Below are 111,253 nucleotides of genomic sequence, written 5' to 3' on the forward strand. Positions count from 1 at the left end.
CTATCTGAACCTGCGGGAGGCGCGGCTCAAGGACGTCCTCTTCGAGAACTGCGTCCTGACGGAACCGGACTTCGGGTCGGCGCGGCTGGAGCGGGTGGAGTTCACCGGGTGCACGCTGCGCGGGGCTGACTTCAGCGGAGTGCGGATGAAGGACGTCGATCTGCGCACGGTGGCCGAACTGCACATCGCCCGCGGGGTGGAGCGGCTGGCGGGGGCGGTCATCAGCCCGGCCCAACTGCTGTCGCTCGCACCGGCGTTCGCCGCGCAGATCGGGGTGCGGGTGGAGGTGCCGGGCGAGTAGCGCGGAGGGGCTGCTTCCGGGGCACCGCCATGCCCTCGCTCCCGTCCCGCGCCGCGCCCTTCTCCTTCGCTCCTCACCTCTGCCGGGGCTCTCCGGTCCTCCGGCTCTCCGGCTACACCCGGGGGAAGCGCCCCTGTAGGTCCCAGATCACCGGATTGTCCGCAAGGCCCTCGTGCATGTCCCCCAGATCCGCGATCAGGTCATGCAGGAAGTCCCGCGCCTCCCGCCGCAGCACCGTGTGCCCGAACGTCAGCGGGTCCTCCTCCGCCGGCATCCAGTCGGCGGCGACATCGACCCAGCCGAACCGCCGCTCGAAGAGCATCCGGTCCGTCGACTCGGTGAAGTCCAGCTCGGCGTGTTGCGGACGGGAGGCGCGGTTGCCGCGCGGGTCCCGGTCGATCTGCTCGACGATGTCGCAGAGCGCCCACGCGAAGTCGAGCACCGGAACCCATCCCCAGGCTGTGGATACCTCGCGGTCCGCCTTGGTGTCGGCGAGGTAGACGTCACCGCAGAAGAGGTCGTGCCGCAGCGAGCGGACGTCCGCGCGGCGGTAGTCGGTCTGCGGGGGATCCGGGAAGCGGCGGGAGAGGGAGTAGCCGATGTCGAGCACGGGTCGATGGTGTCACGGACGGCGGTGTCACCGGCGGCGGTGTCCTGGCGCGCACCTGGCGCGCACCTGGCGCGCACCTGGGGCGCCGCCCGGCGTGCGCCGGGACGCTCCCTACGGTGCGGCCTTGCATGCGCCGGGACGCTCCCTACGGTGCGGCCCTGCGTGTACCGGGAGGCTCCCTACGGTGCGGCCCTGCGTGTACCGGGACGCTCCCTACGGTGCGGCCCTGCGTGCACCGGAATGCTCCCCGCGGCGCGTGGCTACGGCCCGGGGCGCCCGGTGAGCCGTCGCCACGCCTCGCTCATAAGATCGGGACGTGGACCAGCGCCGACGCCGTACAGCCGTACCCGCAGCGGTGGGGGCAGCCCTGCTGCTCCTCTCGGCGTGCGGCGGGGGTGTGCAGGGGCAGCCGGGCGGCGACCGGCTGCACCATCCCGACCCGTACTTTCCCCGGCTCGGCAACGGCGGGTACGACGTCAGCCACTACAGCCTGACCCTCGCGTACGACCCCGACTCGGGCCGGCTCACGGGCACCGCCGACATCACCGCCCGCGCCACCCAGGACCTGTCCGCGTTCAACCTGGACTTCACCGGGATGACCGTGCGGGGCGCGACCGTCGACGGCCGTTACGCCCCCGCCAACCGCGCGGGCACCGAACTGACCATCCGCCCGCACCACGACCTCGCGCGGGGCGAGACCTTCCGTACCGTCGTCCGCTACGCGGGCACGCCCAGGACGATCACCGACCCGGACGCGTCCGAGGAGGGCTGGCTGCCGGACGACATGGACGGCGCGCTCGCCCTCGGGGAGCCGACCGGCTCGATGGCGTGGTTCCCCGGGAACGACCACCCGTCCGACAAGGCGACGTACGACATCGCGGTGACCGTCCCGGCCGGGCTCCAGGCCGTCTCCAACGGCCGGCTGACCTCGCAGCGGACCAGCGGGGGCCGCACCACCTTCCACTGGCACGGCGACCGGCCGATGGCGAGCTATCTCGCGATGCTGGCGATCGGCCGGTACCGGACCCACTCCTTCAAGGCGCCGTCCGGGCTGCCGGTCTTCACGGCGGTCGCCCCGTCGGAGGTGAAGAGCAGCGCGTCCGTGGTGGCCAGGATCCCCGAGATCATCGCCTGGGAGAGCAAACAGTTCGGCCCGTACCCCTTCGACTCGACGGGCGCGGTCATCGCCCCCGTCGGGGCCGCGGGCTACTCGCTGGAGACGCAGACCAGACCGGTGCTCCCCGGTGACCAGGCGAGCCTGTCGACGCTGGTCCACGAGCTGTCCCACCAGTGGTTCGGCGACGCGGTGACCCCCGCGTCCTGGCGCGACATGTGGCTGAACGAGGGGTTCGCGACGTACGCGACCTGGCTGTGGGACGCGGACCACGGCGGCGAGAGCATCAAGGACCACTTCAACGACGCCTACGACTCCGAGGGCAACTGGGAATTCGCGCCGGCCGACCCGCCGGGCCCGAAGCAGATCTCGGCCTCGCCGGTCTACGGGCGGGGGGCGATGGTGCTCCAGATGATCCGCAGGACGGTCGGCGACGACGCGTTCTCCGCCCTGGTACGGGGCTGGGTGCGGGACCACCTGTACTCCAACGCCACCACGGCGGACTTCACGCGGTACGCGGAGAAGAAGACCGGCAAGGACCTGAGCGCGGTCTGGAAGAACTGGCTGTACGGGAAGGGGAAGGGCAAGCCGGCGAACCCGTACACGTCGTAGGTGCTGTCCGGCCGCCCCGTACACGTCACGTCGTAGGTGCTGTCCGGCCGCCCCGTACACGTCACGCCGTAGGTGCTGTCCGGCCGCTGCCCGCGTCACAGCTGCCGGGCCGCGGCCACCGCCTCGCGCATCCCACGGGCCGACCGGATCCGCTGCACCGCCAGCAGTTCGACCGCGCGGCCCAGCCACTCGGCGTCGGCGAACCGGCGCGCCTCGCCCTCGCGGGCGGTCTGGCGCAGCAACTCCTGGAACCACGACAGGTGAGTGAGGTTGTACCAGCGGGGGTGCCGGTCGAAGGTGGCCATCCAGTCCTCGTACGGGTGCCGCAGCGTCAGGTGCAGATAGCCACGGCCACGGTGCTTCCAAGGGCCCGGCAGGCCGCCGAGCAGGCCCCGTGGGGTGTACGAACCCATCGAGGGGTACCTGGCGCCCAGCGAGAAGCCGCACAGCATGACCCGGGACCAGGGGATCAGCTGTTCCTCGATCCGCTTCGAGCGCCCCGCGTGCTGGTACAGCCCGTCAGCGCGGAACTCCAGCCAGGCGCCGCCGGGCCGCTGTGAATCGCCCACGGCCCAGCGGCCGTTGACCCGTTCCAGCGGCCCGAGAGACGCGTTTATGTCGCTCATCCGCCTATTGGAGCACGGCTGTTGGAGCACGACTGTTGGATCACGGCTGTGGGAGCACGGCGATGTCGAGTTCCCGCAGGCGTGCGGGGTCGGCGATCACGTCGTACGCGGTGATCATGTCGTCCACGACGGTGAAGGTCAGCGCCAGCAGCAATCGGCCGCGCGGGGCCAGGACGGCTCCCACGGTGCCGTTGACCAGGGCCAGTTCGGCGAATTGTGACCGGCCGGCGAGGGCGGCTGTCCCCTCGGCCACGGCCCGCGCGCCACGGACTTCGGCAGTCCCGCCCGGTGGCACGGCCGCGGGGTCGGCGCGGCGCACCACGTCGGGGGCGAGCACCGCGCGGATCGCGGTGAGGTCACCGGCGCGCGCGGCGGCGAGGAACGCCGAGACGACCTGCCGGTTCCCGGCGAGTTCGGACGCGGGGACCAGCGGGGTGCCCCGCACCTTGTGGCGGGCCCGGCTGGCCAGCTTCTTCGTGGCGACAGGTGTGCGCTCCACCATGGGGGCGATCCGGTCGAACGGTACGGCGAACATGTCGTGCAGCACGAACGCGATCCGCTCGGCGGGACTCAGCGTGTCCAGCACCACGAGCAGCGCCCGGCTCACCGAGTCGGCCAGCAACGCCTCGTCCTCCGGGGGGCTCCACCGCCCCGGATCCGACAGCTCGTCGAGTACGTGCTGCTCGGCCAGGTCCTCCCGGCGCGAGGAGCGGGAACGCAGCATGTCGAGACAGATACGGGTCACCACCGTCCGGAGCCAGCCGGCCAGGTTGTCCACATCGCCGGCGCAGGTCCGGTGCAGCCGGAGCCATGCCTCCTGCACGGCGTCGTCCGCCTCGTCCAGCGAGCCGAGCATCCGGTAGGCCACCGCACGGAGCATGCCGCGATGCGTCTCGAAGAGGCCCGCCGCCTCCGGCTCATCGGGCCTCTCCACTGGTCCGCCTGGTCCGCCTGGCTCGCCTGGTCCGCTTGGTTCGTGTGGCTCTCGCTCGTCCACCGGTCACCTTCCGCCGTTCCGTTCCGTCACCCCTCTGACGAACGCGACACGGCTGAGGTGACAGCCGGCGCGACAGCGGAGAGGCACAAGTGACAGGAGAACCGATGACTTCCTTGCTGCATCTGGATTCCAGCGCCAATCGTTCCGCCGAGTCGGTCAGCAGACAACTGACCGCCTCGTTCGCGGACACCTGGCGGGCCGTGTACGGCTCGGCCGGATATCGGTACCGGGACCTGGCCGCCGACCCGGTGCCTCCGCTGGGCACCGCCTACTGCTCCCTCGGCCGGCGCGTGGAGCAGCACGGCCTCCGCCCACCGGCCGGGGTGGAGTCGTTGATCACGAGCACGGCCGAGAAGCGGGAGTGGGAGCTGACCCACCCGCTGATCACCGAAGTGCTGGCGGCCGACACCGTTCTGATCGGCGCTCCGATGTACAACTTCTCGGTGTCCGCCGCACTGAAGGCATGGATCGACCGGGTGGGGTTCCCCACGGCGTTCACCGATCCGGCCACCGGGGACAGCCTGCTGCGGGCGACCCGGGTCGTGGTGGTCAGTGCCCGGGGTGGGGCCTACGGTCCGGGCACGCCGCGCGAGGCGTGTGACTTCCAGACGCCTTATCTGCGCGCGTATTTCGGCGGGCTCGGCGTGACGGAGATGCATGTCGTCAGCGCTGAGATGACCGTGGCCGGATTCGTCCCGCACCTGGCTCGCTTCCGGCCACTGGCGGCGAGCTCACTGGACGCGGCACGGGCCGAAGTGACCGCGCTGGCCTCCGCACCTGCTGAGTCGGGGAGCCGCGCGATGCCGTAGTCGCAGGGGCCTGTAGCTGTAGTCGCCGGGGTGCGAGCACGTGGTGGTGCGAGCACGTGGCGGTGCGAGCGGGTGGCGGTGCCGGGGTGGTGCCCGAACGGTCCGGGCCCCCGGCAGCCGCCGGGTGCCCGGACCGTGGTGTCACCCGGGTGTCAGACCGTGACGCCGAAGTCCTGGGCGATGCCGACCAGGCCCGATGCGTAGCCCTGGCCGACCGCGCGGAACTTCCACTCCGCGCCGTTGCGGTAGAGCTCGCCGAAGACCATGGCGGTCTCGGTGGCGGCGTCCTCGCTCAGGTCGTAGCGGGCGATCTCCGCCTCGCCGGCCTGGTTGATGATGCGGATGAAGGCGTTGCGCACCTGGCCGAAGTTCTGCGAGCGGTTCTCCGCGTCGTAGATCGAGACCGGGAAGACGATCTTCTCGATGTCGGCGGGCAGACCGGCCAGGTTGACCTTGATCTGCTCGTCGTCGCCCTCGCCCTGACCCGTGACGTTGTCACCGGTGTGCACGATGGTCTGGTCCGGCGTCGCCTTGTTGTTGAAGAAGACGAAGTGGCCGTCGGAGTAGACCTTGCCCTCGGTGTTCACCGCGATGGCCGAGGCGTCGAGGTCGAAGTCGGTGCCGGTGGTCGTACGGACGTCCCAGCCGAGGCCCACCGTGACGGCGGTCAGGCCCGGGGCCTCCTTGGTGAGGGAGACGTTGCCGCCCTTGGACAGGCTTACAGCCATGGGGATGTCCCTTTCCGTTCTGTGCCGGGCTTCGTGTGGTCACGACGCTACCGTTACCCGCCATAACGTCGGCAGGGGACCGAGAGGTTCCAACTCTCTTCGCCCTCTTTACTTTCTTTACCCGGGGCGCGGTCATCTGTGGCGGACCGGCCACGAAAAACGGGTGACGCGCCGGTCGGGACCAGCGACCATGGACACATGTCCGGTCCCTACGTCGTCCGTGGTGCGGTCTCCCTGCCGGAGGCCGAACTCATGTGGCGCTTCTCGCGCTCGTCAGGACCCGGTGGCCAGCACGTCAACACCAGTGACACGCAGGTGGAGCTCCGCTTCGACCTCGCGAACACGGAGGCGCTGCCACCGGTCTGGAAGGAGCGCGCCCTGGAGCGGCTTGCCTCGCGGCTGGTCGGCGGGGTGGTCACCGTACGGGCGTCGGAGCACCGGTCGCAGTGGCGCAACCGGGAGATGGCGGCGGTGCGGCTCGCGTCGCTGCTCGCGGAGGCCACGGCGCCGCCGCCGAAGCCCCGGCGGGCCACGAAGATTCCCCGCGGGATCAACGAGCGGCGGCTGCGGAACAAGAAGCAGCGCAGCGACACCAAGCGGGGGCGCACCGGGCGCGGCTGGGACTGACCGGCTGCGGACCGATCCGTGCGGTGCGGGATCCAGCGGGACCCCGGCCCGCGTCTCCAGGGACTCAGCCCAGCCGAAAGGCCCCGGCTCAGCCGAAAGGCTCCGACTCAGCCGAAAGGCCCCGGCCCAGCCGAAAGGCCGCAGCCCCCGCCCTTCAGTCCCCGACCCTCAGCCCCCGACCTTCAGTCCCCGACCCTCAGCCCCCGACCTTCAGCCCCCGCCCCCTCAGTCCAGCCGCCGGTACCGCCCCCGGAAGTACGCCAGCGGGCTGCCCTCCGTGTTCGGCAGGTCCGCCGTCAGGACGCGGCCGATCACCAGAGTGTGGTCCCCCGCCTCCACCCGCTGCTCCGTCACGCACTCCAGCGTCGCCAGCGCGCCCCCGACCAGCGGCGCCCCCGACGCCTCGCCGCGCGTGAACGGGACGTCGGCGAACAGCAGGTCGTCGCTGATGCGGCCCTTCATCGCGAACCGGCCCGCGATCTGCCGCTGACTCTCCGCCAGGAGCGAGGCCGCCCAGTACGGCTGCTCCGCCAGCAGGTCGTCCATCCGGGAGCCGTTCCGTACGCTCACCATCGCCAGCGGCGGATCGAGTGACACCGACATGAAAGCGGTCGCCGTCATCCCGACATCGGCCCCTCGCGGGCCGCCGTCCGCGTCATGGGCCGTCACCAGCACCACGCCTGCGGTCAGCCGGGACATGGCGGCGCGGAAGTCGTCGTTGCTCACCCCCTCAGGATGGGGGATGGGCTCGGAGCGCGGGGTGGGGATCGTCTGGAACACATCAGGAACGCTAACTTCGGCCCCCGTACGCCCGCATCGGGCCACAGGACCAGACGAGTCCTAGGACCGGTACCGCGAGGGGCGCGGCTGACCCGTCCTGACCCGTTACTTCTCATTCAACCCTTCGCACCCTGTTGTGACTTGAGTCACGACCAGCATAAATTGTTGACCCTGCGTACCTGGTGGGCAGCTCGCTGTGATTCAGTGGCGGGGACACTGCACCAAGAGCGCCGACACAGAACCCTGGAGTTGCTGCCGAGGTCTCGGGGAGAGCGAACGATGGAGAGCGAGTCGGAGCCGTACGTCCGTCTTGCGACCCTGCGGCAGTTGCACCAAGCGGTAGCCAATCTCAACCAGGCCCGCAGCCTGGCGGACACCCTTCAGACCGTGGCGGACGGCATCGTCGCCGGTCTCGGCTATGAGATGGCCTGCGTCAATCTGGTGCGCCCGGACGGCGACCTCATGGTCGCGGCCCTCGCGGGGGACGACTCCGCCGCCGCCCTGATGACCGGCCGGGTCGGCTCCCGTACGTCCTGGGAGCGCAGGCTCTCGATGGGCGTGGGCTGGGGCGACCTCAGGTTCATCCCGTACACCGAGGGCTGGGTCCTCGACGAGGACGATGTGCCGCAGGTCCACAACGACGGCCCCGAGCCGCGCTTCGAGGACGAGTGGCACCCCTCCGACCGGCTCTTCGCGCCGATGTACGCGACCGACGCGTCCGGCGGCGAGCTGATCGGCGTCATATCCGTCGACCGCCCGCGCAACGGCAGGCACCCCGGGGCCTGGGGTCAGGAAGCGCTCCAGATGTACGCGTTCCAGGCCGCCATCGCGATCACCAACGCCCGGCTGCGCGCCAACATGCAGCGCGCCCTGGTCCGTCTGGAGCGCGAGCAGCAGGCCCTGCGTGCCAGCGAGGAGTCCTTCCGGCAGGCCTTCGAGTACGCGCCGAGCGGGATGGCCATCGCCGAGATGGGCGGCGACCAGCACGGCCGGCTGCTCCGTACCAATGACGCGCTCTGCCGGCTGCTCGGGCGGCCCGCTTCCGCGATGCGGCGCTACTCCTTCGCCGACCTGGTCCACCCCGAGGACGTCGGCACCCTGCTCCGGACGTCCGCCGAGGGCGGCCGCGCCGAGCTGCGGCTGCGGCGCCGCGACACCTCGTACGTCTGGGTCTCGCTCCGCAACTCCGTCGTGGCCGACACCACCGACGGCCCCCGTTTCCTGCTCACCCACGTCGAGGACGTCGAGGAGCGCAAGCGCCATGAGATCGCGCTCGCGCACCGTGCGTCGCACGACTCGCTGACCGGGCTGCCCAACAGCGCGGAGCTGCGTGCCCGCCTCAGCTCCCGGCTCTGCGACTGGCCCGACGCGGTGGGGGAGACGGCCATCGAGGCGCTCGACGCGGCGTACGAGCAGGGCCCGGCGGGGACGGGCCGGCACTACGCGGCCAACCCGCTCGCCTTCGGAGGCGGACCGGGCAGCGGCCTCTACGAGCACGTCCACACGGCCGCCCCGTCGAGCGAGACGGGCGACGGGACCGGGCCGGGGCCCGAGGCCGACGACGGCACGAAGGGCCTCGCGGTGCTCTTCTGCGACCTCGACGGCTTCAAGTCGATCAATGACCGCTTCGGCCACCACACCGGGGACGCGGTCCTCATCGAGGTGGCGCGCAGGCTCACGTCGGGCGTGCGCGACGGCGACACGGTCGCCAGGCTCGGCGGCGACGAGTTCGTCGTCCTGGCGGACGGCCTCGGCTCGGCGGACGCCGCCGACCTGGCCGTACGGCTGCGCAACGCGATCATTCCGCCCATCCGGGTGGACGGCAGGGCGGTCCGCGTCGGGGCCAGTTTCGGCATCGGCTGGGCCAGCTGCGGCATGACCGTCGAAGAGGTGCTGCGCTCGGCCGACCAGCGGATGTACGTGGAGAAACGCTCCAGGTCGAAGCTGCACAGACGGGCGGGGTAGGCGGTACCGCCGGGCGGCTGTGCCGGGGCGGGGCCGGGGTCTCCGGTATGCGTACTGGCCGGACTGTTCATCCGTACGGGGTAGGCTCGCCCGGGTCAGCGATGTGTGAGGAGTGCAAGGGATGACGGCCGGCAACAACGGCACGAGCACGCCCGAGGACGACGATCCGTTCGGCTATCTGTACGAGGACGGCCGCGCAGCAGGTGCCGTTCCCCCGCCCGGTGGCGGCGGATACGGCTACCCGGGTCCGACGTCCGGCGGGCAGCCCGGGGTGCCCCGGACGTCGTACAACCATGTGCGGACGGTCGGCGAGCGCCAGTACGGGCAGCAGGCACCTCAGCAGCAGTACGGCCAGCAGCCCCAGTACGCCCAGCAGCAGGCGTACGGCCAGCCGACCGCGCAGTACGCGGCGCCGGAGACGTACCCCGGCGGCCCTCCCGTCCAGCAGCCCCCGCGCCAGCCCGGCAACGGCGGCAACGGCGGCCCGAACCACAAGGGCCTGCTGATCGGCGCGGTCGCGGTGGTCGCGGTCGTCGTCATCGGCATCGGTGTGGCGCTGGCGACCAGCGGCGGCGACAGCTCGAAGGACAAGAACGCCGGCTCGGACAACGCGGGCGGCGGCCAGACCTCCGCGGAGACGACCAAGCCCAGCCACGCCGCGTCGACGCCCCCGAAGGCCGACCTGCCGAAGCAGGACGCGGCGACGCTGCAACTCGGCGGTGCGGCGACGACGGCCACGGACGTGCCGGGTGCCAAGGGCTCCGGCGGTTCGTACGTCGTGCTCAACCAGCCGGGCGACTCGGCGACCTGGACGGTCAAGGCACCGTCCGCCGGTTCCTACCGGCTGTCGATCAACTACGGAGTGCCGGGCAAGGACGCCAAGACCTCGCTCACGGTGAACGACGCGGCGAAGCCCACGGTGATCAACATGAAGAACTACGCCAACGCTCCGGACGGTGACGCCTCGAAGGGGTGGACCAACACCTGGAACTTGGTGAACCTCAAGAAGGGGCCCAACACGATCAAGATCTCCTGTGAGACCGGTGATCAGTGTGGGGTCAACCTGGACCAGGTCATCCTGCAGACCCAGGACGGGAAGTCCTCCTGACGACTCCCCGTCGGCAAGGGTGACGACATGGCCCGGCTAGATGGCACGGCCCGGCTGGACAGACACGGCCCGGCTCAGGCCGGAGGCGTGTGCTCAGTGACGAGGACCTGCGGAAGCAGGTCCTCGTACGCTTCCCGGTCGAACTCGCCCGCCGCGGGCGCCAGCACCGTGGCCGCCGAGAGCGCCACCGCCCTGGCCAGCCGGTCCGGCCACGGGAGTCCTTCCACCAGGCCCGACAGCAGTCCGGCCACCGCCGAGTCGCCCGCGCCCGTCGGGTTGCCCTCGAAGCGGGCCGGGGGCAGGGCCTGCCAGGTGCCCTCGGGGGACGCGGCCAGCATCCCTTCCGCGCCCAGTGAGGCGACCACCGCGTGCGCGCCCCTGCGGCGGGCGTCGCGGGTGGCGCGCTGCGGCTCGCGGGAGCCGGTCAGCTGGGCCAGTTCGTCGGCGTTCGGCTTGACCAGGTCGGGGCGGGCGGCGATGCCCCGGCGCAGCGGTTCGCCGCTGGTGTCCAGGAGGACCGGGACGCCCGCGCCGCGGGCCTGCTTCACCAGCTGGGCGTAGGCGCCGACCGGGACGCCCGGCGGCAGGCTGCCGCAGAGGGCCACCGCGTCGGCGTCGGCCAGCAGCTTCCCGTACGCGGTGAGGAAGGCGTCCCACTCGTCTGCCGAGATGGCCGGACCCGGTTCGTTCAGCTGGGTGGTGTCGCCCGACGCGGCGTCGACCACGGCGATCGTGCGCCGGGTGGTCCCGGCGACCGGGACGAGCGCGTCGGTGGGCGGTAGCCCGGCGAGCAGTCCGCGGAGCACCTCGCCGGTCGTCCCGCCGGCGAAGCCGGTGACGACCGTCTCATGGCCGAGTGCCGAGAGCACCCGGGCCACGTTCAGGCCCTTGCCGCCCGCACGCTCGGTGACCGAATCGACTCGGTGACTGGCGTGCGGGATCAGCGCGGGGATGTGGTAGGTGATGTCCAGGGCGGTGTTCAGGGTGACGGTCAGCAGCACTTGATTGATCATGCCAAACAGAGAGCGGCACGCCCAGCCCTTGACCTGCCACTTCCTGTCATTTCTGCAAGATTCTGCTCAGATCTGCTCAGTTCTGCTTCGGTTCGATCACCCAGGCGCCCTTGCGCATCACACCGGCCAGCCCGAAGTCCGCGTCCAGGACGACCAGGTCCGCGTCCTTGCCGGGCTCCAGCGAGCCGATCCGGTCGTACAGGCCGAGCAGCCGCGCCGGGTTGGCCGAGAGGGACCGTACGACGTCGTCCACCGGCAGCTTGTCGATGGTCACCGCACGCCGGAAGGCCGTGTCCAGGGTGAGGGTGGAGCCCGCGATCGAGCCGCCGTCGACCAGCCGGGCGACGCCCTTCTTGACCTCGACCTCCAGCGGGCCGAGCAGATACACGCCGTCGCCGAAACCGGCGGCGTCCATCGCGTCGGTGACGAAGGCGACGCGCGCGGAGCCCGCCGAGCGGTACGCCAGCTCCAGCGCGGCCGGGTGCAGATGCGTGCCGTCGTTGATCAGCTCGACGGTGACCCGCTCGTCCTCCAGGAGGGCGGCGATGGGCCCGGGGTCGCGGTGGCCGAACGGCGGCATCGCGTTGAAGAGGTGGGTGGCGACGCTCGCGCCCGCCTCGATGGCCTCGACCGCCTGCTCGTACGTGGCGTCGGTGTGGCCGATGGCCGCGATGACGCCGTTCTCGGCGAGGAGGCGTACGGAGTCGATGCCGCCCTTCATCTCGGTGGCCAGGGTGAACATCTTCGCCGTACCGCGCGCCGCGTCCATCAGCTTGCGGACGTCGGACGGGTCGGGGTCGCGCAGCAGCGACGGGCTGTGCGCGCCCTTGCGGCACGGGGAGATGAACGGGCCCTCGAAGTGGATGCCGGCCAGGTCGCCCTGCTCGACCAGTTCGGAGAGGACCGCGGCCCGCCCGGCGAGGAAGTCCATCTCGCCGGTGACGGTCGAAGCGACCATCGTCGTCGTGCCGTGCCGCCGGTGGGTGGCGATGCCCCTGAGCACCTCATCGGGGGTGCCGGAGGTGAAGGACGCCCCGCCGCCGCCGTGCACATGCATGTCGACGAACCCGGGGACCACCCAGTGCCCCGCGAGGTCGATGACCGCCGCGCCCTCGGGAGCGCTCCCGGCGATGCGCGAGCCCTCCACGATGACCCGGCCGCCCTCGACGGTCCCGGTGGGCAGCACCACGTGGGCTCCGGCGAGGACTGTGCTTGCTTCGCTTCCGGCCATCAGGCGGATACCTCCGTGGAGAGTAGATCCCAGGCGAGCAGCCCTGCGCCCAGGCATCCAGCGGTGTCCCCGAGGGCCGCCGGGACGATGTGGGGCAGCTTCTGGAACGTCACGCGTTCCTCCACCGCTGCCTTCAGTGGTACGAACAAGGTTTCCCCGGCCTCGGCGAGCCCGCCACCGATGATCAGCGTGCGCGGGTCGAGCAGGGTGAGCGCGGTGACCAGACCGTCGGCGAGTGCGTCCACCGCGGTCTGCCAGACGGCGACCGCCCGCGGGTCGCCGGACTCGACGGCCTTGGCGCAGTCGGCGGCGTCTGCTTCCGGGTCGCCGGACGCCTCGGCCCAGGCCAGCGAAACGGCGGAGGCGGAGGCGTACCGCTCCAGGCAGCCGCGCTGTCCGCAGCCGCAGTCGACGCCGCCCGGCCGTACGACGATGTGGCCGATCTCCCCGGCGTATCCGTGGGCGCCCGCCTCGATGGACCCCTCGATGCCGATGGCGCCCGCGATACCGGTGCCGAGCGGCATGAAGAGGAAGCGGTCGGCGCCCTTGCCCGCCCCGATCCGGCCCTCGGCGAGCCCGCCCGTGCGGACGTCGTGGCCGAGCGCCACCGGGACTCCGTGCAGCCGGGCGCTGAGCAGTTTCCGCATCGGGACGTCACGCCAGCCGAGGTTGGAGGCGTAGACGGCGATGCCGTTCTCGGCGTCGATGATGCCGGGGACGGCCACGCCCGCGGCTGACGCGGTCCGGCCGAAGTGCTCCTCGCCGTACGCGCGCAGCTCGGCGGCGAAGTCGAGGATCGACGCGACGACGGCCTCGGGGCCGCGCTCCCGGCCGGTGGCCCTGCGCGCCTCGTGGAGCAGGGTGCCGTCCGCTCCGACCAGGGCGGCTTTCATGCCGGTGCCGCCCACGTCGAGGGCGATGACGTGGTTTTCGGCCGGGAGACCGGGGGTGGTTCCCCGGGAGAATGCAGTCACCCGGACAGTGTGGCTCGGATAACCGAAAAAGGTCTAGTCCACTCTGTTGGATTGTTGCGCATCCATACAAAGTCCGGGCAAAGATCCGGGCAAAGAACCGGCGCGACGCCGCCCCGTAACGCCTGATGCCCCTGCGACCCGTGTTGCCGAAGCGAGACCGCAAGGCTGTGGACCAGTAGATGGCCGTACGGGAAAATCGCAGCCACGTGCGACGGTACGGCACGGGGGACCGGCTGGAACATAGTGCAACAAGAGGGTGGGAAAAGACTGTGCAGCGGCGCTTCTTGGGGCTTACTGCGGCGGTTGCCGCGCTCGGTATGACGGCAGTGCTCTCCGGTTGCGGAGCGGACAGCGGATCGGGGGACGTCACCCTGAAGGTCGTCGCCGCCAACTACGACCCGAACGACGGGCCCAGCAACCAGCAGTACTGGGACAAGCTCGCCGCGGCCTTCGAGGCGAAGAACCCGCACATCAAGGTCGACGTCTCCGTCTACTCCTGGAAGGTCATCGACGCGAAGGTCGCCGAGATGGTCAAGTCGGGGCACGCCCCCGACATAGCCCAGCTGGACTCGTACGCCGACTACGCCGATCAGGGCAAGCTGTACAGCGCGGACGACCTGCTCTCCATTGAGGTCCAGTCCAACTTCCTCACCTCGCTCTCGGACGCGGGCGAGCAGGACCGGGTGCAGTACGGGATGCCGTTCGTCGCCTCGACCCGGCTGCTCTTCTACAACGAGAAGATGTTCTCGGACGCCGGCCTCAAGGCACCGAAGACCTGGGCCCAGCTCAAGTCCGACGCGGAGGTCCTCAAGGCACGGGGCGTGAAGTATCCGTACGCCCTTCCGCTGGGCACCGAGGAGGCTCAGGTCGAGGCGACCCAGTGGCTGCTGAGCGGCGACGGCGGCCTCACCGACGGCGTCGGTACGTACACGATCGACTCGGCCCAGAACGTCAAGACCTTCGACTGGCTGAAGAACGACCTGGTCGGCGCCAAGCTGACCGGACCCGTCGCCCCGGCCGAGTTCGACCGCAGGCAGGCGTACGCGGCCTTCACCCAGGGCCAGGTCGGCATGCTCAACGGCCATCCGCAGCTGGTGCAGCAGGCGGAGAAGAAGGGCATCAAGGTCGGCATGGTCCCGATGCCGGGCATCAGCGGTCCGACCAAGTCGGACATGGGCGTGGCCGACTGGATCATGGGCTTCAAGCAGAGCGGCCACCGCGCCCAGATCGGGGCGTTCCTGGACGACGTCTTCAGCGACAAGAACGTCCTGGACCTCACCCGCCAGTACAACCTGCTGCCCACCACCACATCGGCGTCCGGCACGCTCGCCGACGACCCGCGCCACAAGTCCCTCAAGACCTTCCTGAACGAGCTGCCCGACTCGCAGCTGGCACCGGTCGGCAAGACGTCCTGGTCGGAGGTGAGCGACGACATGAAGAAGGAGATCGGCAAGGCCGTGCAGCCGGGCGGCAACCCGGCGAGCGTCCTCAACCAGATCCAGAGCGAGGCGGCAGCGGCACAGAACGCGGAGTAGCGGAGCAGCTGAGCAGAGCCCGGCCGGTCCGGTACTGGAGTGGCCCGGTCGGCGGGCTCCCCAGTACGTTGGCTCATATGACTGGCGACGACGCGCACGGCCCCGCGCTCCCCGAGCGCGACCGCGCCGTACTCGCGCTGGAGCGCCGCTCCTGGCCGGGCGCCGGCGCCAAGGAGCGGGCCATCAGGGAGCAGCTCGGCATCTCACCGGTCCGCTACTACCAGCTCCTCAACGCCCTGCTGGACGACCAGGCCGCGCTGGCCCACGACCCGGTGACGGTCAACCGCCTGCGCCGGGTCCGGGCGGCCCGCCGCGAGCGCCGCTGAATCACAGAGCCTCGCCGCTGACCGCCGCTGACCGGCTGATCCAAACGAAAGGCCACAGCCCCGGTACCCCGCTAGGGTCGCCCCATGGGCAGCTCACCGAACACCCTGCCGACCCCCGCCACCGCCGCCGGCCGTGACGGCCTCGCCGCTTTGCTGGCCGGACCCCGGAAAGCCGTCGTGGCCCTCGACTTCGACGGCACGCTCGCCGACATCGTCCCCGACCCGGAACAGGCCCGCGCCCACCCGGACGCCGTCCCCGCACTCGTCGCGCTCGCGCCGGAGGTCGCCTCCGTCGCGGTCGTCACCGGGCGCCCGGCCGAATTGGCCGTGCGGTACGGGGGGTTCGCCGGCGTCCCCGGTCTGGAGCACCTGGTCGTGCTCGGCCACTACGGCGCGGAGCGCTGGGACGCGGCCACCGGTACGGTCGACGCCCCCGCCCCGCACCCCGGTGTCGCGGCGGCCCGCGCCGAACTCCCCGGACTGCTCGACACGGAGGGCGCCGGACGCGGCACCTGGATCGAGGAGAAGGGCGGCCGGGCCGTGGCGGTCCACACCCGCCGCGCCGCCGACCCCGAAGCCGCCTTCGAGGCCCTGCGCGCCCCGCTGGCCCGGCTCGCCGCACAGCACGGCCTGATCGTGGAGCCCGGCCGGCTGGTCCTTGAGCTGCGCCCGCCGGGCGTCGACAAGGGCGTGGCGCTGACCGCGTACGTACGCGAGACGGGCGCCGCGGCCGTCCTCTACGCCGGGGACGACCTCGGGGACCTGCCCGCCTACGACGCCGTGGACGAGCTCCGCACACAGGGCGTGTTCGGGCTGCTGGTGTGCAGCGGCGGCGACGAGGTGCCCGAACTGGCCGCGCGGGCCGACCTGGTGGTGCCGGGACCCGGCGCGGTGGCCGGCCTGCTCGCGGCCCTCGCCCGCGCCATCACGGCGTAAGCCCTGGCAGTCCTGTCACCGTGTCCCGGCGGCCGGGTCCAGGGCGTTCAGCTGGTCCAGGAACCACTGCTGCGGCGGCAGCGCGGTCGCCGCGGCGGCCAGCCGCTTGCTGCGCTCGGCCCGTTCGCCGTCCGGCAGGGTGAGTGCCTCGTGCAGCGCGGCGGCTGTGGCGCTCACGTCGTACGGGTTCACGGTGATCGCGTCGCGCCCCAGCTCCTCGTACGCCCCGGCCTCCCGCGAGAGCACCAGCGCGCACCCGTGGTCGGACACCACCGGGACCTCCTTGGCGACCAGGTTCATGCCGTCGCGGATCGGGTTGACCAGGGCGACGTCGGCGAGGCGGTAGGCGCCGAGCGAGCGGGCGAAGTCGTCCTTGAGGTAGAGCGCGACCGGGGTCCAGTCCGCCGTCCCGTAACGGGAGTTGATCTCCTCGGCGACGCGTTCCACCTCGGCCATGTAGTCGCGGTAGACCGCGAGGTCCTGCCGCGAGGGGTACGCGAACGCCATGTGCACCACCCGGCCGTGCCACTCGGGACGGGTGTCGAGCAGCTCCCGGTAGGCGAGCAGCCCGCGCACGATGTTCTTGGACAGCTCGGTCCTGTCCACCCGGACGATCGTCTTCCGGCGGCCGTCGGGCCCCTCGCCCGTGCCGCCGCCGATCCGCTCGCGCAGCGCCGCCATCCGCTCTTCCACATCGGGCCGGTGGGACCGCGTCCGCAGGAAGTCCGCGTCGGCGCCGAGGCCGTGCACCGCGATCTCTGTATCTCCGGTGCCGCCGAGGACCGCGGTGCAGCAGGCGACGAAGGCGTCGGCCCAGCGCCGGGTCAGGAATCCGGCCCGGTCGGCGCCCAGGATGCCGCGCAGCAGCTCCGCGCCGATGTCGTCGGGCAGCAGCCGGAAGTACTCGGGGGGCGCCCACGGGGTGTGCGAGAAGTGCGCGATCCGCAGGTCGGGGCGGAGTTCGCGCAGCATCCCCGGCACCAGGCACAGGTGGTAGTCCTGCACCAGCACGGCGGCGCCTTCGGCGGCCTCGGCGGCCAGCGCGTCGGCGAAGGCCCGGTTGTACGTACGGAACGAGTCCCACTGGCGCCGGAACTCCGCGTCGAAGACCGGCTCCAGCGGGGTCCCGTAGAGCATGTGGTGGATGAACCACAGCACGGAGTTGGCGATGCCGTTGTAGGCGTCGGCGTGCACCTCGGGGTCGATGTCGAGCATCCGTACGCCGTCCTCGGCGATCCCGCGCCGCACGGCGGCCCGGTCGCCGTCACCGAGTGCGGCGCAGACCCAGAGCGATTCGGCGTTCCCCTCGATGGCGGAGAGCCCCGAGACGAGACCGCCACCGCCCCGCTTCGACGTGAGTTCACCGTCGTCGCGGAGGGTGTACGAGACGGGGCCCCGGTTGGAGGCGACGAGGACGCGGGCGGCGTGCGGAGAGGCCATGACGCGAACCTAGCCCGTGCCGCAAACACTCAAACGTGCCGCACCGGCGGGGCCGCGGGGGGACGCGGCTCCGCCGGTGCGGCGCTGACGGCCGCAGGGGATACGGCCGTCAGCGGGCGCGGCGCGGGCCCGCAGGGGGGTGCGGACCTCAGCGCGGCGCGGGATCAGTGCTGGACGGGGGCGCTGTCCGTCGCCGGGGCGAGGTCGTCCTCGGGAACGGAGATCACCCAGTGCGTGGCCTGCCGGGGCCGGAGATACAGCGCCCAGTAGAGCGCCGCGGCGGCGACGATGACACCGGTGATGACCAGGCTCTTGACGCTCTGCTGGTACAGCACCCAGGCCAGGACGACGATCAGCAGGGCGGGGATCGCCGGCCACAGCGGCATACGCCAGGCCAGCCGGTGCTTGTGCTCACCGCGGCGCGAGACCAGGGCGCCCAGGGCGACGAAGACGTACATCGCGGCCACCGCGACACCGGTGACATCGCTCAGCGTGTCCAGATTGACGAAGCACAGCACCGCTCCGGGGACGCCGACGGCCAGCGTCGCCGCCCAGGGGGAGTTGTAGCGCTTGCCGATGTGGGAGAGGACGCGGTTGGCGGCGGTCGGCCAGGCCGCGTCACGTGCCGAGGAGTAGACGACGCGGGAGTTCTGGATCACCATCACGATCGCCGCGTTGATGATCGCCAGCGCGATGCAGAGGCTGACGAAGGTGCCGACGCCGGAGTTGCTCCAGGTCTGCACCATGCCCGCGACGTTTCCGGCGGCGAGCGTCTTGAGGGACGGGGCGCCGAGCGTGATCGCGACGACCGGGATCAGGACGACGGCCGCGCCGATCCCGAGCGTCCACAGCACGGTGCGGGAGACGTTGCGGCGCGGGTTGTCCATCTCCTCGGCCAGATACACGGCGGTCGAGAAGCCCTGGAGGATGAAGAGCGCGGTGGCGAGCCCGGTCACGATCAGACCGGCGGTGACGGCCGAACTCTGGCCGTGCCCTGCGTCCATCACCGGGTGGATGAGGACCGAGGCGGACCGGCTGGTGTGGGTGAAGCCGAGGAAGGCGACGACCGCGCAGGCCACGACTTCCAGGACCAGGAAGATGCCGGTGATCCAGGCGTTGGCGCGCAGGTCGAGCAGGCCCATCGCGGTGGCGAGGAGCATCACACCCGCCGCCGTGTACTGCGGGTTCAGATGCACGATCGGCGCCAGATAGTCGGCGGTGCCCAGCGCGATGATGGGCGGCACGATCATGACGACGATCAGTGAGAGGACGAAAACCAGCCAGCCGGCGAGCCGCCCCATGAGGGTGCCGACCATGGCGTACTCGCCACCGGAGCTCGGTATGAGCGTGCCCAGCTCCGAGTAGGTGAACGCGACACCGATACAGAGCAGGCCCGCGATGGCGATGGTGAGGGCCGTTCCGGTGCCCAGGGTGGCGAACGAGTCCGGCACGATCACGAAGAGCGACGATGCCGGGGTCAGACAGGAGAGCGTCAGCAGCGTCCCTCCCACCACACCGATGGACCGGGTGAGCGTGGGGGCTTCCCCTGCCTTCGCGGCACGGGTGTCGGCTTCCGGCTTCCCTGGGGGCGCGGCAACGTTCGTGTCGGGCGTAGGGGTCATCCGTTGTCCCATCGGTGCTGGCGGCATGAGGCTGGCGGCATGAGGGGCAGGCACCTTCGATGAAGTTCAATGAAGTTCGATGAAGAGTGCCGCACATGCGGGGCGGACCGCGACGACGTCCACGCCGCTCCGGTGACCGAATACAACTCCCGACGACGATTCCCGTCAAGGGTTCGTTAATGCGTCACCGCAACGAAATCCGTTGTTTGTTTACGGCATCGCAGTGCTCATTACTGCTCTGAGTGCGGTGGCTGCACGGATATCGCGGCTCGATGGAAGGTTCGGATTCTCGTGCCAACGATGGCCAAAACCTTTCCATGGACAGCCGTCGGTCACGGGTCACGGGTCACGGGTCACGAGTCACGCGGCAGCGGTCAGGCCGCCCGGCGGGCCGTGTACTCCCCGACGCTCCGCATCGGGGGCCGCTCCTCGGTGTCCACCGCGTACGTCCGCGGCACGAACCCCTCCACCCCCCGCTCGAACTGCGTCAGCGCCGGCCGCACCAGTTGCCCCCGCGACAGCCGTAGCTGCGCCGTGCGGTAGATCGCCGCCGCCATCCGTCCCAGCGCGAGCCCGTCCTGGTGGCGGTGTTTGCGCGAGCCCACGTCGACCTGCGCCAGCGCGTCGAGCCCCACCGTGTGGAGCGCGTCGACCAGCAGGCCCAGCTCCACTCCGTAACCGACCGGGAAGGGCAGCTGTTCGAGCAGCGAGCGCCGTACCGCGTACTCGCCGCCCAGCGGCTGGACGAAACCGGCCAGCTGCGGCCAGTGCAGGTTCAGCAGCGGCCGCGCCACCAGCTCGGTCACCCGACCGCCCTGACCTGCGGCCTCGCCGAGCGGCCGGTCGTACATGGCCTTCACGAACTGCACATCGGGCTCGGTCAGCAGTGGCCCGACGATTCCCGACACGAAGTCCGCCGAGAACTCCCGCAGGTCCGCGTCCACGAAGCAGACGATGTCGCCGCCGGTCACCAGGAGCGAACGCCACAGCACCTCGCCCTTGCCGGGCACGGCCGGAATCCGCGGCAGGATCTCGTCCCGGTGCACCACCCGCGCGCCCGCGGCAGCGGCGGCCCCGGCCGTACGGTCGGTGGAGCCGGAGTCGATGACCACCAGCTCGTCCACGAGCGGCACCGGCAGGGCGTCCATCAGCTCCCGCCTGATGGTCGCGACGATCGCCCCGACCGTCGCCTCCTCGTTGAGCGCGGGCAGGACGACACTCACCTTCGTGCCGCGTTTGGCGGCAATCAGCCGGTCCAGCGGACGGTCGGCTGCCGACCAGGAACGCCTGGCCAGCCAGCGGTCCACCTCTTCCAGCACGGCGCGTCTCCTTGACTGTGAGCCATCTCGCGGTTCGGACGACTATCTCAACTGTCACTGCCTTCGGTTACAGTCTTGAACAACGCAAATGGCCACGGGATGCCGGGGTCAGCACGTGCGGACAAACACGCCGGGCCTCAAGGCCCGCGTCATAAGCGCTCATCCAGAGGGACTGAGGGAACGGCCCGTAGAAGTCCCGGCAACCCTCCCGCCGACCGCGAGGTCATGGTGGGGAAGGTGCCAATTCCGTCTTGCGGCGAAGTACGTCGCGAGGAAGATGAGGAGAGGACCTCGCCACCATGGCTGTGCAGACCGTCACCAGCACCAATGACTCCACCGGGGCCGTCGATCTCGGCCCCGCCGCCGCACTCTCGTGCCGCGAGTGCGGAGAGCGTTTCCCGCTCGGCCCCCTCTTCGCCTGCGCGTCCTGTTTCGGGCCGCTCGAAGTGGCGTACGACCTGCCGAGCGGCTCCCCCGACGAGCTGAAGAAGCGCATCGAGGCCGGCCCGAACAACATCTGGCGCTACGCCCCGCTGCTGCCCGTCCCCGCCGGTGTGGCCGACCAGCCCAACCTGAACCCGGGCTTCACCAAGCTGGTCAAGGCCGACAACCTCGCCCGTGAGCTGGGTGTCACCGGCGCTCTGCACATCAAGGACGACTCCGGCAATCCGACGCACTCCTTCAAGGACCGTGTCGTCGCCATCGCCGTCGAGGCCGCCCGCGCCTTCGGCTTCACCACGCTCTCCTGCTCCTCCACGGGGAACCTGGCCGGTGCCGTCGGCGCCGCCGCAGCCCGCGCCGGCTTCCGCTCCTGCGTGTTCATCCCGCACGACCTGGAGCAGGGCAAGGTCGTGATGGCCGCGGTCTACGGCGGCGAACTGGTCGGCATCGAGGGCAACTACGACGACGTCAACCGCTTCTGCTCCGAGCTCATCGGCGACCCGATCGGTGAGGGCTGGGGCTTCGTCAACGTCAACCTCCGCCCGTACTACGGCGAGGGCTCCAAGACCCTGGCGTACGAGATCTGTGAGCAGCTCGGCTGGCAGCTGCCCGACCAGATCGTCATCCCGATCGCATCGGGCTCCCAGCTCACGAAGATCGACAAGGGTCTCCAGGAGCTGATCAAGCTCGGCCTCGTCGAGGACAAGCCGTACAAGATCTTCGGCGCGCAGGCCGAGGGCTGCTCGCCGGTCTCCACCGCGTTCAAGGCCGGCCACGACGTCGTACGGCCGCAGAAGCCGGACACGATCGCCAAGTCGCTGGCCATCGGCAACCCGGCGGACGGCCCGTACGTCCTGGACATCGCCCGCCGCACCGGCGGCGCCGTGGAGGACGTCAACGACGCGCAGATCGTCGACGCGATCAAGCTGCTGGCCCGTACCGAGGGCATCTTCGCGGAGACCGCGGGCGGCGTGACCGTCGGCGTGACGAAGAAGCTCATCGAGGCCGGTCTGCTCGACCCGTCGCTCACCACCGTCGTACTGAACACGGGTGACGGCCTCAAGACCCTGGACGCGGTCGCCCCGACGTCCGGCCCGACCGCGACGATCCGTCCGACCCTGGACGCGTTCCGCGAGGCCGGTCTGGCCACGGGCGCCTGACCCGGGCTCTCCGTACGCAGGCTCTCCGCCCCCACCGCCCGTTCCGTCCGACTCGTCCCGCCCCGGACTCCTGGAAGGCAATCCGCATGAGCGTCAAGGTCCGCATCCCCACCATCCTCCGCACCTACACGGGCGGCCAGGCCGAGGTCGCCGCCGACGGCGGCACCCTCTCCGAGGTCATCGCCGACCTGGAGAAGAACCACACCGGCATCGCGGCCCGCGTCCTGGACGACCAGGGCAAGCTGCGCCGCTTCGTGAACGTGTACGTGAACGACGACGACGTGCGCTTCGAGCAGGGCCTGGAGACGGCGACGCCGGACGGCGCGGGCGTCTCCATCATCCCGGCCGTCGCCGGCGGCTGAGCAAGCCCCTGAGACGCCGCGGCGCGGCCCCCGGCGCTCCCCGGCACTCGGGGCCCTGCCGTCGCCCTGCTGTCCGCCCTGCCGTCTGCTGGACCCGTTGCCCTCTCCGCGTACAAAGCGGAGGGGGCAATTCAGCATGATTGAACACGGTAGAGTTGGGGCAGCCCCCTTGATCCTTCTTGATCGACCGTGCCGCGAGCAGCTGAGCACGCGTCAATGTGTGGGCAATGTGTTCGATCTCTTTGCGTCGTAAGTGCCCTTTGCCCGGCCCGACTTGCCCGGGGATCCCCGGAAATCCGCCCAATGGGGCGTTCAGCCGCGCTCAGAATTCTCGTCCGATTGACCTGTTGCAGAGGGCAGTTGGGCAGATACATTCAGCCGCGGTCGACGCGTTCCGGCGCAAGGTCTGACCCGGATCCCGCGAAGTGCGGGCTCTGTGCAAGGGCCAGTAATAGGGGAGTTAGGCATGGCTCAGGGCACCGTCAAGTGGTTCAACGCGGAGAAGGGGTACGGCTTCATCGCGGTCGACGGTGGTGCGGATGTTTTCGTCCACTACAGCGCGATTCAGATGGACGGCTACCGCACCCTTGAAGAAGGTCAGCGAGTTGAGTTCGAGATCTCGCAGGGCCAGAAGGGTCCGCAGGCGGACATGGTCAAACTCGCCGTCTGATCTCGGCGCGATCGGCCACCCACCCACTCACGCCGAGAGGCCCGCACCCCACACAGGGGCGCGGGCCTCTCGTGCGTCCGCGACCGCCCGCGCGTACGGCCGGTATCGACCGAAGGCGCTTGCCCTCCCTACCCCCGGACTTCGTCCGGGAGGTGCCCTCACTCCGACCACCGCCCCTGGCTGGGCCTTCTTCGAAGGCGCTTGCACTCACAGGGGTCGAGTGCTAATCATTGGCGTTAGCACTCTCCCAGTGAGAGTGACAGAAAGACCGGGTTGGCGAGGCCCGCGGGCCGGGTGGGGCAAGGAACCACCGGGCAAGCAGGCCGTCCGTCGCGGGCGCCGCCAGGTCTGACGCTTCCGCCCACCCCCGGACTTCGTCCGGGGGGACCCCCAGTCCTGGGAGGACCACTTCACATGGCCAAGATCATCGCGTTCGACGAGGAGGCACGGCGCGGTCTCGAGCGCGGGATGAACCAGCTCGCCGACGCCGTCAAGGTCACCCTCGGCCCCAAGGGCCGCAACGTCGTCCTTGAGAAGAAGTGGGGCGCCCCCACGATCACCAACGATGGTGTTTCCATCGCCAAGGAGATCGAGCTTGAGGACCCGTACGAGAAGATCGGCGCCGAGCTGGTCAAGGAGGTCGCCAAGAAGACGGACGACGTCGCCGGTGACGGCACGACGACCGCGACCGTCCTCGCGCAGGCGCTGGTTCGTGAGGGCCTCCGCAACGTCGCCGCCGGTGCCAACCCGATGGCCCTGAAGCGTGGCATCGAGAAGGCCGTCGAGGCCGTCTCCGCCGCTCTGCTGGAGCAGGCCAAGGACGTGGAGACGAAGGAGCAGATCGCTTCGACCGCCTCCATCTCCGCCGCTGACACCCAGATCGGCGAGCTCATCGCCGAGGCGATGGACAAGGTCGGCAAGGAAGGCGTCATCACCGTCGAGGAGTCGCAGACCTTCGGTCTTGAGCTTGAGCTCACCGAGGGCATGCGCTTCGACAAGGGCTACATCTCGGCGTACTTCGCCACCGACATGGAGCGTATGGAGGCGTCGCTCGACGACCCGTACATCCTGATCGTCAACTCCAAGATCGGCAACGTGAAGGACCTCCTTCCGCTGCTGGAGAAGGTCATGCAGTCCGGCAAGGCGCTGCTGATCATCGCGGAGGACGTCGAGGGCGAGGCGCTGTCGACCCTGGTCGTCAACAAGATCCGCGGCACCTTCAAGTCCGTCGCCGTCAAGGCTCCGGGCTTCGGCGACCGCCGCAAGGCCATGCTCGGCGACATCGCCATCCTCACCGGTGGCACGGTCATCTCCGAGGAGGTCGGCCTCAAGCTGGAGAGCGCCGGTCTCGACCTGCTCGGCCGCGCCCGCAAGGTCGTCATCACCAAGGACGAGACCACGATCGTCGACGGTGCCGGTGACAGCGACCAGGTCCAGGGTCGCGTCAACCAGATCCGCGCCGAGATCGAGAACTCCGACTCGGACTACGACCGCGAGAAGCTCCAGGAGCGCCTCGCGAAGCTGGCCGGCGGCGTGGCCGTCATCAAGGCCGGTGCCGCGACCGAGGTCGAGCTCAAGGAGCGCAAGCACCGCATCGAGGACGCCGTTCGCAACGCGAAGGCGGCCGTCGAGGAGGGCATCGTCGCCGGTGGTGGCGTGGCCCTGCTCCAGGCTTCCGCGGTGTTCGAGAAGCTTGAGCTCGAAGGCGACGAGGCGACCGGCGCCAACGCCGTCAAGCTCGCGCTTGAGGCCCCGCTGAAGCAGATCGCCGTCAACGGTGGTCTCGAAGGCGGAGTCGTCGTCGAGAAGGTCCGCAACCTGACGGTCGGCCACGGCCTGAACGCTGCGACCGGCGAGTACGTCGACATGATCGCCGAGGGCATCATCGACCCGGCGAAGGTCACGCGCTCCGCGCTGCAGAACGCCGCGTCGATCGCCGCGCTGTTCCTCACCACCGAGGCCGTCATCGCCGACAAGCCGGAGAAGGCCGCCCCCGGCGGCGCCCCGGGCGGCATGCCCGGCGGTGACATGGACTTCTGATCCTCGGCTCTCAGCGAGGATCGGCTGCTCCAGCAGTAGCACGCGAGCCGTAAGAAGCAGTACGGCGAGCGAGTACGGACCGAGGGCGGTACCCCTTCTCGGAGGGGTACCGCCCTCGGGCGTTCTCCTGGGGGGCGTCGTCAGTGGGCGTAGTCCTTGAGCTTCCCGGTCTCCAGCGTGATCGAGACGGGCGTGGGAAGCGTGACCGTGGCGCCGTAGGCGTGGGATGTGCGGGTCAGGTATTCGCCCCGCTCCGGCTCGCTGTAGACGACGAGCTTCTCCGTGTCCCGGTCGACGAGCAGGTAGACCGGGATGCCTGAGGCCGCGTAGCCGTCGCGCTTCTCCACGCGGTCGCGGAGGTCGGAGTCGGAGTCGTGCGAGGTGACTTCCACGGCCATGAGGATGCCTCCGGGGTGCGCCCACTCTCCTTGCCCCGAGAAGTGGCCGGTGGGGGCCAGCGCGCCGTCAAGTCGGGCTCGGCCTTGCCGATAGGACTCGACCTTGACTCCTTGCTCCGGATACAGGCCCAGTTCAGGTCGCTGCTGGATGCACTGGCGCAGCAGCCACATGATGATTTCTCCGTGGTCGCCGTCCGGCACGGGCTTGACCCCAAGCTTTCCATTGATGAATTCCAGTGCCACTGTCTCGGGAGCGTGGCGGGCGAGTTCCTCGAAGTCCTCTACGGACATCTGGGCGTGGTCCTGGGCGTGATCAGCGGTGCTGGGGGTCATGGCGTCGCCTCCTCCCCTACATCGTGCCCTGCTCGGGGGCCGAGTGAGCTGAACGGTCATGTGCGGGTCCTTTCGGGCTGTCGGGTCGCTGCCGCCGCGCGGGCCTGTGCCGCCCGGGTGTGGACCTGGGCCGGGGTGAGCGGTGCGGGGCGGCGTACGGGCCTGCCCCGGCACTCCGCGCACTCACCGCCGGGCAGGGCTTCCGGGCGCCCGGGGGCCCCGCACTTGCCGCACTCCAGGATCCGCAGCGCCGGGCGGGCGACGCATGGCGCCGGGCGGGGCGGGCGCTCGGGCGGGAGCTTGTCGGTGAGCCGCCTGCGGACGAGTGAGGACGCGCGGTGTACGGGGGTGGGCAGCCCGGCGGTCAGGGCGTGCAGCATCTCGGGTTCCGTGGCGCCACGGTCGAACCACGTGGCGGCGAGGGGCTCCAGCGCGGCACAGTCCGCCGCCGACAGGCTCAGCGAGGGCGCGGTGCGGCCGAGGGCGGCCAGCAGGATGAACGCCCTTGAGCGGGTGGGCCGTTGTGGTGGAGGTGCGTCCTCCGGTACGCCTCCGGTGGTGAAGGCGGCCCACCAGGCGTCGTCGCGGGCGGTGCGGGAGAACCACGTACGGGTCACCCAGCGGGCGCTGTCCGACCCGATCAGGTGCTCGCTGCCCCGGCGCAGATGCCCGGCGCGCTGAAGGGCGTTGAGCGCGGTGCGCAGGGCGCACTGCCCGTACGGAAGGACCTTGGCCAGCGTCTTCACCGAGATGTCGGCCCCGTCCGGCAGCCGGTCGATGTACGCGGCGATGGCCGCTTCGCGCGGCGGCAACAGGGTGAAATCTGTTGCGGAATGCGGGCGTTGACCGGGAGCGGAGCGCTTTCCGTACCCCGGATTGGCCATCGGGTGAGGGGCCCCGTGTGTCGGGTACAGGGCAGGATTAAGGTGGCTGTCAGCCATGGATCGAACCTCGATGCTTATCGATCTGGATGGTCAGGCCCCGGAGCCGGTGTTGGCGCACCGACCGGGGCCGTTCACGTTCTGTGAGCACGCTAGAGCCTGGCAACTGCCTGTGGCAAGTCGGTCACGAAAAGTCAACAGGACGCGCGGGGAGGGTGGTTGGGGTGGGATATAGGGCCCTCCACCCGATCACTGTTAAGAGTGCTCGGGGCGCGGGACTTGAGCCCCGGGGCCGCGCTGCGCGGCACGGAACCCTCCATTGCGCCGCTCGCGGGGTCACTGGTCCCACCAGTCTCCTGCGCAACATCTCCACACCCTGACGTGGGCGGATCGGCGGTCGTCGGCATCACACAGGTAGGTCGCTACGAAACGCGCTACCGCTACAGACCGGCGTGCCCGCGCCGGAAGGAAGGAGCGACATCCATGGGTTCCCACGCCCGCCCCAACCGGATACACCGCACGGGGGTTCGCATCGCGACGGCCGCACTGGTCGGGGTCGCTCTGCCGCTCACCGCCGCCGGCCTCGCCGAGGCGGCCACCCCCGGTGCCACGCACTCCGCCGACGACAATGGCGCGCAGGGCAGCGAGGCCACCACCCCGGCCGGCCAGAACCAGCATGTGCAGCAGCAGTCCCGGACGGCCCGGACGGCGCAGCACGCCGTCAAGGTCAAGACCGCCGCCCAGGACGCCCAGGACGCTCAGGACGCCCAGGACGCTCGGGTCGCTCAGGTCGCCAAGGATCAGGCCGGTCCGCAGATCAGCGCCGATCACGCCTTCCTGCTGGATGCCCGCGACGGCAGCCAGGAGCGGGAGATGTGGGCCGGGGCCAAGGCCGACGAGAGCGTCCCGATGGCCAGCACCACGAAGATCATGACGGCGCTCGTGGTGCTCAAGCACCCGGAGTGGCTGAACCACCGGATCACGGTGAAGCAGGCGTACCGGGACTACGTGCAGAAGGCGGGTGGCAGCACGGCCGACCTCCAGACCGGTGACACGCTGACCGTCGAGCAGCTGATGCACGCCATGCTGGTCCCGTCCGGTGACGACGCGGCGATGGCCCTGGCCGACAACTTCGGTTCCGGCGCCACCCAGGACGCGCGGATCGCGGACTTCGTGAGCCAGATGAACGCCGAAGCACAGCAGCTGGGCCTGACCGGCACGCACTTCGACACCTTCGACGGCATCTCGCACGGCAACAACCACAGCACCGCCCGCGATCTGGCCAAGCTCGGTCAGCGCGCGATGTTGCAGCCGGTGTTCGCCGACATCGTGAAGGACAAGCAGTTCAAGACCGAGGCCCCGGCGGCCAACGGCCACACCCGGTACTACACCTGGAACACCACCAACGAGCTGCTGGGTACGTACGACGGCGCCCTGGGCGTCAAGACCGGCAGCGGCCCGGAGGACGGCTACTGCGTCGTCTTCGCCGCCAAGCGGGACAACCGCACGCTGGTCGGCGCGATCCTCAGGGAAGACACCGACAAGGCTCGCTTCGACGACGCCGCCAAGATGCTCGACTGGGGCTTCGCCCACTGATTCGACCCTGATCGGACAGTGCCCCCGGCATTGAACGCGTACCGCGTCATTCCGCGTGCGGCACCCGAAGGCCCCTGCCCCGTCCCCACGGCGGGCGAGCGGGGGCCTTCTGGGCCTTCAGTCTTCTGGCGAAACCGTTGTGTGCGTGGGGAGTTGCGTCGCTACTGTTGAAGCGAGTGTGCGACCGGGCCGAGGGGGACGCGGTGGCGGATGCGGCCAAGGCACTGAACGCCTCGGCTGCCGCCTCCTCCGACGACACCAGTGGAGAGCCTGACGGCGTCGGCGTACAACCGTGACCGCGCTGTCCGGGCTCGGCGTCCGGGTGCTGCTCATCGGTGCGGGCGCCCACGACGCTCACCTCCTGCCGTGCCGTGCCGCGTCCGTGATCGTCGTACTCGACTGCTGCTTCTCCGGCCGCGCCGATCTCGGCAGCCGCAACCCGTCGACCGTCGCGCTGCCGCCCGCACACGGCATGTACGTACGCAGCTCCGCCGAACAACTCGCACTCGCCCCGCAGGACGCCGAGTACTCCGCGTTCACCGGTGAACTGATCCGGCTCCTCGATGAGGGCGACCCGCTCGGACCGCCTCATCTGACGCTCGACGCGGTGTACGAGTATCTGTTCCGCACCACGGGGCCATCGGGACCTCCGAGTGCGGGAAGACCTGGTCTCCGCGGCGTTCGGCCCGGACGGCGGAACTCTGGCCCTGACGATCAGATCGACGCCCGGTGCGTCCACCGGTACGGTCGACAGCCATATCGCGCTCTGGGACGTCGGCAAGCCGTCCTCCGCGCAGCTGCTGGGCACTTTCGCGTACGACGAGGACTTCGAGAGCTCCCCGCTCTCCTACAGCAGTGCCGCCCAAGGGCCCCCGCTGCTGGCCTCGATGGACGCCCCGGCGACCGTCTGGAACACTGATCCCGCGTTCATGATCAAGGTGATGTGCCTCAGCGCCGGCGACGTGATCACGCGCGACGAGTGGTCCCGCTACGTCCCGAACGCGCCGTACGCGCCCCCGTGTTCGTAGGGATGCGAGGCCCGGATCAGGCGGCGGGGGACACCTCAGGACGACCAGCGACCGGGTGCGTGAGCACACTGCCTGATGGTCCGGTTTCCCCCGCCGACTGGAAGATCAGCGCCTTGCGATACCGCGAAGACGCCTGGCGCTGCTCGCGAAGACGCCGGGCGCTACTTCCGGGTGGAGCAGGGGTCGCAGCAGGAGGGGGCGGGTTCGACGCAGACGCTGACGGTGTCGGCGTTGTTGGTGGTGTCGGGATCCTTTTCGTTGCCGGTGGCGGTGGCGGTGTTGTTGATCAGGCCGGCCTTGGTGGCCTTGGCCCGCAGCACGAGGGTGGCCGTGGCGCCGTCGGGCAGGTCGCCCACGGCCCACTTACCGGTGGCCGGGTCGTAGGTTCCGGGTGTGCCGTCGGCGGACAGGAAGGTGAGGCCGTCCGGGAGCTGGTCGGCGACGGTGACCCCGGTGGCCTGGTTCGGGCCGGCGTTGTGCACGGTGATGCGGTACGTCACAGTCTGACCGACGGTGACGGTGGTCGCGTCGGCTGCCTTCGCCACGGTCAGGTCGGCAGCCGGTTTGACCTGCGTGACCTGCTCGTTGGAGGTGGACGTCAAGGTCTCGGGCTTGTCGCCCAGCCGGTTCTCGTACGAGGCGGTCGCGGTGTTGCTGATCTGCTTGCCGCCGCTGGCCCGCTCGATGACTGCCCGGTACTCCACCGTCGTTCCTGCTGGCAGGGTCCCGGTGTTGGGCAGACTGCCTCCCTTGACGCCGGAGGCGCCGTTGCCGAGATGGAAGACGACCTTGTCCGCCGCAGCGTCGTAGGAGGCCTGGTCGTCACCTTGCGCGTCGCTCTTCGCTCCGGCATTCGGGCCTTCGACGATCCGCAGTGAGCCGGGAAGGTACGTCGTGCCCTGCGGGACGACGTCGGTCAGGACGAGGTTCTCGGCCCCGCCGCCGCCTTCGTTCGTGGCGGTGATGCGGTAGGTGACGACGTCGCCCACCTCCAGCGGCCCGACGGGAATGGCGGTCTTGGTGAGCACCACGTAGGGAGCGGTGCCGAAGAAGATGCCGTCGAGGAAGTTGCCGATGCTCTGGTTGCCACCGGCGGCGGAGACGGAACGGAAGGCGAAGCGGGTAAGCGTCTGGCCCGCCGGGACGGTGTAGGTGCCCGTGTAGTAACCCCAGGCCGTGTTGCCGTCGGTGAAGCGCCTCTGCTCCACCGTGGAGTTCGGCGCACCGATGTCCAGCGCCATGGTGTCGTCCCCCTGGCGGCCACGGTGGTACAGCCGCCAGTACAGCTTCGTGCCGGGCGTGGTCGGCAAATCCTGGTAGAGAGTGGAGACTTGATTCGCATTGAGCTCGGCGAACTGGGTGCCATCGGCCGCCGGTACACCGTTGAAGCCCGAATGCCACAGCTCGATCCTGTGGTCGGATGCGGTGGTGAGCCAGCCCGGGACCCGCTTGGACGCCTGTGTCTGCGAGGCGTCCGGCAGGATCTCCACACCGCTGACGGTGGGCTGTTCGAAGCTCCCGTTGGCCAGGGCGACCCGGAGCGGAGCAGCAGGAGACGTAGCCATTGTTCTTCCCCTCGATCGATGCTGCTGGAGTGCACCGCCGACCGGCCGCACCTCTACGGACCGTGACGGAGCCGAAAACCCCTGAAGCGCACCTCATTCATATGGCTACGTAAAGTGACACTTGGGTATGACCGGCCAATCCCGTCGGGTGGGTTTACGAAGCGGGCTCCCGCACAACTCCCGCCCCCTCGTAGCCCGTACCGACGTCGGCATCCCGCCCCCGCCACACCTGCCTCCCCGCTCTCTCCCTCCCATCGCGTCATGACTCAAAGCCCCCGTAACGCCTCTGGTACTCGCCACTGCGCAGGGTGAATCAGCCGCCGCCGAAGTTGACGTTCCCGGTTCGTTCCGCCGGGCGAACTCGCCGGTGGGCCTCGTCGGGAACCGGACGTCGATCGGCGTCCGTGCCGGGCGACTCGGGGTTCGATCAGCTGAGCCATCCCCACGATCACGGCGGAGAACATCGCTGCATGGATCGAGACCGGATCAGCACTCGTCAGCACTCGTTCAGCACTAGTACGGGCGAAGCATCGGACGGGAGTCCGCCACACGAGGCGGGACCCCGTTCAGAGGATCGGTGGGCGCCCCAGCCTGGTCATGCGCCACACCGTGCGCCACTTCATCGGGTTGCGTGAGCCGCACGGCGTCCGCACACCTTCGGCGAAGCCGCCCCACCATGCCGTGAGGCCGGCCAGAGAACGGACACGCGCCAGGGTGAGCAAGATCCACACGCCGAGATAGACCGGGATCAGGAGGGCCGGGAGCCTACGGCGGGCGAGCCACACCCGATTCCGGGCGGTGAAACGGTAGTAGACCGGATGTCGCGCCGGAGAGGTCGCCGGATGCTGGAGGACGAGCTCCGGTTCGTAGAGGATCTTCCACCCCGCGTCGAGTGCGCGCCAGGCCAGATCGGACTCCTCGTGCCCGAAGAAGAACTCCGCCGGCCACAGCCCGACCTCTTTGAGCATGGGCATCGAGAAGGCGTGTCCGCCACCGAGGAACGCGGTCACCGGGCCGCGCCGCATCGGATCGCCGGCGCGAAGCCGCGGAACCCAGCGCCGCTCCGTGCGGCCGTGTTCGTCGGCGACCCGGAACCCGGTGATCCCCAGCCGCGGGTCCGCCGCGAACAACCGCTGAACCGTGCGGAACACGTCGTCCTTGATGAGCAGGCCATCGTCATCCAGTTCGAGGACGACATCGACCTCGCCCGACTCACGCAGCATCTCCAGTCCGACATTGCGGCCGCCCGGGCAGCCCAGGTTCTCGGCGAGCGGGACCTTGGTCACGTTCGCCGCCACGTCCACATCGGTGAGGGGGGTGGCGTTGCCGATGAGCACCACTCTCGCCGCCCGCACATCCTGCTTCTCCACCGAGGCGAGCAGCGCCTCCAGCTCCTGCGGGCGAGTGCCCATCGTCACGATGACGACTCCGAGGCGCGGCAGTGGCATAGCGGCAAACTCCAGTGGTCGGCGAAGCCGCTGATGCTAGCCGGGAACCGGATCAGAGACCGAAGGCGGACGGGTCAGTGGCGAGGGACCGGAAGTACTCGCGCGGATTCTCCACGAGCTTCCGTGCCGTGAGGTCCATCAGCCCGGCCACGGCGGTCACTTCGGCCGCTACAGTTCCGTCCGCCTTGCGGATCACCTGCTCGATCCGGAACGTCTTCCGCTCGCCGAACACGAAGGCGCAGGTCGCCTCCACTTCATCCCCGGCGCGGAGTTCACGCCGGTAGCGGATGGTCGTCTCCAGTGTTACGGGGCCGACACCCTTGTCCAGCAGGTCACTCTGCTGGATGCCGCCGTGCCGCAGCAGCGACCATCGGGCGTGCTCCGCGTACTGGAGATAGACGCTCTGATTGAGGTGGCCCTGCGTATCGGTCTCGTATCCGCGCACGCTGATGCCCACCGCGAACGGCTCGGCTGCCATGACGTTTCCTCCGGGGGACAGTGGGATCAGGGGTTCGTGAGGTCCGTTACGAACGTGGCCCAGGCGGGGGCCCGGAACACGAGCGCCGGGCCGCCGGGGTTCTTGGAGTCGCGAACGGGGACGATGCCGGGGAAATGGTCGGCTACTTCAAGGCAGTTGCCGCCGTCTCCGCCGCTGTAGGTGGACTTACGCCAGGCCGCCGCACCGATGAAATCGCGGGCGATCTCTACGCAGTTGCCGCCACTGCCGTCGCTGTAGCTGGACTTCTGCCAGGTGGCCGTGGACAGGTCGTAATCAGAGGTCCTCTTCATGCTCGTAATCCTCCGCCACCGATTCGATGAGGGCCAGGGATTCTTGTGGTGACAATGCGCTGGCTGCTACCAAATCGTAGGCAAGCTCATGGCGTGCAACGGCCGCTGGATCGTCCAACAGTTGTCCCGCGCCTGAGCCTTCCAGATACGCCAAGGGCGGTGCGTCCTCGAACGCCATGAGCTTGACCGCCCCGCCCATGGCCGCGTGCCCGCCCGCCGAGAACGGCAGCACCTGCACGATGACCCGGTGCTTCCGCACCAGGGCCGCCACGTGCCGCAGCGCACGTGCCGCCACCGCCGCCCCACCTACCTTCCGACGCAGCACCGCTTCGTCAAGTACGACCCACAACAGGGGGGTTGTTGGATCCGTCAGCAGGTGTGCCCGTTCCAGTCGCGCTGCGACCAGGGCGTCGATCACGTCCTCCGTGGCCGTCGGCTGGTACGCCCAGAACACCGCCCGCGCGTACGCCTCCGTCTGGAGCAGCCCCGGAATCAGCTGCGGCGCGTACTCCTTGATCGTTGTCGCGTCGGCCTCCGCCTCGGCCGCCGCGGCGAAGTGGTCCGGGTACTTGGACTTGGCGGCAGCCATGCAGTTCCGTACGAAGAAGCCCCCCGTGCCCAGGATCTCGTCTATCTGCCGGGCGTACTCCAAGTGCATCCGCCGGGTGCCCGCCTCCAGCTGGCCGATGAACGAGCCGCTGACGAAGAGCGGGGCGCCCAGTTCCTCCTGGCTGAGGCCCGCCTGCTCGCGGGCGAAGCGGAGTTCGGCGCCCAGGAGGGCGCGTGGGGAGGAGGACGGGTCGAGATTCTTGGGGCCTGGCATGACAACTCCCGTTCCACGGGTTGGCTTGTTGGGCCTTGAGTACTGTTCAGGCTAGCCCGAGTTGGACACGCTGAGTGAGGAAAGCGGAACACTCAGTGTGAGAGGTAGTGGTCATGGCGCTGACACAGCAGGAGCGGGTACGGGCGGCCGAGCAGGCCGTGGAGGATCTGCGGGCGGGGTTCAAGGAGGTGGGCGTCAGCCTGCCGTCGTTGCGGGTGGACCCGGTGTCGTGCGCGAACGCCGAACCGTTGCCGCTGGTGGAGCTTGGCCGGTGCAACCTGGATACGGCGCTGCGGCTGGCCGCCGTACTCCAGCAGGCGCGGTCATGAGCGGGGCGGCCGAGTACGTCATCGACTCCCGTAGCGGGCGGGTCGGGCAGGTCATGGCGCGCGAGGGCGGCTCCGTACAACTGCGGCCGCTGGGCGGCGGGCGTGAGTGGGACTGTCCGCCGGATGCGGTGGATCCGGCGCTGCCGGGGGAGGTGTTGCGGGCCCGGGTCGCGGAGTTGAACCGGGCGGGGCGGTTGCCTTGATACGGAGAGAGCCCCGCAGCGGCGGTCCTGCTGCGGGGCTCGACATGCCGCTGCCGTTACCGCTGCGGCAGGCGGTCGATGATCCAGGAACCGAGTTCTTCGGTCATGAGGGAATGCGCCTCGTTCTGGGAGGCGAGCTTGAAGTCGTCCAGGCCGCTGTCGGACGGTTCCAGGTCGTTCACCGGGCTGTACAGCTCGTCGTGGGTGGCGACGCCCTTGATGTCCACGGCGCTGACCGCCGGCACGAAGCAGTGCTCGCGGATGAGAGCCTCCGAGGCCATACCGGCGTACGCGGGCAGGGCGTTGAGCGCGTCGGCGAGGATGCCGAAGCCCTCCAGGGTGCCGCCGGGGGCGCCGTCGATGTCGGGCAGGCCCGAGGTGCGTACTTGAGGCTTCTTCAGGGTCACGACCCGCAGCTGGGCGACAAGTTGGTCGTCACCCTGCGACTGGGCGTACAGCTCGGTACCCGTGATGGCCAGGCCCTTGCCCCGGAACGCCTTCGCGCCGGGCTGGATGCCGTTGCCCGCGCCGGTGCCCACGCCGTTGGCGACGCCGATCTTCCGGGGCCGCATGGGCCATCCGCCGACGCGCTCCAACGCGCGCAGGAACTCCTCCCTCAGCGGGCTCGGGGCGGGGGTGTCCTCCCACGTGTCGATGTGCTGGCTCAGGAGCTGCTGGGCGGCCGGGCTGTTCATCTGGTCCGAGAAGCGGCTGTCCAGCTTCCGGATGTAGTGCGCGAACGCCTGGAGCGCGATGGGGATCCAGGCGCCCCGGTGCGGGCTGTCGTAGGAGAAGTACAGCTCGGTCTGGTGGTCGATGCTGTCGCTCTCCATCTTGGCGAGGGCGTAGCGGGTGACCAGCCCGCCCATGCTGACCCCACCGACGACCAGCGGGGTGTTGCCACGTCGCTCCGCGATCGCTCGCATGATGGCATCGGCGGCGATCCTGGCGTTGTCCAGGATGGAGGCGCTGCGCTCGTCGAAACCGAGCAGTACGACGTCGGTGCCCCTGTTGCGCAGTTCGGTGAGGAACGCGTACGCGCCGTTGTCGAAGTGGTTCCAGAGCGGGTCGCGCTCGCTGGGGCCGGAGTTGAAGCCGTCCGCCAGGATGAACGGGCGGGTCAGTCCCTGGTTGCCGTTGCCGTAGTACACCCAGGCGGTGCCGCCGTGCAGCTCCCATGTCTCGTCCGGCTCGGGTGCGGCCTTGACGGCCTCGGCCACGGGCCGGGGGGCCAGCAGGATCGGCGCCGCGTTCGTCAGGGCTTCGGCGAGCTGCTGCTCGGTGGGTGCGTTCTGGTCGGCCATGGAGGCGTCTCCTCACGAGAGTTGATGACGTTCGGTGTCATCTTCGCTACGTGAGGTAGTCGCGAGGGTGCGGAAGCCGCATTCCGAACTGGCGTCGGGCAGCTTCCGGACAGGGGGTGGGTGGACGCATCTGTCCGGAATGCGTACGGCAGTGATCGTCGGAATCCGCGGTGGTGGCCCGCCCGTCCGGTCGGCGCACGGCGCAAACCGGACAACCCCGTGGTCGCGCCGCCCGGCGAAGTCTGTCGGGAAGGCGCCCGTGATCACGCGGGCGGGAGGGGTGGCTGGTGCCGAGGCTCCGTCAGGGATTCAGGGATTCCTTTGGGAGGTGGGCGAGTTGCCTACGGGGACATTGACACGCGCGGGGATGCTGGGAGCGGCCGTTCGAGTGAGGGTAGTGTGTTCATAGGTTGAAGATGCCTGTATGCCCTCGTGATGTGTCGTGATGCCTCGTGGTGGCGATCGCGAGGGCAGGTCGTCCGTCCGAGCTCCCGCATGTGACCTCTGAAAGTGGCACCGATGAATGTGTCGACCGGCGGACGGCTGCGAGGCCGGGCCACCGTAGCAGCCCTTGTCTGCGCGATCGCCCTGATACCCGGGCCGAGTTACGCGGCTCCGAACGACCCCGGGCCGCGGAACGACTCGTCGATCGAGCGAATCCGTACCGAACTGGACGGCCTCTACCGCCAGGCGGAGGTGGCCACCGAGGCGTACGACGCCGCCAACGACAAGGCGACCAAGCAGACGAAGCGACTGGCGTCGCTGCAAACGGAACTCGCCCGCGCCGAGGGCCGGGTGGACGACCTGCACGACCTGCTGGGTGCGGCGGCCCGGACGCAGTACCGCGGGGGCTTTCTCGCCTCCACGGGCGTTCAGTTGCTGCTCGGTGACCACGCCGACCAGGCGCTGAACGAGGCCTCCCAGACCCGCCAGGCCATGCAGGGCATCGCCAACGCCTCCGAGGCCCAGAAGTCCGCCCGCGCGGAGCTCGGCAGGCGCACCGATGCGGCCGCGAAGGAGCTGCGCGATCTGAAGCGCACCCGCGCGGACAAGGCCGGGGCGAAGAAGGAGATCGAGAAGAAGATCGCCGAGGCCGAGCGGATCGAGTCGGGGCTGGAGGAGAAGGACACCCGCAAGCTGGCCCAGTTGGAGAAGCAGCGGGCGGATGCGTCCAAGTCCAAGTGGCCGGGATCCGGTTCGGGTGGCGGCTCGGGCGACGGGACGAAGGTGAGCGGCGCAGCCGGGAAGGCCGTCGGCTTCGCCATGGCCCAGATCGGCAAGCCGTACGTGTGGGGCGCCGTGGGCCCCTCGTCGTACGACTGCTCGGGACTCACCTCCGCGGCGTGGGCGGCGGCCGGGCACCCCATCCCCCGTACCTCGCAGGCGCAGTGGCAGGGACTGACCCGGGTCAGCCTGGCTTCCGCGCGGCCCGGCGACCTCATCATCTACTACGACGCCACGCACGTGGGCATGTACATCGGAGGCGGACAGGTCGTCCACGCCCCACGGCCCGGACGCACGATCACGACTGCGCCGGCCGCCTCCATGCCCATCCTCGGCGTCGTCCGACCCGGAGTCTGAGCAGATGTCCCACTCGCTGATGCCCCGTGATGAGGGGAACCTGCCCGCGCTCAGCGCACCGCCGCTGATCCGTCTGGACGCGTACGTGGCCGAGGACGGGTCGACGGTGGTCAACGGCCATCTGCTGGAGATGGGCGGCGGCGTGCGACCGCCCAACGAGGCGATTCTCGATGCCGTCACCATGTTCGCCCGCACCCTGGGGGCCCCGGTGGCGGCGACCGTCATCGACCGCAGCGTGCAACAGGTGGCGCGGCTCCGGGTGTACCCCGACGGCTCCAGCCGGACCATCGCCGAGGAGGAGGACCTGCCGCCCGGACCCGAGCGGACCGCCGCGGAGGAGGAGGCGTTTCCTCCGCTCGCCCGCGTCGAGCGGATCATCCAGCACGCGCGGCGCGAGGAGCTGCATGCCGCGTTCGTCATGGCCAGCGCGCTGCGGGAGCATCTGACGCTGCGCAGGGGCGCGGAGGACGAACTGTCGATGGAGGCACGGGCGATCGAGGCGTACATCGCCTATCTGCGCGGCGACTACATGATCTCCACCGTCCTCGCGCTGACCGTGGCGCGTATCCGCTGCCGCACCGACCTGAGCCGGGCCGCGCCCGAGGTGGCCCGTGCCACCGCGGCATGGCAGCGGATGTCGGGCGAGGGGCAGGTGGGGACCCGGGGGCAGGAACTGCTGCACATGTGGGAGCGGTTGGCCGCGGAGGGCCATTTGCAGGAAGCGTCTCACCACGCCATGGCCCAGGCCGTCCGGAGCCGGCTCGAACGGGGCAGCCAGTACCCGCACGGGCCGGCCGCTCCCACCTCGGCACCGGCCCTGACCGCCGCTCAGGGACCTTCCCAGGGGCCGGCCCAGGGGCCTCCCCAGGGTCCGGCTCAGGGACCGGTCGCCCCCGAGGACAAGCCTCTCGCGCCCACCCGGAGGGGGTTGCGGCGTTTCACCAGGTGGCCGGGCCGGTCAGCCGGCTGAGGCGGTGTCCCCCGCCCCGGCGGCCCCGGCGGCACAACCATCCGTGCCGTTCGCGGGTCACATCAAGTGGGAGCAAACCGCTCTCGGGGACGCAAGGGGGAAATATGAGAATCGCGCGTAATATCGCGGCTGCCGGGGCGCTGACCGCACTGGCGGTGGGCGCCACGACCGCGCTCGGCACGACCGCCTCCGCCGCACCCAACGTCACACCCCAGGGCGCCTGCGGCAGCGCCTACAAGACCGTGAACTCGGCGCCGATCGGCTCGCGGGGCACCGTCTACCTCACGTACAACTCCTCGAACGGCAAGAACTGTGTCGTGACCATCCGCTCCACCCCGGGCAAGGCCACGTACATGTCCACCTACATCTCCATCCCCGACAACGACGCATGGGCCGGGGACTCGGGCAACTACACCTCCTACGCCGGACCTGCCTACGCCTACGGCAAGGGCTACTGCGTGAGCTGGGGCGGCACCATCGACAACGTGTCCGTGTCGGTCGAGCACTCCAACTGCGCCGCGCTGAAGGAGCACCGGGTCACCGCGATCCGCTGACCCGGCATCGTAGCGCTGAGCGGCCCGGCTCGGGAGCCGGGCCGCTCAGCACATGACCGGTATCGGGCCGGTCAGCTGCCTGCCGTGCGGGCGCCGGCCGTCAGGGCCGCTGACCGTCGGGCCCGACGGCCGTCAGGCCGTGCTCGGTGCGTTCTCCGGCTCCGGGGCCGTCGGTCCGGGGCCTGCCGGGGTGGCGGCCGGGGCCGTTGCCGGTGTGGTTGCCGCTTCCTCCGCCTCGGCGTTGAGCTCCGCCAGCATCGTCCTGCTGAAGCCGAAGAAGTACGTCGCCACGAAGCCCGCGACGTAGCCCGCCAGCAGGCCGCCCGCGTAGATCGCGATCGACGTCGTCAGTGTGTGGTCGCCCTTGAGCAGCGGGAACAGCGCCCAGCCCGAGGGGCCGATCGCCGTGGAACCGACCGTGGTGCCCAGCTGGTTGAAGAGGCCGACGAAGCCGCCGCCGAATGCGCCGCCGACACACGCCGTGATGAACGGGCGGCCCAGCGGGAGCGAGACGCCGTAGATCAGCGGCTCGCCCACGCCCAGGAAGCCCGCCGGAAGCGCCGACTTGATCGTCGTGCGGATCGACTTGTTCTTCGGGAGGCGCAGATAGACCGCGATGGCCGCACCGACCTGACCCGCGCCCGCCATGGCCAGGATGGGGAGCAGCACGGTGTAGCCCTGCTGCTGGATCAGCGTCGTGTGGATCGGGATCAGCGCCTGGTGCAGCCCCAGCATCACCAGCGGCAGGAACAGTCCGCCGAGGACGAAGCCCGCGCCCGCGCCGCCGTGCGCCAGCAGCCAGGTCGCGAAGGTGCCGATGGCGGTGGACACCTGACCGGCCAGATACATCAGGCCGAAGAGCGTGACCAGGCCCGAGGCCAGCACCGTGATGGTCGGGGTGAGGAGTACGTCCAGGGACTGCGGCATCCAGCGCCTGCACCACTTCTCGACGTACACCGCCAGTGCCGCCGCACCCAGTGCGCCGAGGACGCCGCCCTGGCCGGGGGAGAGCTTCTCGCCGAAGGCGGTCACGTTCGTCACGCCCGGGAAGACGATGATCGCCGCGACCGCGCCGCCCAGGATGGGCGTCCCGCCGAACTCCTTCGCCGTGTTGTAGCCGACGAAGACGGCGATGAGCGCCATGAAGCCGGACGCGATGGCGGCGAGCGCCGGGGTGACGCCGGGCAGCCAGCCCGCGTTGACCAGCAGGCCGTTGATGCCGGCGATGATGCCGCAGCCGATGAGGGCGGGGATCAGCGGTACGAAGATGTTCGCGATCTTCCGCAGGAAGAGCTTGAACGGGGTCGCGTTCTTCGCCTTCCGCGCCGCCTTGATGGCCGCGCCCTGAGCGGCCAGCTCATCGGCGGTGGCTGCTCCGCCGGCGGGGGCGCCGGTGGCCTCGGCGGAGAGGGCGGCGGCCGGGGCGGCGGGTGCTGCCTCCGGCGCCGCCGCCCGGCCCTCCGCCACCAGCGCCTCGAACTCCGGCGTGACCCGGGCGACCGCGCCGGGGCCCAGCACGATCTGGTACGTGTCGTCGTCGACCACGCCCATGACGGCGGGCAGCGCCTTCAGCGCCTCTTCCTGCACGAGCGAGCGGTCGGCCAGGCCGAGCCGCAGCCGGGTCATGCAGTGGACGGCGGAGGTGACGTTCCGCGCGCCGCCCACGAGGGGGAGGATCGCGGCGGCGGTGGCGCGGTTCTTGTCGCCGTTCTTGCCGCCGCGGTTTCTGTCTTCTGGCGTGCTGGGAGTGCGGGGAGTGTTCATGGTGCGTGGTGCCTCTGGGTTCAGGTGGCGCTCCGGTGGAGCGGGAGTTCCAGAGTCAACTGGTGCGGGCCGTTGACTGGAGAGCGGCGCGCAGATGTCCCCCGGTCTCTTCGAGAAGGTGCGCCGCGGTGGGGGCGTCCACGGCGCCCAGGACGATGAGGATGGCGGTCTTCACCTCGCCGTCGGCAGCGGCCAGCGCCTGCTCGATCTCGGCGTCGTCGGCGCCTGTCGCGAGCGCGACGATGCGGCGCGAGCGGGCCCTGAGCTTCTCGTTCGACGCCCGGACGTCGACCATGAGATTCCCGTACGTCTTGCCGAGCCGGATCATGGTGATGGTCGAGAGCATGTTGAGGACGAGCTTCTGGGCGGTGCCCGCCTTGAGCCGGGTCGATCCGGTGAGCAGCTCGGGTCCGACGACGACCTCGATGCCGTGCTCGGCGGCGTCCCCCAGCGCGCTCTGCGCGTTGCAGGAGATCCCGACGGTGAGGGCGCCGCGCGCACGGGCGTGCTCGACCGCGCCGATCGCGTACGGGGTGCGGCCCGACGCCGAGATGCCGACCACGGTGTCGTCGGCGGTGAGGTGCAGCGCGTCCAGGTCGGCCGCCGCGAGCTCCTTGGAGTCCTCTGCGCCCTCGACCGCCTTGACCATCGCGGACGGGCCGCCCGCGATCAGGCCCAGCACTTCGGAGGGGTCGGTGTTGAAGGTCGGCGGGCACTCGCTGGCGTCCAGCACGCCCATCCGGCCGGCGGTCCCGGCGCCCGCGTAGACGAGCCGGCCACCGCGTGCCATCCGCTCGGCGGTGGCGTCGATGGCGGCGGCGATCTGCGGGAGCTGCGCGGCGACGGCGGCCGGCACGGTGGTGTCCTCACCGTTCATCAGCCGGGCGATCTCCTCGGTGGGCAGCTGGTCGATCTCGGCGAGCTCGGGCCGGAACGCCTCGGTGGTGAGGGTGTCCAGCTGGGCGCGCAGCGCTCCGTAGTTGTTGGAGGCGGTGGAGGTCATGGTGTGCGGCTCTTTCCGGTTCAGCGCTTCTGCGGTCATGCGGTGCGGTGATGCGGGGTGGCTCTGCGGTGATTCTCGGGAGGGTGCTCAGCGGCTGCTGTTGGTGCGCGGGGTGTGGCGGTGGGCGAGTGCTTCGTACGAGGCGGAGAGCGCGGGGGCCGCCCGGTCGTACGTCCGCTGCATGACCCCGATGAACAGGCAGTCCACGACCAGCAGCTGGCTGGTACGGGAGGACATCGCGGCGGGCCGCAGTTCGCTCTCGCGGGCGGTGGACGTGGTGAGGATGTGGTCGGCGTACTGCGAGACGCGGCCGTCCGGGCGGCCGGTGATCGCGATCGTCGTCGCCCCGTGCTCGAAGGCGGTGTGCAGCGGCTCTATGACGTCACCGGTCGCGCCGGAGTGGGTGATCGCGATGGCCACGTCGCCGGAGCGGAGTTGCACCGCGTTGGTGACGGCGAGGTGCGGGTCGCTGTGCGCGTGCGCTATCAGGCCGATGCGCAGCAGCTTCTGGGCGAGGTCCTGGCCGACGAGCGAGGAGGCGCCGACGCCGTAGATGTCGATGCGGCGGGCGGTCGAGAGCGCGGAGACCGCGGCGCCGAGCTGGACGGTGTCCAGGGCGGCCGCGGTGTCGGCGAGGGTCTGCTGCTCGTCGTAGGCGAGCTTGGCGACCACGTCCGCGATCGGGTCGTCGACAGCGATGTCGGCGGTGACGGCGGGTGCCCGGCCGGACTGCTGCTGGGCGGCGAGTCCGGCGAGTGCCAGGCGGAGGTCCCGGTAACCGGGGTAGCCGAGTATGCGGGCCGTACGGACCACGGTGGCCTCGCTGGTGCCGGTGAGTTCGGCGAGACCGGTGACCGTGAGGGCCGCGCAGCCTGCCGGATCGCCCGCGACGGCCTCGGCGACCAGCTGCATCGAGCGCGTCATGGAGGGCGCCAGGGTGCGGACCTTGGCGGCCAGGGCGGCGGGGGCAGGAGGGGCGGAAGGGGTGGAAGCGCCGGTGAAAATTTCCTTCACGTTGTTGGTCACATGTGAAAGATATTTTCGGACGCAAGGGGCGTCAACCCCGCGTGGACCTCCCTCCGCACCTCCCTCCGAACCTCCGTCCCGTCCGGGCTCTCCGGGCGGTCTTCACCCGCAACCGGCCGGCCGGTTCTCTCGCCGACCGGGGACAATGGAGGCATGGATCCCGTGACTCCCCTCGAACAGTCCCTGCACGAAGCGCGGGCGCTGGTGCTCGCCGACCTCGCGTCCCGCGATGTGGCCGAGGCCGATGTGGTCTCGCTGGTGGAGGACGCGGTGACGCATCGCCGCTGGTGGGTGGAGCAGTGGCCGCAGGGCGCCGAGTTCGTCGCCGGTCTGGTGGCCCAGGACGTCCAGGACGCGCTCCTCGAACGGTACGGCCGCTGGCCGCTCTGCCCCGTCTGCCAGGACCCGCACGCACTGGAGGTCGAGCCGGAACTGGGCCCCGACCCGCACTGGGTCTGCGCCAAGGAGGCCGTGATCGTGGCCCCGGTGGGCGCGCTCTCGTGACGCTGTACATCGACCCGCCGACCTGGCCGGGCCACGGCAGAATGTGGTCGCACCTGGTCAGCGACATCTCGTTCGAGGAACTGCACACGTTCGCCGCGGCGATCGGCTGCCCGGCCCGTGCCTTCGAACGGGACCACTACGACCTGCCGTCACACCGGTACGCGGACGCGGTGGCGGCGGGAGCGGTCGAGATCGGCTCGAAGGAACTGGTACGCAGACTCACGGCGGCCGGACTGCGCCGTCCGAAGGGGCGCCCGGCGTAGGAGGGGCGGAGCGCTGTGCTGGTCGGAGCCGGGGCGCCGGGCCGCTCAGAGAGGGAAGGCGCCCGTGTCCAGGACTCCGCCGAAGGGGTCCGGAAGCTTCACCTGGTCGCCGAACGGGATGCGCTCGCTGTGCTTGTACGCACCGGTCAGGGGCGCGCTGAAAAGCGTGGTTGTCGGGCCGTGCTCATCGAACCGGTCGATCAGGAGATAGGCGGGCACGGGTGCGTGCGCGTAGGCCCAGAGCTTCTTGGTCCGGTCGTCCTTGGCATTGCTCCTGGACGTGATCTCGACAACCAGCAGCGCTTCGGCGGCGTCCACGGGGTCGCTGGTGTCGGGATCAGCGGCAGCGATCAGCGCAGCCGGCATGACGACCAGGTCGGGTACGTACAGCTTGTCCAGCCGGGCGATGTGGATGCCCAGCGTCTGGTAGATCTCCAGCTCTTCGGACAGGGTCCGATACAGCGACCGCTGCACCTTGGCTGCGATGCCGTGGTGATGTGCGTGTGGCGGCGGTACGACGAGGATCCGCCCTCCGTCGATCTCGGCGCGCCACCCCTCGGGCACGCCCAGCTCCCGCCAGGCCCGCAGCAGGTCGTCCCAGGGACGACGGTGCGGCATCCGGTCGTTCTCGGCCATCGCGGCGGTCATCGCGACTCCCTTCTTCGGTGGCCCGGCCGGGGCGAGCGTAGATCGACAGCGGTGTCACCTCGCACCGTTTCGCTCAGCGTTCCAACGGACGAGTGAACACCGCAGTAACCCTGACCCCTGCTCCGGACGGAAGACCCTGGGTCAGACGTTCTCCGCAGCCACTGCTCCCGCCTCCGCCGCCGGGGCGAGGTCCGAGGAGCGGGCCACCACCCGCGACTGGGACCTGTGCAGCCGCAGTGAGGCCGTCACCGCGATGATCGCCACCACTGTCATGGCTGCGCCCGCCCACGCCGTCGCCGCGAAACCGAAGCCTCCGCTGATCACCGCGCCGCCCAGCCAGGGGCCGCCCGCGTTGCCCAGGTTGAAGGAGGCCGTGGTGGTGGCGCCCGCCAGGGTGGGGGCCGCGCCCGCCACGTTGAACATCCGGGCGTTGAGCGCCGGGGCCGTGTAGAAGGCCGAAGTCCCCAGCAGGAACGAGAGGACCACCGCCGCGGCCGGGTTGTGGGCCAGCAGGGCCAGGGCCACCAGGAAGACCGTCGAAGCCGCGATGCCGGTCAGCAGGACACCGAAGAGATGGGCGTCCGCGACCCGGCCGCCCACCGTCGTACCGACCAGCGCGCCCACGCCGAAGAGCGCCAGCACCGTCGGAACCCAGCTGTCGGCCAGCCCCGCCACATCGGTGAGCAGCGGTGCCAGATAGCTGAACGCGCAGAAGACACCGCCCGCGGCGAGCGCCGTGATGACGATGGAGAGCCAGACCTGACGGTCGCGGTAGATGCTCAGTTCGGTACGGAGCCGGGGCCGTTCGGCGGGCAGCGGGATCCGGGGGATCAGCGTGGCCACCCCGACGAGGGCGATGGCGGAGGCCGCGCCGACCGCCCAGAACGCCGAGCGCCAGCCCAGGTGCTCGCCGAGGAACGCGCCCGCGGGGACCCCGAGGACGTTGGCGATGGACAGGCCGCCGATCATCACCGCCATGGCGCGGGCACGGGCGTTCACCGGAACCATCGCGATGGCCACCGCGGCGCCGACGGCCCAGAAGCCCGCGCAGGCGAAGGCGCTGATCACGCGCGAGGTGAAGAGCAGTGCGTAGTTCGGGGCGAGCGCGCCCGCGACCTGGCCCAGGCCGAAAACGGTGATGAGGGAGATCAGGGTGGTGCGGCGGGGCAGTCGCAGGGTGGCGACGGCGAGCAGCGGAGCACCGACCACCATGCCGATCGCGAAGGCCGAGATCAGCAGGCCTGCCTGCGGGATGGACACGTTCATGTCGTCGGCTATGTCGGGCAGCAGCCCGGACAGCATGAACTCACTGGTACCCAGCGCGAAAACCGCGAGCCCCAGGATGTGGACGGCGAGCGGCATACGGGCACGTTCGGTGGTAGCGGGCATACCAGGTGCCAACGATGGTGCAGTAGATGACATTCCCGCGTCCGGGCCCGTGCCGGGGACCGTGCGGAGGCCAGCGCGGGAGCCCAGGGCCGGGGGGCCGAAACTCTGGTTCGAAACCCTGGTGAGCGGTGGTGCGAGGGAGGGGAGTGAGAGGACGGGTGCGGGTGGGGCTGTGGTGGCGGGGGATGGGCTCCGGTGTGGCCGGATGATGTGGCTGTGTGGTGCAGGTCTGGTGTGCCCAGGTGGTGCGGGTGGGTGGTGAATGGTCACGCTGTGCATGTCACGGGGGAGTTGGGGGAGGAGGACAGGCATGACGGTGAGCACAGATGCCCAGGAGGCGGACGACGGGCCGGTGAACGGCGCGTACGTCATGGACATCAGGCATGGGCAGGTCGGCGAGGTCATCGGGCGCGACGCCGGGTTCGTACGATTGCGGCCGCCGGCGGGCGGCGTCGAGTGGGTGTGCCCCGAGGACGCACTCCGGGCGGTCACTGCACGTGAGCAGTTGATCGCCCGCAACGCGCTGGCCAACGCGCGCAGCCGGGGCGACGTCTGCCGGTGACCGGTCGCCCCGGGTGGCCGGATGCGTATGGGCACGTACGGTCAAGCAGGCCAAGTAGGGCCATATGCAGGGCCGTGTGGGACCACGTACGGCTCCGTGCGGCCGGTGGGTGTCCGGCTGTCGCCGACCGCGGCCGGATTGGTGTGTACGGCGGTCGTGGCGGTTGCCCGGCAGGGGGCCGGGGGGCCTGTCGCGTACGGCTGGTATACCGGGGCTGTGTGCCGGGGCGGTCTGCCGCGTAAGCGGGCGTCCCCTTGGAGCGCCCCTCAGAGCGTCAGCAGTTCCAGTTCCGTCGCCAGGTTCTGGCGTGCCCTCGGCTCCCACTGCGCCTGTCCGTGATCCGTGTGGAACAGCCTCGGCAGGCCGAGCAGTTCACGCAGGACCGCCGAGCGGCCCTCGCGGAAGGCCTGGTCCGGCACGAACGCGTACTCCTCCCGAACAGCGGCCGCGTACTGCCCGTACGCGGCGGGGGGCGCGGCAAGGATCGCCAGGTCGGCGTCGCACAGCACCTCCCCGTTGGTGTCGCCGGGCTGCGGATCGTGGCCGACGGTCAGCCGGACCAGACGGGCCACCTCCGCCGTGCGGGCCTCCGGCACCCCCGCCTCGGTGAGCGCCCGCTCGGCCAGCTGGGCGCTGCGCTCCTCGTTCTCCGAGCGGTCCGGCCGGTACACCGCGTCGTGGAACCAGGCGGCGAGCCGCACGGCCGCCGGGTCGGCCGCGTGGTCGGCGAGGGTGTCGATGTGATCCAGCACGGCGGTGAGATGGGCGGTCGTGTGGTACCGGCGGTGGGGCTCGGCCCAGCGTGCGAGCAGGTTCTCGGCGTACGGCCCCGGGTCGGGCGCGGTGGCGCCTTCGCGGGCGGCGGTGAGGGCCTGGTGCCAGCGGGTGGCGAGAGCGTGGGGCGCGTCCTGGGGCATGGGGGCCATTGTGCCGGTGCCGGTCCCCGCCCCACGTAGCGCCTTGGGCCGCCTTCTCGTACGCCTCCTTGTGCGCTCTGTGGAGCCGGATACGGGTGCGGAGGCGCGGGGCCGGGCCGTAGGGTGTCAACTGGACTAGACCTGTAGCCCGCGAAGCCCGTGGCCCTTGAAGAAGCCCGTGGCCCTCGAAGATGGGGAATTGATGAGCAACCGTGCAGTTCTGGAGGTGATCGCGCTCTCCGCGGAGGACGCGGTCGCCGCCCAGGCCGGTGGTGCCGACCGCCTTGAACTGGTCGCCGACATGGCCGCCGACGGGCTGACACCGTCCCGTGAGACGTTCGCGGCGATCCGCGCAGCCGTCGACATCCCGCTGCGCGTGATGCTGCGCCTCACCGACGGGTTCGCCGCCGGCGACATCGGAGCGCTCGTGGCGGCGGCTCGGGATCTGCGGGCCGAGGGCGCCGACCAGTTCGTGCTCGGTTTCCTGGACGCCGACGGCAACCCCGACCTGGTGGCGGTCGAGCGGATCGTCGCCGAGATCGAGGGCTGCCCGTGGACGTTCCACAGGGCGATCGACCGCGCGGCCGACCGCGACGCGCTCCGCAAGGAGCTTGCCGACCTGCCGGGGCTCGACACCTTCCTCACGGCGGGCTCGGCCATCGGGGTCTCCGACGGTATGCCGACCCTGCTCGCCGAGGCGGCGCGCAGCGGCCGGCCGGGGTACGAGGCGCGGATTCTGGTGGGTGGCGGGCTGAGGCTCGAACACCTTCCGCGGTTGTTGGAGGCGGGGATCGACGCCGTACACATCGGCGGCGCGGCCCGGCCCGGCGGCTGGGAGCTGCCGGTCGACGCGGACGCGGTGCGGGTGTGGCGGGCGGCGCTGGACGGCTGAGCCCGTTCGGGGTCCGGGGGGAGGGCGCCCGAGGGGGCTGGGGAAAAGCCCCCTCGGCGGGTCTCAGCCCAGCTGCTCCGGCAGCGGCAGTGTGTGCGTCACGATCAGGCCCGACACCGCCCTGGTGAGCGCAACGTACAGGCGGCGCAGGCCAGTTCGCAGGTCGGGCTCGCCCGCCACCACCGCCGCCGGTTCGTCCAGGACCACGTAGTCGTACTCCAGGCCCTTGGCGAGCGAGGCCGGCACCAGGGTCAGCCGGGAGTCGGCGCTGGTCTCCTGCCCCGGCTCCAGATGTGCGAGGCCCGCAGCCGTCAGCGCCGCCGACAGGGCGGGGATGCGGGCGTCGGCCGCGATCAGGCCCGTCGAGCCCTCGTGGCGCAGCGAGTCCCGGCCGGCGGTGACGGCAGCCGCGTCCAGATCCTCCGTCGTCCGCACCTCCAGCGAGCCCGGGTTCTCCCGTACGGACGAGACGGGCGCCAGCCCCGGCGACATGTGCGGCAGCAGCCGGGACGCGTACGCGATGACCTCGCGCGGTACGCGGAAACCGGCCGTCAGCTCCTCCACATGTGCGTCGCCCTTGCCCAGATGGTGCAGCGCTTCGTCCCAGCCCGACGTCGCCCAGGGTGTGGTGCCCTGCGCCAGGTCACCGAGGATCGTCGCCGAACCGGTCGTGCAGCGGCGGCCGACCGCGCGGTACTGCATCGGGGAGAGGTCCTGCGCCTCGTCGAGGACGACATGGCCGAGCGAGTGCGTACGGGCGACCAGATCGCCCGCCTCGTCGATCAGTACCGCGTCCGCCAGGGACCACTTGGCGGACTTCACCGACCGGGCCGGCTTCGCCCAGAGGATCGTCCGCTGCTCGTCGTCGGTCAGGACGCCCTCCGCGTGCGCGGCGAGGAACTCCGCGTCGCAGAGCAGCCGCAGCACCAGCTTGTCCGGATCGACCTGTGGCCAGGCCGCCTTGACCACGGCCTTCACCGCGGGGTTGCGGGCCACCGCGTCCTGCACCCGGTCGTCGGGCGCCTCGCCCGCCTGCTCCATCCGGACCAGGACGGCGTGCGCGATGCGCTGCGGGAGCGCGTCGCGGGCGGCGCCGTAGCGGATGTCGCGGGCCAGCAACTCGCTGACGATCTCCTCCAGTTCGTACGCCGGGATCCGCCAGCGGCGCGAGCCCCGTACGACCATCGCGGGCTCGGCCGGCAGCGTCACATGCGAGCGCAGGGCCCGCCGCAGCACCTCCGCCATCCGGGCGTCGCCCTTGATGACGGCGGCATCGGCGGTGTCGGTGCCCCTGATCTCGACGCCCGCGACCAGATCGTCGACGGTAGCCTGCTTGACCTCCAACTCGCCCAGGGCGGGGAGGACTTGCTCGATGTAGTGCAGGAAGGACCGGTTCGGCCCGATGACCAGGGTGCCGGTGCGGGCCAGCCGCTCGCGGTGCGCGTACAGGAGGTACGCGACCCGGTGCAGCCCGACGGCGGTCTTCCCGGTGCCGGGGCCGCCCTGGACACATACGGTGCCGCCGAGGTCGGACCGTACGATCTCGTCCTGCTCGGGCTGGATGGTCGCCACGATGTCCCGCATCGGTCCGACACGGGGCCGCTCGATCTCGGCCTGGAGCAGCTTGCTGGTGGTGTGCTGGTCGGACGCGGCCGGGGCGGTCAGGTGCTCGTCCTCGTACGCGGTCAGCTCACCGCCGGTGTAGCCGAAGCGGCGGCGCAGCCCGATGTCCATCGGGTTCTTGGTGGACGCCCGGTAGAACGGCTGTGAGACGGGGGCGCGCCAGTCGATGACCATCGGGTCGCCGTCGGCGTCGTGCACATGGCGGCGCCCGATGTAGAAGCGCTCGCCCTCCCCGCCCTCGGCGAGGTCGGCGCCGGGGGCGTGCTGGTAGTCGAGCCGGCCGAAGAAGAGCGGGGTGTGCGACAGGTCGGCGAGCGCCTTGATGCGGTCCTCGATCTGCGCTTCCAGGACGGCGGCGTTGACCCAGTTCGCGGTGACGTCGCGGATGTCGAGCCCCTCGACGTCCTCACGCATCGCGCGCAGGGCCGCGCGGGAGCCGGTGAGGTGGGCGCGCTCGCGGGCCAGCGGGTCGGCATGGGCGCTGCCGGCCTGGGTTTCGGCGGGCGTGCTCTCGGCCGGCGTGCTGTCGAGTGCGTCGTCGGGAATGTCCTGTGTGACGTGCGTGGGCACGGTGTGGCCTCCGGGCGGGTACGGCTGATCGCGGCGTGACGGCCTCCGGTACCGGCCGGACGGCGACGCTCCCTGGGGGAGGCGGGGAAGCGACGATTGTAGTCATCCGGCGGGGCGGGGTCGAACGGTTTTTACGGGCCCTGGTCCGGACGCCGAGCGGAGCCTGGACCGGCACGCCGCGCTACAGCCATCCCCGCCGCCCCGCCTGGACCCCCGCCTGAAATCTGCTCGCCGCCCCCAGCCGCCCCAACAGCACCGACATCCGCCGTCGCAGGCTCCGCTCGCTGATCTGGAGCTGACGCGCGATCGCCTCGTCCTTCAAACCCGCCGACAGCAGCGCCAGCAACGCGTCATCCGGCGCCGGCGCAGCCACCACGTCGCCACCGCCGATCCGTGTGCCGTCTCCCGCGCTCAGCGGAGCGCCCCGCTCCCACAGCTGCTCGAACAGGGCCACCAGCGCGTCCGTCAATGCCGAGTGCCGCACCAGCACCGCGCTGTCCATCATCCGGTCGGCATGCGTGGACAGCGGCAGCAACGCATGGCGCCGATCCGCGATCACCAGCTTCACCGGCACATCCGGCAGCACTCGTATCCGCTCGCCCAGCTCCGCCAGCCGCCGCGCCTGCCGCCAGCCGCCGTCCGCGGCCAGTACCTCCGTGGCGTGCACCGCCCGGCACTCCACGCCCCGCTCCAGCAGCCGCTGCATCGGGGCCAGGCTGTTGTCCGCCGGATCCAGGAACGGCGGGCCGACCAGCGTCAGCAGCTCCTTCTCCGTGCCGGCCAGCAGATCCTGCACCCGGGCGTACTGCGCCGTGCCCCGCACGACTTCGGTCAACCGCGCGGGATCGTCCCGTAGTTGAGCCTCGCGGTACTCGGCGGACAGCTCGTCCACCGACTTCCGCATACGGTCCAGTTCTGTGCGGCGGCGGCGGAGCAGCGCGCCGAGCGCCACCTGGGGATCAGCCGGCAGCCACGCTTCGCTGCCCGCCCCCGCCCTCGCGGCCTGGTCGCCGTCACCCGCGCCGTCGGCCGAGACCAGCCCGAACCCGGCCAGGGCCCGCAGCGCGGCCCGCACCTCGGACTCGGCGAGGCCCGTTTCCGTCACGCACTCCCGGGCCGTGCCCCTGCCGAGCCGCACCAGCGCCCGGTACACGCGCTCCTCGGCTTCGCCCAACCCCACCGCTTCCCACACCTTCGTAGATTATCCGGCCACCGCCGGGTCCGACAGAATCCGGCGGCGGCCTGTGGACAACCCGTCGGCCACAGCGTTCAGCCGTGCCTCAGTCGCTGGTCAGGGCCAACGAGGAGGCCTGGGGCAGCCCGGCGGCGTCCAGCGTTCCGGTGGCCTTCCCGGCCCGCAGGTCGATCGGGGTGATGCCGGCCTGGTTCTCCTGTGCCTGGAACAGCTGCTTGCCGTTCGGCGCCAGCGCCAGCGTGCCGAAGGAGTCCGGCACAGCGATCCGGCGGGTCTTCAGGGTGCGGGTGTCCACCACCGAGACGCTGCTCTCCGCGGTGTTGGCCACGTACAGGCTCTTGCCGTCCCTCGACAGCTGCGCCTTGAACGGCTCCCCGCCGACCTGAGCCTGACGGGGCTTCGCCGCCGGGTTGTCCGCCCGGTACACCGAGACCGTGCCGCCGTAGTAGTCGGTGGCGTACAGCGTCTTGCCGTCGTGGCTGAGCAGCACTTCCCGAGGGGCCTGGCCGCCGGTGTAGGAGGCGGTGACCTTGTAGTCCGACAGGTCCATGCGGTCGATCCGGTCCCTGGAGTAGATGCCCAGGTACGCGGTCCTGCCGTCGGGGCTGATCACCACGCCCTGCGCCGGCGCGCCCAGGTCGACGGTTCTGACGACCGTGCCGGTCGTGAGGTCCACCACCGAGAGCGACTGCATGATCATGCTGGTCACGTACGCCGTCCTCCCGTCGGGGGAGAGCGCGATGGCGTCGGCGTCCACGCCCAGCGGGATCTCTTTCACCAGCTTGTGCCCGACCAGGTCCGCGACCGACAGGGTGCCGCTGTGGTGGTTCGCCAGGTAGGCGGTGTGCTGGTCCTTCGACAGCGCGATCCCCCAGGTCTCGGCCTCCTGACCGATGCCGAAGCGCGCCACCTCCTTGCCGGTCGCGGGGTCGACGCCGACCAGCTCGGTGTTGTCGTCCTTGCTGACACTGCTCGGCGTGGTCCACAGCACCTCGTGCCCGCCGTGCCGGTGCGCGTGATGCCCGGGGTGGCCGTGGTGCGGCCCGGCTGCGGCCTGGGCGCTCATGGGCGCCGCGCAGACCAGCGCCGCCGCGAGCGTGGCGGCTAAGGCCAGAGTGCTTCGACGTGTACCTGTCATGGGGTTCCTCCGTCGGTGGGGTGGAAATCCGGGGTGGAGAAGTACGGGGTGAAGTCCGGGGTGGAAATCCGGGGTGGAAGTCTGCCCCGCACGCTAGACAGCGCGCTGACGCCCTGTCGACGGTTCGGCGCCACCGGGCCTGGCCGTAACCGGTCTTCGGCCGTACCCGGCCATGGCCTCAGCCGTGTGCCTGCTGGGCGTGCTTGGGCAGCAGGCCCACCAGCAGCAGCGTCAGGAAGCTCAGGCCCGCGGCGATGCCGAAGACCAGCTCGGCGGCGGCGAAGCAGGAGTGGACGGACAGGTCTCCGGCCCGGGCGAAGAACACCGTACCGAGGGCGGCGACGCCGATGGCGCCGGCGAACTGCTGGACGGCGTTGAGCAGGCCCGCGCCGGTACCGACTTCCTCGGGGGTGGCGTCGCCGATGATGAAATCGACCAGCGGGACGAACACCAGCCCGGAGCCGAAGCCGGTGAACAGCAGCGCGGGTGCCAGGTTCCAGACGGTGATGCCGGTGCCCCAGTGGGCGACGGACCACCACAGGGCCAGCAGGCCGACGACGGAGATGGCCAGCCCCAGATGCAGGGTGGTGCGTCCCAGCTTCTCGGCGAGCACGGCGCCCGCGAGCAGGACGGCGACGGCGGTGCCGAGGGCCCAGGGGATCAGCGTGAGGCCGGTGTGCAGCGGCGTCCAGTGCAGACCCTGCTGGAGCAGCAGGTTGATGACGAGGACGAACGCGCTCAGCGATGCGTAGAACCCGGCCACGATGACCAGGCCGACGACGAAGCTGCGCTTGCGGAACAGCGACGGTGTGATGACCGGGTGCGCGCTGTGCCGCTGGGAGACGACGAACAGTCCGAGCAGGACGACCGCGGCGGCCATCATGACGTAGGTCCAGGCGGGCCAGCCGAGGTCGCGTCCCTGGATGAGCGGGACGATGAGCAGCGCCGAGGCCGCGGTGAGCAGGCCGACGCCGGTGAGGTCGAGGCGGGCGGCCGGATCCTCGCCGCCGCGGCGGGGCAGGACCCGCCAGGCGAGCGCGGCGGCGGCGACGCCGAACGGGACGTTGATCAGGAAGATGGAGCGCCACTGGCTGCCGAACAGGTCCAGGTGGAGCAGCCAGCCGGCCAGGATGGGCCCGGCCACCATGGTCAGGCCCATCAGCGGGCCGACCGGGGTCAGCGCCTTGCGCAGGTGCTGGGGCGGGAACACCACCTTCACCAGGGCCAGCCCCTGCGGGATCATGACCGACCCGCACAGGCCCTGCACCGTGCGGGCGACGATCAGGAAGACCGCGTGCGGGGCGAGGCCGCAGGCCAGTGAGGCCAGGGTGAAGCCGGTCATGCCGAGCAGGAACAGCCGCCGGCGCCCGAGCAGATCCCCGAGCCGCCCTGAGGTGACCAGGCCGAGCGCGAAGGCCGCGGTGTAGGCGCTCAGCACCCACTGGACCGTCACCTGGCCGCTGCCGAGATCGGCGCGGATGGAGGGGCCGGCGAGGTTGGCGATGCTGGAGTCGATCAGATCCATGATGTCGGCCAGAACCACGACGACCAGGACGAGCCATGCGGTGCGCATGGGCAGTGCGGTGGTGGCGGGCGCTTCGGATGTGCGTTGGGTAATGGACACGAACACTGTTCTACATCAGAACACTGTTCTTGCCAACACGAACACTGTTCTGCGTGATGTAGAACACCGTTCTTCGACTCGCTAGACTTCCCCGTATGTCACCGACTCCGCAGCAACGGCGCGCAGCGCGGCACCAGCTCGGCACCGGCTCAGGCGCACCCGCGGCCCGGCGTGGACCGTCCGCCGGGCGCAAGAAGCCGATCACGGTCGACGCCATCATCAGCACCGCGTTCGGCATCGTGGAGAGAGAGGGCTACGGCGCCCTGACGATGCGGCGCGTGGCCACGGTGCTGGAGACCGGGCCGTCGTCGCTCTACGCCCATGTGGTCAACAAAGAAGACCTGGACGAACTGCTCATCGGCCGCCTGTGCGCCGAGGTCGACCTGCCCGAGCCGGACCCCGCTGTCTGGCGGCAGCAGCTCATCGGCGTCTGCACCCAGCTGCGCGACCAGTATCTGCGGTACCCGGGAATCTCCCAGGCGGCCTTCGCCGCCGCTCCGTCCAATCTGGACACGCTGCGCTTCAGCGAGGGAATGCTCGCCATCCTGCTCGCCGGGGGCATTGAGCCGCAGGCTGCCACCTGGGCGATCGACTCGCTGTCGCTCTACGTCAACGCGTACAGCCTCGAAGTCTCCCTGGCCAGCAAACGGATCAGCAGCAGTGACGACAACTGGGTCGTCAGCCGTGACGAACTGTTGCGCCGATTCGCCGCACTGCCCGACACCTTCCCCCAGACCAAGCGCTACGCGGCCGAACTCACGGCCGGAACCATCCACGACCGCTTCGACTTCACGATCGGCCTGATGATTGACGGGCTCCCGGGCGTACGGCGGGATCCGCATTGATCAATTGATCACGGGGTGACCGAGGCCCTCTTCCGGGGACGTGCGGACAACCGGTCCAGTGCCGACTGGCTCTCGTCGTCCGCGGCGCGGTAGATCACCAACCGCTGGTCCGGATCCTGAAGTGGCATCAGCACTTCGAAATGCACGGTGATCACACCGGCCTCAGGATGCCGCAGGACCTTGCTCCCGCGGCCGTTCACCTTGATGTCCCGCTCGGCCCACAACCGCGCGAACTCCTCGTCGCGACGGGTGAATTCGGCGATGAGGTCCGTCAACGCCCGATCCTCCGGGTGTGCGGCCCACGCGGCACGCAGGTGGGCGATCCCCTCCCGTACGACGCGTTCGCGGTCGACATAGAAATCACGCATCTTCGCGTGCATCAGACACAGCCACATCGCATTGCGCTGCACCGGCGGCAGGGTGTCGAAATCCAGTAGCAGCCTCGCCATTTCGTCGTTCCAGGCCAGGATGTCGTAGCGGTGGTTCAGCAGCATGGCCGGCAGCGGTGACAGGTCGGCGACCAGGCGGGCCAGTGGCGGCGCCGCGGTGGTGGCGGGGCTGTCGGCGTTACGGGGGCGCTGCTGGGCCAGGTTGAAGAGGTAGGTGCGTTCGTCGGGGGCCAGGCGCAGCGCCCCGGCCAGCGCCTCCACCACGTTCGCTGAGGGCCGCAGCCCCCGGCCCTGTTCCAGCCGCACGATGTAGTCGGTGCTGACCCCGGCCAGTTCGGCGACCTCTTCGCGGCGCAACCCCGGGGTCCGCCGGGCCTGCCGACGCGACGGCAGGTTGAAATCGTGCGGGTCCAGGCCTTCGCGCCGGGCCCGCAGAAACGCGGCCAACTCCTGTGTCGTGTCCACGGTCCGGGTCATCACGTTCGATCAACAGCCAGGGTAGGACCGGCATTCCCAGGAAGTTCTCTCCCTTATCCCGGGCTCGCGGCGGTCACAGACTTGATTCCGGCAACGGATCACAAGCACAAGCACAGGAGGACACGATGTCGCTCACCCTCGACACCTACCGGCTGCTGGGCCGCTCCGGACTGCGGGTCTCACCGCTGGCGCTGGGCGCGGCGACCTTCGGCACCGAATGGGGCTGGGGCGCTGAACAGGCCGAAGCGCGCAAGCTGTTCGACCTCTACGTCGAGCGCGGCGGTAACTTCATCGACACCGCCAGCACCTACACCCATGGCAGCTCCGAGCGCCTGCTCGGCGAATTCACCCGCGACAACCGCGAAAGCCTGGTGCTGGCAACGAAATACTCGACGCTGCGCCGGCCCGGCGACCCGAATTCCGGGGGCAGCCACCGCAAAAGCCTGTTCGCGTCGGTGGAATCCAGTCTGCGACAGCTGAATACGGACTACATCGATCTGCTCTATCTGCACATGTGGGATGCCACGACGCCGGTCGAGGAGATCCTGCGCGGCATGGACGATCTGGTCCGGCAGGGCAAGGTCCTTTACGTGGCTATCTCCAACGCCCCGGCCTGGCAGGTGTCACGTATGCAGGCGGTCGCCGACCTGCGCGGCTGGTCGCCGCTGGTCGCGCTGCAGATCGAGTACAGCCTGATCGAGCGGGCCGGGGAACGTGATCTGATCCCCATGGCGCGTGAGATGGGGCTGGGGGTGGCTCCGTGGTCACCGCTGGCCGGCGGGGTGCTCACCGGCAAGTACAGCCGCGACGACCTCCTGGCCGCGAAGGGCGTCGCGTCCGGCGACGGCACCCGCAAGAGCGTCACGATCGCCAAGGGCGCGCTGACCGAACGTAATCTCGCCATCGTGGACGTCGTGAAGGAGGTCGCCACGGAGCTGGGCCGTACCGCCGCCCAGGTCGGGCTGGCCTGGACCCTGCGGAACCCGGGCGTGACGGCACCGACCATCGGCGCCCGCACCCCCGCACAGCTGGAGGACAATCTGGGTGCCCTGGAGGTCGACTTCACCGCCTCCCAACTGGCCCGCCTCGACGAGGTCAGCGCGATCGAACTCGGCTTCCCGCACGACATGCTCGCGAGCGACGTGGCCCGCACGCTGATCCACGGCGGCCTGAAGGTCGAAACCCGCCGCTGATACCCGGCCGAGCGCCGGGGGTGGATCGCGGAGTCAGCCCAGCACTCCGGTGACGGCGCGGGTGAGCACGGTGGCGAACCGGTCACTGGAAGTGCGCTCGCGTTCGGGCTGGGGGTCGGCGAGCAATGCGGAGATACGGGGGTGGGCGCCGGCGGTGGCCACGTGGCGCAGGTAGGACGACTGGCGCTGGGCGCCGGGGTCCGCGGCGGCCAGTTCATTCTGGACGAACAGCGCGGTCAGAGCGTTCAGTACGGCGAATGCCTCAAGTTTGTGGGCGGGTTCGGCCGGATGGTCGGCGAGTACGTCGAGCAGATGCTCCAGCAGGTCGGTCCCGTACGGGCCGAGGGCGGGACGCGTGACGACGAGGGCCGGCAGCCAGGGGTGGCGTCGCATGATCCGCCGGGCCTGGTGGGCGATTTCCAGCAGGTCCGCCTGCCAGTCGCCGCTCGGGGCGGGCAGACGGTACTCGCCGGCGGTGCTGTCGGTCATCAGGTCGAGCAGGTCGTCGCGGGTGGCCACATAGCGGTAGAGCGAGGCGGCGCCGGTGCCCAGGGCCGCGGCGAGGCGGCGCATGGAGACGGCGTCCAGGCCCTCCAGGTCGGCCAACTCCACTGCTGCGGCGGTGATTTCGGCGCGGCTTCGCTCGGCCGGGCGTCCGACCGGCGCCTGTTCCGGCCGCAGCCAGATCACCGGCTCTCGCTCTCCTGCCACTGTCACCTCCCGCGTTGCCGCCACTCTACCTTTCCGAGTACGGTGTTCGCGAACGCTGTTTGCGAACACCGTCCGCGAAGCGAACGGCGTACGCAACCGACGTACGCCACGACGTACGCAACCGACGAGAGGGAGTCGCCATGCCGCGCTTCGCGTACAACGACGGAATCCGGATCGCTTTCGAAGACCTCGGCGGCGCGGGCGGCGACCCGCTGCTGCTGGTGATGGGGCTGGGGACCTCGCGGTTCTGGTGGCCGGACGGGCTGGTGGACGAACTGGTGCACCGCGGCTTCCAGGTCGTGGCCTACGACCAGCGCGACGCCGGTCAGTCCACGCATCTGCCCGCCCGGCGGGTCGGCCCGCCGGTGGCAGCTCTGCTGCGCCCCACGCCCCCGGCCTACAGTGGTGAGGACCTGGCCGACGACGCGGTCGCCGTTCTCGACGCGCTCGGCTGGGAACGCGCCCACCTCTTCGGCCACTCCATGGGCGGGCTGGTGGCGCAGCGCGTCGCGATCCGCCATCCAGAACGCGTGCGGACGCTCGCCACCTCCTCGGCGGTGCCCAGCGATGTGAAGGGGCTGAGCGTGCTGCGCTACGTGCGCTTGGCGCCCCTGGTCCGTTTCGCCAGGCTGCACTACCCCGAGACCCCGCAGGGCGACATGGCCCTGGCCGTGGCCGTCGCCCGCATCCTGGCCGCGCCCGGCCGGCGCATCGACGAGTCCGATGTGCGCGAGTTCGTGGACAAGGAGGCCGCGCATCAGATCGCCGGCTTCCGCGACCAGAAGGCGCAGAGCCGCCAGGTCGGCGCGAAGTGGCACGGCGGCCCGCTCGCCAGGATCACGGCGCCGACCCTGGTACTGCACGGATCGCGGGACCCGCTGCTCCGCGTATCGGCCGCACGCGACATCGCCGCTGCCGTCCCCGGCGCCCGCCTGCGCATCGTGCCAGGCGCCGGACACTTCCTCGCGGGCGACGTCTGGGCCACGTACGCGGACGAACTGCGTACGGTCGCCGACCGTGTCACCGACCAGCCGCGCACCGCCTGCGAAGACTGAGGGCGCGCACCGCACGTGACATGACGTACCTGGTGCGCGACGAACACGAGCTGGATGGTGTCCCCGTCGTGGTGGCGGCATGAAGCCGTATGGAGCGGTAGCCGGAAACTTACGCGCAGTCGTGGTCTGATCGCTCACGGTTATCATTGGCCTGCGCGGGGCTGAGCCCCATGTCTGTCACCAAGGAGCCGATATGCACGCCAGTAAGGGCGACCGACTTGTCGTCCACGGCCGGGTCGTGGGCCGGCAGGACCATGTAGTGGAGATCGTGGAGGTGCTCGGCCCGGACGGGGCACCGCCCTACCGGGTGCGCGCCGAGAATGGCCACGAGACGATTATGACGCCCGGTCCTGATGCGGTCGTCTCCCACCGCGACGCATCCGACCACTGAGTTCGGCCAGGTCAGGAACCCTCCGTGAGCGCGGTGGCGTGGTCGGTGGCCCACTGGTGAAACGTTCGCGGCGCCGCCCCGAGGATGTCGGCCACCGTCGTGGTGACGTACGCGGGCTGTCCGACCGCCGCGCTCCACGCGGCGAGCAGCATGTCGATGACCGAGCCGGGCGCCGTGCCCTCCGACAGGTTCCGGAACTCGTCCGGCGTCATCTCCTCGAAGGCGATCCGGCGCCCCAGGGCGTCACCGATGACGCCCACCTGCGCGGCCTGGGTCAGCGACTCGGGGCCCGTAAGGACGTAGTCGCCTCCGGCGTATCCGTCCTGAGAGAGCGTCCGTGCCGCGACAGCTGCGACATCGCGGTCGTCGACCGGTGCCGTCTCGGCAGCGCCGTAAGGCCACCGGACGACCTCGCCGGCCCGGATCGCCGGCCCCCACCAGGCCAGCGAGTTCGACGCGAGCATCCCCGGCCGGATGATCGTCGACTCAAGTCCGGTGGCCGTGATGAGCCGTTCGATGTCGGCGTGCAGCTCCGCCATGGGATTGGGCTGCTGGAAGAAGGGGTGCGGCGTCCGGTGCGGGGAGGAGAGGAAGACGACCCGCCGTACGTGGGCTGCCAGCCGCTCGACGACTGCCGCGGCGGTCCGAGGCGGCGCGGTCCACACGAGGAAGACCGCACCGGCGCCCTTCAGCGCCGGGTCGAGCGACTCGGGCACGGTGAGGTCACCGGTGAAGACCTCGACCTCCGCCGGCAGCGTCGCCGCCGCCTCGGAGCGATGGGTGAGGGCGCGGACCGGCACGTCCGCGTCGAGGAGTTGGTCGATGACGACCCGGCCGATCCGGCCTGTCGCCCCGGTGACGAGCGCGGGAGGGATGTCTGTCTGATGCATGCCGCCATGGAAACGTTACTCGGTTAAAAAAGCAACTCGGTCACAAATGTTACGCTGGTCCGATGAGCGAGCCGACGGGACTGCGGGCCCGCAAGAAGGAACGGACGCGCGACGCCATCGGCGACGCGGCCGTCGCGCTGTTCCTGGAGCGCGGCTTCGACCGCGTCTCGGTCAACGACGTCGCCGCGGCGGCCGACATCTCCAAGCCGACTCTCTTCCGGTACTTCCCCACCAAGGAAGACCTGGTGCTGCACCGGTTTGCGGACCACAAGGGTGAGGCGGCACGCGTCGTACGTGACCGCAGGTCCGGCACCAAGCCGGTGACGGCGCTGCACCGGCACTTCCGGGCCGGCCTCGATCAGTACGACCCCGTCACCGGCCTCAACGACCACCCCGAGGTGGTGGCGTTCCACCGGCTGGTGTTCACCACACCGAGTCTGGCGGGACGGCTCACGCGGTACCAGCTGGAGGACGAGGAGGCGCTGGCGGACGCCCTCGGTGAAGGCATCCAGGCACGCCTGCGAGCCGCCCAGGTACTCGCGGTCCAACGGGTGCTCGCCCGGACCAACTGGCAGAAGATCGCCGACGGCCGAACCGCGCACGACGTCCACCCCGAGGCCGCAGCCGACGCCGACCAGGCATTCAGCCAACTGCGGTGATACGGGCCGGCCGTCTCCGGCGCGGCGCCGTGCTCGTCCCGCCGGGCACCCCGGCCCCACCGCCCGGGGCGCCCGCCCGGGGGCATCTCCTGGCCGGCATATCGGCCCGGCTGCTCCCTACCAGGGCACCGGCTGGTTCTGGTGGTTGAGGTATTGCAGGCCCGGCTCGCCGCTGTGGCGGTCGATCGTGTCCACCACGCCCGGGATGGACTGGTCGATGCTCAGCGGTGCGTCCGGGCCGCCGAGATCGGTGCGGACGTGCCCGGGGCAGATCAGCAGGAGGGTGTGCGCGGCTTCGGCGTACCGGGCGGCGTAGCTGCGCATCAGCTGGTTCAGAGCCGACTTGCTGGCCCGGTAGACATCCTGGCCGCCCTTGGTGTTCAGACCGATGCTGCCCTGGCGCGAGGACATGACGCCGATCGTGCCCGTCGGCGCGACCAGCGAGCGCAAGGACTCGACCACGCGCATCGGGCCGAGCGCGTTCGTGACCATGACCTCGACGAACATCTCCTCCGGGACGTCTCCGACCGGAATGTTGCCCCGTGTGATGCCGGCGTTGACGAACAACAGGTCGAGGGTGCGTCCGGCCAAGCGGTCGCGCAGCGCGGTGATCTGCTCCGGACGCGTCATGTCCAGGGACTCGACCGTGACGCTGCCCCCGGACTTCTCGGCCAGCTCGTGCAGACCGGTACGGCTTTCGCCCCGTACGGTTCCGATGACGTCCCAGCCGCGGCGCGTGTACTCGGCGGCGAGGGCGAGCCCGAGGGTGCGGGACGCCCCGACGATGAGAGCGGTCTTTGCGCTCATGCCTGCACCACCGGCTTCAGGACCTCTTCGCACCAGGTGCGGAAGGTGGTCGGGCTCGCGGTCGCGGGGCTGCGCCGTACGCCGTCGTCGAGGCCGTCGTCCTTGGCCCGCGCCATGTCCACGTAGCCGGCGGCGATCGCGTCGCCGATGCCGTGTCCGGTGAGCGTGGCGCGGAAGTCGTCCAGCGACTGCCGCTCGTAGCGGACCGGGCGGCCGAGCACGTCGGACATGATCCGTGCCATGTCGTCCGCCGACAGGTCCTCGGGGCCCAGCACCGGGACCTCTCCCGTCCCCGTCCACGAGCGGTCGAGCAGCAGGCCGGCGGCGGCCGCGGCGATATCGCGGGTGGCGGCCGCCGGCGCTCTGCGGTCGGCGGTGACGGTGTCGGTGAACACGCCGTGGTCACGGATCGATGCCGCCTGCCGCAGCAGGTTGTCCATGAAGGACGGGTTCGCGAGCGCCCGGTAGGCCACGCCCGTACGCGCGATGAGGTCGTCCATGGCCAGCGACGCCGTCACGTGCCCGGCGCGGCCGGCGGCCGGGGTCCCGCGGCCGAGCGCCGAGACGCCGACGACGTGTCGTACGCCGTGGGTCCTGAACGCCTCAGCCGCGGCGCGGGTGAACCCGGAGTACAAGGCGTCCAGGCTCGGTGCCGCTGCGTTCGACGGAACGAGCCAGAAGACGGCGTCCGCGCCGGTGAAGGCCCGGTCGACGACCTCGGCGTCGTCGTGGGAGCCGGTGATGACGTCGACGCGGGCGCGGGCCGCTGCGGGGAGCCTTCCGGGGTCGCGCACGATGACGCGCAGCTCTTCGCCGTGGGCGGGGGCCTCGTCGAGCAGGATGTCCAGCAGCCGGCTGCCGATCTGGCCGGTGGGAGTGGTGATGACGATCATGCATCGAGTCTCGGCGCCGACCGGTCGGCCGTCCAATACCCTTCCTGGCTATTGATACCTTGACGGCATGGATCTCGATCTGCGCAAGCTCCGCTACTTCGTCGCGGTGGCCGAGCAGCGTCACTTCGGCCGGGCGGCGGAACAGCTCTACATCACCCAGCCGGTTCTGAGCCGCCAAGTCAAGTCGCTGGAGCAGGAGTTGGGGTGCGACCTGCTCGCGCGGACCACCCGCAGCGTGGAGCTGACCGCTGCGGGGAAGCAGCTCTACGAGGAGGCGCAGGGGATCCTTGCGGCCGTCGCGACAACGGTGCGACGCGTGCACGACGTCGGCCTGGGCGTCCAGCGGCTCGTGGTCGCCTTCGCCCCGGGACTGCATGTGTCGGATGCGATCAGGGCGTTCACGGCGCGGTACCCGCAGGTCGAGACCGACGTTGTCCCGGTGCGCTGGTGGGAACCGGACGCACCACTCCGGGACGGCCGCGCCCAAGTCGGGTACCTGCGGCGGCCGTTCGACGAATCCGGGCTGCGCACCCTCTCCATCGGCCTTGACCCCAGGGTCGCCTGTATGCCCGTCGAGCACCTGCTGGCGAGCCGTGACGAACTCACCTTGGCGGACCTCGCCGACGAGCGGATGCTCGACGCACCGAAGCGGCGGACGTCGTCACTGGAGGAGAAATTCGAGCTGATCGCCTCCGGGCACGGCATCGCACTCGTCCCGCTGAGCATCGCGCGCTCGTACTCCCGACCGGACCTCACTCACCTCCCGGTCACGGACGCCCCAGGATTCGAGACGTGCCTGGCCGCCCGCGAGGACCGGCGGGACAAGCTGCTGCGCGACTTCCAGGAGATCGCCACGGCGGCGCTGCGGCGCGCCTGAGCCAGCAGTTGTCAGACGGTGCCGGCCTCGCCGCGCTTGGTTACAACCGTCGGCTCGATGAACTGGAGGCGTGCAGGCCGTGTAGTTCAGGGCCCGACTCGTGAACGATCGTGCGCCCGGAACCAGTTGGAGTCGTCAGCGGTGCAGTGGGCCAACCACGTCCTCGACGGTCCTCAGCGCTTCCTCGCTGCGTACGAGTTCGGTGATGTGTTCCAGGTCGGCGTGAAAGGCCCGGTCCTCGGTGACGGTCGGTACGGTTTCCCTGATCTTCGCGCGCAGCGCGTCCGTGGCGGGTGAGGGGGAGAGCGGCGCAAGCAGGTCGAGTGCTTGCACACCGCACATCAACTCGATCGCTATGACGTAGCTGAGCTTGCGCGCCGCTCGGTACGCCTTCAGCGCCGCCAGGTAGGCGTTGCTGACCGCGTCCTCCTGGCCGGCCGAGGTGGGGACCGTGTCCGCCGACGCTGGCACCGCCAGTGAGCGCAGCTCCATGGTCAGTGCGGCCGCCGTGTACTGCGCGATCATATAGCCGCTGTGGAGTCCCGGCCGGGGCGTCAGGAACGCGGGCAGCTCGCTGAAGTTGCTGTTGACCAGGCGGTCGGTGCGGCGCTCGGACACCTTGGCCAGTACCGTCATCGCGTTCACCATGGAGTCGGCCTGGATGCCGACGTACGTGCTGTCGCAGTTCGCCCCCATCAGTGCCACCCCGTCCTCGCCCTCGGGGTGGATGACCGGGTTGTCGCCCACCGAGTGCAGTTCCTCGACGATGACCTCCCTGGCCTGCGCGAGCGCCCGCTTCGCACCGCCGTGCATCTGCGGAACGGCGCGCAGGGCCAGGCTGTCCTGGAGCCGGTGGTCGATGAACTCGGCGCTGAGCGCGCTGGATTCGGTCAGTCGCCGCAGGTTCTCGGCGACCGCGGCCTGCTCGGGGTGGCGCTTGCGCTCCTGGAGGCGGGCGTCGAAGGCGCGGACGGTGGCCTTGAGTGCCTGCACCGACAGACTCGCCGCGACATCGGCGGTGACCGCCGCGACCCCGGCGTCATAGCCGGCCAGGACGGCGATCGCGGTCACCGAGTGCGTCCCGTTGGTGAGCGAAAGCCCTTCCTTGCAGGCGAGCCGGGTCGGCTGCTCCCCGATCCGGGCCAGTGCCTCGTCCCCGGGCAGCAGTTCGTCGCCGTACCAGGCCCGCCCCTCGCCCAGCAGCACCAGCGCCATATGCGCTTCGGGGGCCAGATAGCCGACGGAGCCCTCGCCGGGGACGTACGGCGTGACCCCGGCGTTGAGCAGTCGCCGGATCAGTTCCAGGGTCTCCAGCCGGATACCGGAATAGCCTTCGCCGAGGCCGACCAGCTCCATCAGCGCGATGGCGCGGACGATCTCGGCGGGCAGCGGTTCGCCGACCGAAACGGCGTGTGAGCGCACGATGTTGCGCTGTAGCTGTTCGGCGTCCTCCGGGGCGATCACCTTCGTGACGTTGTCGCCGAATCCGGTGGTCACGCCGTACACCAGGCGGTTCTCGGCCAGGAAGCGCTCCACGAGCGCGCGTGACGTGCGTACCCGGTCGACGTACGTCGCAGCGAACTCGACCCGGGCTCCATGGCGGGCGACCGCGACGAACTGCTCGATGGTGATCGGCTCCTCACCCAAGGTGACAGCGGCAATCTCGCGGGCAGACATGGAGGGTCCTCTCGGATCGGTCGGAGCGACCGTCCGCAGCGGGCTGCGTCAGCTCGACGGCCGTATGCATCGCCTTATGCTTGGTATGCATTCATTCACTCGCCAGGTTAATGAATCATTTTATTTAGACCTTGGCAAGGGTGGTTGTAAGCCCTCAGGGCTGGGCGTCGTTGTCGCTGTCGAAGTCGGGGATGTCGGCGGACAGCAGGTGCTCGGCGCCGTGTTCGAGGAGCTCGGCCGTCTCGATGGAGCGGGGGAGCATGGTCTTCTCGTACGCGCGGACGGCCTCGTCCACGGTGGCGGCGTTCGTGAGGGCGAGGGCGAGTTCGCTGGCGTCGAGCATGGCGAGGTTGACCCCGACGCCGAGCGGCGGCATGAGGTGGGCGGCGTCGCCGAGCAGGGTCACCGTCGGGTTGTGTTGCCAGGTGTGCGGAACAGGGAGGGCGAAGAGCGGGCGGTCGACGTAGGTGGCGTCGTTCTCGGCGATCATCCGGCGCATGCGCGGTGACCAGTGACCGTACTTGTCGAGCAGTACGGCGCGGATGCCGTCGGTGTCGTCGGGGGTCAGGCCGCTCGCGCTGATCCAGTCGGCCGGGACGCGCTGGATGATGTAGACGCGGATGTGGTCTCCGCTGTTGCGCTGGGCGAACAGGCCTCGCTCGCCGTCGGCTGCGTGGGCGCCGCCCGGACCGACCAGTTCGGCGATCTCCGGGTGCCGCTTCTCGACGTCTGAGAACCGTGCCTCAAGGAAGCTCACCCCGGTGTACTCGGGGACGGCGGGGGAGACGGCGGGGCGTACCCGGGAGGAGGCGCCGTCGGCGCCGATGACCAGGTCGGTCTCGATGGTCGTGCCGTCGGCGAAGTGCAACTGCCGTGGCCCGTCGGCGGGGCCGCTGACCGCGTCGAGGGCGCGGCCCCAGTGCACGGTTCCCGGCCGCAGGGAGTTGAGCAGCAGATCGCGCAGCTGACCGCGGTCGATTTCCGGCTTGAAGAGTTCGTCGGGCGCCGGGACTTCATGGGCCGTGATCGCGCCGGCCGGGTCCAACTGGCGCATTTCCTGCCCTTCGGGGCGTGCCAGCTCGAAGAACTCGTCCAGCAGGCCGGCTTCGCGCAGGGCGATCTGGCCGTTGTCGGCATGCAGGTCGAGGGTGCCGCCCTGGTTGCGCGCATCGGGGCCCGGGTCGCGTTCGTGGACGGTGACCGCGATGCCGTTCCGCTGGAGGATGCGGGCGCAGGTCAGCCCGCCGGGTCCGGCGCCGATGATGCTGATGCCGGCACGGGCGGGTGCGGGGGAGCTCATGGGGGTTCCTTTCGAGCGGTGCAGATGGTCGTCATGGGTCGTCGTGGGTCGCTACGGGCCGCATGTCGCAACATCTATAAAAACAAACCCAATAGAAAAGTGCAACGGTTCTACTTAGCTATGGGTTCGACTATCGGATACGCTCGCGTCATGACCGTGCCCGTGCCCCCCGTCAGCCGCCGCGAACGCAAGAAGGCGGCCACCCGGCAGGCGATCGGCGACGCCGCGCTGCAACTCTTCCTGGAGCGCGGCTACGACCAGGTGGGCATCCGTGACATCGCCGACGCGGCCGACGTGTCGACCGCCACGGTGTTCAAGCACTTCAGCGGCAAGGAAGCCCTGGTCTTCGACCAGGACGAGGACCGGGAGTCGGAACTGATCGCCGCCGTGCGGCAGCGGGCCCCGGGGCAGAGCTTCCTCGACGCCCTCCAGCAGCACGTCCTGGACACCTGGCTGTCGATCGCGGCGCATCCGCAGCGGGCCGAGTTCGTCAGTCTGGTGGAATCCACGCCGGTGCTGCGCGCGTACGCCGAACGCATGTGGACCCGCCACACCGACAGCCTCAGCGCGGCGATCGCCGACGAGATCGGCGTGGACCACGACAACCTCGCGTGTGTGGCTCTGGCTCGGTTCGTACTGGACATCCCGACCCTCGCCCGCGGCCGGCAGGACCCACGCGCCGCCGTCGAGGAAATCTTCGGCATCCTCGCCCACGGCTGGAAACCGCCGCGCGAACCGTCCGCGCCGTAGCGGTCGTCCCGTTCCCCGAGTCCGTCCCGTTGCGCGAGTCAGTCCCGTTGCGCGAGTCCGTTCCGTTTCCCGAACCTGTCCCGTTGCGCGAGTCAGTCCCGTTTCCCGAACCTGTCCCGTTTCCCGAGCCCGTCCCGGCTCACACCACGCAGAACTCGTTGCCCTCGGGGTCGGCCAGCACCAGATGGTCCGGCCTGCCCTGGAGCGTCTCCTCGCGCAGCACCCTCGCCCCGGCGGCGGTCAGCCGCTCGGCGGCGGCCAGTACGCGCGGCCACCGCATCTCCCAGGGGGTCTCACGGCCGCCCCCGGCCTGCACGTCCAGGTGCAGCCGGTTCTTGACCACCTTGCGCTCCGGCACCTTCAGGAAGGACAGCCCGGGGCCGGTCCCGTCCGGGTCGCGGAGGTAGGCGCCGTCGTTCCACTCGTCCTCGGGGACGCCGTGGTGCAGGAGCCACTCCGGCCAGTTCGCGAACCCCTCGGGCGCGGGCCGCTCGACGTAGCCCAGTGCTTCCGCCCAGAACCGCGCCAGCGCCGCCGGGTCCGCGCTGTCGACGGTCAGACTCCACCTGGTCGCCACGGGTGCCTCGCTCTCCTCACGTCCCGAGCCCCCATCCCGTAGGGGGTCGCATGGGTCTTGAGTCGTACGTGTCCGCCCTGCGCGTTCCGACCACAGCCTGACGCCTCAGGACTGCCGGAAAACCATCATGGATACATGACCACAGCAACCGCCACCGCGGCCCGTACCTCCGCGCCCCGTACCTCCGCGGTCCGTGCCCCCGCGGCCCACCCCGTCCGCAGCGCCGTCCGCGCGGTCGGGGCCTTCGCGTCCGCCGCCTTCAGCGTCATGATCCTCGGCGAACACGGCCGCCGCTGAGCGGGCTGTTGAGGCAGCTCGCTCAGCCGACTCGCTGAGCCGGCCCGCTCAGGAAGCGTCCTGAGCCGTCCCGTCGTCCGTGTCCGAGTCCTTCGTGTCCGAGTCCTTCTCCGCCAGCAGTTCGTCCGCGTCCACGATCCGGTACGCGTATCCCTGCTCGGCCAGGAACCGCTGCCGGTGCGCGGCGAAGTCCTGGTCGATCGTGTCCCGCGCCACCACCGAGTAGAAGCGCGCCTCGTGCCCGTCCGCCTTCGGACGCAGTACCCGGCCCAGCCGCTGCGCCTCCTCCTGACGTGAGCCGAAGGTCCCCGAGACCTGGATCGCGACCGTCGCCTCGGGAAGGTCGATCGAGAAGTTCGCGACCTTCGAGACGACGAGGACGCTGATCTCGCCCTCACGGAACGCCCCGAAGAGCTTCTCGCGCTGGGCGTTGGTCGTCTCGCCCTTGATGACCGGCGCGTCCAGATGCTCGCCCAACTCGTCGAGCTGGTCGATGTACTGGCCGATGACCAGGGTCTGCTCACCCCGGTGCTTGCGGACCAGCGCCTCCGTGACCTTCCGCTTGGTCGCCGTCGTCGCGCAGTAGCGGTACTTCTCCTCCGCCTCCGCCGTGGCGTACGCGAGCCGCTCGGTCTCCGTCAGATTGACCCGGACCTCCACGCAGTCGGCGGGCGCGATGTAGCCCTGCGCCTCGATCTCCTTCCACGGCGCGTCGAACCGCTTGGGCCCGATCAGCGAGAAGACGTCCGACTCGCGGCCGTCCTCCCGTACGAGCGTCGCGGTGAGCCCGAGCCGCCGCCGGGCCTGGAGGTCGGCGGTGAACTTGAAGACGGGCGCGGGCAGCAGATGCACCTCGTCGTAGATGACCAGCCCCCAGTCGCGCGAGTCGAACAGCTCCAGGTGCGGGTAGACACCCTTCCTGCGGGTCGTCAGCACCTGGTACGTGGCGATGGTGACGGGGCGGATCTCCTTGCGCGTACCGCTGTACTCGCCGATCTCCTCCTCCGTGAGGGAGGTACGTTTCACCAGCTCGTGCTTCCACTGGCGGGCCGAGACGGTATTGGTGACCAGGATCAGCGTCGTCGCCTTGGCCTCGGCCATCGCACCGGCCCCGACCAGGGTCTTTCCCGCGCCACAGGGCAGCACGACCACGCCGGAGCCGCCGTGCCAGAAGTTCTCCACGGCCTGCTGCTGGTACGGCCGGAGCGCCCAGCCTTCCTGGTCCAGATCGATCTGGTGCGCCTCGCCGTCGACGTACCCCGCGAGGTCCTCGGCGGGCCAGCCCAGCTTCAGCAGCGTCTGCTTGATCTGCCCGCGCTCGGAGGGGTGCACGGCGACCGTGTCGGGGTCGAGGCGCGCGCCGACCAGCGGGGCGACCTTCTTCGACCGGAGGATCTCCTCAAGCACGGGCCGGTCGGTCGAGGTGAGCACCAGGCCGTGCACGGGGTGCTTGGAGAGCGTGAGCCGGCCGTACCGGGCCATGGTCTCGGCGACATCCACGAGGAGCGCGTGCGGCACGGGGTACCGGGAGAACTCGACCAGCGCGTCGACGACCTGCTCGGCGTCGTGCCCCGCGGCACGCGCGTTCCACAGACCGAGGGGGGTCAGCCGGTAGGTGTGGATGTGCTCCGGCGCGCGCTCCAGCTCCGCGAACGGTGCGATGGCGCGACGGCAGGCGTCCGCCTGCTCGTGGTCCACCTCCAGGAGCAGTGTCTTATCGCTCTGGACGATGAGAGGTCCATTCACGCCATGAGTCCCTTCGCGCCGTGAGCTTTCGGTAGGGCCAAACCACCAGTGTCGCGCATTCCGGCGGGGGTACACGCTGCGTCATGGACTCCGAACCGCGACTGCAGCGCCGTACGTGGGGCTCGGCAGTGCTGCGCACCCTCGTGTTGTTGATCGCTTTCGCCTGCATGGTCGGCTTCGCCGTCGCCCTGGCCAAGGTGACACTGGAGCCTTCCGCGGCCTCGGTGGACCTCACGCATACGAACCTCACACCCGGTGATTCGATCCGTACGTACGTCGACCAGCCGGCCTTCCGCGACACGGTCAAGCAGATCGGCGGCAATCTGCTGCTCGGGGTGCCGTTCGGGGTGTTGCTGCCCATGCTGATCCCCAAGGCGCGCGGGCTGCTGCGGGTGGTCCTGGTGACCGCCGTGGTGATGCTCCTCGTGGAGACGGCGCAGGGGCTGCTGATCACCGGGCGCGCGTTCGACATCGACGATGTGATCCTCAACACCACGGGTGCTCTGCTCGGCTATCTGCTGCTCGGGCGGCGGCTGGGGCGTGCGCTGCATCCGCGGCGCACCCACTGGTGGCAGCGGACTGCCCGAGCCGAGCGGTCGGCGGCCCGAGCCGAGCGGGCCGAACAGGGGTCCCCGGTGAAGAAGTCCCCCGTGAAGAAGGCTCCGGTGAAGAGGTCCTCGGCGAAGAAGGCTCCGGTGAAGAGGTCCTCGGCAAAGAACTCACCGGCGAAGAAGTCCCCCGCCAAAAAGCCTCAGGCCAGGAAGCCCCAGCCCAAGAAGCCCGCGGCGCGGAAGTCTCCCGCCCCGAAGGCGGTCGCCGCCGTGTCCCGTTGGTGGTCCGGCGTCAGGACGGGTCGTCGGTCAGTTCCGCGACGCCCGTGATGCGGTGCAGCGGATACGTGCGGACGTCGTCCGCGGTGTGGTCGTACGCCGTGACGAAGCCGCCCTCGACCCGTACCGGCGCGATCACGCGCCTGCTGGCCGCGCCGTCCGCGTTGACGTAGCCGATCCAGAGCGCCGCGCCAGTCATCGCCGCCGCCTGCACCGTGGCCAGCGTCTCGGCCGACGGGGTGCGCGGCAGGTCGCCGTGTTCCGGTACCGGGGCGTGCACCACCGTGGCCGCCGTGTCGCCCGCCCTGATCGCCCGCAGCGCCGCGCCCAGCAGGACATCGTCCGGGACCGGCGGGCCCTCGGGGACCGGGGCGGGCGCGCTGCGTGGCGGGGTGCGGTAGGCGTGGGCGCGGGTGATCAGGACGTCGCCCTCGGCGGACTCGGCGGCCGGGGCGAAACCCATCGAGCGCAGCCCTTCGAGCAGCCCGGCCGGGTCGGCCATGGAGGCCAGCACCGTGGGCGCGAGGCGGCGCAGCCGCAGTGACTGGGAACGGGTGTCGGCCAGGATCTCGCTGAGCACCGCGTCGTCGTCGCAGCGTACGTACGAGGAGGCCGCGCCGACCCGGAGGTGGCCGTGCTTCCGCGCCACGTCGTCGATCAGATACGTGAGCGGCTGCGGGACCGGCGTACGGCTGTGGGCCGCGAGGAAGGCGTGCAGGTCGGCCGCGGTCTGTCCGGCGTCGAGCGCCCGGCGCACCGAGCCCGCCGTGAAGCGGTAGACGGTGGCGCCGCCCTTGGACTCGACGTCGGCGGCGACCCCGAGCAGCGCGGCGAGCGGGCGCTCCAGCGGGCCGGGGGCGACGGCGGTGAGGTCGGCCTGGAGCAGGACGTGGTCGAGGGGTTCGGGGATCAGCGGGGTGATCGCGTCGGCGGCGCGGGTGCGGGCGGCGGCCAGTTCGGCGGGGGTCGGGGCGGGGAGTTGGGCGCTGCCGGGCGTGGTGTCGCCGAGGAGCGCCCTGCCGTGCGTCGAGAGGGCGCCGCGGCCGGTGATGCCCAGCAGTTCCGTCTCGTTCATCGTCCACTGGGCGATGCGCGAGCGCAGATCGCCAACGGCGCTCGCGCCATGGGTGTGGCGGGCCGTCGGGATGTCCGCCGTCGCGCCGGGACCCGTACTGCGGCCGGACGCGGTGCCGCGCACCGGGCGTTCCCAGCGCAGCCGGGTCAGCAGTGAATCCGGGTCGGGCGCTGTGCCCTCCGGGAGGGTCGCCATCAGGGCCAGGACTCTGCGGCGTACCTCGGGGGCGGCGGCGCGGTCCAGCTCGGGACCCAGGGTGGACAGGGCGCGGCCCTTGGGGTCGAGGCCGCCGATGAGTCCCGGGGTACGGGTGGCGGTGAGCCAGGCCGTGACCAGGTCGGCCCAGCGCTGCTGGGCCGGCGAGTCGAGCCAGAGGTCGTACGCGGGGGTGGCGGCGAACCGTTCGTCGGCCTCGCCGTCGGCCGCCAGCAGCCCTGCCGCGTAGGCGAGTTCGACCCAGAAGGCGGCCAGCTGCTCGCTCATGTCCAGCGCGGCGGCGGTCCGCTTGAGGTCGCGGACGCTGAGGCCGCCGGAGCGCAGCACGGCGGGGCCGCCCTCGTCCCAGTCCTTGAACAGGTCCTCGATGGTGGAGAGCGCGGTGAACGCCTGGCCGGCCGCCGCCGCGTCCACAGCCTGTGGACCGTATTCGCGGGCGGGCAGCACGGCGGGCGGCCGTGGTGCCGCGCTCTGGTGTGCGCGCCCGGCGCGCAGATGCAGCGCGGCCTCCCGGGGGAGTACCACCGTGCGTGCGCTGGCGGGCAGCAGCAGCCCGTGGTCGCGGAGCCACTGCACGGGCCGGGTCGGCGCGGCGGCCACTTCGCCGTACGGCGGGCCCCAGACGAGCCTGCTCAGCACGTTCAGCGACTCGGTCGGCGCCTCGTCGAGCAGCGCCGACATCCGGGTCCGGTCGGTGAACAGCGAGGTCAGCGCCGCGACAGCGGAGACCGAGTCATGCGTACCCGCGAGGCCGACCGCGGTGACGATCTCCTGGACGCGGCCCGGGGACATCCCGACGGTCGCCTCCGCCACGGTCGGCCCGAGGCCGGTCGGCGAGGGGTGCGTGGGGGAGGGGGCGAGGAGTTCGCGGGCGGTGCGGACGAGCCGGAGCCGGTCGTCCGTGCCCCAGAGCAGCGCCTGTTCGCGGAGCCGCTCGACCGCGCCCGGCAGTGCGTCGGCGACCTCCGGATCGCAGTCGTCACCGGCCATGAGGGCGAGGAGCGTCTCGTACGGGGCGGGGTCGGGCGCGACCGCCAGCGCCTCCGCGGTCTGGAGCGTGAACCGGTCGAGGTGTTCCAGCGCCCGTACGACCGATGCGCGGGTGCCCGCCCGGGTCGCGAGCTGGCTGAGATCGCTGGGCACCGGCGTCAGCAGATCGGGCCGCGCCCGCAGCAGCCCGGTCAGGGATGCGTCGTCGCGGGTGCGCAGGGCCTCTGCGAGGGTGCGCGGTGGCGTGCTGCGTGTTCGTTCCGGCACGTGCGCCTCCCATAGTGCGGACGGGTCCCCATCCGGCCCACGTTACTGAGATTTACGGGCAGATGGCGCACCGCCCCACGTTGGACCCGATGACTTCGCTCCCGTACGGGCGGGCAGGACACCCGGGGGAGCACCGAGAGAAGGGCCGCGGGAAGGGCCCGGAGGGGGGCGGGCGAGGTGCGGGCGGGGTACGGGCGAGGTGCGGGAAACGCCCTGAGGAGCGGCTGCGGGAGGGCTGCGGAAGGGCCGCGGAGCAGGGGCCGTGCACGGGCAGGAGGGAGGGCGCAGGGGGACGGGCTGGGGGAAAGGCTGGGGAAAAGGTCGGCGAAGGAGCCCGGGGGTGCGGACGGTGCGCGGTGGGGGCGGCTACGGTCGGTGCAGAGCGGCGTGAAGGGGTGCGAGTCCGTGGGGATCGAGAGCGATCAGCTCGTCTACGACTATCTGAGCCGGGTCGGTGACCTGGCCCAGCGGCAACTGACCTCGGCCGACCGGATGCGGCTCGTCGCCTCGCTGCGCGGCGAGATCGACCGGCAGCGTGCCGGGGCCGACGCGGGCGGCGAGGCGGCCGTGCGCCGCATCCTCGGCCGGCTCGGCACACCGGCCGAGCAGGTGGCGGCGGCGACGGGCGGCGGCCCCCCGCCGGGCGCGGCGGAACCGGACCCCGACCCCGTACGGGACCGGGCGCGCCGGATGCCCCGCCCGCGCCGGAACGATCCGGCGGGTGCGGAGCAGGACGGCAGCGGCGGGTCCGCGCCGGGCCGGACCGGGCTGGGCAAGACCGGGCTGGGCAAGACGGGACTGGGCAAGTCCGGGCCCGGGGGCGGCAGATGGGGGTTCGGCAGGGGCGAAAAGCCCGAGCCGCAGCCCCCGCGTTCGACGGCCGCCTCACCGCCGCACCTCGCGGGCGAGGACGAACTGGGCCCGTCCGGCGCCGAACCCGACTGGTGGCGCATCCAGTCGGGACCCTTCGGAGCCGGTGACTCGGTGCCCGGCTTCACCGGCGGGGTGGAGATCCCCGAGATACTCAAACCGCCGCCCGGCGCGGAGTCCGGGGACGGCGATGACGGTCCTGACGCCGGCGGCGAAGCCGAAGAGGACGGCGCCGACGGTGAGTTCGTGGAGGCACCGCCGCGCCGCGGGCGGTCGCTGCTCGGCCGCAGGCCGCCGGCCGGTGAGGGCGGCGGCGGGGTGCGGGCCGTGGCCGCGGGCTTCTCCAGCCCGTTCCTGCTGCTCGCGGCGGCGCTGCTGGTCGTCGGCGCCGTGCTCGGCTCGCTGATCGCGCTCGGTGCCGGCTGGCTCCTCGCGTACGTCTCGCGCAGGCTCAGCCGCGCCGAGGCGAAGTGGGCGGTGCTCGGCCTGCCGGGGCTGGCCCTGACGGGCGGGATCGTCTGGCTGTGGGGGCGCTCCAGCGGGCGCTGGGGCACGCCGATCCCGGCGCACGGGATGGGTGACGCGATCTCCGGGGTGTGGCCGGTCGTCCTGCGGGTGGCGGCCGGTGCCTCCGCGCTGTATCTGGTGTGGCGGGCGCGGAGGCGGCTGCCGTAACGCCCCTCGGTCGAGCCCCTCGTGGGCCTGGCGGGGGCCTGGCGGGGGCCTGGCGGCAGGACTGCCTCCGCCGCGGCCGGTGCCCGCTGTGTCCCCGTTTACGTCTGTAGCAGGCGTGTTGCCTTCCCGTGACGATCTTGGGCCGGTGTAGCGGGCAAGCTGTTCGCAGACAGGGGTTCGGCGGGCCTGCCGGCCGGACCGGGAGCTGAGAGAAGGAGAGCTGGCCATGGGTATGACTCGCAAGTTCGTCGTGACGGTCGCCGCCACCGCCCTGGCAGGGGCCGCCGGGGTGGGAGTCGCACAGGCAGCCACCGCGTCGCACTCGTCTGCCGCGGCCGGCGTCAAGGTCTCTTCCTGCCGCCCGGCGAACCACACGGCGAAGATCACTCCGGATGCCTCCAGCGCCGGGCACCGCCACTACCGGGTCACGCTGACCGCGGCACCCGGCACGGAGTCCTGCAAGCTGGCCGGTTCGCCCACCGGGGTGAAGTTCTACAACCACGGTTCGCTGGACGGCGTGACCGCGAAGTCGTACGGCGGCCAGAGCACCGCGGTCACCCTCAGCCCCGGCCACCCGGTCCACTTCGACATCCAGGTGCCCAGCAGCACCAAGGGTGCGTCGGCCAACGAGGTCTCGTTCACGCTCCGGACCCCGGGCGGCGGCACGATCCCCGGCGAGTCCTCCGCGAACGGCTCGCTCTCGGTCGACGCCGGTACCCAGATCGGTGCCATGCAGGCCGGAGCCTGAGATACCCGCGTAGCCGCGTGACCCCGGCACGTCATCGTGCCCCCTGTGCCGCCGTTCCCCCGAGGGACGGCGGCACAGTGCTGGGCGGCCGGGCCGGTTACCGCTGGGTGAGATCCCGCTGTAGTTCATCGAGGATCGTGTCGGCGGCCGTGTAGCCGATGCCCTGGATCCACAACTGGTCGTCGACCCCGAACGACTTGCCGTTCTTCACCGCGGTCAGGTTCTTCCACAGGGCGCCGCGCGTGGTCTGGGTTTCCTTGGCCTTCGCCGGGTCGCCGTACGTGGAGTGGAAGAGCACGTCCGCGTCGGCGAGGTCGATCCGCTCGGGGCTCACGTCGTACGAGAAACCGTCCTTGGCCTTGTCGGTGATGGCCGGGCGGCCGACGCCGAGGTCCGCGAGGATCGTGCCGATGTAGTTCTTCCTGCCGTAGATCCGGATGTCGGCGCCTTCCACGAACCGCACCATGCTGACCTCCGTGGCGGCCGCCTTCGCGGGTCCGCCGAGCGCGGCCACGACCCGCCGGATGTGCGCGGTGTACGCGGCGACGGTCTTCTTCGCCTCAGCTTTCCTGCCGAGGGCGTCGGCGTGCACCTGGAAGTTCGCCTTCCACGGGTAGCCGGTGTTCTCCGTCATGACGGTCGGCGCGATCGCGCTGAGCTGGCTGTACTTGTCGCCGTGCCGGATCTTGCTGGTGAGGATCAGGTCGGGCTTGAGCGCGGCGATGGCCTCCATGTTCGGCTGGAGCATCGCGCCGACGTCCTTTATCCCGGCGACCTCGTCCTTGGGCAGGTAGTCGAGGAACCCGGACTTCACGTCGGCGTGCGTGGAGCCGACCGGTTTCACACCGAGCGTGATGGCGGAGTCCAGCTCGGCGGTGTCCAGGACGACGACCCGCCGGGGGTGGTCGGGGACCCGTACGTCACCCATGGCGGTCTTCATGGTGTGGGTGGCGGCCGACCCCGTGGACGGCTTGCCGCTGGTGTCGGCGGAGCCGCACGCCGTGAGAGCCAGCACACCGGTGAGCGCGAGAGCGCCCGCGACGGCACGGTGGAGGTGGCGGCGGTGCCGGTGGGGTGCGCGCTTCATGAGGATCCCTTTCGACGGCGTTCCGTTCGGACGGCGTTCCAGCAGAGTCTCAGGCGTCAACTATGTTGTTTTGGGCCGGACTTCACCGGACTTCACCGGACTTCGCCGGATTTCACCGGGCGGGCTTCACTCGACTTCAGGGAAGGTCCGCGGGCTCGGACTCCGGCACATCGGCGGATTCGGGAACATCCGCGTGCGCAGCCCACGGCGCCCCCGCCACGACCAGCGGCGACCCGGTCACCGGGTCCGGGATGACGACCGACTCCAGGCCGAACACCTCCCGTACGAGTTCCGCCGTGACGATCTCCGTCGGGTGCCCCTCGGCGACGATGCGGCCGTCCTTCATGGCCACCAGGTGATCGGCGTACCTGGCCGCCTGGTTGAGGTCGTGCAGTACCGCGACGACGGTCCTGCCGCGCTCCTTGTTGAGCTGGCGCACCAGGTCAAGCACCTCCACCTGGTGGGCGATGTCGAGGTAGGTGGTGGGCTCGTCGAGCAGGAGCAGATCCGTCTCCTGGGCGAGCGCCATGGCGATCCAGACGCGCTGGCGCTGCCCGCCGGAGAGTTCGTCCACGGCCCGCTCCGCGAGCGCCGTGATGTCGGTGCGCTCCATGGCGCCGGTGACGGCGCGCTCGTCCTCGTCCGACCACTGCTGCCACCAGTGCTGGTGCGGCTGGCGGCCGCGTGCCACCAGGTCGGCGACGGTGATCGCCTCGGGCGCCGAAGGGGACTGCGGGAGCAGCCCGATCGACTGCGCGATCTTCCTGGTGGGCGTGCGCGCCAGCTCGGCGCCGTCGAGCAGCACCGCACCGCTGCGCGGCTTCAGCAGCCGTCCCAGGGCCCGCAGGGTGGTGGACTTCCCGCAGGCGTTGGGCCCGACGATGACGGTCACCTGCCCGTCGGGCACGGCCAGGTCGAGCCCGTCGACGACGGTGCGGTCGTCGTACGCGAGCGTCAGCTCACGGGCCGTCAGTCTCGTCTCCGGCGTCGGCCTGCTGGTCATGAGTTAGTTGCCTCCACTACGGCCGCGGGCGCCGTGATTCTTCGCGATCAGCCAGATCAGATACGGGGCGCCGACCGCCGCCGTGAGGACGCCCACCGGCAGTTCGGTGGGCGACAGGAGCTTGCGGCCGAGCAGATCGGCGAGTACGACGATGAACGCGCCCATCAGCGCCGAGCAGAGCAGCGGGATCTGCGCGGTCCTGGTCATCCGGCGGGCGATCTGCGGGGCGAGCAGCGCGACGAAGTCGACGGGCCCTGCGGCCCCGGTCGCCACCGATGCCAGCACCACGCCGAGCAGCACGAGACCGAGCCGCACCCGCCCGAGCCGGATGCCGAGCGCGGTCGCGGTGTCGTCGTCCATGGAGACGGTGCGCTGGGCGTACGCGGCCCACAGCATCGCCGGTACGAGCGCGAGCAGTACCCAGCCGACGAGTTCGGCTTGGTCCCAGCCCCGGCCGTTCAGCGAGCCGGTGAGCCAGATCTGGGCCTGCTGGGCGACCAGGTAGTCGCCCTTGGTCAGGAAGAGCTGGGTGACCGAGCCCAGTGCGATGGCGAAGCCGATGCCGATCAGCACGAACCGGGTGGCGTGCAGCCCGCCGCGCCAGGCGAAGGCGTACACCAGGGCGGCGGCGGCGATCCCGCCGATGACCGAGAGGTACGGCAGGACGGCGGTGGAGGTCACCCCGAGCGACATCGCGGCGACGGTGAGCGCGCCCGCGCCCTTGCTGATGCCGATGATGTCGGGGCTGGCCAGCGGGTTGCGCGCGACGGTCTGGATGAGCGCCCCGGCCACCCCGAAGGCGGCGCCGACGAGCAGCCCGACGACCATGCGGGGCAGCCGCAGGGTGCCGACGACGAGTTCGTCGGGCGAGGGCCTGCCGAGGATGACCTTGACGACCTCGCCGGGCGCGATGAAGTCCTCACCGACGCAGAGGTACGCGACACAGGTGACGGCCAGCAGCACGGCGAGCGCCACGGCGACGGCCGCCGCCCGCCGGTGCAGCAGGAACGTCCCGCGCCCGGCCCGTACGAGGGAGTACCCGGCGGGGCGCATGGCCGCCGCTGTCGTGGTTGTCGTGGGGACGGGAGCAGCCGATGTCACGCCGGGACCGCCTTCCGGCGTACGAGGGTCACCAGGAACGGCACCCCGATCAGGGCCGTCATCACTCCGGCCGGCACCTCGCTCGGCGGGAAGACGACCCGGCCGATGGTGTCGGAGACCAGCAGCATCACCGGGCCGATGAGGGCCGCCATCGGCAGCACCCAGCGGTGGTCGCTGCCGACGATCGCGCGGGCGATGTGTGGCACCGCGAGTCCGATGAAGGCGATGGGTCCGGCGGCGGCGACGCCGACCCCGGTCAGTACGGTGGCGCCGATGCCGCCGATGATGCGTACCGTCGCGACCTTCTGGCCGAGCCCCTTCGCCATGTCGTCGCCCAGCGCCAGCGCGTCGAGACCGCGCGCGACCGAGGCCACGAGCACCACGCCCACCAGCAGGAACGGCCAGATCTGGCCAACAATGTCGGTGTCACGGCCGCCGATCGAGCCGACCTGCCAGAAGCGGAACTCGTCCAGCGCCGAGGCCTTGGTGGTCAGGACCGCCTGCACCACGGAGACGAGCAGCGCGTTGATCGCGGCGCCGCCCAGCGCGAGCTTGACCGGGGTGGCGCCGCCGCGACCCCGGGAGGCGATGGCGTACACCGCGACGGACGCGACCGCCGCCCCGGCGAAGGCGAACCAGACGTACCCGGTGAGGGTGTGGATCCCGGCGAAGGCGATGGCCAGCACCACACCGACGGAGGCGCCCTGGCTGATGCCGAGAATGCCGGGATCGGCGATGGGGTTACGGGTGATGCCCTGGAGCACGGTCCCGGCCAGGGCGAGCGCGGCGCCCACCATCAGCCCGATGAGGGTGCGCGGCACCCGCAGCTGGCGTACGACTTCGGCGGTGTTGCTGTGGCCGCCGTGCAGCAGCGCGTCGATCACCGCCGATGGTGCGATGGCCCGTGCCCCGACCGCGAGGCTGAGCAGGACCGCCAGCAGCAGGGCCACGACGGCGGCGGCCGTCCAGGCTGCGCGGCGGCGGGCCACGGGAGTTGACATCAGGACATCAGACCCATTCCGAAGGTTGGTAAGGCTTGGCTAAGCCTAAGCTGAGCCTCTTCGGGCGAATCGGCCAGGTCGCGCGTGGGGGGAGGATGGAAGGCATGTCTTCACACCCGCTGACGGTCGGCTTCGACCTGGATATGACCCTGATCGACTCCCGGCGCGGCATCCACGCCGCCTACCAGGTACTTTCGGCCGAGACCGGGACGTACATCGACGCCGACCTCGTGGTCACCCGGCTCGGTCCGCCGCTGGAGACGGAGCTGGCCGAGTGGTTCCCGGAGGCAGAGATTCCGGCGATGCGGGACCGCTACCGTGAGATCTACCCCACATACGCGATCGAGCCGTCCACGGCGATGGCGGGCGCCGCCGAAGCGGTGGCCGCGGTGCGGCGGCTCGGCGGCCGGGCGATCGTCGTCACCGCCAAGAACCAGCCGGACGCCGTGCGCCACCTGGTCCACCTCGGCATCGAGCCGGATGCCGTCATCGGCTGGCTCTGGGCGGAGGCCAAGGCGGAGGCGCTGCGTGAGTACGGTGCCTCGGTGTACGTGGGCGACCACGTCGGCGACGTGCGCGGGGCGCTCACGGCGGGCGCGCTCTCCGTCGCCGTACCGACCGGTCCGATCAGCGCGGACGAACTGCGCGCGGCCGGAGCCGATGTGATCCTGACGGACCTCACCGAGTTCCCCGCGTGGCTGGAGGGCTACGCCGCCGGGGTCACCGCGGGCGCCTGACCCGCCATCGCGGCACGCGCCCGGCGGCGCTGGTCCGCGATGGAGCGCAGCAGACCGGCCGCGGCGACGATGAAGCCGACGCCCATCAGCATGCACACGGCATACGCGATGGACGGGAACGGGTGAGTGCCGAGGAACAGCGGGGCCACCGTGACCAGGGTGGCCACGGCTCCGATGAAGAAGATGATCGCGCCGGTCTGGACGAGACGGTCACCGGCACGGGTGTCGTCAGGGACCCGGGCAGGGGCGCCGGCCGATTGGGTTTCATTGCTCACCCGGCCAGGGTAGTTCCCTGCGCGGAGGAACTACGAAGTGACGTCTTATTACCGGTCCCCACTGGTCTTCGGACCACTAGCCTGAGTTCCGGCGGGTCGAGTGACCCGCTGCAGTGCTATCCAGAGCCGTTTTCTACGACTACGAGGACGAGGACAGACGGTGCCCACCGGCAAGGTCAAATGGTTCAATTCGGAAAAAGGCTTCGGCTTTCTTTCCCGCGACGACGGGGGCGATGTCTTCGTCCACTCGTCGGTGCTCCCGTCCGGAGTCGACGCCCTGAAGCCGGGGCAGCGCGTGGAGTTCGGCGTTGTCGCGGGCCAGCGCGGCGACCAGGCGCTGACCGTGACCATCATCGATCCAACGCCGTCGGTGGCCGCGGCCCAGCGCCGCAAGCCCGACGAACTGGCCTCCATCGTGCAGGACCTGACGACGCTCCTGGAGAACATCACGCCGAGTCTGGAACGCGGCCGCTACCCCGACAAGGCGGCCGGCGCGAAGATCGCCGGCCTGCTGCGGGCGGTCGCCGACCAGCTGGACGTCTGACCCCGGCCGTACGGAACGGACACGGTCTCCCGGTGGGCCGGGGCGGGGAACTCCCCGCCCCGGCCCACTTCCGTACCGCTCCTCAGCCCTGATCCCCAGGGCACTCGGGCACACTCAGGCGAAGCTCAGCGCCTCTGGCGGCAGTGCCGGTACGAGACCTTCCGCCGCCGCCCGGGTGAGCAGCCCGCGGACCGCCGCGTAGCCGTCCTCGCCGAGATCCGCCGTGAACTCGTTCACGTAAAGACCGATGTGCTGGTCCGCGACCGCCGGGTCCATCTCCTGCGCGTGGCTCAGCACATAGGGCCTGGACACCTCGGGGTCGTCCCAGGCCTGCCGGACCGACGCCCGGACCGTCCGGGCCAGCTCCCGCAGCCGCTCCTCGCCCAGCGAGCGCTTGGCGATGATCGCGCCCAGCGGGATCGGCAGGCCCGTCGTGGACTCCCAGTGCTGCCCCATGTCGGCCAGCGAGTGCAGCCCGTACTCCTGGTAGGTGAACCGCGCCTCGTGGATGACAAGACCCGCGTCGACCTTGCCGTCGCGCACGGCGGGCATGATCTCGTTGAACGGCATCACGAGGATCTCGCCGACTCCACCGGGCACCACCTCGGCCGCCCACAGCCGGAAGAGCAGATACGCCGTCGAGCGCTCGCTCGGCACCGCGACCGTCTTCCCGGTGAGGTCCACACCTGCTTCCCGCGTCAGGACCAGCGGCCCGCAGCCCCGTCCGAGCGCCCCGCCGCACGGCAGCAGCGCGTACTCGCCCAGCACCCAGGGCAGCACCGCGTAGGACACCTTCAGGATGTCGAACTCGCCGCGCTCGGCCATTCCGTTGGTGATGTCGATGTCCGCGAAGGTCACATCGATCCGGGGCGCCCCCGGCACCCGGCCGTGGGCCCAGGCGTCGAAGACGAACGTGTCGTTGGGGCACGGCGAGAACGCGATGTTCAGCGCGTCGGTGAGCAGCGGTGCCTCGGTTGCTTCGGTCATGTGCGGGTCCAGCCTTCCAGTACGGGTGCGAGCTTCCCGAAAGCCGTGGTGAGCGCGGTCAGCGCGTCGCCGATGCGCCAGGCGTCGCGGTCGCGCGGGCCGACGGCGTTGGAGACCGCCCGGATCTCCAGTACCGGCAGCCCGGCCTGCGCCGCCGCCTCGGCCACCCCGAAACCCTCCATCGCCTCGGCCACGGCCGCGGGGTGGGCGGCCAGCAGCCCGGCGGCCCGCTCCGCGGTGCCGGTGACGGTGGAAGCGGTGAGTACGGTGCCGGGCGTCGCGCCGGTGGCGTCGGCCACGGCCCGTACGAGGTCGGCGGGCGGCCGGTGCTCCACCGTGCCGAAGCCGAGACCGGTGACGGACACGAAGCCGTTGGGGGTCTCGGCGCCCAGATCCGCCGCGACGATCGCGTCGGCCACGAGCAGCGAGCCGGGCGCGGCGTGGAACCCGCCGCCGATGCCCGCCGATACCACCAGGCCGTACGAGCCGAGCGCGAGCGCGGTCGCCGTCCCGGCGGCAGCGGCGGCCGGGCCGACCCCGGCCGCGATCACGTCGTAACAGCCGGTCCCCGCGCCCTGGCCGGTGGTGCCCCCGAACGCGCGCGTGACCGCGTCCCGCTCAGCGGGGACCGCGGTCACGATGAGTACACGCAAGGCGTCAGTCCTTCTTGAAGATGAACGACCAGAGCCCGAAGACCTTCGTGGTGCCGTCGCCCTCGGCGATGGCGACGGTCGAGGAGTTGCCCTTGGCGCCGTACTGGGAGTTGAAGAAGACGTTGCCGGGGACCGTCGTGTAGGTCTTCTTGCTGACGGCGGTCAGCTGCTGGCCGTTGAGCAGCAGCACCCAGCCCTTGTCGGCGATCTTCGGGTCCACGCCGATCCGCACGGTCTTGTCCGGGTCCACCTTGATGGACTTGGTGCCCTTCTTCTGCGAGGCGCACGCCTTGGACGCGGCCATGTCCAGGCTCTTGCCGTCGTTGTAGCAGGCGGCCTCGGAGTGCACCGAGTTCGTGCCGACCGTCACGGTCGCCAGCGGCGTCGGCTTGTCGCAGGCGGACAGGACGAGGAGTCCGGCGGACACGGCACCGAGAGCGGCGGCGGTGCGGCGGCCCTTACCAGTAAGAAGCGCAACGGTCATGGGCCGAAGGCTATCGCCCGGCGCAGGTCACGCCACGCGGGGGTGCGGCGAGCCGCGCCGTGCGGCCGTCAGGAGCCCCCGTACGGTCGTGATCGCACCCACCGCGACCAGGGCGGCACCCACCGAGGCGCCCAGCATCCCGTTCAGCGGCAGGGCCATCGCGATGGCGCCGCCCACCACCCAGGCCAGCTGGAGCACCGTCTCCGAGCGCGCGAACGCCGAAGTCCGTACGGTCTCCGGCACATCCCGCTGGATCATCGCGTCCAGGGACAGCTTGGCCAGCGCCTGCGCGAACCCGGCGACCGCGGCCAGCACCACCACCATGAAGGAGACGAAGAAGACGGCCGTGAGGACCGCGGCGCCCAGCGCCACCCCGAGCAGGGTGGCGATCATGATCTCCGGCCCGCGCGAGCGCAGCAGCGCACCCACGGCCGTGCCCAGCGCGTTGCCCCCGCCGGCCGCGACGGCGACGATGGTCAGCGACACGGCGGCGTTCTGCCCGGCCATCGGGTGCTCGCGCAGCAGGAAGGCCAGGAAGAAGATCAGGAAGCCGGAGAGCGAGCGCAGCGAGGAGTTCGCCACCAGGCCGTTCAGGACCGAGGGGCCGACCGTGCGCAGCGACGGCCTGGGCTCGTCGGTCCGCTCCATCAGACGGGCCTTGCCCTCGCCCTTCGCGGAGTCCACCTTGCGGGGCAGCATGAAGGCCAGGAACGTCCCGAACAGGAAGACGGCGGACGCCCCGTAGAGCGGCCAGGCGGGGCCGATCCTGTGCAGCCCGGCCCCGATGGGCGCCCCCACACCGGTGGCGAGCAGCCCCCCGAGCGTGACCCGGGAGTTGGCTCTGACCAGCGAGAACCGTGGTGGCAGCAGCCGAGGGACCACCGCGCTGCGGACCACGCCGTACGCCTTCGACGCCACCAGCACGCCCAGCGCCGCCGGATAGAGCTCAAGCCCGCCGGTGGCCACGGCGCCCGACATCACCAGCGCGAGGACCGCCCTGGCCAGCATCGCGCCGGCCATCGCGGCCCGGCGGCCGTGCGGCAGCCGGTCGAGCAGCGGGCCGATCACCGGGGCGAGCAGCGCGAACGGCGCCATGGTGACCGCCAGATAGAGCGCGACACGGCCGCGGGCCTGATCGGTCGGTACGGAGAAGAAGACGGTCGAGGCCAGCGCAACCGTGATCATTACGTCACCCGCGCTGTTCACGGCGTGCAGCTCGATCAGTTTGCCGAGGCCCGACTCGCCCGCCCCATGGGCGTTCGTCGCCCGTCTGATCCCTTTTGCGGTACCAGTGAACGGCCGATGGAGGGCATGACCGACGGCCCGCCCCACCCTGCGCGCCGGGCTGAATCCGTCGGACGACCTTGCGGTGGTCACCCCGTCATAGTGCCCCAACCCCGTACGACCCGAACCGGGATTCGGACGCGCAGGTGGGACGAGAGCCGGAGAAGGGGTAGCGTGCACGGAGGCTGCCGACCACTCCCGGGCGGGCCCGCGACGCCTGTCACCGCGCCTCGCTGCGTAGTCGGAACCGCCCAGTGACTTCGGTTACGGGGGCGTTCTCCGCCTTGCGATGCACGGTGTCAGACGCCGCGGGCTCCTCCGCCCGGGTGTGGCCGACAGCCTCCAGCGCGCCACCGGCGGTTGCCCTTGGCTGTGCGCCTCTCCGTTATCCCGCAGAATGGGTGGGAGAAGGTGCGCCCCCGGGCATGTCGGGCGCGGACGTTGACGCGGTCCTCTGGTCCGCTCCGCCCGTTGCTCGTACGCGAAGTTCGTCCGGCGCACCCGTGAGACGGCGTAGGAGAGAAGCGAGACCTGTGAGTGCTGCGACGACGAGAAGCCGTACCCCTGACCGCCTGTGCGCCGAGGCGGTCGGCCTCGCACGCGAGGCGGCGGAGGAAGCTGCCTTCCCCGGGGTGGTCGGCGAACACGTCTCTGTGGTGGCCGAGGGTGACCGGGTGGTCACCCACTACTTCGAGTGCAAGGAACCGGGCTACCGGGGCTGGCGCTGGGCGGTGACGGTCGCCCGGGCATCCCGGGCGAAGCTCGTCACGCTCGACGAGACGGTTCTGCTGCCGGGCTCGGACTCGCTGCTGGCCCCCGAGTGGGTGCCGTGGAGCGAACGGCTGCGCCCGGGTGACATGGGGCCGGGCGACCTGCTGCCCACCGAGGCGGAGGACCTGCGCCTGGAGCCCGGCTTCTCGGGCGAGGACGCGCCGCCGCCCAACTCCGTGCTCTCGGACGAGCTGGCGGAGCGGGTCGAGGCGGAGGACGCCGAGGTCACCGACCGCACATCGGTCCCGGCCCGCGGCACGGTCGCCGCGGTCGCCGAGGAGCTGGGGATGCGGCGGGCGCGGGTGCTGTCCCGCTACGGCCTGCACCAGGCGGCGGACCGCTGGGACGAGGAGTACGGCGCGAAGACCCCGATGGCCCAGGCGGCCCCCGCGTCCTGCGTGACGTGCGCCTTCCTGGTCCCGCTCTCCGGTTCACTGCGCCAGGCCTTCGGGGTCTGCGGCAACGAATTCGGCCCGGCGGACGGCCACGTGGTGTCCCTGTCGTACGGCTGCGGCGGCCACTCGGAGGCCGCGGTCATGCCGAAGCCACTGCGGCCGGCGCCGCTGGTACTGGACTCGACGGCCGCGGACCCGTTCGCCCTGCGCCCGGACCCGGAGGGCGGCTCGGTCTCGGCGGAGGCGGCTTCGGGGTCGGACGATCTGGGGCATTCCTGAGGGGTGAGGGGTGGGGTCGTCCCCGCCACAACGCCTCCCCCGGCTCCCGGGCCCTGCTGCTCCATCGCGGAGCCGACAGGGTCACAGGGGCCTGTTCACGCCTTCACTCCGCTACGGACACTTCGGGGTGCGCCGGGACGGGTGAGCGGGTATCAAGGTTGGAAAAGGTTCGGTCCGTCCTCAGCAGGAGGCATCTGCCGGGGCCGGTCGTAACGGGCCGTTCTGTGCGGGCCTGTACTCCATCAGCAGCTGGCTGCCCCGTGGGCCGACCGGGCGAAAGCCTGCCTTGCGCCATGCCCTGATGGCTCGGTGGTTGGAGGCTTCGGGGTCGACGGTGACCCGGCCCCATCCCAGGACGGTACGGAGGTGCCGGACGAGGGCGCGGGCGGCGTCGGGGCCGTACCCCTGGCCCTGTGCGTGAGGCAGGAGCACCATGTCGATGCCGCCTTCATGAGGGCCGGTGGTGACGTACTGGGCGTACCCCACGGAATCGACGCCCCTGAGGACCAGCAGCGACACCACAGCGGGACGCCGCCTTCCGGTGTACTTGGCGGCCACTTCCTCGCGGGTGAGAGGCCGCCCGCCCCAGTTGCGGACGAACCCAGGGTCGGCGAACCACTCGGCGAGCAGCGACAGATGCTCCTCCGTGGCGGGAATGAGTAAGGTCGCCTCGCCCGCGATGCCGCCCTCTGGCGTGTCCTTCATGGAATGCCGACCCTTCGTGCGCGTGTTCCGCCCATCGTTCCAGCCCGGGGGAGGCGGGGGCTCACGGTGTTGGTGAACCACCCGAAGCGCTGGTGAAGCACCCGAATGTCCCCTTGCCCGCCGTTGTCGGGGAGACCGGGTTACGGAGCTGAGCGAGTGCGGTCCGAAGCGCTTCCAGCTCAGCGATGCGTTCCGCGTTCCGCTCGGCGAGTGCTGCGTTCAGCCCTGCGAAGAACCGTGCGCGGTACGCGAGGTCCGTCTCGATGTGCAGAAGTTCCGCGAACAGAGCGGGCTGCTTGGGGCGTTGACGGGTGAGTACGAGCAGGATGCGGGGGAGGCGTCGCCGCATGAGGACCTGGAGCGCCCCGGCGACGAGAGCCAGCCGGACCAGCGAGTACGTCACTCCTGCTGCCCTCCGTGGTCGGTCTGCTGGTGGCGCCTGCGCAGGACCCGGCAGTCGGTCTCCCTGCTCGCGTCGTGCTCGGCCCTGGCGACTGCTTCGGCGAGGTCGAACTCCTCGCACTCCCGGCAGGACGCGTCGTCGGTCTGGGCGGTCACGGTTCCAGCCTCCTGCGGCTGCGGGCGTTGATGCGTGCGATCTCAGCGGTCAGCAGCTCTATGCGAGTCGGGGTCCGTACCTGCTCGGGGACGGCCTCCCATTCGGCGCCACCGTTGACCGGCCGCAGTGACCAGTACGGGCCGGCCAGTCCCCGGAACTCCCCGGTTCGGTTGCCGTGCCCCGTATCGACCATGAGCGCGCCGAGATCCGGGGCGCGTGAGGGTTCCCGCCTATTCGGGGTGTTATGTGCGGACACCACCGCTCCTCTCCGTAGTCATTTCACTACCAAGCGGGCTCAGCGTGGCCTAGAGTCAGGATCCCTTCAAGTAATCTGGAACGAAGGATGAGTTGAGGCGACCGGATGGTCAATCGCAAGGAGTTAGACCCCGAGAGCAGCCCCGCTGCGGCCTACGGAGCCCGTATGCGCAGGTTGCGGGAGAAGCGTGGCTGGAGCCAGGAAGACCTGGCGGGGAGCCTGGAGTGTTCGAGCCAGCATGTTTCGGCTGTGGAAACTTGTCGTAAGCCGCCGACCCTTCCCTTCTCGCGCAAGGTCGACCTTGCCCTCGGTCTTACCGGATCGACCGACTCGTTCGAGCGCGAGTGGCGCGAGATGCGACGTGGCTCCCTGTTGGAAGGGTTTCCGGAGTACGTCGGCTACGAGGGTCGCGCAGTGGAGATCCGGCTGTTCGAGGTCGGGCTCATCCCTGGCCTGCTCCAGACATCGGAATACGCAAGGACACTGGCGAACGGTGACGTACAACGCGGGGCCATCACGCCCCAACAAGCTGATGAGCGAGTGTCGCTCCTCGCGGAGAGGCAAGCGGCGCTGGTGAGGCCGACGCCACCCATGGTGCTTGTGGTGATGGACGAGAGCTGCATCCGTCAGGCCATCGGTGGCCCCGAGGTCATGAAGGCTCAGCTTCAGCGTCTGGTCGAGGTCGCTGCTCTGCCCAACTGGGTGTTACAGGTTTCGCCCTTTGCCGTAGGCGCGCGGCGCTCGTTCAATCTGCCGGTCAATCTGCTCACCCTGGCCGACCGATCGATCATCGCGTATGCGGAATCGCAGGCTCAGGGGCATATGGAGCGAGAAACCACTGCGGTGGTACCCATGTTGACGGCTTACCATCAGCTACAGGCCGAAGTGCTGTCCCAAGCTGCTTCTGTGGCCATGATTCAGCAGGAATGAAGGGAATGTCCGTGACTAACGAGCCCCGCTGGTACAAGTCGTCCTACAGCTCGAACGGCGGTAACTGCGTCGAGGTCGCCCCTAACCTCGCCGCCCTGCGCGGCATCGTCCCCGTCCGCGACTCCAAGAACCCGGGCGGCCCGGTCCTGTCCATTCCCGCCAGCGCGTTCGCCGCCTTCGTGGCAGGCGTCAAGGGCGGAGAGCTCGGCGGCGTCTGAGCGTTCCCGGCCCGAGGTGTGCCGGTTCAGGGCTGATCCACCATGCGGTGGCATGCGCTCAGTGCGGCCCGTGCCACCCAGGCAGCGACTCTCACCGGCCCGCCCCGCCCCGTCACATCCGCACGCGCAACTTGCCCATGTGAGGGTGGAGTTCGTTCCAGACGCGTTGCCGTGACCGGAAGGACCGCGCCTCGGTGAACAGGAGCGGCGGGTCGAAGGTGTGCAGCTGTGTGCCCCAGCCCTTGGTGAAACGGATCACGGCGGACAGCTGCGATCCGTCGGCGGCGGGTGCCGTACGCGGGAGGTCCGGTAGCCGGGGAAATCCGCGGACCTGGGGGCCGCGTCGCGGAAAGCGTCCGGCCCCGCGCCGGAACTCGGCGGTGGCCTCGGCCGCGAACCGGCGGTACTGCTCAGCATCGCCGGTCACGAGGAGCAGCACGTGCGGTGGGTTGCGCAGGCGTACGGCCTCGCAGAACCGCCATATGTTCTCCGCCCCCGGAACGGCCACCGCGATCACCAGCCACGCATGGACCAAGGCGGCGGACACCATGGGGCGGGTGTCGTCCGCCGGCAGGCCGAGGCGGGCCCACCGGCTGCCGGGCGCGGGGTCGTCCGCCGGGCCGACGGCGACGAATTCCCCGTACCCCGGGAACCATTTCTCGACGGCCCGGTGCGCTGGCTCGTCCCAGCCGGGGAGGCCGGTCCCGGGATGCAGGAGCAGCACGCTCTCCTCGGTGTAGATGTCCTCGGGGGTGCGGGGGCGGCGCCGGTAGGCGGTGGTGCGGCGCAGGGTCACGCGGAACCAGTACACGCCCAGGGCCACGAGCACGGGGCAGGCCCACAGCCACATAAGGGTGCCGTAGTGCGCTGCGCCCAGGGGTGTGAAGGCCGCCAGAGCCGTCATTCCGTAGAACCATAGGGACCACTGCCGGTGTACGTAGGACCGCGTCGACTCGGTCTGCGGGGCGGAACGGCTCTCCCGCTTGTCCGGGGGCGCGGCCGGGGCGACATCCGGCGGCAGTATCCGTACCCCGTGGTCGAGTTCCTGTTCACCGGATTCGAGACGTGCTTTCACGTAGCCGTAGAAGAGCAGCAGGGGCAGGGCGATGAAGACGGCCTTGGTGCCGGGGCTTCCGTGTCTGCCCTTGCGTATGAAGTCCGTGTACGGGAGCCAGAGCGAGAGAACCAGGAACATCCAGCGCAGCTGCCGGGGAACTCCCCAGGGCCTCACGGCCCGCCCCGGGAGGCGCAGTTCGAGTCGGGCGATGAAGCCGCGGACCGCCCGTCGCACGGCCAGCCGCGGCGAGAGGCGGGCCACCGCGTGTGCGGATCCGGTCAGCGGGGCGAACTCGGGCTCCCGGCCCGCCCCGAACACGATCGCGCCGATGAGAGGGGCACGCCTGGAGCGCCGGGCGGACCGGGCGGGCCGGGTGGTGGTCCGGGTGATCTCGCGGTGGTCGGGCAGCGTCGGGACTGGCGGTAACCGCTCGCCCTGTGACGCGAGTTCGGGGGCGCGCCGGTCCGCGTACGCGGCCGTCAGTCTCCGGAAGCGGTCATAGCCGTCCGGGTCGTCGAGAACGATGAGTACGAGCTGCTCGGCCGGCAGCAGGCGTACCGCTTCCGTGTACTCCCACAGGGTGCCTTCGGCCGACTCGTCCGGGCTGATCGACGCCACCATGACGACGAGCCGGGACCGGCGGATCGCTTCGGAGACGGTGGCCCGCCAGTTGTCGTGGGAGAGATAGAAGCGGGCCGCGCCGAGCCGGGGCAGCCTCTCGCCGGGCTCGCCTACGCTGATCACACGGCCCAGGCGCAGGAAGGGCAGGACGATGCGTTCCTCCCAGGTGCGCTGGGAGTCCACCGACGCCAGGCCGGCCAGCGCCAGCGTCCAATTCCACACGCCGCGCACCGGCTGGGTGGTGCCCAGTTCCTTGTCGCGGCCGAAGGCCCGGAGATACAGCACATAGGTGTGGTCCTCCAGGTGTTCGTGCAGTGCGGCGCCCTTCAAAGGACGCGAGGTCAGGACGCGCCTGGTGTACTGGAGGGTCTGCCGGGACACCGACTCCGCCCTGACCGCCATGAAGAGCGCGACCGGCGCCACGGCGATCTGCCACCAGACGATCGAATTCCCGGACACGGCCTCGGCGATGGCCGCCAGACCGAGCGCGAGCGCCAGCACCGCTGTGCAAGTGCCCAGGATGCCGGTCGTCAGCGACAGCCGAAGTCCGTCGTTCTCCTTTTCCCTGTTCCCCTTCATGCTCCCCCGTGGATGAAAGATGACAGGCATCCACTGTTCCACGTGGCCGGCAGGTGTGTGTCAGATTGTTGTGTCAGGCGGTCCTCCGTGCGAAGGCTCACTCTCCTGCTCACGCACCGGGTGTTGAATGAGGCCATGTTCGATCACAAGAAGCTTGGCCGGACCGGGATTTCCGTTGCGCCGCTCTGTCTGGGCGGCAACGTATTCGGCTGGACGGCCGACCAGGAGCAATCGTTCGCCGTACTCGACTCCTACGCCGCCGCGGGCGGGAATTTCATCGACACCGCGGACTCGTACATGTACCACTTTCCCGGTAACGAGCCCGGCCAGTCCGAGAACCTCATCGGCGAGTGGCTCTCCGCGCGCGGCAACCGCGACGACGTGGTCATCGCCACGAAGGTCGGTGACCACCCGGAGCGCAAGGGACTGAAGCCCGCCAACGTCACGGCCGCCGCGGAGGATTCGCTGCGACGTCTGGGTACCGACCGTATCGACCTGTACTACGTCCACTTCGACGACGAGTCGGTGCCGGTGGAGGACATCGTCACGACGCTCGACGCACTGGTGCGTGCCGGAAAGGTGCGGGCCCTCGGGGCGTCCAACATCAGCCCGGCACGTCTGGACGCCATGCTGCGGTTCGCCCACCGGGAGGGCCTGGCGGGCTTCCAGGTGCTCCAGCCCCAGTACAACCTTGTCTCCCGCGACACCTACGAGGGCGAACGCCTGGACATCGTCCAGCGAGAGGGGCTGGCCTGTGTCCCCTACTTCGCCCTCGCCTCCGGATTCCTGACCGGGAAATACCGGCCGGGCCGCGCGGTGGACAGCGTGCGCGACCTGCCCGGCCTGGCCGGCGGGTACGCCGACAGCGAGCGCGGCACCGCGGTTCTCGCCGCCATGGAGGAGATCGCGTCGGCGCACGACGCGCAGATGGCCACCGTCGCCCTGGCCTGGCTGGCCCAGCAGCCGACAGTGGTCGCGCCGATCGCCTCCGCCCGGGTGGTGGACCAGGTGCCGGCCCTCGTCGCCCTGGCTGACCTGCGCCTCTCCGATGCCGAACTGCGGTCCCTGGAAGCCGCGTCTGCCTGACGGCAGCCGCACGTGTCTTGACGGTAGCCGCCTCGCCTTGCCGGCAGCCGCACGCAGCGCCCCGTCTCCGGTCAGGTTCGCGGGCTGATTCCCCGTACGATCAGGGTGAGCAGGCGGTCCGCTTCGGCGCCCGGGTCCGGGTGATGTTCCGTAAGCTCTAAGGGAGTTGGGGTCCGCACCTGCTCGGGGACGGTTTCCCATTCGACTCCGCCGTTGACCGGGCGCAGTGACCAGTACGGGCCGTCGAGCCCCCGGAATTCCCCGGTTCGATTGCCGTGCCCCGTATCGACCATGAGCGTGCCGAGGTCCGGGACGTAGGAAGGTTCCTGCCCATTCGGGGTGTTCTGTGCGAGCACCGCCGCTCCTCTCCGTAGTCATTCCACTACCAAGCGGGCTCAGCGTGACCTAGGGTTGGACTGGCTTCAACTTGCGTTTGTTGTCAAGGGAGTTGAGTTATGGCCTTTGAACAGAAAAGAGTTGGACCCCGAAAAGTCCCCGAAGGCGGCGTTCGGCCAGCTTCTGCGCAGACTGCGGGATGAGTGCGGTTGGACGCAGGACGAGCTGGGGGAGCGTACGGGGTGTTCCGGGACGCATATTTCAGCTGTCGAAACTGGTCGCCGCCCTCCAACTCGCCGCTTTGCAGCAAGTGCTGACCGGGCGCTCGGTTCGGGGGACCGGCTCCAACGCCAGAGCCAGGCCGTTCGGCAAACGGCACTGCTGGAGGGATTTCCGGAGTACGTCCGCCATGAGGGTCGCGCGGCGGAGATCCGGTTGTACGAAGTGGGCGTGATTCCTGGTCTGCTTCAGACGCCCGAGTACGCATCAACGCTCGGGGAGAGCACCGTGAAACGGGGCGTCACCACGCCCGGCCAGGCAGACGAGCGAATTGCGCTCGTTGCAGAGCGTCAGGCCTCGCTGATCCGGACGCCGCCCCCATTGGTCTTCGTGGTACTGGATGAGAGCTGCCTCCGACGACCCATCGGGGACAGCGGCGTCATGGACGGTCAGTTGGCCCGGCTGATCGAGTTCGCCGAGCTGCCGAACACCGTGCTCCAAGTCGCTCCGTTCGACATGGGAGTCCGTCGTCCGCTCAGCCTGCCGGTAACCGTGCTCACGATGCCGGATCGGTCCCTCATGTCGTACGCCGAGTCCGCCCAACGGGGCCATCTCGAAAGGGAAAGTACGTTCGTGCTGCCCATGCTGACCGCCTACCATCAGCTACAGGTCGAAGCTGTCTCCCAAGCGGCATCCGTGGCCATGATCGACCAGTTACGAAAGGGCACCCGTGACGACTGAAACTCCCCGTTGGCTCAAGTCCTCGTACAGCGGCAACGGCGGTCAGTGCATCGAGGTCGCCTCCCACCTCATCGCCTCGCGCGGCGTGGTCCCCGTCCGTGACTCCAAGAACCCGAGCGGTCCGGTTCTGGACATCCCCGCCACCGCGTTCGCCTCCTTCGTGGCGGGTGTCAAGACCGGAGAGTTCGGCACCGTCTGAACCTCCGGCCCGTGAATCAATGAGCATCGCGGCTTCCGGGGCGGGTGCCCGTCCGGGGTGCGGGTCCCGGCTGCGTGCCCGCCGGGTTGGCGTGTCAGACCATGGCGAGCCGGTCCACCAGCAGCTCCACCCTCTGCTCGGTGTCCTCCGGGGGCAGGCGTCCCGACCGGCCCAGGGTCGCAAGGCCGTGCAGGGCAGCCCAGAACACCTCGGTGAACAGCGCCGGGTGGACGTGGTCCCCGGCGACCTCGCCGAGCGTCTCCAGTAGCGCGGCGAAGGCGTCCTTGAGTGGTTCCGGGGTGTCCTCCTGCGCGAACGCCAGGCCGCCGTCGAGCTGGAAGATGGCGTCGTAGACCGCCGGGTTGCGTGCGGCGAAGTCGAGGTAGGCGCGGGCGAGGGCGGTGACCCGGGCGCGGGGGCCGTCCACGGCGGAGGTCGCGGCCCGCAGCGCCGCGGCCATCTCGGTGGAGCCCTCAAGGGCGACGGCGCCGATGATCTCCCGCTTGCCGCGGAAGTGGCTGTAGAGGACGGGCTGGCTGTACTCGATGCGCTCGGCGAGCCGGCGGGTGGTGACCGCGTCCCAGCCCTGCTGCTCGGCGAGTTCACGGGCCGTCGCCACGATGAGACGCTCGCGGCCCGCCCGTTCACGCTCCTTGCGTTCCTGTACCGACATGATTCGATTCTAGCACCGCTAGACAAGCGATCGGCACTAGTACTAGCCTTGCTTCATTGGCTAGCAACGCTAGATTTCGGAGGGATCGTCATGCTCGATGCGCTTCAGGTCGTCACCACCGTGGCCTTCGGACTGATGGTGGGGGTGGAGTTCTCCGTCGCCTTCGTCATGAACCCGATCTTCAACGCACTTCCCGAGGACAGCGCTCAGCTCGCCCGCAGCCACGGGGGCCGGATGCTCGGCGCCGTGATGCCGTTCTGGTACATCGGCTCACTCGTCCTCGCCGCGGTCTGGGCCATCGCCGGATGGCACCACCACGGGACCGGCCTCGTCGTCACCGCCGGCGCGCTGCTGCTCGTCAGCGTGGTCATGTCGCTCCTGCTGCTCGTCCCGATCAACAACCAGGGCAAGACGTGGACCCCCGAGAACCGGCCCGAGGACTGGAAGGAGCAGATGCACCGCTGGGACCGCTTCCACTATGTGCGCGTCGCCATCCTCATCGCCGCCTTCACCCTGCTCGTCGCCGCCCTCGTCTGAGCCCGCGGGCCGGCGCCACAGGACTCAGCAATCCCACGAAGCTCACCGAGCTGACGAAGCCCCGCAAGGAGAAGAACAGTGTTACTGAAGAAGATCAACACCGTCCTGGCCGCCGCCTTCATCCTCTTCATCCTCTGGTTCGGGACGGAGTTCATCCTGAGTCCGGAGACGGCGGCGGCGGGCTTCGGCCTGCCGAGCCCGCCCGCCGGCGACGGTGGCGGCTTCCTGATCATCAAGGGAATCCGCGACGTCGTCCTGGCCCTGGTCCTGGGCATCCTGCTGGTGACGGGCCACCGCCGGGCGCTGGGCTGGGCGCTGCTGGTGGAGTCCCTCGCCGCGTACGGCGACATGACCACCGTGCTGGCCCACCACGGCTCCGTGGCCACTGCGCTCGGCGTCCACTGCCTGACCGCGACACTGATGGTGGTCAATGGCCTGCTGATCATGCGCGAGACCCGCAGGGCCGTGGCCGCTCCGGCAACGCCCGCCCTGCAGCCCGCCTGACGCCACCACCTTGCCGTGTGCCGGTATCCGCCTGTCAGCGTCAGACGTTCTCCGACGACGTTCGGGGGCGTGGGCCCCGGCTCACGTAAGCGGCGAATCCCGCGACGGCGAGCGCTGCCGCGACCATGGCCGCGGGCCGGCTGTCGGGTGCCTGTGTCTGCCAGGTCAGTGCCTCACCCGCAGTGCCCGCGCCCGGGAACATGGCCGCGCCGAGCGTCCACCCGAGTGGCAGGAACCACGCCCGAGCGGTGCCGGTCGTGGCCGCCCCCAGGGCGGTCAGGCCCAGCAGGCCGGCCGTGTCGCGGACGGCACATCCGAACGGCCCGAACCGCGTACCGGTGAGCAGCGTGGCCACCAGGAGCATGACCATGCATCCCAGGGCCGCGGTCAGGTGGGACATCCGCAGCCACCCCCACGGCCTCGCCGCCGTGCGGTCCAGGGTGTCGTCGGGGCCGCCGAGCGTCGTGGTGACGACGGCCACGAGGAGCAGCGCCGTCAGGGCGAGTACGGAGCCGCTCACCTCGCGCGCGTCGCTGAAGACCGTCGCAAGCAGCCATGCGATGGCGGTGGCCGCGACCGCCGCGCCGAGCGCGGCCGGTGCCCGGCGCGAGCGGACGTAGAGCGTCAGCCCTCTCATCGGGCGCTCCGCGTCAGGAGGTTGGTGGTGTCCTGGCACTTCTGGGCGGCCCGGTGGACGGCGGTCACCCGGGTGCCGGCCTCGGCCTGCGGCAGTGCCTTCAGACCCTTCCAGAGCTCGACGGCCTTCGGGTCGGCGAATTCGAGGCCATCGGGTCCGACGGCCGGCTCCCGGTCGAGCAGCCAGTAGGCGGCAGCGGTGGCGACCTCGAAGTTCCCGGTGTCCGCGCAGCTGAGAGGTCCGGTGAACACGCCGGTGAGCAGGGTCGGTTCGAGCCGGCCCGGGTGGGCGAGGTGACCGTCCTTGCCGACCGCGATCGTCATCAGCGCGGTGTCGGCCCTGGACTTCGGCGAGGTGGGCGGGAAAAGCGTGCTGGTGTCCTCGTGCGCCGTGACGACCGATGTCTTCGACAGGAGTCGCAACGCGTGCCGGGCTCTGGAGGCCACCTCGGGCAGCAGACCTTCGTGCGCCCGGCTGACGCAGACCCGCGGGGTGTCTGCGGTGCACACCAGTTCCTGGGCGACCGGGTCGAGCGTTCCCCGGTCGTAGGCACCGCCGGTCGGCACGATCAGGGCCGTGGCTGTCGCCCCGATCGCCAGCGGCAACAGCGCGGCGAACGCGAACTTACGTTCCCGTACGGCGAAGAGCACGACGCCGGCCACCGCGACCGCGACCAGCCAGAGGCCCTGGGCGACGCTGACCCCGCCGTTGACGGTGTCGTAATCGCTGAACCTGCTCAGCCCCATCGGGGAGAACGCCGCCATGTCTCCGCCGTCCGGCAGGGCGTGGGGCGCGAAGACCAGCAGCGCGAAGCCGGTCACGGCCAGCGCGGGTGCGGTGGCGAGCGCCGGCACCAGGCGCCCGACGGCCAGCCCGATCCAGACCGAGGCGATCATCGCGATCAGCCCGACGGCCACGACGGCAAAGGCGGCCGGCGGCAGGTAGCGCGCCGTGCCGGCGATCCGTGGCGCCGCCGCGAGGAGCGTGACCAGGTACGCGACGAGAACCGCCAGCGCGGTCGTGACCAGGATCGGCACGATGCGCCGCGTTCGTGGGCGGGGCACGCTGGCGAACAGCTCGGCGACGTTCGCCCGGTGCTCGGAAAAGGACTGCCAGGCACCGGCGGCCATCGCGAGGGGCGAGAGAGCCGCGAGGTATTCGCGCTCCGTCATGACCAGCGCCATCCACCCGGCGGACCAGCGCCCCGCGGTGGCGTGGAGCACGATCGTGCCGGTGGCGGCTATCAGGAGCGCGGCGCCGAGAGCGGCCGACCGCCGGAGCTGGATACCGAGGATGCGGATCATGCGTTGCTCCGCCGGTGCTGACGCAGGAGCGCCGAGTAACCGCGCTCCGCCGGGCTGTCGCCCGCGTCGTTCTGCCCGCCTCGGGCGATCAGGTCGTCGGGGGTGCCCTGGAAGAGGAGCCGGCCTTCGTTCATGAGGATGACGTCGGTGCAGGCGGCGACGACGTCCTCGACGAGGTGGGTGGAGACCAGCACACAGCTGTCGGAGCCGAGGTCACGCAGCAAGTCGCGGAAGTCGAGCCGCTGTTCGGGGTCGAGTCCGACGGTGGGCTCGTCGAGCAGCAGCAGCTCGGGGTCGTTCACGATGGCCTGAGCGATGCCGGCCCGGCGCAGCATGCCACCGGACAGCGCCTTCATCCTGACGTCGGCCTTGCTGGTGAGACCCACCCGCTCGATCGCGCGTTGCACGGCGTCGGGTACCGCGGTTCTGGGCATTTCCTTGAGCCAGGCCATGTACTCGACGAACTCGCGGACCGTGAACCGCGGGTAGAAGCCGAACTGCTGCGGCAGATACCCCAGTCCGCGACGTACCGCGCGCAGGTCTGCGCGGCCGTCGACCTGCGCGCCGAGCAGCGTCAAGGAGCCGCCCGCGGGCTTGACGACGGTGGACAGCGCGCGCATCAGCGTGGTCTTTCCGGCACCGTTCGGGCCGAGCAGACCGTGCACGCCGGCTTTCAGGGTCAGGTCGAGGCCGTCGACGGCCAGGTGCCGGCCGGCCCGCACACGCAGTTCTTCCGCGTGGATGAGCCAGGGATGAAGGGTGGGGGCCATTTCGGCAGCACTCACCTGTCGCACGGGGTCTCCTGTCCTGGGGTCCGGGGTTCAGTTGCCGCTGGTCAGGCGGCGGAAGTGCGGGGCGGCGAACAGGGTGACCGCGGCAAGGGCCACGGTGATCACCGCCCAGACGGCATCGCTGCCCGGCTGTAGTACCGGGGACAGGGACCGGGCCGCCACGCTCGGCAGCAGCACGGCCGCGGACCAGGCCGTCCCGAGTCCGATCGCCGCACGCCGCACGCCGATGAAGGCGCCGAGCGCGAGGGTGGCCGCGGTGAACGCCAGGCACGGCAGCAGGATGAGGACCAGTGAGGTCCCGGTGCTGACACCCGCCACCAGCAGCGCCGGAAGTACGACGACGAGCACCGCGAGCGTGTGCCGCAGCACCATGGCCAGGCCGGCTGCGGGAGTGGTGGCGATCAGTTCCCAGACCGGGTCGGTCCGCCGGCTCCAGGCCACCGCGACGCCGGGCAGCGGAGCCACCGGGGCCAGCAGCAGTACGAGCGAAGGCAGGCTGGGTTCGGCGGAGTTGAGGAGCACCCCGCAGCCCAGCACCGCGACGGTCACCGCGAGCCAGGGTGCCAGCGCCCAGGCAAGCCGGCGTCGGTGCACGGCCACTGCGTATGTGCCCACTGCGTATGTGCGTCGCCTGGCCGGGAGCGGGCTCGTATCGATCGCCCGGTCGAGCGAGACGGCGACACGGCCGAGCACATCCGTCGTGGCCGGGGTGACGTTCCTGGCGAGTTCTTCACGGCAGTCCCCGCACGTGTCGAGATGGACCTCGACGGACCAGAGCGCGGCGTCGTCGAGCCCGCGCCCGCCGTCCGCGTAGCGGGCCAGAACCATGGTGGTGGGGTGAGTCATGAGAGCGCCTCCCGCAGCGCGATCCGGGCCCGCCGTGCGCGGGTCTTCACCGTGCCCTCCGGCATACCGAGCAGCACGGCCGTCTGCCGGACCGAAAGGTCGTCGAGCACCATCGCCTGCATCACCTGCCGCAACTCCGGTGGCAGCCGCAGCAGTGCCTGTTCGAGGTCCTGGTCGACGCGGGTGCCCAGCACCTCGTCCTCGGCGGCCGGCACGGTCGTCTCGGCCAGGGCAATGCTCGGCACCCGCTCCTGCCGGGCGCGCCGGCGGAATGCGTCGACGAGACGGTTCGCGGCGATCGTCCAGAGCCAGCCGACCGCACTGCCCTTGGTCACGGAGCCCGCGTAGCTGCCGGCCGCCCGCCAGACCGCCAGATAGGTGTCCTGGAGCACGTCGGCGACGACGTCGTCGTCACCGCAGCGGCGGCGGAGCCGCACCGTCAACCAGGGAGAGGTGCGCCGGTACAACTCGTCGAACGCCGCCCGGTCCCCGCGGGCGACGCGACGTACGAGCTCTGCCTCGTCGAGGTCTGCCATGCCTTTCACGTACAGGGAGACGATACGACCGTCGATTCAGGTTCTCGGACGGTTCGGCGCTGACCCGGAACCGGAAGGGAGGGGAAAGGAAGAGAGAGGGGGAGAGGGAAGGGAACAAGCCAGCCGCCGTCGCCCCCGCCCCACCCGCACCCGCCCCCCACCCCTCTCACGCGGTACCTTCAGCCGGGACCGGGACGGTCCCCGTACCCCCGCCCACAGAGGAGCACAAGCCGTGATCGTGGAAGCGACAGACGCAGCCGATCCCTTCGGGACGGCCCGCCTGAGGCGCGGCGTGCTCGATGCCTGGGCCACCACCCCCGCCCGATTCCGCGAGGACGCCAACGCCGAGGAGGACCTCGCGCTGGGCGGTTACCGCGACCGCCTCGTCGTCGAACTCGCCCAGAACGCCGCAGACGCGGCGGCCCGCGCCGGTGTGCCGGGCCGGTTCCGGCTCACGCTGCGGCCGGGCGAGGGCAACGATCCCGCCGTACTCGTCGCCGCCAACACCGGCGCCCCGCTGGACGCCACCGGTGTCGAGTCGCTGAGTACGCTGCGCGCGTCCGCCAAGCGACCCGGCTCCGAAACAGCCGACACCCACGCGGCGGTCGGCCGCTTCGGGGTCGGATTCGCCGCCGTCCTCGCGGTGAGCGACGAGCCGGCGGTCGTCGGCCGGCACGGCGGCGTCCGGTGGTCCCTCGCCGAGGCCCGCGAACTGGCAGCCGAAGCGGCCGCCCGTACGACGGAAGGGCAGCCGGACACCGGATCCGACGGCCTCGCCGACGAGTTGCGGCGCCGCGAGGGACACGTACCGCTGCTGCGCCTCCCGCTGCCCGCCGAAGGCACCGCCCCCGACGGGTACGACACCGTCGTCATCCTGCCGCTGCGCGACGCCGGCGCCGAGGACCTGGCCCGGCGGCTGGTCGCCGCCATCGACGACGCGCTGCTGCTGACCCTGCCCGGCCTGGCCGAGATCGTCATCGAGACCCCGGACGGCGTCCGCACCCTGACCCGCTCCGAGCACGGGGCCTACGTCCACATCGACGACAGCGCGGCGGGCGGCGGGATCCACCGCTGGCGCACCGTCGCCCACCACGGCCCGCTGGAGCGCGCGCTGCTCGCGGACCGGCCCGTCGAGGAGCGGCTGCGCCCGCACTGGTCGGTCACCTGGGCCGTCCCGGTCGACGGCGACGGCGCCCCCGTGCGCCCCGCCACCGCCCCCGTCGTCCACGCGCCGACCCCGACCGACGAACCGCTCGGCGTGCCCGCGCTGCTCATCGCCTCGCTGCCGCTCGACACCGCCCGCCGCCACCCCGCGCCCGGACCGCTCACGGACTTCCTGGTGCAGCGGGCGGCGGACGCGTACGCGGAGCTGCTCGGCGGCTGGGAGCCGGTCTCGGTCGCGACCATCGACCTGGTGCCGGGCCCGCTCGGCAAGGGCGAACTCGACGGCGCGCTGCGGGCCGCGATCCTGGAACGGCTGGCCCGCGTGGCGTTCCTCGCCCCCGCCGCACCGCTGGAGGACGTGGGCGGCGAAGCCGAGGAGGAAGGCAGCGAGCGGCGGCACGCCCTGCGCCCCTTCGAGGCCGAAGTCGTCGAGGGCGCGGGCGAGGACACCGTACGGGTGCTGGCCGAAGTGCTGCCGACGCTGCTGCCCGCCGGGCTCGAACGCCGCGCCGAGCTGCGCACGCTGGGCGTCGGCCGGCTCCCGCTCGGCGACGCCATCGACCGCATCGGCGGCGCCGAACGTGCCCCGTCCTGGTGGCGGCGGCTGTACGAGACCCTCGCCGGGGTCGACCCGGACCGGCTCTCCGGGCTGCCCGTGCCGCTCGCGTCGGGCCGTACCGCCGTCGGCCCCCGGCAGGTTCTGCTGCCGCTGGCCGACACCCCCGCCGACCTGGCCCGCCTCGGTCTGAAGGTCGCCCACCCGGACGCCGCGCACCCGCTCCTGGAGAAGCTGGGCGCCCTGCCCGCCACCCCGCGTGCGGTCCTGACGACCCCCCAGGTGCGGGCGGCCGTCGCCGCCTCGATGGACGCCGGGGAGATCTGGTACGACGAAGAGGACGAGGGCGCACCGGACGCCGACGAGCTCGCCGAGGTCGTGCTCGCGCTCGTACGCGAGGCGGAGCTGGAGCCCGGCGACGAGCCCTGGCTCGCGGCGCTCGCCCTCCCCGACGAGGACGGCGAGACCGTACCGGCGGGTGAACTGGTCCTGCCCGGCAGCCCGTTCGCCGCGGTCATGCGCGACGGCGAACTGGCCCTGTGCGACTCCGAGCTGGCCGAACGCTGGGGTGAGCAGCCGCTGACCGCCTGCGGTGTGCTCGCCACCTTCGCCCTGGTCCGCACCACGGATGTCGTCCTGGACCCCGACGAACTCGAACCGCGCGAGGGCGACTTCGCCGAGCCCGACGACGCCGGACTGCTCGACGCGGTGGACGTCTGGTGCGAGGACGTGCTCGACCAGCTGCCGCAGGGCCCGGTGCCGCCGGTCGCCACCGAGATCGTCGCCGTACGGGATCTGGAACTGGTCGACGACGACAGCTGGCCGCAGGCCCTCGCGCTGCTCTCCCGTCCCCCGCTGCGGGACGCCCTGACCCAGCCGGTGCGGGTGCTGCTGCCGGACGGTACGACCGAGTCCGTACGCCCGTACACCGCCTGGTGGCTGCGTGGTCACCCGGTGCTCGACGGCCGGCGCCCGGCCGGGCTGCGGGCCGCGGGCGGTGACCCGCTGCTGGCCGGTCTGTACGACGAGGCGGACGCGTCCGGTTTCGACGACGAGCAGGTGCTGCGCGCGCTGGGCGTACGGACGTCCGTGGCCGCCCTCCTCGACGAGCCCGGCGGCGCGGCCGAGCTGCTGACCCGGCTGTCCGACCCGGACCGGGAGGTTTCGGCACGGCAACTGCACGCGCTGTACGGGGAGTTGGCGCGGCTCGACCCGGAACAGGTGACGCTGCCGGACGAGTTGCGGGCGGTGGTGGACGGCGAGGTGCGGGTGGTGGACGCCGCCGAAGCCCTGGTCGCCGACGCCCCCGACCTGCTTCCGCTGACGTCCGGCGCGGCCCTGCTCCCGGTGGCCCCCGACCGGGCCGCCGAACTGGCCGAGCTGCTCCAGGTCGGGCGGCTGAGCGAGAGCGTGGAGGCCGAGGTGACGACGGCGGGGGATGAGCACCAGGTCCCGGAGGCGGTACGGACGCTGCTCGGTCCCGGCACTCCGCGTACGTACGTCGAGCATGAGGAACTGCTCGCGAACGGCGTCGAACTGGACTGGCACCGGACCCGTGACGGGGTGCTGCACGCGGCCACCCTGGAGGGGGTGGCGGCGGGACTCGCCTGGGCGGCGGGGCAGTGGCCGCGCCGTTTCGAGGTGGCGGCGCTGATCGAGGACCCGTCGCGCACGGAGGAGCTGGAGCGGGACCGCTGGTTCGACTGAGGGATCCCGGTCGGGCCAGACGGTTTCAAAATCTTCACATCACGCACAACCTTTCACCCAGGTCGCTTGTCTGGTCTGTGAAGTCACCAGGCTTCACCGACCACATGGGCCACGCGGATGGACGAAACCTCCGCCGGTCCCCTTCTCCACTTGGGGAACAAAACATGCGTATACGTGCCACCGTGGCCGCCGTCACCGGTGCCTTGGCTCTTTCCGCTTTCATCGTCCCGGCCGCCGCCCAGGCGGACGGGGCTCCCGGGGCGGGTGTCCTGGATGCCGCCCGCTCCGTGTTCAAGACCGCGCCCCACGGCGTGCAGGCCCACGTCACCCGGGCCGCCGTCGACACCAGGGTCAGCAGCGTGACCGTGAACGGCGGCAAGGACATCGTCCTCGGCACCACGGTCGCGAAGACCATCACGGCGAGCGTCACGGCCACCGACAACTCCGGTATCCAGGACGCCGTGGTCTTTCTCTGGCACGGCAGCAACATCGACAGCGACGTCGACGGCTACCTGGGCCCGAAGGTGGACGACAACACCTCGCAGGTCTCCAAGTGCACCAAGGTGAACGCCACCACGTCCACCTGCAAGGTCTCCTTCAAGGTGGACCCGCGCTCGCAGAACGACCTGTACAAGAACAGCCTCGCCGGCACGTGGAAGGTCTACGTCTCCGCACTGGCCAAGGACGGCGAGTGGGTCGAGTACAACGCGTACAAGTCCCAGCACGTCCAGCGCGCGTCGACCCAGACGGTCAACGCGGCCCCCGAGCCCGTGAAGAAGGGCAAGACCATCACGGTCACGGGCAAGCTGGCCCGCGCCAACTGGGAGAACTACAAGTACCAGGGCTACACCGGCCAGCCGGTCAAGCTGCAGTTCCGCAAGAAGAACAGCAACACCTACACCACCGTCAAGACGGTGAAGACGAACGGCACCGGCAACCTGACGACGACCGTCAAGGCGGTCGAGGACGGCTACTGGCGCTACAACTTCGCGGGCACGACCACGACTCCGGCGGCGATCGCCACCGGTGACTTCGTCGACGTGAAGTAGCACCGTCCGCGGGGTCCGTCCGCAGGGCATCCAGTCCCGCGGGCGGACCCCCGGCCCCGCTACCGCCCCGGGTGGTGCCGGTCCACCCACCGCCAGACCACCTCGATGCCCGCCGACGCGACCACCGCGATCCCCACGCCCGTCCACGGCATGGCCGCCCCCACCAGCTTCAGCGCGAAGAAGTGCTGGAGCGCGGGGACCACCATGACCAGCAGGAACGCCCCGGCCATCGCCAGCACCAGACAGACCCGCCACCAGGTGTAGGGGCGGGCGATGATCGCCAGCACCCACATCGAGACCAGGAACAGGGTCAGGGTCGCGACGCTCGTCTCGGCGTCCAGGGACCCGGCTCCCACGTAGTAGTGCCGGGCGATCATGTACGCCACGAAGGTGGCGACCGCCGCGATGATGCCGCACGGGACCGAGTACCGCAGCACCCGCCGTACGAAGTGCGGTTTCGCGCGTTCCTTGTTCGGGGCGAGGGCCAGGAAGAAGGCCGGGATGCCGATCGTCAGCGTGGAGAGCATGGTCAAGTGCCGTGGCAGGAACGGGTACTGGATCTGGAAGCAGGACACCAGGATGGCCAGCAGCACCGAGTAGACGGTCTTGACCAGGAAGAGCGTCGCCACCCGGGTGACGTTCCCGATCACCCGGCGGCCCTCGGCGACGACCGAGGGCAGCGTCGCGAAGCTGTTGTTGAGCAGCACGATCTGCGCGACCGCCCGCGTCGCCTCCGAGCCCGAGCCCATGCTCACGCCGATGTCGGCGTCCTTCAGGGCCAGTACGTCGTTGACGCCGTCCCCGGTCATCGCGACCGTGTGACCGCGCGACTGGAGCGCCGCGACCATGTCGCGCTTCTGCTGCGGCGAGACCCGGCCGAAGACCGAGTGCGAGTCCAGCGAATCCGCCATCTCCTCCTGATCGGTGGGGAGTTGCCGGGCGTCGATGGTGTCGGCGGCACCGGCCAGGCCCAGCTTCGCGGCCACCGCGCCCACCGACACCGCGTTGTCGCCGGAGATCACTTTGGCGGCGACGTCCTGGTCCGCGAAGTACGCCAGGGTGTCGGCGGCCTCGGGCCGCAGCCGCTGTTCGAGCACCACCAGCGCGGTCGGCTGCGCCCCTGCCACGACCTTGCGCAGGTCACCGCCGCCGTCCTCCTCGGCGTGTGCCTCACCGTCGTCCAGGCTGCCCGCCGCCTGTGCGAGAAGCAGCACCCGCAGCCCCTCCTCGTTGAGCCGGCCGACCTCCTGGAGTGCCGGGTCCCCCTCCGGGAGCAGCACATCGGGGGCGCCGAGCAGCCAGGCCGAGGACTCGCCGTCCCCCTCGCCGAAGGCGGCCCCGCTGTACTTGCGGGCCGACGAGAAGGGCAGCGCGCGGGTGCAGCGCCAGCCCGAGGTGTCCGGGTAGGCGTCGACGATCGCCTGGAGGCTGGCGTTGGGCCGCGGGTCGGACGCACCGAACGCGCCGAGCACCTGCCGTACGTACGCCTCGTCCGCCCCGCCCAGCATCCGCAGCCCGGTGACGTTCATACCGCCCTCGGTGAGCGTGCCCGTCTTGTCCAGGCAGACCACGTCGACCCGGGCGAGGCCCTCGATGGCGGGGAGTTCCTGCACCAGGCACTGCTTGCGGCCGAGCCGGATGACGCCGATGGCGAAGGCGATGGAGGTGAGGAGGACGAGCCCTTCGGGGATCATCGGGGTGATGCCGCCGACGGTCCGGGCGATGGAGTCCTTGAGGTCGTGCCGCTCGTGCACCAGCTGGCTGATGATGAGCCCGGCCGCGGTCGGGACCATCATCCAGGTCACGTACTTGAGGATGGTGGAGATACCGCTGCGCAGCTCGGAGTGGACGAGCGTGAAGCGGGACGCCTCGTCGGCGAGCTGCGCCGCGTACGCCTCCCGGCCGACCCGGGTGGCGGTGAACGCCCCGCCGCCCGCGACGACGAAACTCCCCGACATCATCGGGTCGCCCGGCTTCTTGTGCACGGGGTCGGCCTCGCCGGTGAGCAGCGACTCGTCGATCTCCAGGCCATCGGCCTCGACGGTCTCGCCGTCCACGACGACCTTGTCGCCCGGGCCCAGTTCGATGAGGTCGCCGAGGACCAGGTCGGATGTGGAGACCTCGCCCGCTGTTCCGTCGCGCCGTACGGTCGGCTTCGCCTCGCCGATCACGGCGAGTCCGTCGAGGGTCTTCTTGGCGCGGTGCTCCTGGATGATGCCGATACCGGTGTTGGCGATGATCACGTAGCCGAAGAGGCTGTCCTGGACCGGTGCGACGAACAGCATGATTACCCAGAGCACGCCGATGATCGCGTTGAACCGGGTGAAGACGTTGCCCCGGACGATGTCGGCGGTGGACCGGCTGGACCGTACGGGCACATCGTTGACCTCGCCCCTGGCCACCCGCTCGGCCACTTCGGCGGTGGACAGCCCGGTCGCGCGGGCCGGTTGTGGCAGCTCGACGGGGTGGACGGGGTCCAGCTCGGACCCCGCGTCGATATACGGCCCTTGCGTCATGGATCCGACGTTAAGGCCAGAACCACACGATTACCCGGCGAGATACCGGAAGATCCGCCCTCGGGAGGAGACGGGACAGGACGGGCCTCATCCTGCGGCCGTAGGGACCCGGAGGGGGGCGGTGCGACGAGTGTGCCCTGCACGGAGGGCGTGTGCCTCGCGCGGAGGCCAGGTGCCCTTACGCGGAGGACGTGCCCTGCGCGGAGGGGCGTGTGCCCTACGCGGAGCCGGGCGTGGCGTCAGGTCCCTGGCCGGCCTCCGCCTGGGCCGCCGCGCGCTTGAGTGCCGCGTCGCGCCCCCGTACGTACCAGATCCCGACAAGCCCGAGAGCGGCGCCGGCCGCGCAGGTCCAGAGCCACCACAGATGCCCGTGGTCGTCGAACCAGCCGTAGAAGGGCAGCTGCACCAGGAAGAGGACGAACCAGATGATCGTGCCGCCGGTGATGGTGGCGACGACGGGCCCCTCCAGGGGCTCGGGTGCCTCATGTACGGGTGTCCACTTCGCCATGACCGACAGTCTATGCGGGGGAGTGCGAGGCGATGCCGGGCCAGGTGGCCCAAGGCTCTACGCGCGGAGATAGCGATCTTCGACTTATGTATTCATACTGAAACGGCTTCCAATTGGCTCGTTCCTTTCGTTTAAACGTCCAAATATGGCCGTTTCTCATCACATGACACTTGAGGTCGCGCGCATGTCACCCTCGGCCACCGCTCCGGTCGACGCTGTTCCACCATCGCCATCCGGCGGGCCGCAGAATGCCTTTGACCGCTATTTCAAGATCACCGAGCGCGGGTCGAGCGTCGCCCGCGAGATCCGCGGCGGTTTCGCGACCTTCTTCGCGATGGCCTACATCATCGTGCTCAACCCGATCATCCTGGGCAGCGCGCACGATATGAACGGGCATCAGCTCAACGGCGGCCAGCTGGTCACCGCCACCGTGCTGACCGCCGCCTTCTCCACGCTGCTCATGGGCGTCATCGGCAATGTGCCGATCGCGCTGGCGGCCGGGCTCGGCGTGAACACCGTCGTCGCCCTCCAGCTCGCACCCCGGATGACCTGGCCGGACGCGATGGGCATGGTCGTCCTGGCGGGCATCGTCGTGATGCTGCTCGTCGCCACGGGTCTGCGGGAACGCGTGATGAACGCCGTACCGCTCAGCCTGCGCAAGGGCATCGCGATCGGCATCGGCTTCTTCATCCTGCTGATCGGGCTGGTCGACTCGGGCTTCGTCTCCCGTGTCCCGGACACCGCGCACACCACGGTCCCGCTCCAGCTCGGCTCCGACGGCCATCTGCACGGCTGGCCGGTCCTGATCTTCGTGATCGGCGTGCTGCTGACGCTGGCGCTGATCGTCCGCAAGGTGTCCGGCGCGATCCTGATCTCCATCGTGGCGATGACGATCGCCGCGATGATCGTCGACGCCGTCGCCACCGTCCCCAGCTGGGGTCTGACCTCCCCGCACTGGCCGGGCAACCCGGTGGCATCGCCGGACTTCGGTCTGGTCGGCCAGGTCAGCCTGTTCGGCGGATTCCACAAGGTCGGCGTGCTGACCGGCGTCCTCTTCGTCTTCACCGTGCTGCTCTCGTCGTTCTTCGACGCCATGGGCACCATCCTCGGTGTCGGCGACGAGGCGAAGCTGACGAAGCCGGACGGCACCTTCCCCGGCATCAACCGGGTGCTGTTCGTGGACGGCATCGCGGTCGCCGCGGGCGGTGCGACCTCGTCCTCCGCCAACACCTGCTTCGTGGAGTCCACGGCAGGCGTCGGCGAGGGTGCCCGTACGGGGCTTGCGAGCATCGTGACGGGTCTGCTCTTCACGGTGGCGCTGTTCCTCACGCCGGTGGCGACCATGGTCCCCTCGCAGGCGGCCACCCCGGCGCTGCTCGCGGTGGGCTTCCTGATCCTGGCGGGCTCGGTCAGGGACATCGACTGGTCCGACTTCACCGTCGCGATCCCGGCGTTCCTGGCGATGGTGATGATGCCGTTCACCTACTCGATCACCAACGGCATCGGGATCGGCTTCATCTCCTTCACCGTCCTGCGGATCGCCGTCGGGCGCTGGCGCCAGGTGCCCGCGGCGATGTACATCGTGTCGGCGGTCTTCGTCTTCTACTACGCGATGCCGGCTCTCGGCCTCACCTGAGGCCCGGCCGGCCGTTGGCAGGGGCGTCTACGTACGCCCGTAGAACTTCTCCGTCTCGTCGACGGCCGATTGAAACCGTTCGTCGAAGTCGTCGCGAATGAGCGTCCGGACCACATAGTCCTGGACGCTCATTCCGCGTTTGGCCGCGTGGTTCCGGAGCCGGGCGAGCAGCTCCCCGTCTATGCGCAGGCTGAGCACGGTCGATCCCATACCCGACAGCGTCGCGGGACCGGCCGCCGCCGCGCGTCACTTTCGTGCCTCGCCTCACTCGTATGGGTGATGTCGCTCACCGGATGGCATACCGGGTTGGTCTTTAGCATAGGTAATGAGTTACGCTAACAAACATGCCTGACCTTTCGCCCGCCGACAAGGCTGCCGCCGTCGACTCACTGCGCTCCACCGTGATGCGCCTGAGCCGTCGGCTCAAGCACCAGCGTGTCGACGAGTCCCTGAGCCCGACCGAGATGTCGGTGCTGGCCACCCTCGCCCGCTGTGGCTCCGCCACCCCTGGTGAGCTGGCCCGCAAGGAGCATGTGCAGCCGCCCTCGATGACCCGCATCGTGGCGCTCCTGGAGGCCAAGGGCCTGGTCAGGCTGGAACCGCACCCCGACGACCGCAGACAGAAGGTCGTCAGCCAGACCGAGGAGGCGCAGGAGATGCTCGTGGAGAGCCGGCGCCGCCGCAATGTCTGGCTGGCCGAGCTGGCGGAGGGGCTGAACGAGGACGACTGGGTGAAGCTGCGAGCTGCCGCCCCCGTCCTGGAGAAACTCGCCCAGCTCTGACCCCGCACAAGGCCACCCCTCCCGGTGGCCTTGCCCTTGTCCACTCCGGCCCCCACCATCCGCACCGGCTCCCTCCACTGATCCCGGCCAATCCCCACCGATCCACACCAATCCGCACCTGTCCACACTTGTCCACACTGTCTACGCCCAGGAGGCGACCCCTGTTGAGTTCGGGACCCGGAGCAGACTCCGCCCCCGCACCGCACGAAACTGCTACCCGGACTTCGATGTTCAGCTCGTTGAAGGTCCGTAATTACCGGCTGTTCGCCACCGGTGCCGTCGTGTCCAACACGGGCACCTGGATGGCACGTATCACCCAGGACTGGCTGGTCCTGAGCATCACGGGATCGTCCGCCGCCGTCGGCATCACGACGGCCATGCAGTTCCTTCCGATGCTGCTCTTCGGCCTGTACGGCGGAGTCATCGCCGACCGCTTCTCGAAGCGGAAGCTGCTCTTCTGCACCCAGGGCGCGATGAGCATCGGCGGCCTCTTCCTCGCCGCGATGACCCTCACGGGCAACGTCCAGGTCTGGCACGTCTATGTGACCGCCTTCTTCACCGGTCTGGTCACCGTCATCGACAACCCGACCCGGCAGTCCTTCGTCTCCGAGATGGTGGGCCCGGACCAGGTCCGCAACGCCGTCAGCCTGAACTCGGCGAACTTCCAGTCCGCCCGGCTCATAGGCCCCGCCGTCGCGAGTGGACTCACCGCGGCTGTCGGCCCCGGCTGGGCGTTCCTCGCCAACGGCCTCTCCTTCCTCGCACCGCTCACCGGACTGCTGCTGATGCGCAGCAGCGAACTGCACCACACGCAGCGCACCCCGCGTGGCAAGGGGCAGCTCCGCCAGGGCCTGGACTATGTCTCCAAGCACCCCGATCTGATCTGGCCGATCGTCCTGGTCGGCTTCGTGGGGACCTTCGGCTTCAACTTCCCGATCTGGCTCAGCGCGTTCGCCAACGACACGTTCCACGGCGGCGTCGGGATGTACGGCCTCTTCAACACCCTGATGGCCATCGGCTCACTTGTCGGCGCCCTGCTCGCGGCCCGGCGCGGCACGTCCAGGCTGCGCATCCTGGTCGGGGCGGCGATCGCCTTCGGCGCCCTCCAGGTCATCACCGCCTGGTCTCCGTCGATCTGGATGTTCGTCCCGCTGATCACCGTGATCGGCATCCTCGGCCTGACGGTCAACGTCACCGCCAACTCCTCGGTGCAGATGGGCACCGAACCGGAGATGCGGGGCCGGGTGATGAGCCTGTTCATGATGGTCTTCACCGGCGGCACCCCGCTGGGCGGCCCGCTCTTCGGCTGGCTCACCGACTCGTACGGCGTCCGCGTGAGCTTCACGCTGGGCGGCGCGATCTGCGCGGTGGCGGCGATGGGCGTCGGCCTGATGCTGGCCCGCGCGGCCAACCTCCGCCTGGAGGTCGACCTCAGGCGCGGCCGCCGCCACGTGGGCTTCGTCCCGCGCGAACAACTCGCCACGGCGGCGTGAGCCTCGCGGCGTGAGCACGGACGGTCCCGCGAACGGGCCGGGGCGGACAGCCCCGGCCCGGCGGGACCGCGTACACCGGCTTCAGTCGCGGGGGAAGTCGCCGGTCTCCAGGGTGAGGCCGACGGCCGTTCCGGTCAGGTCGATGGGGTAGCCGAAGTCGAGTGTCACCGTGCCGTGGTACTCGTCGTCCTTCGGCAGCGTGTGCAGCTGCCACCTGCCGGTGTACGGGTCAGCGATGACGTACACGGGAACACCGGCGGTGGCGTAGGTGGCCTTCTTCGGCCCGTAGTCGTTGGCGGCGGTGTTCTTGGAGATCACCTCGGCGACGAACTCGATGTCCTGGTAGCGCCAGTGCCCCTTCTCGTCCTTGGCAGCCCCCTCGACGAGAGCCACGACGTCCGAGGCGAAGCCGTTCAGCAGCCCGGGAAAGTCGATG

114 protein-coding genes, 1 pseudogene and 1 riboswitch (2 of these 116 only partly in view) are annotated in these 111,253 nt (G+C 70.5%); of the genes and pseudogenes, 50 read left to right on the forward strand and 65 right to left on the reverse strand.

Features of this window, described 5'->3' with window-relative positions:
• Positions 1-301: the final stretch of a pentapeptide repeat-containing protein gene (locus tag OG385_RS17575; protein ID WP_266855583.1), read on the forward strand. The gene continues 383 nt to the left of window position 1, outside the view; the window shows 301 of its 684 coding nt (coding positions 384-684); its start codon lies beyond the left edge, outside the window; the stop codon is at positions 299-301.
• A 112-nt stretch (positions 302-413) separates the two neighbouring features.
• On the opposite strand, the gene OG385_RS17580 is transcribed toward OG385_RS17575, so the two are convergent.
• On the reverse strand, positions 414-911 hold the full coding sequence (locus OG385_RS17580) for a hypothetical protein (RefSeq protein WP_266855584.1): 498 nt from the start codon (positions 909-911) through the stop codon (positions 414-416).
• Positions 912-1,227: 316 nt separating this feature from the next.
• Here OG385_RS17580 and OG385_RS17585 point away from each other — a divergent pair, with 316 nt between their 5' ends.
• Entirely contained in the window at positions 1,228-2,637 is a 1,410-nt protein-coding gene (locus OG385_RS17585; protein WP_266855585.1) for a M1 family metallopeptidase, read from the forward strand.
• A 95-nt stretch (positions 2,638-2,732) separates the two neighbouring features.
• On the opposite strand, the gene OG385_RS17590 is transcribed toward OG385_RS17585, so the two are convergent.
• Together OG385_RS17590 and OG385_RS17595 are read right to left on the reverse strand one after the other, a co-directional pair.
• The gene (locus OG385_RS17590; protein WP_266855586.1) at positions 2,733-3,263 is read right to left on the reverse strand and encodes a hypothetical protein; all 531 of its coding nucleotides are present in this window, start codon (positions 3,261-3,263) and stop codon (positions 2,733-2,735) included.
• A 40-nt stretch (positions 3,264-3,303) separates the two neighbouring features.
• Positions 3,304-4,197 (reverse strand): sigma-70 family RNA polymerase sigma factor, encoded by an 894-nt coding sequence (locus OG385_RS17595; RefSeq protein ID WP_266855587.1) that lies wholly within the window; start codon positions 4,195-4,197, stop codon positions 3,304-3,306.
• A gap of 167 nt (positions 4,198-4,364) precedes the next feature.
• Between OG385_RS17595 and OG385_RS17600 the strand changes: the two genes are divergently transcribed.
• The gene (locus OG385_RS17600; RefSeq protein WP_266855588.1) at positions 4,365-5,069 is read left to right on the forward strand and encodes an FMN-dependent NADH-azoreductase; all 705 of its coding nucleotides are present in this window, start codon (positions 4,365-4,367) and stop codon (positions 5,067-5,069) included.
• Positions 5,070-5,221: 152 nt separating this feature from the next.
• Here the strand turns inward: OG385_RS17600 and OG385_RS17605 are convergent, their stop codons facing one another.
• Positions 5,222-5,797, reverse strand: coding sequence for a TerD family protein (locus tag OG385_RS17605; RefSeq protein WP_266855589.1), 576 nt, complete (start codon positions 5,795-5,797; stop codon positions 5,222-5,224).
• A gap of 198 nt (positions 5,798-5,995) precedes the next feature.
• Here OG385_RS17605 and arfB point away from each other — a divergent pair, with 198 nt between their 5' ends.
• Complete coding sequence (gene arfB, locus OG385_RS17610) at positions 5,996-6,424, forward strand: alternative ribosome rescue aminoacyl-tRNA hydrolase ArfB (protein ID WP_266855590.1); 429 nt, start codon at positions 5,996-5,998, stop codon at positions 6,422-6,424.
• Positions 6,425-6,649: 225 nt separating this feature from the next.
• Here arfB and OG385_RS17615 read toward each other — a convergent pair whose 3' ends face one another.
• Positions 6,650-7,204 carry a flavin reductase family protein gene (locus OG385_RS17615; protein ID WP_266855591.1) on the reverse strand — a complete coding sequence of 185 codons (555 nt, stop codon included), beginning with the start codon at positions 7,202-7,204 and terminating at the stop codon, positions 6,650-6,652.
• Between the two features lie 279 nt (positions 7,205-7,483).
• Between OG385_RS17615 and cdgB the strand changes: the two genes are divergently transcribed.
• On the forward strand, positions 7,484-9,169 hold the full coding sequence (gene cdgB / locus OG385_RS17620; protein ID WP_266855592.1) for a diguanylate cyclase CdgB: 1,686 nt from the start codon (positions 7,484-7,486) through the stop codon (positions 9,167-9,169).
• Positions 9,170-9,290: 121 nt separating this feature from the next.
• Positions 9,291-10,277, forward strand: coding sequence for a carbohydrate-binding protein (locus tag OG385_RS17625; protein ID WP_266855593.1), 987 nt, complete (start codon positions 9,291-9,293; stop codon positions 10,275-10,277).
• A 74-nt stretch (positions 10,278-10,351) separates the two neighbouring features.
• On the opposite strand, the gene OG385_RS17630 is transcribed toward OG385_RS17625, so the two are convergent.
• From OG385_RS17630 to OG385_RS17640, 3 genes are all read right to left on the reverse strand, one after another.
• Positions 10,352-11,278, reverse strand: a complete 927-nt coding sequence (locus tag OG385_RS17630) for a 1-phosphofructokinase family hexose kinase (RefSeq protein WP_266860949.1) — start codon at positions 11,276-11,278, stop codon at positions 10,352-10,354.
• A gap of 88 nt (positions 11,279-11,366) precedes the next feature.
• Positions 11,367-12,521, reverse strand: coding sequence for an N-acetylglucosamine-6-phosphate deacetylase (gene nagA, locus OG385_RS17635; RefSeq protein ID WP_266855594.1), 1,155 nt, complete (start codon positions 12,519-12,521; stop codon positions 11,367-11,369).
• On the reverse strand, positions 12,521-13,495 hold the full coding sequence (locus tag OG385_RS17640; protein ID WP_266855595.1) for an ROK family protein: 975 nt from the start codon (positions 13,493-13,495) through the stop codon (positions 12,521-12,523). The genes nagA and OG385_RS17640 overlap by 1 nt, the downstream gene beginning before the upstream one ends.
• 317 nt (positions 13,496-13,812) lie before the next feature.
• Here OG385_RS17640 and OG385_RS17645 point away from each other — a divergent pair, with 317 nt between their 5' ends.
• The 3 genes from OG385_RS17645 (at position 13,813) to otsB (ending at position 16,292) form a co-directional block, all read left to right on the forward strand.
• Positions 13,813-15,030 (forward strand): ABC transporter substrate-binding protein, encoded by a 1,218-nt coding sequence (locus OG385_RS17645; RefSeq protein ID WP_266855596.1) that lies wholly within the window; start codon positions 13,813-13,815, stop codon positions 15,028-15,030.
• A gap of 77 nt (positions 15,031-15,107) precedes the next feature.
• Positions 15,108-15,356, forward strand: coding sequence for a DUF3263 domain-containing protein (locus OG385_RS17650; protein ID WP_266855597.1), 249 nt, complete (start codon positions 15,108-15,110; stop codon positions 15,354-15,356).
• A gap of 84 nt (positions 15,357-15,440) precedes the next feature.
• On the forward strand, positions 15,441-16,292 hold the full coding sequence (gene otsB, locus OG385_RS17655; protein ID WP_266855598.1) for a trehalose-phosphatase: 852 nt from the start codon (positions 15,441-15,443) through the stop codon (positions 16,290-16,292).
• A gap of 15 nt (positions 16,293-16,307) precedes the next feature.
• Here the strand turns inward: otsB and OG385_RS17660 are convergent, their stop codons facing one another.
• The 3 genes from OG385_RS17660 to OG385_RS17670 all read right to left on the reverse strand — a co-directional run bounded on the left by OG385_RS17660 (position 16,308) and on the right by OG385_RS17670 (position 20,673).
• On the reverse strand, positions 16,308-17,732 hold the full coding sequence (locus OG385_RS17660; RefSeq protein WP_266855599.1) for a trehalose-6-phosphate synthase: 1,425 nt from the start codon (positions 17,730-17,732) through the stop codon (positions 16,308-16,310).
• Positions 17,733-17,896: 164 nt separating this feature from the next.
• Positions 17,897-19,354 carry an APC family permease gene (locus tag OG385_RS17665; RefSeq protein WP_266855600.1) on the reverse strand — a complete coding sequence of 486 codons (1,458 nt, stop codon included), beginning with the start codon at positions 19,352-19,354 and terminating at the stop codon, positions 17,897-17,899.
• Positions 19,355-19,728: 374 nt separating this feature from the next.
• Positions 19,729-20,673: a glucosyl-3-phosphoglycerate synthase gene (locus tag OG385_RS17670; protein ID WP_266855601.1), complete on the reverse strand. Its 945-nt coding sequence runs from the start codon at positions 20,671-20,673 to the stop codon at positions 19,729-19,731.
• A 156-nt stretch (positions 20,674-20,829) separates the two neighbouring features.
• Positions 20,830-20,957, forward strand: a riboswitch (SAM riboswitch).
• 15 nt (positions 20,958-20,972) lie between these two features.
• Here OG385_RS17670 and thrC point away from each other — a divergent pair.
• The 4 genes from thrC (at position 20,973) to groL (ending at position 25,346) form a co-directional block, all read left to right on the forward strand.
• Entirely contained in the window at positions 20,973-22,274 is a 1,302-nt protein-coding gene (thrC, locus tag OG385_RS17675; protein ID WP_266855602.1) for a threonine synthase, read from the forward strand.
• Between the two features lie 86 nt (positions 22,275-22,360).
• Positions 22,361-22,636, forward strand: coding sequence for a MoaD/ThiS family protein (locus OG385_RS17680; RefSeq protein ID WP_266855603.1), 276 nt, complete (start codon positions 22,361-22,363; stop codon positions 22,634-22,636).
• A 466-nt stretch (positions 22,637-23,102) separates the two neighbouring features.
• Positions 23,103-23,306, forward strand: coding sequence for a cold-shock protein (locus OG385_RS17685; protein ID WP_005315736.1), 204 nt, complete (start codon positions 23,103-23,105; stop codon positions 23,304-23,306).
• Positions 23,307-23,720: 414 nt separating this feature from the next.
• Positions 23,721-25,346, forward strand: coding sequence for a chaperonin GroEL (gene groL / locus OG385_RS17690; protein WP_266855604.1), 1,626 nt, complete (start codon positions 23,721-23,723; stop codon positions 25,344-25,346).
• A gap of 140 nt (positions 25,347-25,486) precedes the next feature.
• On the opposite strand, the gene OG385_RS17695 is transcribed toward groL, so the two are convergent.
• Together OG385_RS17695 and OG385_RS17700 are read right to left on the reverse strand one after the other, a co-directional pair.
• On the reverse strand, positions 25,487-26,077 hold the full coding sequence (locus OG385_RS17695; protein ID WP_266855605.1) for a Uma2 family endonuclease: 591 nt from the start codon (positions 26,075-26,077) through the stop codon (positions 25,487-25,489).
• Positions 26,078-26,133: 56 nt separating this feature from the next.
• Positions 26,134-26,961 (reverse strand): hypothetical protein, encoded by an 828-nt coding sequence (locus OG385_RS17700; RefSeq protein ID WP_266855606.1) that lies wholly within the window; start codon positions 26,959-26,961, stop codon positions 26,134-26,136.
• A 480-nt stretch (positions 26,962-27,441) separates the two neighbouring features.
• On the opposite strand from OG385_RS17700, the gene OG385_RS17705 reads away from it, so the two are divergent.
• Positions 27,442-28,554 (forward strand): D-alanyl-D-alanine carboxypeptidase family protein, encoded by a 1,113-nt coding sequence (locus tag OG385_RS17705; protein ID WP_266855607.1) that lies wholly within the window; start codon positions 27,442-27,444, stop codon positions 28,552-28,554.
• A gap of 354 nt (positions 28,555-28,908) precedes the next feature.
• Here the strand turns inward: OG385_RS17705 and OG385_RS17710 are convergent, their stop codons facing one another.
• A complete protein-coding gene (locus tag OG385_RS17710) occupies positions 28,909-29,094 on the reverse strand; it encodes a hypothetical protein (RefSeq protein WP_266855608.1) in 186 nt (61 codons plus the stop codon).
• Positions 29,095-29,207: 113 nt separating this feature from the next.
• Here OG385_RS17710 and OG385_RS17715 point away from each other — a divergent pair, with 113 nt between their 5' ends.
• Positions 29,208-29,582 (forward strand): hypothetical protein, encoded by a 375-nt coding sequence (locus OG385_RS17715; RefSeq protein WP_266855609.1) that lies wholly within the window; start codon positions 29,208-29,210, stop codon positions 29,580-29,582.
• Between the two features lie 161 nt (positions 29,583-29,743).
• Here the strand turns inward: OG385_RS17715 and OG385_RS17720 are convergent, their stop codons facing one another.
• From OG385_RS17720 to OG385_RS17740, 5 genes are all read right to left on the reverse strand, one after another.
• Complete coding sequence (locus OG385_RS17720) at positions 29,744-31,147, reverse strand: isopeptide-forming domain-containing fimbrial protein (protein ID WP_266855610.1); 1,404 nt, start codon at positions 31,145-31,147, stop codon at positions 29,744-29,746.
• A gap of 566 nt (positions 31,148-31,713) precedes the next feature.
• Positions 31,714-32,595, reverse strand: coding sequence for a glycosyltransferase family 2 protein (locus tag OG385_RS17725; RefSeq protein ID WP_266855611.1), 882 nt, complete (start codon positions 32,593-32,595; stop codon positions 31,714-31,716).
• A 52-nt stretch (positions 32,596-32,647) separates the two neighbouring features.
• The gene (locus tag OG385_RS17730) at positions 32,648-33,073 is read right to left on the reverse strand and encodes a thioesterase family protein (RefSeq protein ID WP_266855612.1); all 426 of its coding nucleotides are present in this window, start codon (positions 33,071-33,073) and stop codon (positions 32,648-32,650) included.
• Positions 33,074-33,099: 26 nt separating this feature from the next.
• A complete protein-coding gene (locus OG385_RS17735) occupies positions 33,100-33,384 on the reverse strand; it encodes a DUF397 domain-containing protein (protein ID WP_266855613.1) in 285 nt (94 codons plus the stop codon).
• Complete coding sequence (locus OG385_RS17740; RefSeq protein WP_266855614.1) at positions 33,368-34,207, reverse strand: helix-turn-helix transcriptional regulator; 840 nt, start codon at positions 34,205-34,207, stop codon at positions 33,368-33,370. The genes OG385_RS17735 and OG385_RS17740 overlap by 17 nt, the downstream gene beginning before the upstream one ends.
• Positions 34,208-34,320: 113 nt before the next feature.
• Here OG385_RS17740 and OG385_RS17745 point away from each other — a divergent pair, with 113 nt between their 5' ends.
• Together OG385_RS17745 and OG385_RS17750 are read left to right on the forward strand one after the other, a co-directional pair.
• The gene (locus OG385_RS17745; protein WP_266855615.1) at positions 34,321-34,536 is read left to right on the forward strand and encodes a hypothetical protein; all 216 of its coding nucleotides are present in this window, start codon (positions 34,321-34,323) and stop codon (positions 34,534-34,536) included.
• A complete protein-coding gene (locus OG385_RS17750) occupies positions 34,533-34,739 on the forward strand; it encodes a hypothetical protein (RefSeq protein ID WP_266855616.1) in 207 nt (68 codons plus the stop codon). Before OG385_RS17745 ends, OG385_RS17750 begins: the two co-directional genes overlap by 4 nt.
• Positions 34,740-34,795: 56 nt before the next feature.
• On the opposite strand, the gene OG385_RS17755 is transcribed toward OG385_RS17750, so the two are convergent.
• Positions 34,796-36,043 (reverse strand): triacylglycerol lipase, encoded by a 1,248-nt coding sequence (locus OG385_RS17755; RefSeq protein WP_266855617.1) that lies wholly within the window; start codon positions 36,041-36,043, stop codon positions 34,796-34,798.
• Positions 36,044-36,562: 519 nt separating this feature from the next.
• Here OG385_RS17755 and OG385_RS17760 point away from each other — a divergent pair.
• From OG385_RS17760 to OG385_RS17770, 3 genes are all read left to right on the forward strand, one after another.
• Entirely contained in the window at positions 36,563-37,624 is a 1,062-nt protein-coding gene (locus OG385_RS17760) for a C40 family peptidase (RefSeq protein WP_266855618.1), read from the forward strand.
• A gap of 4 nt (positions 37,625-37,628) precedes the next feature.
• Positions 37,629-38,594, forward strand: coding sequence for a hypothetical protein (locus tag OG385_RS17765; protein WP_266855619.1), 966 nt, complete (start codon positions 37,629-37,631; stop codon positions 38,592-38,594).
• Positions 38,595-38,698: 104 nt separating this feature from the next.
• Positions 38,699-39,148, forward strand: coding sequence for a spore-associated protein (locus OG385_RS17770; protein ID WP_266855620.1), 450 nt, complete (start codon positions 38,699-38,701; stop codon positions 39,146-39,148).
• A gap of 132 nt (positions 39,149-39,280) precedes the next feature.
• Here the strand turns inward: OG385_RS17770 and OG385_RS17775 are convergent, their stop codons facing one another.
• From OG385_RS17775 to OG385_RS17785, 3 genes are all read right to left on the reverse strand, one after another.
• On the reverse strand, positions 39,281-40,912 hold the full coding sequence (locus OG385_RS17775; protein WP_266855621.1) for a PTS transporter subunit EIIC: 1,632 nt from the start codon (positions 40,910-40,912) through the stop codon (positions 39,281-39,283).
• Between the two features lie 55 nt (positions 40,913-40,967).
• Complete coding sequence (murQ, locus tag OG385_RS17780; RefSeq protein WP_266855622.1) at positions 40,968-41,915, reverse strand: N-acetylmuramic acid 6-phosphate etherase; 948 nt, start codon at positions 41,913-41,915, stop codon at positions 40,968-40,970.
• Between the two features lie 87 nt (positions 41,916-42,002).
• Positions 42,003-42,941 carry a MurR/RpiR family transcriptional regulator gene (locus OG385_RS17785; RefSeq protein WP_266855623.1) on the reverse strand — a complete coding sequence of 313 codons (939 nt, stop codon included), beginning with the start codon at positions 42,939-42,941 and terminating at the stop codon, positions 42,003-42,005.
• 153 nt (positions 42,942-43,094) lie between these two features.
• On the opposite strand from OG385_RS17785, the gene OG385_RS17790 reads away from it, so the two are divergent.
• Both OG385_RS17790 and OG385_RS17795 read left to right on the forward strand, forming a co-directional pair.
• Complete coding sequence (locus tag OG385_RS17790) at positions 43,095-43,445, forward strand: hypothetical protein (protein WP_164262680.1); 351 nt, start codon at positions 43,095-43,097, stop codon at positions 43,443-43,445.
• The gene (locus OG385_RS17795) at positions 43,442-43,708 is read left to right on the forward strand and encodes a DUF4031 domain-containing protein (RefSeq protein ID WP_266855624.1); all 267 of its coding nucleotides are present in this window, start codon (positions 43,442-43,444) and stop codon (positions 43,706-43,708) included. Before OG385_RS17790 ends, OG385_RS17795 begins: the two co-directional genes overlap by 4 nt.
• Before the next feature lie 45 nt (positions 43,709-43,753).
• Here the strand turns inward: OG385_RS17795 and OG385_RS17800 are convergent, their stop codons facing one another.
• Positions 43,754-44,356: a Uma2 family endonuclease gene (locus tag OG385_RS17800; protein WP_266855625.1), complete on the reverse strand. Its 603-nt coding sequence runs from the start codon at positions 44,354-44,356 to the stop codon at positions 43,754-43,756.
• A 141-nt stretch (positions 44,357-44,497) separates the two neighbouring features.
• Positions 44,498-45,718, reverse strand: coding sequence for a Cmx/CmrA family chloramphenicol efflux MFS transporter (locus OG385_RS17805; RefSeq protein ID WP_266860951.1), 1,221 nt, complete (start codon positions 45,716-45,718; stop codon positions 44,498-44,500).
• A gap of 337 nt (positions 45,719-46,055) precedes the next feature.
• On the opposite strand from OG385_RS17805, the gene OG385_RS17810 reads away from it, so the two are divergent.
• Positions 46,056-46,307, forward strand: coding sequence for a hypothetical protein (locus tag OG385_RS17810; RefSeq protein WP_266855626.1), 252 nt, complete (start codon positions 46,056-46,058; stop codon positions 46,305-46,307).
• A gap of 266 nt (positions 46,308-46,573) precedes the next feature.
• Here OG385_RS17810 and OG385_RS17815 read toward each other — a convergent pair whose 3' ends face one another.
• Positions 46,574-47,224, reverse strand: a complete 651-nt coding sequence (locus OG385_RS17815) for a hypothetical protein (RefSeq protein WP_323183790.1) — start codon at positions 47,222-47,224, stop codon at positions 46,574-46,576.
• A 202-nt stretch (positions 47,225-47,426) separates the two neighbouring features.
• Here OG385_RS17815 and OG385_RS17820 point away from each other — a divergent pair, with 202 nt between their 5' ends.
• Positions 47,427-48,116 (forward strand): copper homeostasis protein CutC, encoded by a 690-nt coding sequence (locus OG385_RS17820; RefSeq protein ID WP_266855628.1) that lies wholly within the window; start codon positions 47,427-47,429, stop codon positions 48,114-48,116.
• A gap of 63 nt (positions 48,117-48,179) precedes the next feature.
• Here OG385_RS17820 and OG385_RS17825 read toward each other — a convergent pair whose 3' ends face one another.
• From OG385_RS17825 to OG385_RS17840, 4 genes are all read right to left on the reverse strand, one after another.
• A complete protein-coding gene (locus OG385_RS17825) occupies positions 48,180-50,204 on the reverse strand; it encodes a UvrD-helicase domain-containing protein (protein WP_266860953.1) in 2,025 nt (674 codons plus the stop codon).
• A gap of 286 nt (positions 50,205-50,490) precedes the next feature.
• Positions 50,491-51,489 (reverse strand): helix-turn-helix domain-containing protein, encoded by a 999-nt coding sequence (locus OG385_RS17830; protein ID WP_266855629.1) that lies wholly within the window; start codon positions 51,487-51,489, stop codon positions 50,491-50,493.
• 100 nt (positions 51,490-51,589) lie between these two features.
• Positions 51,590-52,570: a beta-propeller fold lactonase family protein gene (locus tag OG385_RS17835; RefSeq protein ID WP_266855630.1), complete on the reverse strand. Its 981-nt coding sequence runs from the start codon at positions 52,568-52,570 to the stop codon at positions 51,590-51,592.
• 250 nt (positions 52,571-52,820) lie between these two features.
• On the reverse strand, positions 52,821-54,266 hold the full coding sequence (locus tag OG385_RS17840; RefSeq protein WP_266855631.1) for a DHA2 family efflux MFS transporter permease subunit: 1,446 nt from the start codon (positions 54,264-54,266) through the stop codon (positions 52,821-52,823).
• Between the two features lie 95 nt (positions 54,267-54,361).
• Here OG385_RS17840 and OG385_RS17845 point away from each other — a divergent pair, with 95 nt between their 5' ends.
• Positions 54,362-55,111 (forward strand): TetR/AcrR family transcriptional regulator, encoded by a 750-nt coding sequence (locus OG385_RS17845; protein WP_266855632.1) that lies wholly within the window; start codon positions 54,362-54,364, stop codon positions 55,109-55,111.
• Between the two features lie 8 nt (positions 55,112-55,119).
• Here the strand turns inward: OG385_RS17845 and OG385_RS17850 are convergent, their stop codons facing one another.
• Positions 55,120-55,965: a helix-turn-helix domain-containing protein gene (locus OG385_RS17850; RefSeq protein WP_266855633.1), complete on the reverse strand. Its 846-nt coding sequence runs from the start codon at positions 55,963-55,965 to the stop codon at positions 55,120-55,122.
• Positions 55,966-56,102: 137 nt separating this feature from the next.
• Here OG385_RS17850 and OG385_RS17855 point away from each other — a divergent pair, with 137 nt between their 5' ends.
• Entirely contained in the window at positions 56,103-57,170 is a 1,068-nt protein-coding gene (locus OG385_RS17855) for an aldo/keto reductase (protein ID WP_266855634.1), read from the forward strand.
• A gap of 33 nt (positions 57,171-57,203) precedes the next feature.
• Here the strand turns inward: OG385_RS17855 and OG385_RS17860 are convergent, their stop codons facing one another.
• The gene (locus OG385_RS17860; RefSeq protein WP_266855635.1) at positions 57,204-57,881 is read right to left on the reverse strand and encodes a TetR/AcrR family transcriptional regulator C-terminal domain-containing protein; all 678 of its coding nucleotides are present in this window, start codon (positions 57,879-57,881) and stop codon (positions 57,204-57,206) included.
• A 140-nt stretch (positions 57,882-58,021) separates the two neighbouring features.
• Here OG385_RS17860 and OG385_RS17865 point away from each other — a divergent pair, with 140 nt between their 5' ends.
• A complete protein-coding gene (locus OG385_RS17865; protein WP_266855636.1) occupies positions 58,022-58,936 on the forward strand; it encodes an alpha/beta fold hydrolase in 915 nt (304 codons plus the stop codon).
• A gap of 193 nt (positions 58,937-59,129) precedes the next feature.
• Positions 59,130-59,327 (forward strand): DUF1918 domain-containing protein, encoded by a 198-nt coding sequence (locus tag OG385_RS17870; protein ID WP_266855637.1) that lies wholly within the window; start codon positions 59,130-59,132, stop codon positions 59,325-59,327.
• Between the two features lie 11 nt (positions 59,328-59,338).
• On the opposite strand, the gene OG385_RS17875 is transcribed toward OG385_RS17870, so the two are convergent.
• Positions 59,339-60,217: an NAD(P)H-binding protein gene (locus OG385_RS17875; protein ID WP_266855638.1), complete on the reverse strand. Its 879-nt coding sequence runs from the start codon at positions 60,215-60,217 to the stop codon at positions 59,339-59,341.
• A 62-nt stretch (positions 60,218-60,279) separates the two neighbouring features.
• Here OG385_RS17875 and OG385_RS17880 point away from each other — a divergent pair, with 62 nt between their 5' ends.
• The gene (locus OG385_RS17880) at positions 60,280-60,876 is read left to right on the forward strand and encodes a TetR/AcrR family transcriptional regulator (protein WP_266855639.1); all 597 of its coding nucleotides are present in this window, start codon (positions 60,280-60,282) and stop codon (positions 60,874-60,876) included.
• Between the two features lie 117 nt (positions 60,877-60,993).
• Here the strand turns inward: OG385_RS17880 and OG385_RS17885 are convergent, their stop codons facing one another.
• Positions 60,994-61,683: an SDR family NAD(P)-dependent oxidoreductase gene (locus OG385_RS17885; protein ID WP_266855640.1), complete on the reverse strand. Its 690-nt coding sequence runs from the start codon at positions 61,681-61,683 to the stop codon at positions 60,994-60,996.
• On the reverse strand, positions 61,680-62,576 hold the full coding sequence (locus OG385_RS17890; RefSeq protein ID WP_266855641.1) for an NAD(P)H-binding protein: 897 nt from the start codon (positions 62,574-62,576) through the stop codon (positions 61,680-61,682). The genes OG385_RS17885 and OG385_RS17890 overlap by 4 nt, the downstream gene beginning before the upstream one ends.
• 67 nt (positions 62,577-62,643) lie before the next feature.
• On the opposite strand from OG385_RS17890, the gene OG385_RS17895 reads away from it, so the two are divergent.
• A complete protein-coding gene (locus OG385_RS17895; protein WP_266855642.1) occupies positions 62,644-63,453 on the forward strand; it encodes a LysR family transcriptional regulator in 810 nt (269 codons plus the stop codon).
• 135 nt (positions 63,454-63,588) lie between these two features.
• Here OG385_RS17895 and OG385_RS17900 read toward each other — a convergent pair whose 3' ends face one another.
• Positions 63,589-65,130, reverse strand: coding sequence for a histidine ammonia-lyase (locus OG385_RS17900; protein WP_266855643.1), 1,542 nt, complete (start codon positions 65,128-65,130; stop codon positions 63,589-63,591).
• Between the two features lie 154 nt (positions 65,131-65,284).
• Positions 65,285-66,430: an NAD(P)/FAD-dependent oxidoreductase gene (locus OG385_RS17905; RefSeq protein ID WP_266855644.1), complete on the reverse strand. Its 1,146-nt coding sequence runs from the start codon at positions 66,428-66,430 to the stop codon at positions 65,285-65,287.
• A gap of 156 nt (positions 66,431-66,586) precedes the next feature.
• Between OG385_RS17905 and OG385_RS17910 the strand changes: the two genes are divergently transcribed.
• On the forward strand, positions 66,587-67,180 hold the full coding sequence (locus tag OG385_RS17910) for a TetR/AcrR family transcriptional regulator (protein ID WP_266860955.1): 594 nt from the start codon (positions 66,587-66,589) through the stop codon (positions 67,178-67,180).
• 139 nt (positions 67,181-67,319) lie between these two features.
• On the opposite strand, the gene OG385_RS17915 is transcribed toward OG385_RS17910, so the two are convergent.
• Positions 67,320-67,757 (reverse strand): VOC family protein, encoded by a 438-nt coding sequence (locus tag OG385_RS17915; RefSeq protein WP_266855645.1) that lies wholly within the window; start codon positions 67,755-67,757, stop codon positions 67,320-67,322.
• Between the two features lie 135 nt (positions 67,758-67,892).
• Here OG385_RS17915 and OG385_RS17920 point away from each other — a divergent pair, with 135 nt between their 5' ends.
• Positions 67,893-68,054, forward strand: a complete 162-nt coding sequence (locus tag OG385_RS17920; protein ID WP_266855646.1) for a hypothetical protein — start codon at positions 67,893-67,895, stop codon at positions 68,052-68,054.
• A 48-nt stretch (positions 68,055-68,102) separates the two neighbouring features.
• On the opposite strand, the gene OG385_RS17925 is transcribed toward OG385_RS17920, so the two are convergent.
• Entirely contained in the window at positions 68,103-69,800 is a 1,698-nt protein-coding gene (locus tag OG385_RS17925; RefSeq protein ID WP_266855647.1) for a DNA repair helicase XPB, read from the reverse strand.
• Between the two features lie 83 nt (positions 69,801-69,883).
• Here OG385_RS17925 and OG385_RS17930 point away from each other — a divergent pair.
• Positions 69,884-70,363, forward strand: a pseudogene (locus tag OG385_RS17930) (VanZ family protein); the annotation flags it as partial.
• A 280-nt stretch (positions 70,364-70,643) separates the two neighbouring features.
• Here OG385_RS17930 and OG385_RS17935 read toward each other — a convergent pair.
• Positions 70,644-73,178, reverse strand: coding sequence for a helicase C-terminal domain-containing protein (locus OG385_RS17935; RefSeq protein WP_266855648.1), 2,535 nt, complete (start codon positions 73,176-73,178; stop codon positions 70,644-70,646).
• A 405-nt stretch (positions 73,179-73,583) separates the two neighbouring features.
• Between OG385_RS17935 and OG385_RS17940 the strand changes: the two genes are divergently transcribed.
• The gene (locus OG385_RS17940; protein ID WP_266855649.1) at positions 73,584-74,723 is read left to right on the forward strand and encodes a hypothetical protein; all 1,140 of its coding nucleotides are present in this window, start codon (positions 73,584-73,586) and stop codon (positions 74,721-74,723) included.
• 226 nt (positions 74,724-74,949) lie between these two features.
• Complete coding sequence (locus OG385_RS17945) at positions 74,950-75,471, forward strand: DUF4232 domain-containing protein (RefSeq protein WP_266855650.1); 522 nt, start codon at positions 74,950-74,952, stop codon at positions 75,469-75,471.
• A 97-nt stretch (positions 75,472-75,568) separates the two neighbouring features.
• Here OG385_RS17945 and OG385_RS17950 read toward each other — a convergent pair whose 3' ends face one another.
• The 4 genes from OG385_RS17950 to OG385_RS17965 form a co-directional block, all read right to left on the reverse strand.
• Entirely contained in the window at positions 75,569-76,558 is a 990-nt protein-coding gene (locus OG385_RS17950) for an ABC transporter substrate-binding protein (protein WP_266855651.1), read from the reverse strand.
• A 136-nt stretch (positions 76,559-76,694) separates the two neighbouring features.
• Positions 76,695-77,561: an ABC transporter ATP-binding protein gene (locus OG385_RS17955; protein ID WP_266855652.1), complete on the reverse strand. Its 867-nt coding sequence runs from the start codon at positions 77,559-77,561 to the stop codon at positions 76,695-76,697.
• Between the two features lie 3 nt (positions 77,562-77,564).
• Positions 77,565-78,614, reverse strand: coding sequence for an iron chelate uptake ABC transporter family permease subunit (locus tag OG385_RS17960; protein ID WP_266860957.1), 1,050 nt, complete (start codon positions 78,612-78,614; stop codon positions 77,565-77,567).
• Positions 78,615-78,658: 44 nt separating this feature from the next.
• Positions 78,659-79,663 carry an iron ABC transporter permease gene (locus tag OG385_RS17965; RefSeq protein WP_266855653.1) on the reverse strand — a complete coding sequence of 335 codons (1,005 nt, stop codon included), beginning with the start codon at positions 79,661-79,663 and terminating at the stop codon, positions 78,659-78,661.
• Positions 79,664-79,767: 104 nt separating this feature from the next.
• On the opposite strand from OG385_RS17965, the gene OG385_RS17970 reads away from it, so the two are divergent.
• Complete coding sequence (locus OG385_RS17970; RefSeq protein ID WP_266855654.1) at positions 79,768-80,400, forward strand: HAD family hydrolase; 633 nt, start codon at positions 79,768-79,770, stop codon at positions 80,398-80,400.
• Here OG385_RS17970 and OG385_RS17975 read toward each other — a convergent pair.
• Complete coding sequence (locus OG385_RS17975) at positions 80,370-80,675, reverse strand: hypothetical protein (protein ID WP_266855655.1); 306 nt, start codon at positions 80,673-80,675, stop codon at positions 80,370-80,372. The genes OG385_RS17970 and OG385_RS17975 overlap by 31 nt on opposite strands.
• A 160-nt stretch (positions 80,676-80,835) precedes the next feature.
• Here OG385_RS17975 and OG385_RS37380 point away from each other — a divergent pair, with 160 nt between their 5' ends.
• Positions 80,836-81,219, forward strand: a complete 384-nt coding sequence (locus tag OG385_RS37380; RefSeq protein ID WP_323183791.1) for a cold-shock protein — start codon at positions 80,836-80,838, stop codon at positions 81,217-81,219.
• 114 nt (positions 81,220-81,333) lie between these two features.
• Here OG385_RS37380 and OG385_RS17985 read toward each other — a convergent pair whose 3' ends face one another.
• From OG385_RS17985 to OG385_RS18000, 4 genes are read right to left on the reverse strand one after another with little or no spacing between them, the layout of a single operon-like run.
• Complete coding sequence (locus tag OG385_RS17985) at positions 81,334-82,206, reverse strand: 1,4-dihydroxy-6-naphthoate synthase (RefSeq protein WP_266855656.1); 873 nt, start codon at positions 82,204-82,206, stop codon at positions 81,334-81,336.
• Positions 82,203-82,859 carry a futalosine hydrolase gene (locus tag OG385_RS17990; RefSeq protein ID WP_266855657.1) on the reverse strand — a complete coding sequence of 219 codons (657 nt, stop codon included), beginning with the start codon at positions 82,857-82,859 and terminating at the stop codon, positions 82,203-82,205. The genes OG385_RS17985 and OG385_RS17990 overlap by 4 nt, the downstream gene beginning before the upstream one ends.
• Positions 82,860-82,863: 4 nt before the next feature.
• The gene (locus OG385_RS17995) at positions 82,864-83,343 is read right to left on the reverse strand and encodes a DUF2771 domain-containing protein (protein WP_266855658.1); all 480 of its coding nucleotides are present in this window, start codon (positions 83,341-83,343) and stop codon (positions 82,864-82,866) included.
• A 27-nt stretch (positions 83,344-83,370) separates the two neighbouring features.
• Positions 83,371-84,720: an MFS transporter gene (locus tag OG385_RS18000; protein WP_266855659.1), complete on the reverse strand. Its 1,350-nt coding sequence runs from the start codon at positions 84,718-84,720 to the stop codon at positions 83,371-83,373.
• Positions 84,721-85,160: 440 nt separating this feature from the next.
• On the opposite strand from OG385_RS18000, the gene OG385_RS18005 reads away from it, so the two are divergent.
• On the forward strand, positions 85,161-86,072 hold the full coding sequence (locus tag OG385_RS18005) for a DUF3027 domain-containing protein (RefSeq protein ID WP_266855660.1): 912 nt from the start codon (positions 85,161-85,163) through the stop codon (positions 86,070-86,072).
• A gap of 180 nt (positions 86,073-86,252) precedes the next feature.
• Here the strand turns inward: OG385_RS18005 and OG385_RS18010 are convergent, their stop codons facing one another.
• From OG385_RS18010 to OG385_RS18025, 4 genes are all read right to left on the reverse strand, one after another.
• The gene (locus OG385_RS18010) at positions 86,253-86,777 is read right to left on the reverse strand and encodes a GNAT family N-acetyltransferase (protein WP_266855661.1); all 525 of its coding nucleotides are present in this window, start codon (positions 86,775-86,777) and stop codon (positions 86,253-86,255) included.
• A gap of 61 nt (positions 86,778-86,838) precedes the next feature.
• On the reverse strand, positions 86,839-87,180 hold the full coding sequence (locus OG385_RS18015) for a hypothetical protein (RefSeq protein ID WP_266855662.1): 342 nt from the start codon (positions 87,178-87,180) through the stop codon (positions 86,839-86,841).
• On the reverse strand, positions 87,177-87,335 hold the full coding sequence (locus tag OG385_RS18020; RefSeq protein ID WP_266855663.1) for a hypothetical protein: 159 nt from the start codon (positions 87,333-87,335) through the stop codon (positions 87,177-87,179). The genes OG385_RS18015 and OG385_RS18020 overlap by 4 nt, the downstream gene beginning before the upstream one ends.
• Positions 87,332-87,592: a hypothetical protein gene (locus OG385_RS18025; protein WP_266855664.1), complete on the reverse strand. Its 261-nt coding sequence runs from the start codon at positions 87,590-87,592 to the stop codon at positions 87,332-87,334. The genes OG385_RS18020 and OG385_RS18025 overlap by 4 nt, the downstream gene beginning before the upstream one ends.
• A gap of 105 nt (positions 87,593-87,697) precedes the next feature.
• On the opposite strand from OG385_RS18025, the gene OG385_RS18030 reads away from it, so the two are divergent.
• Positions 87,698-88,522, forward strand: a complete 825-nt coding sequence (locus OG385_RS18030; RefSeq protein ID WP_266855665.1) for a helix-turn-helix transcriptional regulator — start codon at positions 87,698-87,700, stop codon at positions 88,520-88,522.
• Positions 88,523-88,527: 5 nt separating this feature from the next.
• Positions 88,528-88,740 carry a DUF397 domain-containing protein gene (locus OG385_RS18035; protein WP_266855666.1) on the forward strand — a complete coding sequence of 71 codons (213 nt, stop codon included), beginning with the start codon at positions 88,528-88,530 and terminating at the stop codon, positions 88,738-88,740.
• A gap of 112 nt (positions 88,741-88,852) precedes the next feature.
• On the opposite strand, the gene OG385_RS18040 is transcribed toward OG385_RS18035, so the two are convergent.
• Positions 88,853-90,997, reverse strand: a complete 2,145-nt coding sequence (locus OG385_RS18040; protein WP_266855667.1) for a hypothetical protein — start codon at positions 90,995-90,997, stop codon at positions 88,853-88,855.
• Between the two features lie 135 nt (positions 90,998-91,132).
• Here OG385_RS18040 and OG385_RS18045 point away from each other — a divergent pair, with 135 nt between their 5' ends.
• Complete coding sequence (locus tag OG385_RS18045) at positions 91,133-92,083, forward strand: aldo/keto reductase (protein WP_266855668.1); 951 nt, start codon at positions 91,133-91,135, stop codon at positions 92,081-92,083.
• Positions 92,084-92,154: 71 nt separating this feature from the next.
• Here OG385_RS18045 and OG385_RS18050 read toward each other — a convergent pair whose 3' ends face one another.
• Entirely contained in the window at positions 92,155-92,439 is a 285-nt protein-coding gene (locus OG385_RS18050; RefSeq protein ID WP_266855669.1) for a hypothetical protein, read from the reverse strand.
• Positions 92,440-92,545: 106 nt separating this feature from the next.
• On the opposite strand from OG385_RS18050, the gene OG385_RS18055 reads away from it, so the two are divergent.
• Complete coding sequence (locus OG385_RS18055) at positions 92,546-93,379, forward strand: helix-turn-helix transcriptional regulator (protein ID WP_266855670.1); 834 nt, start codon at positions 92,546-92,548, stop codon at positions 93,377-93,379.
• Positions 93,369-93,578: a DUF397 domain-containing protein gene (locus OG385_RS18060; RefSeq protein ID WP_266855671.1), complete on the forward strand. Its 210-nt coding sequence runs from the start codon at positions 93,369-93,371 to the stop codon at positions 93,576-93,578. Before OG385_RS18055 ends, OG385_RS18060 begins: the two co-directional genes overlap by 11 nt.
• Before the next feature lie 94 nt (positions 93,579-93,672).
• Here the strand turns inward: OG385_RS18060 and OG385_RS18065 are convergent, their stop codons facing one another.
• The gene (locus tag OG385_RS18065) at positions 93,673-94,251 is read right to left on the reverse strand and encodes a TetR/AcrR family transcriptional regulator (protein WP_266855672.1); all 579 of its coding nucleotides are present in this window, start codon (positions 94,249-94,251) and stop codon (positions 93,673-93,675) included.
• A gap of 90 nt (positions 94,252-94,341) precedes the next feature.
• Between OG385_RS18065 and OG385_RS18070 the strand changes: the two genes are divergently transcribed.
• Both OG385_RS18070 and OG385_RS18075 read left to right on the forward strand, forming a co-directional pair.
• Positions 94,342-94,788, forward strand: a complete 447-nt coding sequence (locus OG385_RS18070; RefSeq protein WP_266855673.1) for a DUF1772 domain-containing protein — start codon at positions 94,342-94,344, stop codon at positions 94,786-94,788.
• Between the two features lie 78 nt (positions 94,789-94,866).
• Complete coding sequence (locus OG385_RS18075; protein WP_266855674.1) at positions 94,867-95,292, forward strand: DUF4267 domain-containing protein; 426 nt, start codon at positions 94,867-94,869, stop codon at positions 95,290-95,292.
• Positions 95,293-95,332: 40 nt separating this feature from the next.
• Here OG385_RS18075 and OG385_RS18080 read toward each other — a convergent pair whose 3' ends face one another.
• From OG385_RS18080 to OG385_RS18100, 5 genes are read right to left on the reverse strand one after another with little or no spacing between them, the layout of a single operon-like run.
• Positions 95,333-95,929, reverse strand: a complete 597-nt coding sequence (locus OG385_RS18080; RefSeq protein ID WP_266855675.1) for a hypothetical protein — start codon at positions 95,927-95,929, stop codon at positions 95,333-95,335.
• On the reverse strand, positions 95,926-97,233 hold the full coding sequence (locus tag OG385_RS18085; RefSeq protein ID WP_266855676.1) for a hypothetical protein: 1,308 nt from the start codon (positions 97,231-97,233) through the stop codon (positions 95,926-95,928). The genes OG385_RS18080 and OG385_RS18085 overlap by 4 nt, the downstream gene beginning before the upstream one ends.
• Complete coding sequence (locus OG385_RS18090; RefSeq protein WP_266855677.1) at positions 97,230-98,003, reverse strand: ABC transporter ATP-binding protein; 774 nt, start codon at positions 98,001-98,003, stop codon at positions 97,230-97,232. Before OG385_RS18090 ends, OG385_RS18085 begins: the two co-directional genes overlap by 4 nt.
• Positions 98,004-98,054: 51 nt before the next feature.
• Complete coding sequence (locus tag OG385_RS18095) at positions 98,055-98,870, reverse strand: zf-HC2 domain-containing protein (RefSeq protein ID WP_266855678.1); 816 nt, start codon at positions 98,868-98,870, stop codon at positions 98,055-98,057.
• The gene (locus OG385_RS18100) at positions 98,867-99,406 is read right to left on the reverse strand and encodes an RNA polymerase sigma factor (RefSeq protein ID WP_266855679.1); all 540 of its coding nucleotides are present in this window, start codon (positions 99,404-99,406) and stop codon (positions 98,867-98,869) included. Before OG385_RS18100 ends, OG385_RS18095 begins: the two co-directional genes overlap by 4 nt.
• A gap of 238 nt (positions 99,407-99,644) precedes the next feature.
• Here OG385_RS18100 and OG385_RS18105 point away from each other — a divergent pair, with 238 nt between their 5' ends.
• Positions 99,645-102,833, forward strand: coding sequence for a sacsin N-terminal ATP-binding-like domain-containing protein (locus tag OG385_RS18105; RefSeq protein ID WP_266855680.1), 3,189 nt, complete (start codon positions 99,645-99,647; stop codon positions 102,831-102,833).
• Positions 102,834-102,997: 164 nt separating this feature from the next.
• On the forward strand, positions 102,998-103,882 hold the full coding sequence (locus OG385_RS18110; protein WP_266855681.1) for a DUF5707 domain-containing protein: 885 nt from the start codon (positions 102,998-103,000) through the stop codon (positions 103,880-103,882).
• Between the two features lie 59 nt (positions 103,883-103,941).
• On the opposite strand, the gene OG385_RS18115 is transcribed toward OG385_RS18110, so the two are convergent.
• Positions 103,942-106,398, reverse strand: a complete 2,457-nt coding sequence (locus OG385_RS18115; protein WP_266855682.1) for an HAD-IC family P-type ATPase — start codon at positions 106,396-106,398, stop codon at positions 103,942-103,944.
• A gap of 217 nt (positions 106,399-106,615) precedes the next feature.
• Positions 106,616-106,906, reverse strand: a complete 291-nt coding sequence (locus OG385_RS18120) for a DUF2530 domain-containing protein (protein WP_266855683.1) — start codon at positions 106,904-106,906, stop codon at positions 106,616-106,618.
• Positions 106,907-107,090: 184 nt separating this feature from the next.
• On the opposite strand from OG385_RS18120, the gene OG385_RS18125 reads away from it, so the two are divergent.
• The gene (locus tag OG385_RS18125) at positions 107,091-108,542 is read left to right on the forward strand and encodes an NCS2 family permease (protein WP_266855684.1); all 1,452 of its coding nucleotides are present in this window, start codon (positions 107,091-107,093) and stop codon (positions 108,540-108,542) included.
• A 27-nt stretch (positions 108,543-108,569) separates the two neighbouring features.
• Here the strand turns inward: OG385_RS18125 and OG385_RS18130 are convergent, their stop codons facing one another.
• Positions 108,570-108,752 carry a ribbon-helix-helix protein, CopG family gene (locus OG385_RS18130; RefSeq protein WP_266855685.1) on the reverse strand — a complete coding sequence of 61 codons (183 nt, stop codon included), beginning with the start codon at positions 108,750-108,752 and terminating at the stop codon, positions 108,570-108,572.
• Between the two features lie 134 nt (positions 108,753-108,886).
• Between OG385_RS18130 and OG385_RS18135 the strand changes: the two genes are divergently transcribed.
• Positions 108,887-109,324, forward strand: a complete 438-nt coding sequence (locus OG385_RS18135; RefSeq protein WP_266855686.1) for a MarR family winged helix-turn-helix transcriptional regulator — start codon at positions 108,887-108,889, stop codon at positions 109,322-109,324.
• Between the two features lie 164 nt (positions 109,325-109,488).
• The gene (locus OG385_RS18140; RefSeq protein WP_266855687.1) at positions 109,489-110,817 is read left to right on the forward strand and encodes an MFS transporter; all 1,329 of its coding nucleotides are present in this window, start codon (positions 109,489-109,491) and stop codon (positions 110,815-110,817) included.
• A gap of 81 nt (positions 110,818-110,898) precedes the next feature.
• On the opposite strand, the gene OG385_RS18145 is transcribed toward OG385_RS18140, so the two are convergent.
• Positions 110,899-111,253, reverse strand: the 3' portion of a protein-coding gene (locus OG385_RS18145; RefSeq protein ID WP_266855688.1) for a Uma2 family endonuclease. The gene runs 227 nt beyond the window's last position; 355 of the gene's 582 nt are visible here — the last part of the coding sequence; its start codon lies off the right edge, out of view — the gene reads right to left on this strand; it ends in the stop codon at positions 110,899-110,901.

Origin of the sequence: Streptomyces sp. NBC_01306, assembly GCF_026340465.1 — a bacterium.
Taxonomy (GTDB): Bacteria; Actinomycetota; Actinomycetes; order Streptomycetales; family Streptomycetaceae; genus Streptomyces.

Coding starts and splice junctions, on each gene's coding strand:
- OG385_RS18035 (WP_266855666.1), top strand. CDS start 88,528: ATGTCCGTGACTAACGAGCCCCGCTGGTACAAGTCGTCCTACAGCTCG.
- OG385_RS17700 (WP_266855606.1), bottom strand. CDS start 26,961: ATGGCCAATCCGGGGTACGGAAAGCGCTCCGCTCCCGGTCAACGCCCG.
- nagA (WP_266855594.1), bottom strand. CDS start 12,521: ATGGCCGGAAGCGAAGCAAGCACAGTCCTCGCCGGAGCCCACGTGGTG.
- OG385_RS17650 (WP_266855597.1), top strand. CDS start 15,108: ATGACTGGCGACGACGCGCACGGCCCCGCGCTCCCCGAGCGCGACCGC.
- OG385_RS17805 (WP_266860951.1), bottom strand. CDS start 45,718: ATGCCGCTCGCCGTCCACATCCTGGGGCTCGCGGTTTTCGCGCTGGGT.
- OG385_RS17730 (WP_266855612.1), bottom strand. CDS start 33,073: ATGGCAGCCGAGCCGTTCGCGGTGGGCATCAGCGTGCGCGGATACGAG.
- OG385_RS17735 (WP_266855613.1), bottom strand. CDS start 33,384: ATGAAGAGGACCTCTGATTACGACCTGTCCACGGCCACCTGGCAGAAG.
- OG385_RS18030 (WP_266855665.1), top strand. CDS start 87,698: ATGGTCAATCGCAAGGAGTTAGACCCCGAGAGCAGCCCCGCTGCGGCC.
- OG385_RS17950 (WP_266855651.1), bottom strand. CDS start 76,558: ATGAAGCGCGCACCCCACCGGCACCGCCGCCACCTCCACCGTGCCGTC.
- OG385_RS17775 (WP_266855621.1), bottom strand. CDS start 40,912: ATGAACACTCCCCGCACTCCCAGCACGCCAGAAGACAGAAACCGCGGC.
- OG385_RS17985 (WP_266855656.1), bottom strand. CDS start 82,206: ATGACCGAAGCAACCGAGGCACCGCTGCTCACCGACGCGCTGAACATC.
- OG385_RS18090 (WP_266855677.1), bottom strand. CDS start 98,003: ATGGCCCCCACCCTTCATCCCTGGCTCATCCACGCGGAAGAACTGCGT.
- OG385_RS17885 (WP_266855640.1), bottom strand. CDS start 61,683: ATGAGCGCAAAGACCGCTCTCATCGTCGGGGCGTCCCGCACCCTCGGG.
- cdgB (WP_266855592.1), top strand. CDS start 7,484: ATGGAGAGCGAGTCGGAGCCGTACGTCCGTCTTGCGACCCTGCGGCAG.
- OG385_RS18130 (WP_266855685.1), bottom strand. CDS start 108,752: ATGGGATCGACCGTGCTCAGCCTGCGCATAGACGGGGAGCTGCTCGCC.
- OG385_RS17995 (WP_266855658.1), bottom strand. CDS start 83,343: ATGACCGTTGCGCTTCTTACTGGTAAGGGCCGCCGCACCGCCGCCGCT.
- OG385_RS18095 (WP_266855678.1), bottom strand. CDS start 98,870: ATGACTCACCCCACCACCATGGTTCTGGCCCGCTACGCGGACGGCGGG.
- OG385_RS17920 (WP_266855646.1), top strand. CDS start 67,893: ATGACCACAGCAACCGCCACCGCGGCCCGTACCTCCGCGCCCCGTACC.
- thrC (WP_266855602.1), top strand. CDS start 20,973: ATGGCTGTGCAGACCGTCACCAGCACCAATGACTCCACCGGGGCCGTC.
- OG385_RS17890 (WP_266855641.1), bottom strand. CDS start 62,576: ATGATCGTCATCACCACTCCCACCGGCCAGATCGGCAGCCGGCTGCTG.
- murQ (WP_266855622.1), bottom strand. CDS start 41,915: ATGACCTCCACCGCCTCCAACAACTACGGAGCGCTGCGCGCCCAGCTG.
- OG385_RS18135 (WP_266855686.1), top strand. CDS start 108,887: ATGCCTGACCTTTCGCCCGCCGACAAGGCTGCCGCCGTCGACTCACTG.
- OG385_RS17695 (WP_266855605.1), bottom strand. CDS start 26,077: ATGACCCCCAGCACCGCTGATCACGCCCAGGACCACGCCCAGATGTCC.
- OG385_RS17845 (WP_266855632.1), top strand. CDS start 54,362: ATGTCACCGACTCCGCAGCAACGGCGCGCAGCGCGGCACCAGCTCGGC.
- OG385_RS17625 (WP_266855593.1), top strand. CDS start 9,291: ATGACGGCCGGCAACAACGGCACGAGCACGCCCGAGGACGACGATCCG.
- OG385_RS17810 (WP_266855626.1), top strand. CDS start 46,056: ATGACGGTGAGCACAGATGCCCAGGAGGCGGACGACGGGCCGGTGAAC.
- OG385_RS17600 (WP_266855588.1), top strand. CDS start 4,365: ATGACTTCCTTGCTGCATCTGGATTCCAGCGCCAATCGTTCCGCCGAG.
- OG385_RS18100 (WP_266855679.1), bottom strand. CDS start 99,406: ATGGCAGACCTCGACGAGGCAGAGCTCGTACGTCGCGTCGCCCGCGGG.
- OG385_RS17760 (WP_266855618.1), top strand. CDS start 36,563: ATGAATGTGTCGACCGGCGGACGGCTGCGAGGCCGGGCCACCGTAGCA.
- OG385_RS17770 (WP_266855620.1), top strand. CDS start 38,699: ATGAGAATCGCGCGTAATATCGCGGCTGCCGGGGCGCTGACCGCACTG.
- OG385_RS17875 (WP_266855638.1), bottom strand. CDS start 60,217: ATGCATCAGACAGACATCCCTCCCGCGCTCGTCACCGGGGCGACAGGC.
- OG385_RS18045 (WP_266855668.1), top strand. CDS start 91,133: ATGTTCGATCACAAGAAGCTTGGCCGGACCGGGATTTCCGTTGCGCCG.
- OG385_RS18125 (WP_266855684.1), top strand. CDS start 107,091: ATGTCACCCTCGGCCACCGCTCCGGTCGACGCTGTTCCACCATCGCCA.
- OG385_RS18010 (WP_266855661.1), bottom strand. CDS start 86,777: ATGAAGGACACGCCAGAGGGCGGCATCGCGGGCGAGGCGACCTTACTC.
- OG385_RS17745 (WP_266855615.1), top strand. CDS start 34,321: ATGGCGCTGACACAGCAGGAGCGGGTACGGGCGGCCGAGCAGGCCGTG.
- OG385_RS18070 (WP_266855673.1), top strand. CDS start 94,342: ATGCTCGATGCGCTTCAGGTCGTCACCACCGTGGCCTTCGGACTGATG.
- OG385_RS17965 (WP_266855653.1), bottom strand. CDS start 79,663: ATGTCAACTCCCGTGGCCCGCCGCCGCGCAGCCTGGACGGCCGCCGCC.
- OG385_RS17955 (WP_266855652.1), bottom strand. CDS start 77,561: ATGACCAGCAGGCCGACGCCGGAGACGAGACTGACGGCCCGTGAGCTG.
- OG385_RS18110 (WP_266855681.1), top strand. CDS start 102,998: ATGCGTATACGTGCCACCGTGGCCGCCGTCACCGGTGCCTTGGCTCTT.
- groL (WP_266855604.1), top strand. CDS start 23,721: ATGGCCAAGATCATCGCGTTCGACGAGGAGGCACGGCGCGGTCTCGAG.
- OG385_RS17750 (WP_266855616.1), top strand. CDS start 34,533: ATGAGCGGGGCGGCCGAGTACGTCATCGACTCCCGTAGCGGGCGGGTC.
- OG385_RS17720 (WP_266855610.1), bottom strand. CDS start 31,147: ATGGCTACGTCTCCTGCTGCTCCGCTCCGGGTCGCCCTGGCCAACGGG.
- arfB (WP_266855590.1), top strand. CDS start 5,996: ATGTCCGGTCCCTACGTCGTCCGTGGTGCGGTCTCCCTGCCGGAGGCC.
- OG385_RS17680 (WP_266855603.1), top strand. CDS start 22,361: ATGAGCGTCAAGGTCCGCATCCCCACCATCCTCCGCACCTACACGGGC.
- OG385_RS17790 (WP_164262680.1), top strand. CDS start 43,095: ATGGATCCCGTGACTCCCCTCGAACAGTCCCTGCACGAAGCGCGGGCG.
- OG385_RS17685 (WP_005315736.1), top strand. CDS start 23,103: ATGGCTCAGGGCACCGTCAAGTGGTTCAACGCGGAGAAGGGGTACGGC.
- OG385_RS17960 (WP_266860957.1), bottom strand. CDS start 78,614: ATGCGCCCCGCCGGGTACTCCCTCGTACGGGCCGGGCGCGGGACGTTC.
- OG385_RS17740 (WP_266855614.1), bottom strand. CDS start 34,207: ATGCCAGGCCCCAAGAATCTCGACCCGTCCTCCTCCCCACGCGCCCTC.
- OG385_RS17870 (WP_266855637.1), top strand. CDS start 59,130: ATGCACGCCAGTAAGGGCGACCGACTTGTCGTCCACGGCCGGGTCGTG.
- OG385_RS17665 (WP_266855600.1), bottom strand. CDS start 19,354: ATGACCCCTACGCCCGACACGAACGTTGCCGCGCCCCCAGGGAAGCCG.
- OG385_RS18115 (WP_266855682.1), bottom strand. CDS start 106,398: ATGACGCAAGGGCCGTATATCGACGCGGGGTCCGAGCTGGACCCCGTC.
- OG385_RS18065 (WP_266855672.1), bottom strand. CDS start 94,251: ATGTCGGTACAGGAACGCAAGGAGCGTGAACGGGCGGGCCGCGAGCGT.
- OG385_RS17945 (WP_266855650.1), top strand. CDS start 74,950: ATGGGTATGACTCGCAAGTTCGTCGTGACGGTCGCCGCCACCGCCCTG.
- OG385_RS17880 (WP_266855639.1), top strand. CDS start 60,280: ATGAGCGAGCCGACGGGACTGCGGGCCCGCAAGAAGGAACGGACGCGC.
- OG385_RS17900 (WP_266855643.1), bottom strand. CDS start 65,130: ATGTCTGCCCGCGAGATTGCCGCTGTCACCTTGGGTGAGGAGCCGATC.
- OG385_RS17865 (WP_266855636.1), top strand. CDS start 58,022: ATGCCGCGCTTCGCGTACAACGACGGAATCCGGATCGCTTTCGAAGAC.
- OG385_RS17800 (WP_266855625.1), bottom strand. CDS start 44,356: ATGACCGCCGCGATGGCCGAGAACGACCGGATGCCGCACCGTCGTCCC.
- OG385_RS17765 (WP_266855619.1), top strand. CDS start 37,629: ATGTCCCACTCGCTGATGCCCCGTGATGAGGGGAACCTGCCCGCGCTC.
- OG385_RS17820 (WP_266855628.1), top strand. CDS start 47,427: ATGAGCAACCGTGCAGTTCTGGAGGTGATCGCGCTCTCCGCGGAGGAC.
- OG385_RS17835 (WP_266855630.1), bottom strand. CDS start 52,570: ATGAGCGCCCAGGCCGCAGCCGGGCCGCACCACGGCCACCCCGGGCAT.
- OG385_RS18080 (WP_266855675.1), bottom strand. CDS start 95,929: ATGAGAGGGCTGACGCTCTACGTCCGCTCGCGCCGGGCACCGGCCGCG.
- OG385_RS17605 (WP_266855589.1), bottom strand. CDS start 5,797: ATGGCTGTAAGCCTGTCCAAGGGCGGCAACGTCTCCCTCACCAAGGAG.
- OG385_RS17815 (WP_323183790.1), bottom strand. CDS start 47,224: ATGCCCCAGGACGCGCCCCACGCTCTCGCCACCCGCTGGCACCAGGCC.
- OG385_RS17905 (WP_266855644.1), bottom strand. CDS start 66,430: ATGAGCTCCCCCGCACCCGCCCGTGCCGGCATCAGCATCATCGGCGCC.
- otsB (WP_266855598.1), top strand. CDS start 15,441: ATGGGCAGCTCACCGAACACCCTGCCGACCCCCGCCACCGCCGCCGGC.
- OG385_RS17645 (WP_266855596.1), top strand. CDS start 13,813: ATGACGGCAGTGCTCTCCGGTTGCGGAGCGGACAGCGGATCGGGGGAC.
- OG385_RS17970 (WP_266855654.1), top strand. CDS start 79,768: ATGTCTTCACACCCGCTGACGGTCGGCTTCGACCTGGATATGACCCTG.
- OG385_RS17660 (WP_266855599.1), bottom strand. CDS start 17,732: ATGGCCTCTCCGCACGCCGCCCGCGTCCTCGTCGCCTCCAACCGGGGC.
- OG385_RS17725 (WP_266855611.1), bottom strand. CDS start 32,595: ATGCCACTGCCGCGCCTCGGAGTCGTCATCGTGACGATGGGCACTCGC.
- OG385_RS17590 (WP_266855586.1), bottom strand. CDS start 3,263: ATGAGCGACATAAACGCGTCTCTCGGGCCGCTGGAACGGGTCAACGGC.
- OG385_RS17705 (WP_266855607.1), top strand. CDS start 27,442: ATGGGTTCCCACGCCCGCCCCAACCGGATACACCGCACGGGGGTTCGC.
- OG385_RS17755 (WP_266855617.1), bottom strand. CDS start 36,043: ATGGCCGACCAGAACGCACCCACCGAGCAGCAGCTCGCCGAAGCCCTG.
- OG385_RS18085 (WP_266855676.1), bottom strand. CDS start 97,233: ATGATCCGCATCCTCGGTATCCAGCTCCGGCGGTCGGCCGCTCTCGGC.
- OG385_RS17895 (WP_266855642.1), top strand. CDS start 62,644: ATGGATCTCGATCTGCGCAAGCTCCGCTACTTCGTCGCGGTGGCCGAG.
- OG385_RS18120 (WP_266855683.1), bottom strand. CDS start 106,906: ATGGCGAAGTGGACACCCGTACATGAGGCACCCGAGCCCCTGGAGGGG.
- OG385_RS17855 (WP_266855634.1), top strand. CDS start 56,103: ATGTCGCTCACCCTCGACACCTACCGGCTGCTGGGCCGCTCCGGACTG.
- OG385_RS18040 (WP_266855667.1), bottom strand. CDS start 90,997: ATGAAGGGGAACAGGGAAAAGGAGAACGACGGACTTCGGCTGTCGCTG.